Origin of the sequence: Psychrobacter fozii, from assembly GCF_003217155.1 — a bacterium.
Taxonomy (GTDB): Bacteria; Pseudomonadota; Gammaproteobacteria; order Pseudomonadales; family Moraxellaceae; genus Psychrobacter; species Psychrobacter fozii.
In genome coordinates this window covers 173,015-288,357 of the sequence record NZ_QJSU01000001.1, presented here as the reverse complement: position 1 = coordinate 288,357, position 115,343 = coordinate 173,015, and the positions used below count along the sequence as shown (strand labels likewise).

At 41.9% G+C, this 115,343-nt stretch carries 95 protein-coding genes and 3 tRNA genes (2 of these 98 running past the window's edge); 60 read left to right on the top strand and 38 right to left on the bottom strand.

Annotation, left to right across the window (positions count from 1 at the left end):
* Both rpoN and hpf read left to right on the top strand, forming a co-directional pair.
* Window positions 1–1,330, top strand: partial view of an RNA polymerase factor sigma-54 gene (rpoN, locus tag DFP82_RS01165; protein ID WP_110921893.1) — the 3' portion only. 335 nt of this gene lie to the left of the window's left edge; only the last 1,330 of its 1,665 coding nucleotides appear in the window; its start codon lies off the left edge, out of view; its stop codon occupies window positions 1,328–1,330.
* Window positions 1,331–1,700: 370 nt separating this feature from the next.
* Window positions 1,701–2,081 carry a ribosome hibernation-promoting factor, HPF/YfiA family gene (hpf, locus tag DFP82_RS01160; RefSeq protein ID WP_110921892.1) on the top strand — a complete coding sequence of 127 codons (381 nt, stop codon included), beginning with the start codon at window positions 1,701–1,703 and terminating at the stop codon, window positions 2,079–2,081.
* Between the two features lie 362 nt (window positions 2,082–2,443).
* Here the strand turns inward: hpf and thiS are convergent, their stop codons facing one another.
* The 4 genes from thiS to DFP82_RS01140 form a co-directional block, all read right to left on the bottom strand.
* A complete protein-coding gene (thiS, locus tag DFP82_RS01155) occupies window positions 2,444–2,644 on the bottom strand; it encodes a sulfur carrier protein ThiS (protein WP_110921891.1) in 201 nt (66 codons plus the stop codon).
* 93 nt (window positions 2,645–2,737) lie between these two features.
* Window positions 2,738–3,112, bottom strand: coding sequence for a DUF423 domain-containing protein (locus tag DFP82_RS01150; protein ID WP_110921890.1), 375 nt, complete (start codon window positions 3,110–3,112; stop codon window positions 2,738–2,740).
* 46 nt (window positions 3,113–3,158) lie between these two features.
* A complete protein-coding gene (gene rpoH / locus DFP82_RS01145) occupies window positions 3,159–4,022 on the bottom strand; it encodes an RNA polymerase sigma factor RpoH (protein WP_197099889.1) in 864 nt (287 codons plus the stop codon).
* Window positions 4,023–4,263: 241 nt separating this feature from the next.
* The gene (locus DFP82_RS01140) at window positions 4,264–4,722 is read right to left on the bottom strand and encodes a sulfurtransferase TusA family protein (RefSeq protein WP_110921888.1); all 459 of its coding nucleotides are present in this window, start codon (window positions 4,720–4,722) and stop codon (window positions 4,264–4,266) included.
* A gap of 383 nt (window positions 4,723–5,105) precedes the next feature.
* Between DFP82_RS01140 and DFP82_RS01135 the strand changes: the two genes are divergently transcribed.
* Window positions 5,106–6,779: a M48 family metallopeptidase gene (locus DFP82_RS01135; protein ID WP_110921887.1), complete on the top strand. Its 1,674-nt coding sequence runs from the start codon at window positions 5,106–5,108 to the stop codon at window positions 6,777–6,779.
* Window positions 6,780–6,829: 50 nt separating this feature from the next.
* Here the strand turns inward: DFP82_RS01135 and DFP82_RS01130 are convergent, their stop codons facing one another.
* Both DFP82_RS01130 and rpsU read right to left on the bottom strand, forming a co-directional pair.
* Window positions 6,830–7,279 carry a GatB/YqeY domain-containing protein gene (locus DFP82_RS01130; RefSeq protein ID WP_110921886.1) on the bottom strand — a complete coding sequence of 150 codons (450 nt, stop codon included), beginning with the start codon at window positions 7,277–7,279 and terminating at the stop codon, window positions 6,830–6,832.
* Between the two features lie 143 nt (window positions 7,280–7,422).
* Window positions 7,423–7,638, bottom strand: coding sequence for a 30S ribosomal protein S21 (gene rpsU, locus DFP82_RS01125; RefSeq protein ID WP_110921885.1), 216 nt, complete (start codon window positions 7,636–7,638; stop codon window positions 7,423–7,425).
* A gap of 409 nt (window positions 7,639–8,047) precedes the next feature.
* Between rpsU and DFP82_RS01120 the strand changes: the two genes are divergently transcribed.
* The 4 genes from DFP82_RS01120 to DFP82_RS01105 all read left to right on the top strand — a co-directional run bounded on the left by DFP82_RS01120 (window position 8,048) and on the right by DFP82_RS01105 (window position 10,793).
* Window positions 8,048–8,407 carry a hypothetical protein gene (locus tag DFP82_RS01120; protein ID WP_110921884.1) on the top strand — a complete coding sequence of 120 codons (360 nt, stop codon included), beginning with the start codon at window positions 8,048–8,050 and terminating at the stop codon, window positions 8,405–8,407.
* Window positions 8,408–8,593: 186 nt separating this feature from the next.
* Window positions 8,594–9,142, top strand: coding sequence for a c-type cytochrome (locus DFP82_RS01115; RefSeq protein WP_110921883.1), 549 nt, complete (start codon window positions 8,594–8,596; stop codon window positions 9,140–9,142).
* A gap of 139 nt (window positions 9,143–9,281) precedes the next feature.
* Complete coding sequence (gene tsaD / locus DFP82_RS01110) at window positions 9,282–10,340, top strand: tRNA (adenosine(37)-N6)-threonylcarbamoyltransferase complex transferase subunit TsaD (protein ID WP_110921882.1); 1,059 nt, start codon at window positions 9,282–9,284, stop codon at window positions 10,338–10,340.
* Between the two features lie 81 nt (window positions 10,341–10,421).
* Window positions 10,422–10,793 carry a CrcB family protein gene (locus tag DFP82_RS01105; protein WP_110921881.1) on the top strand — a complete coding sequence of 124 codons (372 nt, stop codon included), beginning with the start codon at window positions 10,422–10,424 and terminating at the stop codon, window positions 10,791–10,793.
* A gap of 204 nt (window positions 10,794–10,997) precedes the next feature.
* Here DFP82_RS01105 and DFP82_RS01100 read toward each other — a convergent pair whose 3' ends face one another.
* The 5 genes from DFP82_RS01100 to potA all read right to left on the bottom strand — a co-directional run bounded on the left by DFP82_RS01100 (window position 10,998) and on the right by potA (window position 16,104).
* Window positions 10,998–11,984 (bottom strand): RICIN domain-containing protein, encoded by a 987-nt coding sequence (locus DFP82_RS01100; RefSeq protein ID WP_110921880.1) that lies wholly within the window; start codon window positions 11,982–11,984, stop codon window positions 10,998–11,000.
* 172 nt (window positions 11,985–12,156) lie between these two features.
* Window positions 12,157–13,047 carry a LysR family transcriptional regulator gene (locus tag DFP82_RS01095; RefSeq protein ID WP_025651936.1) on the bottom strand — a complete coding sequence of 297 codons (891 nt, stop codon included), beginning with the start codon at window positions 13,045–13,047 and terminating at the stop codon, window positions 12,157–12,159.
* A gap of 137 nt (window positions 13,048–13,184) precedes the next feature.
* Complete coding sequence (gene potC, locus DFP82_RS01090; RefSeq protein WP_110921879.1) at window positions 13,185–13,973, bottom strand: spermidine/putrescine ABC transporter permease PotC; 789 nt, start codon at window positions 13,971–13,973, stop codon at window positions 13,185–13,187.
* Window positions 13,973–14,851 (bottom strand): spermidine/putrescine ABC transporter permease PotB, encoded by an 879-nt coding sequence (gene potB / locus DFP82_RS01085; protein ID WP_110921878.1) that lies wholly within the window; start codon window positions 14,849–14,851, stop codon window positions 13,973–13,975. Before potB ends, potC begins: the two co-directional genes overlap by 1 nt.
* The gene (gene potA / locus DFP82_RS01080) at window positions 14,851–16,104 is read right to left on the bottom strand and encodes a spermidine/putrescine ABC transporter ATP-binding protein PotA (RefSeq protein WP_110921877.1); all 1,254 of its coding nucleotides are present in this window, start codon (window positions 16,102–16,104) and stop codon (window positions 14,851–14,853) included. The genes potB and potA overlap by 1 nt, the downstream gene beginning before the upstream one ends.
* A 703-nt stretch (window positions 16,105–16,807) precedes the next feature.
* On the opposite strand from potA, the gene DFP82_RS01075 reads away from it, so the two are divergent.
* From DFP82_RS01075 to DFP82_RS01065, 3 genes are all read left to right on the top strand, one after another.
* Window positions 16,808–17,446: a carbonic anhydrase gene (locus DFP82_RS01075; RefSeq protein WP_110921876.1), complete on the top strand. Its 639-nt coding sequence runs from the start codon at window positions 16,808–16,810 to the stop codon at window positions 17,444–17,446.
* A gap of 153 nt (window positions 17,447–17,599) precedes the next feature.
* Window positions 17,600–18,181: a lactoylglutathione lyase gene (gloA, locus tag DFP82_RS01070; RefSeq protein ID WP_181416209.1), complete on the top strand. Its 582-nt coding sequence runs from the start codon at window positions 17,600–17,602 to the stop codon at window positions 18,179–18,181.
* 103 nt (window positions 18,182–18,284) lie between these two features.
* Window positions 18,285–19,244: a mechanosensitive ion channel family protein gene (locus tag DFP82_RS01065; RefSeq protein ID WP_110921875.1), complete on the top strand. Its 960-nt coding sequence runs from the start codon at window positions 18,285–18,287 to the stop codon at window positions 19,242–19,244.
* Window positions 19,245–19,525: 281 nt separating this feature from the next.
* Here DFP82_RS01065 and DFP82_RS01060 read toward each other — a convergent pair whose 3' ends face one another.
* The 3 genes from DFP82_RS01060 to ribA all read right to left on the bottom strand — a co-directional run bounded on the left by DFP82_RS01060 (window position 19,526) and on the right by ribA (window position 22,066).
* Entirely contained in the window at window positions 19,526–20,008 is a 483-nt protein-coding gene (locus DFP82_RS01060; protein WP_110921874.1) for a c-type cytochrome, read from the bottom strand.
* A gap of 413 nt (window positions 20,009–20,421) precedes the next feature.
* Window positions 20,422–21,414 carry an oxygen-dependent coproporphyrinogen oxidase gene (gene hemF, locus DFP82_RS01055; RefSeq protein WP_110921873.1) on the bottom strand — a complete coding sequence of 331 codons (993 nt, stop codon included), beginning with the start codon at window positions 21,412–21,414 and terminating at the stop codon, window positions 20,422–20,424.
* A 7-nt stretch (window positions 21,415–21,421) separates the two neighbouring features.
* Window positions 21,422–22,066, bottom strand: a complete 645-nt coding sequence (ribA, locus tag DFP82_RS01050) for a GTP cyclohydrolase II (protein WP_110921872.1) — start codon at window positions 22,064–22,066, stop codon at window positions 21,422–21,424.
* A gap of 519 nt (window positions 22,067–22,585) precedes the next feature.
* Between ribA and dxs the strand changes: the two genes are divergently transcribed.
* A complete protein-coding gene (gene dxs, locus DFP82_RS01045) occupies window positions 22,586–24,649 on the top strand; it encodes a 1-deoxy-D-xylulose-5-phosphate synthase (protein WP_110921871.1) in 2,064 nt (687 codons plus the stop codon).
* Between the two features lie 405 nt (window positions 24,650–25,054).
* Window positions 25,055–25,882: an inositol monophosphatase family protein gene (locus tag DFP82_RS01040; protein WP_110921870.1), complete on the top strand. Its 828-nt coding sequence runs from the start codon at window positions 25,055–25,057 to the stop codon at window positions 25,880–25,882.
* Between the two features lie 42 nt (window positions 25,883–25,924).
* Here DFP82_RS01040 and DFP82_RS01035 read toward each other — a convergent pair whose 3' ends face one another.
* From DFP82_RS01035 to DFP82_RS01025, 3 genes are all read right to left on the bottom strand, one after another.
* The gene (locus DFP82_RS01035; RefSeq protein ID WP_110921869.1) at window positions 25,925–27,352 is read right to left on the bottom strand and encodes a WS/DGAT/MGAT family O-acyltransferase; all 1,428 of its coding nucleotides are present in this window, start codon (window positions 27,350–27,352) and stop codon (window positions 25,925–25,927) included.
* Between the two features lie 268 nt (window positions 27,353–27,620).
* Window positions 27,621–28,448 carry a thiazole synthase gene (locus DFP82_RS01030; RefSeq protein ID WP_110921868.1) on the bottom strand — a complete coding sequence of 276 codons (828 nt, stop codon included), beginning with the start codon at window positions 28,446–28,448 and terminating at the stop codon, window positions 27,621–27,623.
* Window positions 28,449–29,069: 621 nt separating this feature from the next.
* A complete protein-coding gene (locus tag DFP82_RS01025; RefSeq protein WP_110921867.1) occupies window positions 29,070–29,792 on the bottom strand; it encodes a DUF4442 domain-containing protein in 723 nt (240 codons plus the stop codon).
* Between the two features lie 327 nt (window positions 29,793–30,119).
* On the opposite strand from DFP82_RS01025, the gene DFP82_RS01020 reads away from it, so the two are divergent.
* From DFP82_RS01020 to DFP82_RS00865, 32 genes are all read left to right on the top strand, one after another.
* Window positions 30,120–31,598 (top strand): McrB family protein, encoded by a 1,479-nt coding sequence (locus DFP82_RS01020; protein ID WP_245905578.1) that lies wholly within the window; start codon window positions 30,120–30,122, stop codon window positions 31,596–31,598.
* Window positions 31,599–31,613: 15 nt separating this feature from the next.
* The gene (locus DFP82_RS01015) at window positions 31,614–33,110 is read left to right on the top strand and encodes an McrC family protein (RefSeq protein ID WP_245905576.1); all 1,497 of its coding nucleotides are present in this window, start codon (window positions 31,614–31,616) and stop codon (window positions 33,108–33,110) included.
* 234 nt (window positions 33,111–33,344) lie between these two features.
* Window positions 33,345–33,421 (top strand) — tRNA-Pro (locus DFP82_RS01010).
* Between the two features lie 96 nt (window positions 33,422–33,517).
* A tRNA-Arg gene (locus DFP82_RS01005) sits at window positions 33,518–33,594 on the top strand.
* 39 nt (window positions 33,595–33,633) lie between these two features.
* Window positions 33,634–33,709 (top strand) — tRNA-His (locus DFP82_RS01000).
* 556 nt (window positions 33,710–34,265) lie between these two features.
* Window positions 34,266–35,201 (top strand): AraC family transcriptional regulator, encoded by a 936-nt coding sequence (locus tag DFP82_RS00995; protein WP_110921864.1) that lies wholly within the window; start codon window positions 34,266–34,268, stop codon window positions 35,199–35,201.
* 290 nt (window positions 35,202–35,491) lie between these two features.
* Entirely contained in the window at window positions 35,492–36,592 is a 1,101-nt protein-coding gene (locus tag DFP82_RS00990) for a hypothetical protein (protein WP_110921863.1), read from the top strand.
* Between the two features lie 617 nt (window positions 36,593–37,209).
* Entirely contained in the window at window positions 37,210–37,764 is a 555-nt protein-coding gene (locus tag DFP82_RS00985) for a protein-disulfide reductase DsbD N-terminal domain-containing protein (RefSeq protein ID WP_110921862.1), read from the top strand.
* Window positions 37,765–37,826: 62 nt separating this feature from the next.
* Window positions 37,827–39,974, top strand: a complete 2,148-nt coding sequence (gene dsbD / locus DFP82_RS00980; protein WP_110921861.1) for a protein-disulfide reductase DsbD — start codon at window positions 37,827–37,829, stop codon at window positions 39,972–39,974.
* Between the two features lie 391 nt (window positions 39,975–40,365).
* Window positions 40,366–41,838, top strand: a complete 1,473-nt coding sequence (locus DFP82_RS00975) for a phospholipase A (protein ID WP_110921860.1) — start codon at window positions 40,366–40,368, stop codon at window positions 41,836–41,838.
* A gap of 24 nt (window positions 41,839–41,862) precedes the next feature.
* Window positions 41,863–42,696 carry a ComF family protein gene (locus DFP82_RS00970; RefSeq protein ID WP_245905575.1) on the top strand — a complete coding sequence of 278 codons (834 nt, stop codon included), beginning with the start codon at window positions 41,863–41,865 and terminating at the stop codon, window positions 42,694–42,696.
* Between the two features lie 361 nt (window positions 42,697–43,057).
* Window positions 43,058–43,543: a pilus assembly FimT family protein gene (locus tag DFP82_RS00965; RefSeq protein WP_245905573.1), complete on the top strand. Its 486-nt coding sequence runs from the start codon at window positions 43,058–43,060 to the stop codon at window positions 43,541–43,543.
* Entirely contained in the window at window positions 43,540–44,190 is a 651-nt protein-coding gene (pilV, locus tag DFP82_RS00960) for a type IV pilus modification protein PilV (protein ID WP_110921858.1), read from the top strand. Before DFP82_RS00965 ends, pilV begins: the two co-directional genes overlap by 4 nt.
* A 44-nt stretch (window positions 44,191–44,234) precedes the next feature.
* A complete protein-coding gene (locus tag DFP82_RS00955) occupies window positions 44,235–45,131 on the top strand; it encodes a PilW family protein (protein ID WP_110922209.1) in 897 nt (298 codons plus the stop codon).
* A gap of 32 nt (window positions 45,132–45,163) precedes the next feature.
* A complete protein-coding gene (locus DFP82_RS00950; protein ID WP_110921857.1) occupies window positions 45,164–45,991 on the top strand; it encodes a pilus assembly protein PilX in 828 nt (275 codons plus the stop codon).
* A 97-nt stretch (window positions 45,992–46,088) separates the two neighbouring features.
* On the top strand, window positions 46,089–50,063 hold the full coding sequence (locus DFP82_RS00945) for a PilC/PilY family type IV pilus protein (protein WP_110921856.1): 3,975 nt from the start codon (window positions 46,089–46,091) through the stop codon (window positions 50,061–50,063).
* Between the two features lie 124 nt (window positions 50,064–50,187).
* Complete coding sequence (locus DFP82_RS00940) at window positions 50,188–50,775, top strand: type IV pilin protein (protein ID WP_281269529.1); 588 nt, start codon at window positions 50,188–50,190, stop codon at window positions 50,773–50,775.
* Entirely contained in the window at window positions 50,775–51,224 is a 450-nt protein-coding gene (locus tag DFP82_RS00935) for a type IV pilin protein (RefSeq protein WP_110921855.1), read from the top strand. Before DFP82_RS00940 ends, DFP82_RS00935 begins: the two co-directional genes overlap by 1 nt.
* Before the next feature lie 615 nt (window positions 51,225–51,839).
* Window positions 51,840–52,340 (top strand): pilin, encoded by a 501-nt coding sequence (locus DFP82_RS00930; RefSeq protein WP_110921854.1) that lies wholly within the window; start codon window positions 51,840–51,842, stop codon window positions 52,338–52,340.
* 128 nt (window positions 52,341–52,468) lie between these two features.
* Complete coding sequence (locus tag DFP82_RS00925) at window positions 52,469–53,662, top strand: serine hydrolase domain-containing protein (RefSeq protein ID WP_110921853.1); 1,194 nt, start codon at window positions 52,469–52,471, stop codon at window positions 53,660–53,662.
* 83 nt (window positions 53,663–53,745) lie between these two features.
* Window positions 53,746–55,068: an O-antigen ligase family protein gene (locus DFP82_RS00920; protein ID WP_110921852.1), complete on the top strand. Its 1,323-nt coding sequence runs from the start codon at window positions 53,746–53,748 to the stop codon at window positions 55,066–55,068.
* 137 nt (window positions 55,069–55,205) lie between these two features.
* On the top strand, window positions 55,206–55,691 hold the full coding sequence (locus DFP82_RS00915) for a pilin (protein WP_110921851.1): 486 nt from the start codon (window positions 55,206–55,208) through the stop codon (window positions 55,689–55,691).
* A gap of 39 nt (window positions 55,692–55,730) precedes the next feature.
* Entirely contained in the window at window positions 55,731–56,999 is a 1,269-nt protein-coding gene (locus tag DFP82_RS00910; RefSeq protein ID WP_110921850.1) for a sugar transferase, read from the top strand.
* A gap of 22 nt (window positions 57,000–57,021) precedes the next feature.
* Window positions 57,022–58,302: a CDP-glycerol glycerophosphotransferase family protein gene (locus tag DFP82_RS00905; protein ID WP_110921849.1), complete on the top strand. Its 1,281-nt coding sequence runs from the start codon at window positions 57,022–57,024 to the stop codon at window positions 58,300–58,302.
* Between the two features lie 125 nt (window positions 58,303–58,427).
* Complete coding sequence (locus DFP82_RS00900; RefSeq protein ID WP_110922207.1) at window positions 58,428–58,844, top strand: FAD synthase family protein; 417 nt, start codon at window positions 58,428–58,430, stop codon at window positions 58,842–58,844.
* 20 nt (window positions 58,845–58,864) lie between these two features.
* The gene (locus DFP82_RS00895; RefSeq protein WP_110921848.1) at window positions 58,865–60,313 is read left to right on the top strand and encodes a lipopolysaccharide biosynthesis protein; all 1,449 of its coding nucleotides are present in this window, start codon (window positions 58,865–58,867) and stop codon (window positions 60,311–60,313) included.
* Window positions 60,314–60,382: 69 nt separating this feature from the next.
* Complete coding sequence (locus tag DFP82_RS00890; protein ID WP_110921847.1) at window positions 60,383–61,216, top strand: glycosyltransferase family 25 protein; 834 nt, start codon at window positions 60,383–60,385, stop codon at window positions 61,214–61,216.
* 70 nt (window positions 61,217–61,286) lie between these two features.
* A complete protein-coding gene (locus tag DFP82_RS00885; RefSeq protein ID WP_110921846.1) occupies window positions 61,287–62,261 on the top strand; it encodes a glycosyltransferase family 2 protein in 975 nt (324 codons plus the stop codon).
* Window positions 62,262–62,309: 48 nt separating this feature from the next.
* On the top strand, window positions 62,310–62,711 hold the full coding sequence (gene tagD / locus DFP82_RS00880; protein WP_110921845.1) for a glycerol-3-phosphate cytidylyltransferase: 402 nt from the start codon (window positions 62,310–62,312) through the stop codon (window positions 62,709–62,711).
* Window positions 62,708–63,457, top strand: coding sequence for a LicD family protein (locus DFP82_RS00875; protein ID WP_110921844.1), 750 nt, complete (start codon window positions 62,708–62,710; stop codon window positions 63,455–63,457). The genes tagD and DFP82_RS00875 overlap by 4 nt, the downstream gene beginning before the upstream one ends.
* A gap of 27 nt (window positions 63,458–63,484) precedes the next feature.
* A complete protein-coding gene (gene glf, locus DFP82_RS00870; protein ID WP_181416208.1) occupies window positions 63,485–64,642 on the top strand; it encodes a UDP-galactopyranose mutase in 1,158 nt (385 codons plus the stop codon).
* A gap of 56 nt (window positions 64,643–64,698) precedes the next feature.
* Complete coding sequence (locus DFP82_RS00865; protein WP_110921843.1) at window positions 64,699–65,601, top strand: glycosyltransferase family 2 protein; 903 nt, start codon at window positions 64,699–64,701, stop codon at window positions 65,599–65,601.
* A 109-nt stretch (window positions 65,602–65,710) separates the two neighbouring features.
* On the opposite strand, the gene fdxA is transcribed toward DFP82_RS00865, so the two are convergent.
* Entirely contained in the window at window positions 65,711–66,034 is a 324-nt protein-coding gene (fdxA, locus tag DFP82_RS00860) for a ferredoxin FdxA (protein ID WP_110921842.1), read from the bottom strand.
* 92 nt (window positions 66,035–66,126) lie between these two features.
* The gene (mutS, locus tag DFP82_RS00855) at window positions 66,127–69,276 is read right to left on the bottom strand and encodes a DNA mismatch repair protein MutS (RefSeq protein WP_110921841.1); all 3,150 of its coding nucleotides are present in this window, start codon (window positions 69,274–69,276) and stop codon (window positions 66,127–66,129) included.
* Window positions 69,277–69,864: 588 nt separating this feature from the next.
* On the opposite strand from mutS, the gene secA reads away from it, so the two are divergent.
* A complete protein-coding gene (gene secA, locus DFP82_RS00850; RefSeq protein WP_110921840.1) occupies window positions 69,865–72,666 on the top strand; it encodes a preprotein translocase subunit SecA in 2,802 nt (933 codons plus the stop codon).
* Window positions 72,667–73,098: 432 nt separating this feature from the next.
* A complete protein-coding gene (locus DFP82_RS00845) occupies window positions 73,099–73,362 on the top strand; it encodes a hypothetical protein (RefSeq protein ID WP_110921839.1) in 264 nt (87 codons plus the stop codon).
* Window positions 73,363–73,575: 213 nt separating this feature from the next.
* On the opposite strand, the gene DFP82_RS00840 is transcribed toward DFP82_RS00845, so the two are convergent.
* From DFP82_RS00840 to DFP82_RS00820, 5 genes are all read right to left on the bottom strand, one after another.
* Window positions 73,576–74,166 (bottom strand): YsnF/AvaK domain-containing protein, encoded by a 591-nt coding sequence (locus DFP82_RS00840; RefSeq protein ID WP_110921838.1) that lies wholly within the window; start codon window positions 74,164–74,166, stop codon window positions 73,576–73,578.
* Window positions 74,167–74,403: 237 nt separating this feature from the next.
* On the bottom strand, window positions 74,404–75,252 hold the full coding sequence (locus DFP82_RS00835; RefSeq protein ID WP_110921837.1) for a DUF2382 domain-containing protein: 849 nt from the start codon (window positions 75,250–75,252) through the stop codon (window positions 74,404–74,406).
* A 422-nt stretch (window positions 75,253–75,674) separates the two neighbouring features.
* Window positions 75,675–76,856: a thiolase family protein gene (locus DFP82_RS00830; RefSeq protein ID WP_110921836.1), complete on the bottom strand. Its 1,182-nt coding sequence runs from the start codon at window positions 76,854–76,856 to the stop codon at window positions 75,675–75,677.
* Between the two features lie 107 nt (window positions 76,857–76,963).
* Entirely contained in the window at window positions 76,964–78,322 is a 1,359-nt protein-coding gene (locus DFP82_RS00825) for a homoserine dehydrogenase (protein ID WP_110921835.1), read from the bottom strand.
* Between the two features lie 362 nt (window positions 78,323–78,684).
* Window positions 78,685–79,539 carry a DsbC family protein gene (locus tag DFP82_RS00820; protein ID WP_110921834.1) on the bottom strand — a complete coding sequence of 285 codons (855 nt, stop codon included), beginning with the start codon at window positions 79,537–79,539 and terminating at the stop codon, window positions 78,685–78,687.
* Window positions 79,540–80,315: 776 nt separating this feature from the next.
* Here DFP82_RS00820 and DFP82_RS00815 point away from each other — a divergent pair.
* Entirely contained in the window at window positions 80,316–81,251 is a 936-nt protein-coding gene (locus DFP82_RS00815; protein WP_110921833.1) for a DUF808 domain-containing protein, read from the top strand.
* 84 nt (window positions 81,252–81,335) lie between these two features.
* On the opposite strand, the gene DFP82_RS00810 is transcribed toward DFP82_RS00815, so the two are convergent.
* Complete coding sequence (locus DFP82_RS00810; RefSeq protein ID WP_110921832.1) at window positions 81,336–85,586, bottom strand: Rne/Rng family ribonuclease; 4,251 nt, start codon at window positions 85,584–85,586, stop codon at window positions 81,336–81,338.
* Window positions 85,587–86,744: 1,158 nt separating this feature from the next.
* On the opposite strand from DFP82_RS00810, the gene DFP82_RS00805 reads away from it, so the two are divergent.
* Entirely contained in the window at window positions 86,745–87,755 is a 1,011-nt protein-coding gene (locus DFP82_RS00805) for an RluA family pseudouridine synthase (RefSeq protein WP_110921831.1), read from the top strand.
* A 127-nt stretch (window positions 87,756–87,882) separates the two neighbouring features.
* Window positions 87,883–88,596: an HAD-IA family hydrolase gene (locus DFP82_RS00800; RefSeq protein ID WP_110921830.1), complete on the top strand. Its 714-nt coding sequence runs from the start codon at window positions 87,883–87,885 to the stop codon at window positions 88,594–88,596.
* 118 nt (window positions 88,597–88,714) lie between these two features.
* Here DFP82_RS00800 and yihA read toward each other — a convergent pair whose 3' ends face one another.
* Window positions 88,715–89,500, bottom strand: a complete 786-nt coding sequence (gene yihA, locus DFP82_RS00795) for a ribosome biogenesis GTP-binding protein YihA/YsxC (RefSeq protein ID WP_110921829.1) — start codon at window positions 89,498–89,500, stop codon at window positions 88,715–88,717.
* Window positions 89,501–89,896: 396 nt separating this feature from the next.
* On the opposite strand from yihA, the gene DFP82_RS00790 reads away from it, so the two are divergent.
* The 4 genes from DFP82_RS00790 (at window position 89,897) to DFP82_RS00775 (ending at window position 93,066) form a co-directional block, all read left to right on the top strand.
* Window positions 89,897–90,232, top strand: a complete 336-nt coding sequence (locus DFP82_RS00790; RefSeq protein ID WP_110921828.1) for a c-type cytochrome — start codon at window positions 89,897–89,899, stop codon at window positions 90,230–90,232.
* Window positions 90,233–90,553: 321 nt separating this feature from the next.
* Entirely contained in the window at window positions 90,554–91,222 is a 669-nt protein-coding gene (locus DFP82_RS00785) for a c-type cytochrome (RefSeq protein ID WP_110921827.1), read from the top strand.
* Between the two features lie 330 nt (window positions 91,223–91,552).
* Complete coding sequence (locus DFP82_RS00780) at window positions 91,553–92,695, top strand: hypothetical protein (protein WP_110921826.1); 1,143 nt, start codon at window positions 91,553–91,555, stop codon at window positions 92,693–92,695.
* Window positions 92,683–93,066 (top strand): RnfH family protein, encoded by a 384-nt coding sequence (locus DFP82_RS00775; protein WP_245905571.1) that lies wholly within the window; start codon window positions 92,683–92,685, stop codon window positions 93,064–93,066. Before DFP82_RS00780 ends, DFP82_RS00775 begins: the two co-directional genes overlap by 13 nt.
* Before the next feature lie 11 nt (window positions 93,067–93,077).
* Here DFP82_RS00775 and DFP82_RS00770 read toward each other — a convergent pair whose 3' ends face one another.
* A complete protein-coding gene (locus tag DFP82_RS00770; RefSeq protein WP_110922204.1) occupies window positions 93,078–93,497 on the bottom strand; it encodes an outer membrane protein assembly factor BamE in 420 nt (139 codons plus the stop codon).
* 326 nt (window positions 93,498–93,823) lie between these two features.
* Here DFP82_RS00770 and fur point away from each other — a divergent pair, with 326 nt between their 5' ends.
* Window positions 93,824–94,258 carry a ferric iron uptake transcriptional regulator gene (fur, locus tag DFP82_RS00765; protein ID WP_110921825.1) on the top strand — a complete coding sequence of 145 codons (435 nt, stop codon included), beginning with the start codon at window positions 93,824–93,826 and terminating at the stop codon, window positions 94,256–94,258.
* Between the two features lie 167 nt (window positions 94,259–94,425).
* Here fur and DFP82_RS00760 read toward each other — a convergent pair whose 3' ends face one another.
* The gene (locus DFP82_RS00760) at window positions 94,426–95,547 is read right to left on the bottom strand and encodes a PilT/PilU family type 4a pilus ATPase (protein WP_110921824.1); all 1,122 of its coding nucleotides are present in this window, start codon (window positions 95,545–95,547) and stop codon (window positions 94,426–94,428) included.
* 87 nt (window positions 95,548–95,634) lie between these two features.
* On the bottom strand, window positions 95,635–96,690 hold the full coding sequence (locus tag DFP82_RS00755) for a type IV pilus twitching motility protein PilT (protein WP_110921823.1): 1,056 nt from the start codon (window positions 96,688–96,690) through the stop codon (window positions 95,635–95,637).
* Window positions 96,691–97,167: 477 nt separating this feature from the next.
* Between DFP82_RS00755 and DFP82_RS00750 the strand changes: the two genes are divergently transcribed.
* Complete coding sequence (locus tag DFP82_RS00750) at window positions 97,168–97,884, top strand: YggS family pyridoxal phosphate-dependent enzyme (RefSeq protein ID WP_110921822.1); 717 nt, start codon at window positions 97,168–97,170, stop codon at window positions 97,882–97,884.
* Between the two features lie 129 nt (window positions 97,885–98,013).
* Here the strand turns inward: DFP82_RS00750 and paeA are convergent, their stop codons facing one another.
* Together paeA and DFP82_RS00740 are read right to left on the bottom strand one after the other, a co-directional pair.
* Window positions 98,014–99,288: a polyamine export protein PaeA gene (gene paeA, locus DFP82_RS00745; protein WP_110921821.1), complete on the bottom strand. Its 1,275-nt coding sequence runs from the start codon at window positions 99,286–99,288 to the stop codon at window positions 98,014–98,016.
* A gap of 257 nt (window positions 99,289–99,545) precedes the next feature.
* Window positions 99,546–101,237, bottom strand: a complete 1,692-nt coding sequence (locus DFP82_RS00740; RefSeq protein ID WP_110921820.1) for an NAD+ synthase — start codon at window positions 101,235–101,237, stop codon at window positions 99,546–99,548.
* Between the two features lie 853 nt (window positions 101,238–102,090).
* Here DFP82_RS00740 and DFP82_RS00735 point away from each other — a divergent pair.
* From DFP82_RS00735 to epmA, 3 genes are read left to right on the top strand one after another with little or no spacing between them, the layout of a single operon-like run.
* Window positions 102,091–103,218: an AI-2E family transporter gene (locus DFP82_RS00735; RefSeq protein ID WP_110921819.1), complete on the top strand. Its 1,128-nt coding sequence runs from the start codon at window positions 102,091–102,093 to the stop codon at window positions 103,216–103,218.
* Window positions 103,219–103,272: 54 nt separating this feature from the next.
* Window positions 103,273–104,397, top strand: a complete 1,125-nt coding sequence (locus tag DFP82_RS00730; RefSeq protein WP_425450581.1) for a 4-phosphoerythronate dehydrogenase — start codon at window positions 103,273–103,275, stop codon at window positions 104,395–104,397.
* A 56-nt stretch (window positions 104,398–104,453) separates the two neighbouring features.
* The gene (gene epmA / locus DFP82_RS00725; RefSeq protein WP_110922202.1) at window positions 104,454–105,509 is read left to right on the top strand and encodes an EF-P lysine aminoacylase EpmA; all 1,056 of its coding nucleotides are present in this window, start codon (window positions 104,454–104,456) and stop codon (window positions 105,507–105,509) included.
* Window positions 105,510–105,618: 109 nt separating this feature from the next.
* Here epmA and DFP82_RS00720 read toward each other — a convergent pair whose 3' ends face one another.
* The 6 genes from DFP82_RS00720 to DFP82_RS00695 all read right to left on the bottom strand — a co-directional run bounded on the left by DFP82_RS00720 (window position 105,619) and on the right by DFP82_RS00695 (window position 110,905).
* Window positions 105,619–106,251: an NAD(P)H-binding protein gene (locus tag DFP82_RS00720; RefSeq protein WP_110921818.1), complete on the bottom strand. Its 633-nt coding sequence runs from the start codon at window positions 106,249–106,251 to the stop codon at window positions 105,619–105,621.
* A 216-nt stretch (window positions 106,252–106,467) separates the two neighbouring features.
* Window positions 106,468–106,917, bottom strand: coding sequence for a YaiI/YqxD family protein (locus DFP82_RS00715; protein ID WP_110921817.1), 450 nt, complete (start codon window positions 106,915–106,917; stop codon window positions 106,468–106,470).
* A complete protein-coding gene (locus tag DFP82_RS00710; protein WP_110921816.1) occupies window positions 106,917–108,269 on the bottom strand; it encodes a 5-(carboxyamino)imidazole ribonucleotide synthase in 1,353 nt (450 codons plus the stop codon). Before DFP82_RS00710 ends, DFP82_RS00715 begins: the two co-directional genes overlap by 1 nt.
* Before the next feature lie 198 nt (window positions 108,270–108,467).
* Entirely contained in the window at window positions 108,468–109,028 is a 561-nt protein-coding gene (purE, locus tag DFP82_RS00705) for a 5-(carboxyamino)imidazole ribonucleotide mutase (protein WP_110921815.1), read from the bottom strand.
* Between the two features lie 99 nt (window positions 109,029–109,127).
* Window positions 109,128–110,093, bottom strand: coding sequence for a metallophosphoesterase (locus tag DFP82_RS00700; protein WP_110921814.1), 966 nt, complete (start codon window positions 110,091–110,093; stop codon window positions 109,128–109,130).
* Between the two features lie 203 nt (window positions 110,094–110,296).
* On the bottom strand, window positions 110,297–110,905 hold the full coding sequence (locus DFP82_RS00695) for a rhomboid family intramembrane serine protease (protein WP_110921813.1): 609 nt from the start codon (window positions 110,903–110,905) through the stop codon (window positions 110,297–110,299).
* A 450-nt stretch (window positions 110,906–111,355) separates the two neighbouring features.
* On the opposite strand from DFP82_RS00695, the gene DFP82_RS00690 reads away from it, so the two are divergent.
* Together DFP82_RS00690 and DFP82_RS00685 are read left to right on the top strand one after the other, a co-directional pair.
* Window positions 111,356–112,951: a hypothetical protein gene (locus DFP82_RS00690; RefSeq protein WP_110921812.1), complete on the top strand. Its 1,596-nt coding sequence runs from the start codon at window positions 111,356–111,358 to the stop codon at window positions 112,949–112,951.
* A 366-nt stretch (window positions 112,952–113,317) separates the two neighbouring features.
* Window positions 113,318–114,889, top strand: coding sequence for an OmpA family protein (locus DFP82_RS00685; protein ID WP_110921811.1), 1,572 nt, complete (start codon window positions 113,318–113,320; stop codon window positions 114,887–114,889).
* Between the two features lie 104 nt (window positions 114,890–114,993).
* Here the strand turns inward: DFP82_RS00685 and nagZ are convergent, their stop codons facing one another.
* A protein-coding gene (nagZ, locus tag DFP82_RS00680; protein ID WP_110921810.1) for a beta-N-acetylhexosaminidase crosses the window boundary here: on the bottom strand, window positions 114,994–115,343 show its final stretch. It continues 736 nt past the right edge of the window; only the last 350 of its 1,086 coding nucleotides appear in the window; its start codon lies off the right edge, out of view — the gene reads right to left on this strand; the stop codon is at window positions 114,994–114,996.

Genomic DNA, 115,343 nt, shown 5'->3' with positions numbered 1-115,343 from the left:
GCAGCAAGCCAATATCGATGATGGTGCTATAGACAATCATACGATGGATAGTGACGATTATAGTAGTTTTGATAATAGTGCGGATAGCAGCAACTATGCATCTGCGGCTAGCAGTTCAGGAAGCAAAGGTGACGATGACTTTGATAGCTATCAAGGCGGCACCTCTGCCACTATCCAAGATCATGTACGCTGGCAGCTAAACTTTAAACATCTATCAGAAGCAGATATGTTGATTGCCACCTATCTGATGGACTCTATGGATGATATGGGTTTTGTTCGGCTTGATATTGATGAGTTGCTACAAAGCTTTGATACCATGGCGAGTTTCTATCAATGGGATGAGTCTGTCGAGCAAGATGAGGTAATGGCTGTCTTGCGTATTATTCAATCTTGCGATCCACTAGGTGTTGGGGCACGAAATCTCAGTGAATGCCTAGCGATTCAGCTGTCCAAACTTGATAGTAATACCGAGTCTCTAAAAGAAGCACAAGCGCTTCTATCTGCCAGCGAATACTTAGTCAGCAATAATATTAAAGCACTGACTGAGCAAACAGGGCTTGCAGCTGAGAAGATTACACCTGCGCTAAACCTATTGCGCAGCTTAAACCCTTCACCAGGCTTGTTATTCCATAGTAGTCAACCAGACTACGCACGGGAGCCAGACAGTTATGATATTCCTGATGTGCTGGTCACGCCTGTCCGTCGCCACAGTAGTAATACCACTGCAGGGACAGATGCGCAAGAGGATGGCTGGCAGGTACGGCTGAATCCTGACACGCTGCCGAAGCTACGAGTCAATCAAGAGTATGCCAACTTAGTTAAACGGGGTGATGATAGCCCTGACAATCAATATCTGCGTGAAAACCTTACGGATGCACGCTTGTTTATTCGTAGTATCGAAGAGCGCAATCAGAATCTACTAAAAGTTGCCACCAGTATCGTGCGTTATCAGCAAGAGTTCTTACAACATGGTGCGACTGCCATGCAACCACTTATCTTAAAGGTCATCGCAGAGGAAGTGGATTTGCATGAATCGACCGTTTCACGTCTGACCACCAGCAAAACCATTCTGACACCACAAGGACTGTTTTCGCTAAAGCATTTCTTTTCATCTCATGTTAGTAGTACAGATGGTGATGTCTCGTCAACCGCTATCAGTGCCATGATTAAGCAACTTATCGCCGATGAGAATCCGAAAAAGCCATTATCAGATAGTCGTATCAAAGACAGTTTGTTGGTTGAAGGCATTGATATTGCCAGAAGGACTGTAGCTAAATACCGCGAAGCAATGAATATTGGATCGTCTACCCAGCGCAAACAAAAATATTAAACGATGTAATTCAATAAGTTATAAGCACGCTTATATGTTGATCAATATATTTCAGACAGAATATAAAAAATAAAATTTTTTGATTATATAGAAACATGATAGAAACAACAGTTATTGTTACACTTAATTACAATTTAATGGCTTGCTACTATCCTAATTTCATGACAAATTAGAGTCATACCAACAACGAAATCTAAGTATCGATTTAGCATATTTACAAGCAATCAGGAGATGATGAAAGGATATATCGGCATTTTACTGGATGCACTGGCTATAAAAGATAGTAGAGCAATTGTTGGTAAAGCAGGGTGATAAAAGCAGGAATGCTACCTCATCTGTTGACTGTAAGTACAAACAAAAGGACAATAATATGAATGTTTCTATCAGTGGTCACCATATCAGCGTTACTGAAGCTATGGACAAGGCAGTTCGTGAAAAGCTTGAGAAAGTAGAGCGTCACTTTGATCAGATACAAAGTATTAAAGTGATATTATCGTTAGACAACAGCGGTGCTAGTGATGGCGGTAAAAAAAGCCATAAAGCTGAAGCGATTATGCGAGTCTCAGGTCAAGAAATGTTTGTTCAAGCGTGTGAAGATGATATGTATAAAGCCATCAACGAAATGGCAGACAAACTTGATAGACAAGTGCGTAAATACAAAACCCGTCAAGAGCGTAAAAAGACTCAGGGTGCTGGACGTGATGAACGTTACGAAGACTTTGCAGTCGATGATGTAGCACCAGCCGTTTAATTTGATGAGGTTTGGTAGATAAGTATTTGTAGATATGATAGTTAATGAGTAATGGCTGACCAAATAATAATAAATAGTATAGATAGCCAATAGTATAGATAGCCATATGATTTATATTTGATTCTATTGAACTGACATCAGAATACACAAAAAGGAAAAAGGCCTCAAACGTATCATACGTTGAGGCCTTTTCTAGTACTAGCATCAAGAAATAAGAGTATCAGTGAGTCTATTCATTAATCAAAACTATTGCTAACCTTTTTGAAAGTTTGGTTATAAGCCAAATGAAACCAGTATTCTATTCAACAAACTAAGCATATTACACTCAGTCTATTTAACCTACGATAAGTAAAGTGCAGTGACTAGCCGCCACCAACGGCTTGTACCACTTCGATGTTCATGCCCTCAACGATACGTAGCTGACTCAGCTCGCTCTTTGGAATAAGTTCACCCTCGACTTCTACGGCATAGCGACCTTGGCTAAGTCCAAGCTCATTGATGACCAGTTGTACCGTCTGATGAGTGGTCTGTAGATGTTTGCCATTGACACTGATGTTGCTCATAATTGCGCTCCTTAATAATTTAGATTTCCTTGTACTCAAAAATATTAATGCTTGAGTAGATGACATACTCTAGATTGGTTGACTGCGCTTTGATTAGCTGATCGAGTCTTTTGATTTAAATGTCGATACTGCCAGCCATAGCCAACCTGCAATCATGAAGATACCACCGATGGGTGTAATCGCTCCAAACCAAAGTGGTGCGCCAAGTGTCATCGAATACAGACTACCGGCAAATATTATAATGCCAATCTGTAAAAGCCAAGCGGTCGTTTGAGTGATATATCTGAGGCGTATCAATAGTCCTACTAGCAGTAAGCCGAGCGCATGTACTAGCAAGTACAGTGTTGCCGTATGCCACCATTCGAGTTGCTGAGGACTGGCTATATTTTTCAAGCCATGCGCACCGAATGCGCCTAGCGCAACGGCGATAGCCATATTAATCGCCGCAATACCTACCCAATTTAACATGGCACACTCGTATTATTTAAAAGCGGTCGCTACTATAAAATAACGGCTATTGAATATCATCTGGCAAAATCACACTATCGATAGTCATTGCATCACGGATTTTGTCCATGGCATTCTTTTCGATCTGGCGTACACGTTCTGCCGAGATAGAGTAGACGGCTGCTAACTCATGCAAGGTTGATTTTTGCTCAGAGAGCCAGCGTTGCTCAACGATATCACGTGAGCGATCATCTAGTGTGCCCATTGCTGCTATTAATGCTGAAGAATTGTTTTCTTCCCAGTCAGCTTCTTCTAACTGTTCAGCAGGATCAATACCATCTTCTAAGAACAATTGCGGTGCATAGCGCCCATCATCATCATCGCTCGATTGCGCTTCAAACGAGGCATCATAGGACGTAAGCCGTGACTCCATCTCTAACACTTGCTTGCGCGTGACATTCAAGTCATTTGCAATCGCATCTGCTTCTTCTAGTGTCAGCTGATTGTTTGTCTTTTTGAGACTACGTAAATTAAAGAATAGTTTGCGGTGTGCTTTGGTGGTTGCTACCTTCACGATACGCCAGTTGCGAATGACAAACTCGTGAATCTCCGCTTTAATCCAATGTACTGCAAAGGATACTAAGCGCACGCCTTTATTGGGATCGAAGCGTTTCACTGCTTTCATTAGTCCCAAATTACCTTCTTGAATCAAATCGGCTTGTGGCAGACCGTAGCCTGAGTAACTGCGGGCAATGTGAATCACAAAACGCAGATGCGACATCACGAGTAGACGTGCTGCCTCAACATCGCCTTCATCATAATAGCGATGCGCCAGCTCTTGCTCTTGTACTGGCGTCAAGATTGGAATTTGATGGACGGTATTGATATACGCACCCAGATTGACCCCAGGCGCTGATAGATGCGTTGGCATTGCTGGTACCAAATCACGAGTACTGGTATCACCTAGTGCATCCGCATCATAAGGTGGTCGCTGTGCCGCAGCTTTTAATGCTGCATCACGTGCTTCGTTTTTTACAGGTGCTGCATCGTCTTTTTTACTCGTTTTTGCAGCATCATTAGAAGTGTTAGCCATATTCTTGACCTTGATTAAATAGTGACGCAAATAGTAAGATAAAAATATTTATAGTTGTAATTGTAAATGATAGCGACGCTTAGTTGCTATCATTTTTGGTAATGATGAAGTGATATATTGTATCGAAACGCTGTGATGGTGTGCTATCAGTTGCCTGTTGACTGGTAACGCTATTGATGGTCAGTAGCAGTCGATTGGTCGTGTCTGTTTGCTTACTTTGTCGACAGAAAGCAGCGATATCTGCTTGTGAATTGGCATCAGTGGCGACCACATACAACGACTCATCAGCTGCGACATCGCGTAATGCCACTTTGGTTTTCAAAAGCGGCATTGGACAAGCAAGCCCACGTCCGTCGACGAAACGTATAATACTGATAGGGGATTGCTTTGCAGCTACTTCGTTATTTGAATCAATATCGTTCACCGACAGTAATGCCAGTAGGTTATTAATATTTTGTTGCTCAGTACCAGAAAATTTTTCTGATAAGTTTATGAAGTCAGGTGCATGGGTGATGGTGGACTGGCTATCAACAGACATAAAACAACCCTTATAAATACCAATACTTTGGTTTGTACTACTAATTGTCAATAGATCGCTTTCAAGCATCGTTAATTTTAAGAATTTTTATTGAATATTTTTTGCTTAATAGCGACGTAAACCTATTGTTGTAACTACCATTATAGCAAATAGCTAGGGTGCAATTGAGTTGAATATAATCAACTCAACATTCGGTTCATTAGAATTACACAGTCATGTTGCGCGATAGTGACACTCCGCTTAGTTATTGGTAGTCGAACCTATACTAGAATTGACCTTATATGCACAAGCTCGTATAGTCGAGAGGATGTTGTCATTACTCACCTGCATAGGATAAGCATTTGTATCACTCCAATAGACAGTCGATTCTCGATAGCGTAGCCATGAATCACTCAAATAAATATGTGGTCGCCACACCTTCGTTTGGACGGGTGTCGCTGTTGTGCGAGCGAAAAAATAGCGCTCTGTCTATAGCGGTATCGAGCATGTTTATATTAGGGGTTTCAACAGCATTATTGATGGCCACAACGGTTGCCAATAGCAGTGAATGGGAGAGTAATGATGGCATCAGCCAAACGTCACAATACAATTATAACTCATGGCAATCCACGGACTCCGAAGATTTAGACTTGCCTAACTTGAGAGGTCAGGGCTTGAGCTTCGCTGAGCAGTATCAAAATAAGCTACTAGGCGAATGGTCACTACGAAATATCAATGGTGGCGTTAAGATGGAGCATGATCCTTGGATTCAAGAAACGCTTAAAGACATGACGTGGCGTTTGAATGCTCAAGCACGGCAGCAAGCGTTAATGGGCTTGGTGATTATTGATAATCCGAGTATCAATGCTTTTGCAGCACCAGGTGGTGTCATCGGTCTAAATACAGGCACTATATTGGCTGCCAGTAGTATGGACGAGCTTGCTAGTGTGGTAGCGCATGAAGTGGCACACATTAGCCAGCATCATTATGAAAGTGGTGTGGATGATCGAAAAAAAGCATTGCTCATGCAAGTAGGTGGCATGCTAGCAGCAATTGCTGCATCAGCAATCGATGGTGATGCAGCGACAGCCGTTTTGATGGGTAGTCAGACCGCTACGATGAACAGTAGCATGGCATTTAGCCGCAGTAATGAGCGAGAGGCTGATCGGATAGGGATGCAAATCATGACCCAAGCGGGTTATGACCCAAGAGCCATGCCGCGGTTTTTTGCCACCATGAATCAACGAAGTCAGCTCAATAAAGTTGAAAATCAGTTTTTGCCAAGTTTTATTATGTCCCATCCACTGAGTAATGAGCGTTTGAGTGATTCACAAAGTCGCGCGCAGAGTTATCCTCCATTATCATTAAACCAGCAGCAACGACATCAAGCATTGTTTGATTTGCTCTATTGGCGTGTGCAGATTACTGGTAAGCATGCTTCTGAGACCGTATTGACGACTGCTGCGAAGAATAGTGTCGGTGCCAAATTGGCTTTGATGTACTGGTACAGTGAACAGCAGCGCTTTACAGATGCCAATAAATTACTGGCTGAGATTGACGTATTATCAGCGACACAGCGTCAAACACTAGAGCCTTTATTGTCAATTACCCACAGCTATATGCTAACGGAACAAGGTAAGTGGTCAGAAGCTGCACAAATTTTAGAAAGCCAGCAGCGACTTTATCCTGAGCGTCGCGACTTACGACTCTACTTAGCGGAAGCACTTACCAATAGTAACCAGCCGACACAAGCACAAGCATTGCTCAAACCACTAACCGAGCAACAGCCAAGTGATCGTTATGCTTGGCAAAGTCTACAACTGGCCAATGAAAAGTTGGCCAAAACCACGACTTCACCACAGCTGGCCAATATTGCCACTATCAATGCATTGCGTTACCGCAGCCAAGATCAGTTATGGAGCAATCGCTACGAAAGTGCACTCATATCGCTGACACAAGCCAAGCAACTGACGGAACAATTGCAGAATACACCGCAAGCCAATAGTGCTCGGCCGCTTTTAGCCAATATTAATGCAGAACTCAAAGCAGTAAAAACCGCCAAAGACTTTAAGCCTTAGGCGGTTGTTTTTACAGACAGAGAGACAGACCTACCAATCAATAGTAAGTGCTAGCCTTGTAGGGCGTCTTTTACCATCTTAGAGATGAGGGCTGGATCTGCACGGCCTGCCGTTTTGTTCTTTAGTACACCCATCACGCTACCCATATCACGCATAGACGTTGCACCTTGCTCAGCGATTTCAGCATTGACTAAAGCAGCAACTTCTTCATCGTTCATTTGTTTGGGCATAAACCCATTGATGATATCAATCTCAAACTGCTCTTTGGTTGCTAAGTCATCACGGTTGTTTTCTGTAAAGATAGTGAGTGACTCTTGACGCTGTTTCAATTGCTTTTGTAATACCTCTAATACTTGTGCGTCATCTAGCTCTATCCGGCGGTCAATCTCAATCTGCTTGATGACTGCTTGTACGTTACGCAATACTTTAACGCGCTCAAGTTCACGAGCTTTCATAGATACTTTGATGCTGTCTAATAAAGTCCGTTTAAGTTGACTCATTGTTATTATCCTTATTCGTTAAGAGTTATTTATTCAGATTTTGAGCAATAGTAATAAAAATTGTAGCATAAAAAACGCCACTGATATCAATGGATAACAGTGGCGTTAATGTAGCACTTGTACTTAACTAATCGTATTATGGATTAGTACATACGAGTGGTACGAATAGTTTCGCGTTGTAACTTCTTTTTATAACGCTTTACGGCAGCAGCTTTCTTACGCTTGCGTACTTGCGTTGGTTTTTCATAAAACTCACGCTTACGTACGTCTGACAATACACCAGCTTTTTCACATGAACGTTTGAAACGACGGATAGCGATATCTACTGGTTCGTTTTCTTTAACCTTAACTGCAGGCATGAAGACTCCTCGATTAGGATGAGATATAAAGGCATTAGTTTGGCTGTGTATTAGTATTTAGTCGTAATATCTCAAGATTACAGACATCAGCTCAAACTAGGATAATCTTGTACATGAGCACAAGGGCAGGTATTTTAATAAAAAATAGCAAGTAAGTCAATGAATTTGTTATATTAATCCATATTTATCATTAAGTTGCACAGTTTTCTGTAGATATAGAGTTGGTTTATTAGACAGCATTAATGGTTTTAGTCAAATAAGAGTGACTATATAAGTGTGCTAGAGAGCATCATTATAAATAAAAAACCCTACTGTCTATAACGGTTTAGGTGGAGTTTATGCTATGATAATTCCCATATTATAGTAAGCCTATGAACCGTTTTGTGTGTATTTTATTAAGGATGTTTGAATGAAAAAGACAGTATTAAATACAGCGTTAAGCAGCGCATTTATCGTCGCTTTTAGTTTTGGTGTTAGTGCTTGTGGCGGCGAAGAGCATGAAGAAGTAATGGCAGTAGATCGCGTTGATGAAGCGGCTGCACTTGCTATTGAAAATGCACCGGAAGCTGAAGACATGAAGTTTCCAGAGACAGCAGCGATGCCTGCGGCTGATGCAGCTGCCACGGAAGCTGATGGTACGGCCACTGCTGAAGAAGGAACGGATGCTACTGCTATGGTAGAAACAGCGACTACAGCAGAAGCAGATAGCGCCGATGCTGACGCAGCTGCTACTGACAGTGCCGAACCTGAAGCTGCTGCCGCTGAATAAGCATGGATTTAATGGTCATTTGGGCTGCCAATATAGCCATTCCACTATAAAAGTATTACTGCGTTAACCTCGCTTGAAGTATTTAATATACATCTACACTCGGTTGCCTTGTAATACTTTTAAATTGAATCGACTAGTGGTAAATAAGCTTTATCAGCAGCCACCATATAGTATAGAGGTGTGATCATGATGAATAAACGACAGCGTATAAGCAAGCTTACGGTCTCTGTTATGGGTATTAGCGCATTATTAGCACTGAGTGCTTGTGGTGGTGAGGATACAAGTATTGAAAAAGCATCTACTGCCAATAAACCTGTTGATACTACTGTAGCGGTCGCTGACACACCAGTTGCTGAATCTGAAGTGTCTGAGTCTGAAGTGACTGAGTCTGAAATTGCTACGCCTAAACCAGAGGTTGAATTAGAACCTGTTGAGGCGCCTGTTACTACGGAAGAGTCAGTAGCAGAAGTTGCTGCTGAGCCTGAAGTATTGGCCGCGGATGCAGGCGCTAAACTATATGAATCAAACTGTCAGGTTTGTCATGCTGCAGGTTTGCTCGATGCACCAAAATATGGTGATAAAGCCGTATGGGCAGCGCGCCTTACTAAAGGTAAAGATACGCTACATATGCACTCTGCGAAAGGCTTTAATAAAATGCCAGCGCAAGTCACTGATAAAGTAAGTGAAGCTCAGGTTTATGCGGCTGTAGATTACATGATTGCAGCGGTTAGCTGATATTGGCCATTGAAATTTGCTAAACTGACCGTCATTGTGACTGACAATGGCGGTTTTTTTGTGCATATTTTTTCGCACATAAGCTAAGGCGAAAACGCTGCAAAAGATGACACGCAGACAAAAGTATAAAGGCAAACATATGAAAGTGTTGGGTTTAGAGACCTCTTGTGATGAGACTGGTTTAGCGATTTTTGATAGTGAGCAGATTTCGAGCGACAATCAAGGTTTGGTTGGTCAAGTGCTGTATTCACAAATAGAGCTGCATGCTCTCTACGGTGGTGTGGTGCCTGAGCTCGCTAGTCGCGATCATATTCGAAAGCTCGTGCCTTTGCTCAATGAGTTGTTAGATCAGTGTGATATGAAAAAAAGCGAGATTGATGCGATTGCCTATACCAAAGGGCCAGGACTGATTGGTGCATTGATGACGGGTGCGTTATTTGGGCGCAGTTTGGCTTATGGTTTGGATATACCTGCGATTGGCATCCACCATATGGAAGGCCATTTGTTGGCACCGCTGATGGGTGCAAATCCTCCCGCATTTCCTTTTGTGTCATTGCTCGTCTCTGGTGGACATACTTTGCTTATTGCTGCCCGTGGGGTTGGGCAATATGAGATATTGGGTGAGTCGATAGACGATGCGGCGGGTGAGTGCTTTGATAAAGCGGCTAAGATGCTAGGCTTGCCATATCCTGGTGGTCCTAATATCGCCAAACTGGCTGAGACAGGCAATCAAAACGCGTATAGCTTGCCAAGACCGATGCTACATCGTGGTTTGGACTTCTCTTTTAGCGGTATGAAAACAGCCGTGCACAACCTTATCAAGGATACCCCACACTCAGGGGGTTCAGGAAATAGTGCCGAGAGTAATCCACAAGTACGCGCTGATATTGCAGCTAGCTTTCAACATGCAGTGGTCGATACACTGGTAAGAAAATGCGTCAAAGCACTTAAGCAAGTAGATATGAGCCGCTTAGTCATTGCTGGCGGCGTCAGTGCCAATACTCATCTACGTGAAACGTTAGAAGCTGAGCTGGCCAAAATAAATGCAACGGTGCACTATGCCCCGCCTGCATTATGTACCGATAATGGGGCAATGATTGCTTATGCCGGTTACGAGCGCTTGCAAGCAGGACAGTCAGATGATTTGGCCGTTAGCTGTGTGCCACGTTGGCCGATGACCGAATTGCCTCCGGTATAAAGGTGCTATTGATTGGGGCTTATGCCCATGTTTGTGCCCATGTTCATGCTCATGAAATCTATCTGAAGTAAGGATACCGCTATGCAGTGGATTGCGATTGGTCTAGGCGCCGCATTTGGAGCGTGTTTGCGAGGGTGGCTGGCGCGCTTTAATCCATTGCACCATTGGATACCGCTTGGTACATTGGGCGCGAATGTCTTGGGTGGACTATTAATAGGGCTAGCTTTAGTATGGTTCGGAAGGATGGGTACTGGCTTATCTGACAACGTGAGACTATTCGTCATCACTGGATTTTTAGGCGGATTGACGACCTTTAGTACCTTTAGCGCGGAAGTGTTTACTTTTATCAGTGAAGGCAGGTTATTGACAGGTCTTGCGTTAATAGGTTTGCACGTTGGATTGACATTATTAGCAACTGCGTTGGGATTTTATTTCTTTAAGTTGGTTTTGTAGGAAATATCATCTGACTTTTGATTCAATCTGAGGTGCTGCGGGCTGCGTGTAGCACTGAGAAGAGTTAAACAATGGGGATGTCTTTAATTAGAGTTTTTATGAAAATGTATAAAAGTAAAAGCTGAGTTAGAAACCCAGCCTTGTATTATAAAAATGCCAAAAAATATAATGTAGAACATGATAACTATAAGTTAAATTTACGCTTTAATAAGGTTCTAGAACAAAGTTCATAGATGGATCATTCCAACATCCCCAAGCGTGAACTGGTTGACCATTTTGACTAAGCCCATATAAGCACTTATTTTTGCCTTCAGCTTTTAGTCTGACAATATTACCTGTCACTGGCTCTAATATAAATGTATTTGCATATTGACAGTCAACTAGAGATGCCCGTGCTCCATTTGTATTACTATTCACTGTTAAACAGTCTTTAGATTCTTGATGTTGAAGTTTCTTTTTTCCAGTCGTTGGATTGACTTGAATTTTAAACGCCATACCTGGGTTCTGGTAACATGACCAAGTATAGGCATTATTATTGGTTGTGCCTGGTGTTTGATAACCATATATACACTTATTTGTCGTAACTTGTTTTAGTCTAAAAGTTCCGCTTGTATCAGGAGCAGGGTTTGGAGAAGAATAGCAAGGAAGTGTTTTTTGATTTACCCTATACCATTTGGTGCTGTTTTTTCGTTTAACCCTGATTTCATACTCGGTGCTACAAGCAACTGGTTGAATGCCATAGTTGTTAATAGAACCTGTGTTATTACCAGAATTAGAACAGACTTCATTATCTCCTTTTGTCCATGAACCAGACGAGCTAGCCCTATAATCTATTTTGTAGGTTTTGCCACTTTTACAGTTAAATTCAATAAATATTTCAGGCTGATTGTAGTAATCGTTGTGTGTTGATGATTTTAAGTTCCAAACATTAGGATTTTTAGATTTCAAATCACCCATATTGAGGCTTTCAGATTTTGATTCCTCAATGTTTGGGCTTTCATATTTCAAGTTTTCAACACTGAGGTTATCAGGCTTTATCTTATCGAGATTGAGGTTTTCAGATTTTGAGTTTTTAATATTAAGGTCACTAGATTTAAGCTCATTAATATTGAGGTTTTTAAATTTTAAGTTATCAGATGCATTAGCACATCCAGCTATTATCGAAAGTAGAATAACAATAGTTTTACTCATGGAAACTTCCTTATATATTGTTACTGACAATATAAAAATTCGTTACCTAACTATCATTAGCACTTAGAGCATGCATAGTCAATTTTTTTCAAAAGAATATGGCCTCTTAATAGGCAGGATTACTGCTTCCTATAGCAGCAGTTCAAACTTTGAGGGAGGTTAGCACAACAGTTTATAATGGTTTAACGATCCCTTCTAGTAAGTTCGCAAACCCTTGCATATACGCTGTGTCTTGGCTAGAGGTACGCGTCGCTGCATACAGCTGACAATGCACACCTGCACCCAACTTCCGCGAGACGACCCAGCCTTTTTTCTCATATTCCGCCACGACCCAATCAGGTAATGCAGCTACTCCGCGTTCACTAGCGACCAGCTGAATGAGCATCGCTGTCAGCTCTGTAGTACGCACATTCTCAAAGCTCACCTGTGCAGGTGTCATAAAGTTGGCGATAATATCGAGACGCTTGGCCTCTACTGGATAAGCAATCAAGGTTTCTTCAGTCAAATCACTGGGTTCAATAAATTCTTGCGCTGCCAAATCATGCGTGGGCGATAGTACCAAGCGACTCTCGTACTCAAACAGCGGCTGATAACTGATACCGTCTATCGGTAAATCACTGGTGGTAATCAATAAATCAATATCACCTTCCATGAGTAGATGATGCGGCTCAGGCTCAAACCCTGTGGCAAAATCTAGCTCGACATCTGACCACTCACGGCGATAATGATTGAGTATCGGCATCAGCCAATCAAAGCAACTATGACACTCGGATGCTAGGCGTAATCTGCCTGCTTGACCATGTGCTAGGCGCTTAAGGTTGGATTTAGTACGGGTGACTTGCGGCATTATACTATCTGCCAACGCCAGTACGGTCTTACCAGCAGGGGTAAAGGTAAGCGGGCGCGTACGACGATTGACCAAGCTGATATCGTAGTAATTCTCTAGCTCTTTCAACTGATGTGAGACCGCAGAAGCCGTAACATGCAGCTCATCGGCAGCAGCAGCGAGTGAACCATGCGCCCGTAGCGCGGTTAGGGTGTTGAGGTGACGGAGCTCTAGCATAAGGTAACCTAACCGCGAAGGTGAGAAAAATTCATTATAATAGATATAGCGCTGACTTTCATTCAAAGCTTGCTATTAATAAGCAGTGTCAATAATAAGCAGTGCCAAACTAGCGATACCAGATTGGCAACAGCAAACTAGCGCCGGCGTAGTAGCAGCTGCGAGATGATAACCAATATTAAAGAAGCAGCCAGTAGCAATGTACCGATAGCGTTGACTTCTGGTTTAAGTCCTACCCGTACCATCGAATAAATCCGTAACGGTAAAATCTCATAGCTTGGACCAGTGACAAAGGTTGAAACCACCACATCATCCAATGACAACGTAAAGGCGAGCAACCAACCAGCCATTACCGCTGGTAAAATTACGGGAATGAGTACTGTACGTACCATCGTGGACTCATTGGCACCCAAGTCGCGTGCCGCTTCCATCAATCGCTCATCTAAACTGCTTAATCGTGCAAAGACAGTGATGACCACAAACGGTAGACAGAAGGTAATGTGTGCTAATAACAGCGAGACAAATCCTAATTGCAGACCAATTAATAAAAATAGCGCCAATAATGAGATGGCCAATACAATTTCAGGCGACATCATCAGCACGAACAGAAGCCCGTTTAGCAAGCCTTTACCACGGAAATTATAACGGTGTAGTGCTAAAGCGGTGAGCGTACCTATCAATGTCGAGACGGTCGCGGCGACCAACCCTAATACGATAGAATGCCAAAACGCATCTAGCATGGCTTGGTTATTAAATAGCGATTCATACCACTTTAGGCTGAAGCCGCCCCAGTTGTAGCCAATTTTCGATTTGTTAAAGGACATCACCACCAAAACAAGGATAGGCAAATACAACAGGGCATAAATGAGGCTTAGATAGCCTTTGGCGGCGATACTGCCAATCTTCAAAGTACGCGAATGAGACATTAGGCCACCTCACTGAAATCAGTCTTGCCAATGCGGCGACTACTGGCGCGATAGGCCAGTAACAGCACAGCCATAGCAAGGGTCAATAATACGCTGGCTGCAGCACCAAATGGCCAATCGCGCGCATCCAAAAACTGGTTTTTGATGATATTTCCGACCAATAGGTTGCGTGAACCACCTAAGATGTCGGCGACATAGAACATTCCCATTGCTGGCAGCAAGACTAAGAGCACTCCTGAAATGATGCCAGGCGTCGTCAATGGTAGTACGATATGCCAAAAAGTCTGTGTCTTGGATGCACCCAAATCTTGTGATGCCAGTAGCATGTCCTGACGCAAGTCAGTAAACACGGCATATAATGGCAACACCATAAATGGAAATAGTAAATACGTCAGACCAGCTATCACTGCACCTTGCGTATATAAGATATCGATAGGGGTATCGATAACACCTATCGCAAGCAGTGATTTATTAATCAAACCATTATTCGCAAACAGCAACTTGAGTGCATAAGTACGCACCAGAGAGTTGGTCCAAAACGGTAGTATTAATAGCATCATCAACAGTGGTTGCCAACGGGGTTTTGCTCTAGATATAAGCCATGCAAAAGGGTAGCCAAGTAATAAACAGATGATGGTCGTAATGCCTGCCATCCATAACGAATGGATAAATACGCCGAAATAGAGCGGATCAATCATGCGTGCATAGCTGTCGATGCTGACAGGTAAGCTGATAAAAGCACTGCTATCACGGGTCAAAAAGCTGACCGCGATGACCAAGATATTTGGTAATAGCGCGAATATCAGTAACCAACCCCAAATGAGCCATAGCGTTGCGGTGCGAAAAGGACTTTTGCTGCCTAAGCTGTGACCTGCCATTAGCTGGCATCCTTTTGTACGGTTGTATGGTCTCCACCTTTATTTGGCTCAGTAGAGTCTTCTGGCAATACCCATTCCCAGCCATCGACCCATGAGACTTTGACAGCTTCATTTAGTTTATAATCAAAGCTTGGGTCATCTTCGTCAAAGAATTCAGAGGCTTTAATAATATGGCCGTTTGCTAGCTCAATGATTGAGTCGAGCGTGCTGCCTTTGTAGTTACTTTCAATCACTCGGCCAAACAGTCCAACATGCTCATCATCTTGTGGATCATAAACTCTTAAGTCTTCTGGGCGCAGGAGTAAGTTTACGATGTCGCCTACTTGTACGTCATTGGCAAAATTAGGCCGACGTAAATTACGCAAGCTGGTTGGACCATCTTGAGCTTGTGCCTCGCAAACTTCTACTTCGATACGTCCGTTGGTGACTTTACCATCACGATCTGGCTGATCGGGGTAGACACCTTTTACTTCTGCTTTAAATAGATTGGTCTCACCGATGAACTTGGCTGTGAACAAGTTGGCAGGCGTTTCATAAATCTCGATAGGCGTGCCGATTTGCTGAAAGGTGCCGTCTTTCATCACTGCGATACGATCTGACATCGATAGCGCTTCTTCTTGATCATGGGTGACAAATACAAAAGTGATACCCAGCTCACGTTGTAGACGCTTGAGCTCAGACTGCATCTGCAAACGCAGTTTGTGATCGAGCGCGGATAGTGGCTCATCGAGTAACAGCAGTTTAGGACGATTTATCACGGCACGCGCAATAGCTACACGCTGCTGTTGACCACCCGATAAATCTTGCGGTTTACGATTGGCTAGATGTTCTAACTGCACCATCGCGAGCATCTCGCGTACACGTGTCTTAATCTCATCTTTCGGTATTTTTTTGAGCTTAAGACCGTAAGCTACGTTTTGGGCGACGGTCATATGAGGAAACAATGCATACTGCTGAAACACTGTATTGACCGGACGCTTATCCGCAGGTAACCCTGCCATCTGTACGCCATCTAAATGAATAGCACCAGCATTTGGCTGCTCAAAGCCTGCAATCAAGCGTAGCAAGGTTGTCTTACCGCAGCCTGAAGGGCCAAGCAGTGTCAAAAACTCACCATGTTGAATGTCGAGGTTGATGTCTTTTAATACTTCAGTTTGATCGTAGGTTTTTTTTAGACCAGTCAGTTGCAGCAGCACCTTATCATCATTAGGTGATGTAGAGGTTTTGTGCGTATTGGGCAGCGGGATGGTCATAATATTTTTCCTAAGCATCTAACATCGCAGTATGGCCATTCATTTAGGATACTGTGGTCAAAGTCATTTGGTGTGGGTGTAAGCTATGGGGATAGACTTAGTCTGGTTGCCACGTATTATAACAAACCCTTGATATAAATTAGTGCAAGTTAATCATAAGTTACGTGAGAGACAATACTTGAGAGACAAAGGTATAGTCAATCCACTATGAAAGAGTGACAGCGTTAATCTCGCTTAAAGTATTACATATACATCTGCACTCGGTTGCCCTGACTCTCTTTCAGATTGAATCAACTATAGGATAGGAAGGAGTTTTTATTATGAGCTTTTCAGTTCTAGTTTTTGGCAAACCTATTTAGGACATTTGGCAAGGGGGTTCATTTCTATGATTTGGGGCAGCTAGCAATAATTACGTCATATAGCGACATTAATACAAAGTTTTTTATCATTTTTTAAGCGGTATTCCTATACAATTACTCTGTGGTAGACCAATAGCTTTGGCCTGTCAGTACCTAATAGTGACTAGTCAGTTATTTAGTCGATTTATGTTTGAATACAACCAGTTGAATATAGCCAGTTAAATATGACTTGGATACTAGAGAGGTGAGCAAAATTACTACAGATAGTAGACTGAGTGAGCTTAATTCTAGATCCAATTTAAACAGCTTATAACTCTAATATTATTGATGATAAAGGATATCTTATGCCGAACAATACGCGCCCAAAAACAGGTCAAGAAGCCCTTGAGCTTTTGAAAGAAGGAAATGCACGCTACGTTGATAGCTTGAGCAATACTGATCCGATGATGCAAAGGCGTCCGGAGTTGGTCAAAGACCAAGATCCTTTGGCTATTATTTTGGGTTGCTCGGACGCACGTGTACCAGTTGAGATTGTATTTGATCAAGGCTTGGGTGATTTGTTCGTGATTCGAGTCGCTGGAAACGTGGTCGCACCATCACAGATTGGCTCGATTGAATTTGCGGCCGAAAAATTCGGTACCAAGTTGGTTGTCGTACTTGGACATTCACATTGCGGTGCGGTTACGGCCTGCGTAGAAACCCTCATTAACCCTGAAACAAACTACTCGCCCAATTTGCAGTCCATCGTAGATCGCATCCGTCCAAGTGTTTATAACCTGCATGAATTGGCGACTGCCAATGGTCAAGACGTCGATGCCGACGAGCTAGTTGATCGCTCAATCCGTGCTAACGTACGTATGTCGGTTAGCCAACTTAAGCATGGCTCGCGTGCACTAGAAGACTTGACCAATAGCGGTCAGTTGCTAGTCGTTGGTGCAGAGTATGATTTAGAGACAGGCAAAGTACGGTTCTTAGACAGCTAATAAACCGTCTAAATCGGCCACATCAAATAAGCACTATTACAAAATCCTCTCAATCCTTTCGTGATTTTTTATTATGATAAGAGAGTCAAGCGCGTAAAAAGCCTTTACGCGCTTGTTTTTTTAACTCTATATTTTGTCAATATTAGGATAATTATGTCTATATCAAATAATGGCTCAGCCACCGATAATAATAACGAATCACTTATAGCTCAGCCGACTAGCAGCGTAAATACCGCTGGTGTTCAGCCTATTTCAGGTCAGACGACTGGCTATACGTTTAACCATACGATGCTACGGGTAAAAGATCCTGCCAAGTCATTAGCGTTCTATACGGGCGTCCTTGGAATGACGTTGCTGGCGGTAAAAAAATTCCCTGATATGGGTTTCGATTTATATTTTTTAGCCAAGCTAACGGAGAGTGAGCGAGACAACCTGCCTGCTGGTGATGACTTAGAAATCTTTGCATTTCGTCAGCGCGGTATCTTAGAGTTGACTCATAACTACGGTACCGAAACCAAAGCTGATTTTAGCTATCATGATGGTAACCAAGATCCACAGGGTTTTGGTCATATTTGCTTTAGCGTGCCAAGTCTGGATGAAGCGGTGGCTTGGTTTGATAAAAATAACGTTGAATTCAAGAAGCGTCCAGAAGATGGCAGCATGAAAAATATCGCCTTTATCAAAGACGTCGATGGCTACTGGATTGAGATTGTACAAGCTGACTTGATGGGCTAAGTTTTAAGCGTTTGAAAGCTTTGAATATTTGATGAGTATTCGTTGCTAATATTTATCAATAAACAGAATAATCAATATGACCAACCAAAGGAGTGACACCTAGATGCCAACCTCTGAGGCAGAAACGATAGCAGGTACAGAGCCAACAACAGCTGCACTAACGTATCAAAGTATTATTGATTCTGCGAATGGCATATTTATTGGTTTTGTCGAGCGTATTCCGTATTTTGTTGCTTCGATTATCGTTGTCTTAATCTTTTGGTTTTTGTCGATACTCTTCAAAAAAATCGTCTATAAAATATTAGGCAGTCGCAGACGGCATCAGAATTTGGTCAAAGTATTTCAGCGAGTAGGTGGTGCTTTAATTATCTTCGTAGGCTTTATGATAGCCATGGTGATAGCTGTGCCGGAATTCACCCCTGCCAAGCTAATCGGTGCACTCGGTATCGGTTCTGTCGCTATTGGTTTTGCGTTCAAAGATATTTTTCAAAATTTGCTGTCTGGTATTTTACTACTCATATCAGAGCCGTTTCGCATCGGTGATCAGATTGTCTCAGGAGAGTATGAAGGGACAGTTGAGGATATTAAAATTCGTGCAACCACTATCAAAACTTATGATGGTCGGCAAGTCGTTATTCCAAACTCTGACTTATATACCTCAGCGCTGACAGTCAATACTGCCTATAAGCAGCGCCGGTTACAACTGGCAGTGGGTATTGGTTATGAAGATGATATCGAAGCGGCAAAAGCTGAGATTTTAAAAGCGCTAGATAGGGCAGATAGCGTGTCAAAGAAAGCTGAGCCGAGCGTGATTGCGACAGGTTTTGGAGATTCAACGATAGATTTGATGGTACGTTGGTTTATTGAAGATGGCACGCAAGCCAATAAAGTTACCTCGATTCACCAAGTATTTGTAGAGATTAAACTCGCGCTAGATGCAGCAGGCGTAAATATTCCATTCCCGATTAGGACGATAGACTTGAGTGACGCATCAGTGATGACGATTGTCGATAAGCTTAATGAGCAAAAAAACATCAATGTGGAAAAGACAGTGGCAGAGTAATCAAGCTATCATTAATATTCATAGACGCTAGGGCGTGTCTTCAATTCACTCGATAGTTATCTAAATGGGTTAAAAATGGCTAAATCTTGCCAAACGGCGTCAAATAGCTGATTAATATCTCGATATTATCTGCGCTATTTTCCTTGTTTGACTGCGATTTATCTCATTTCTATCACTATTTTTAAAATGAGGACACGCCCTAGTTCCCATAATAAAAAACCGCCATATCAAATGATGTGGCGGTTTTTTTATGCTGATCTACTGGCTATCAGTATAAAGATTTATTCATCTTTTGCTCTAAAGTCTGTATGGCATGACTTACAGCTCGCACCAACTTGACTGAATGCAGGCTTGATATCATCCATGCTAGTGGCTGTTTGAGCGGCAGCACTTAGTTCAGCAGTAACTTTTTGGAAGTTATCAGCTTCTGCACGGAAACCATCAGCATTAGACCAAACGGCTTCAGTCGCATTACCCATGTCTTCTTGGTTTTCGAAATGGCTCCACGGCATACTAGAATCTTCTGCTAAGAATGCCGCTTGCTCTTTGACGACGTCCGCATCAAAGGTATCTGGTGCTTTGGCCATATCACCCATGACGCCCATTGCATCACCCCAGTTTTTCATGCTGTCTTGACGGGCTTGTATATCAGGGCTAGAGTCAGACTCGGTTGCCGTACTACAGGCTGTTAGACCTAAAGCGGCTGCCATTAAGGTGATACCGAAGATAGATTTCAATGATTTGTTAGAATGAACCTGTGCCATATAGATTACTCCTTTAAATTTGGCTAATAGTATGCGTATTTGCAGACGGTGGCTTTGATACTGTGGTCAAAATCAACTCATAATTACCTGAAAGTATGTCCGCTTATCAGTGATTTTTTAGAAATTTAATCTGTATTGTAACCATTATTTGCGTAGCTATGGTTAAAATAGTTGTTATATCATCGTAATATTCAAAGTAATGATGATTATCTAAACCATATCATTGAGTTGACTGATACGTATTTTATCGTGGGCTTAATCGATCATATTAAGCTCAAATAAATGACAGTCTATATCTCTGTGAAGGTGATAAGCCCCATATGATAAAGGTCAGCTATAGCAGCTGACCTGTATTTGAATCTACTAGACAATAATCTAGTAGACATTGCTCATCTTTATTATATTCACATAAGCTATAGAGTCAACCACTCACGCGGCTTTAGATAAACGTCAGTCAACTCAAACTCGGGTGAGCCTTTAGTAGGCTCGAAGCGGTAGTGCCAACTCGCCAGTGGCGGCATACTTACTAAGATAGACTCAATACGACCATTGCTCTGTAGTCCAAATAGCGTGCCGCGATCGTAGACTAAGTTGTATTCAACGTAGCGGCCACGACGATACAGCTGAAATTCACGCTGCTGTTCAGTATAAGGCGTGTCTTTACGCTGCTCAAAGATAGGTGTAATACCGTCAAGATAGCCGTTACCCACTGCTTTCATAAAGTTAAAGCAGGTCTCAAAGTCCCAACCACGACTCTCAGTATTGACATCATCATAGAATAAGCCGCCGATACCGCGCTGCTCGTTGCGATGACGTAGGTGGAAGTACTCATCACACCATTGCTTAAAGTCAGGATAGACGCTGTCACCAAACGGTGCGCACAGATCGTGGCAGACTTGATGCCAGTGGACGCAGTCAGCAAGTACTGGGTAAAACGGTGTCAAATCAAACCCACCCCCAAACCACCAAATCGGCGCTTCGCCCTCAGCTTCAGCAACGAACAAACGAACATTGGCATGGCTAGTAGGGACGTTAGGGTTTTTGGGATGCACAACCAGTGACACGCCCATGGCTTGAGCTTTGCGGCCAGCGATATCGGGATGGCGCGCCGTAGCTGAAGCTGGCAGGTTGTGTACATGAATATGGCTAAACATCACGCCTGCTTTTTCAATCACGTCGCCATCTGCTAGTACGCACGAGCGACCACCGCCACCTTCAGGTCGTTCCCAGTCATCAGGGACGAAGGTTGCATTGCCACCACCATCACGCTCTTGCGCTTCTAATGCTTGGCAGATACGCGCCTGCAAACCGACTAAAAACTCACGCACTCGTGTGATGTCATTATTGGTCGGTGTTACCACTGATTCTGATGGTTCTGATTTATTATCTATATTTGGAATACTCATAAAATATCTATTTATTCAGGTGTATTGCAGTGTTGAAATCTTTATCCAATAAATGTCCCATACGGTCACGCTTGGTCGCGAGGTATTCAGCATTCATATCATTGACCCCTACCAATAATGGCACGCGTTCCACGACATTGATGCCATGCTCAGTGAGATAAGCAATTTTGTTAGGGTTATTAGTAATGAGTCTAACCGCATCAACACCGATATGAGCGAGCATCGGCCCACACATGTCATAAATACGCGCATCTGCAGGCAAGCCCAACATCAGATTGGCATCTAACGTATCATGACCTTGATCTTGAAGGGCGTAAGCACGAATCTTATTGGTGAGCCCAATGCCGCGACCTTCTTGGCGCAGGTACAAAATAGCACCACAGCCAGCCTCTTGTATGGCTTGCATCGCCGAATTAAGCTGCGGACCACAGTCGCACTTCAATGAGCTAAAAGCATCGCCAGTTAGGCACTCAGAATGAATACGAATCAAGGGAGCCGGTCGCTCTGATGGCGTCGCTGTATCTGGGTCGACCACAGGCAGCCCGACGGTCAGCATCACATGCTCTTGACCGTCTTCGTTTTCAAAGATATGAATATCAAACTCGCCATAACGAGTCGGTAGTTTGGCACTAGTAATAAATTGATATGACATTAATGTCCTGCATAAGCCGGTAGTTGTGGCAGTAAGGTCTGTATTAGCAGTAATAACGCAGCGATGTCATCCTAGCTGTATTAGGATAGTTAGGATGATAGCAGTATAATCTGTTCGTAACACATGCGTGCTGATTGTCTTTATTATAAAAACACACAAAGTTCACAGACGATGCACGATGATTAAAGCGACCATTAAAAAAAAATGCTATTATGCCATACTATTTTGACGGATACAGTGACAAGTCTTTACCCTTACATTACTATGTCGTCACGAACATTCGATATTGATGCAAAATAATAAGGCATAATATCAACCCCTAGTATGGAAGCGCTGTCTATTATGACGGCGTGTTTGTTGTTAGGCGCCGCGTAGGTATAGATACGTAGGCATTGCATGAATAATTATATGGTCAGTTACATCAATAATGATGTAGATATTATTGACGTCGCTTAGCTATAGTTATCTTTATACTCTAAAGCACGTCTTGTCAGCAGATTGGTAGGTATCGTACGGTTTATGCAGCAGTCACCTCATTCCCCACAGTCTCAGTCCGTATCTGCGTCAGCCATTGAATCCGCTGCCCAGCTGTCAAATTTGCAGCAGACTTACGCTGTCATTCCGCGTGTGCGTCCAAATACGCCACTACTTGATAGTATCGATGCGCCGTCTGATCTAAAAACGTTTACAACCACTCAGCTTATTACCTTGGCAGATGAATTGCGACTGTTTCTGTTGTATTCAGCCGGTCAGAGTGGTGGGCATTTTGGTGCCAATTTGGGCGTGGTTGAATTGACCATTGCGCTACATTATTTGTTAGATACGCCGCAAGATCAGATTGTTTGGGACGTAGGTCATCAAGCCTATGCTCATAAAGTATTGACTGGTCGCCGCGAGCAGTTAGGTAGTATTAGATCGAAAGATGGATTGACGGCTTTTCCTGAGCGTGCCGAGTCTGTGTACGATACCTTTGGCGTTGGTCATTCATCGACTTCAATCTCAGCGGGTCTAGGCATGAGCTTAGCGCTGCGCTATCAAGGCTGTGCACAAACAGTGGCTTGTATCATCGGCGATGGTGCGATGACAGGTGGCATGGCATTTGAGGCCATGAATGATGCAGTACAGCAAGACGCTGATTTGCTAGTCATCTTAAATGACAATGATATGTCGATATCTTGTTCTATCGGTGGGTTTTCGCGGCATTTAGCCACGCTATGGGAATCAGGATATCAGGTTGATATCTCTGAGACAGGTGAGCCTGTTCTCTGTCATCGTCCTGATATGCAAGGATTTGATCGCCGTAAGCGCCACAAAGAGATGCGCGATGTCCCGCAATTAGAAGATAACTTATTTAAAGCGATTGGTTTTACCTATTTTGGTCCATTTGATGGTCACAATATCCCTGAGCTGTTGCGTGTATTGTCACTTGCCAAGCGAGTATCAGGTCCAGTATTGGTTCATATTTATACCACTAAGGGTAAAGGCTTTGCGCCAGCTGAACTAGATCCAGTCGGTTATCATGCGATTAGCAAACTGCCTGTCGAAGATGATGAAACAAAGCCCAAAGTAGCAGATACTTCAGTAGCAAAGGCTCCAAAAAATAAGCCAGCGTTAAAATACTCGCAAGTGTTCGGCCAGTTTTTGTGTGATAAAGCTGCTGAAGATGACAAACTGCTTGCCATTACACCTGCTATGGAAGAAGGCTCTGGAATGATCGACTTTGCTCGTCATTTTCCAGCACGTTTTTTCGATGTGGCGATTGCGGAACAGCATGCAGTCACGCTAGCAGCTGGCATGGCAACTCAAGGTGTCAAACCGATTGTCGCAATTTATTCAACGTTCTTGCAGCGTGGCTATGATCAGTTGATTCATGACGTTGCGTTACAGAATTTAGACGTAACGTTTGCTATTGACCGAGCTGGTCTAGTCGGTGAAGATGGCGCAACCCATGCTGGCGTATTTGATTTTGCATTTTTACGTTGCGTCCCTAACATGGTGATTGCAGCGCCAAAAGATGAAAACGAATGTTACCATTTGCTCAATACTTGTTATGACTACGAAGGATGCACGGCGGTACGATATCCACGTGGTGTGGGTACGGGCGCCGTTATCGAACAGCCAGCACAGATTTATAAAATCGGCGAAGCTGTGGTAGAGTCAGTATTAGGCTCTAATGACGCACCGAAAAAGCTCGCATTATTGGTATTTGGTACGATGATGACCACGGCTCAGCACGCAGCAGAAGCTATCGTCAATGGTGATACAGAATCAGAGTATCAAGTGCATGTGGTAAATATGCGCTGGGTAAAACCTTTAGACACTAACCTATTAGAAGCGCTATTGGCAAAAGGCATTACTCATATTGCGACCCTAGAAGAGCACGTAATTACTGGCGGCGCGGGTAGTGCGGTCAATGAGTATTTGCTCAATGAGTCAGCTGCTTTTAAGCGTACTCGTCCAGTCATTTATAATATGGGTATTCCTGATCGCTTCATTGCGCACGGTTCCCAAGCTCAGCAACTGGCTGATTGCGGTTTGAGTGTCGACGGTGTGAGTAAGCAGCTTAGACAGTTATTGTCATAAGCTATGTTGCTATAAGTCGTGTTGTTATAAATCGTATTGCTATAAGACATATTGTCATAAATAGTATGGTCGAAATTGATTTAAAGTTAACGATATTAGTTTGAACAGATAAAAGCTCGATAGATAGAGCTAACGCCTGCTTAGCCGTAGGTGCTGACTTTTTTACAACTTGCGCAGTTTGTGATGACCACCAAAATATGGGTTGGTTTGGCGAACGTAATGGTTTTTTCGTTTTTATCGAACAATTTTAGTATAATGCGGTTGTCGTTTATAAGTTTTCATCTATAAAAGACACGTTTTTTAAATCGCATAGATGTGGTGTGATGCGGCTAGTCTAATCGGCATGTTGTGGGCACAAAGTTAGTCTTATTTTTTATATTCATTCATCAAGCAAATAGGTTATTTATGGAACCCATGGTCGTCATCGCAGCGCGTACTGCTGAAAAAGTTGGTAAAGAGATTTTATATGCGCATCAAAACCGCCACAAAATCGAATTGGACATCGAGTCGAAAGGACTTGATGGATTGGTCACACGTATTGATCGTTTCAGTGAAGAGCTGACGATTGAGACGCTAAAAGCCAGCTATCCGAATCATTCGTTTTTGGGTGAAGAGTTTGGTATGCAAGAAGGTCGCGGCGAAGACGCTGACTGGTGCTGGATTATCGATCCGCTAGATGGCACCAAAAACTTCGTTCATGGTGTGCCGCAGTTCTGTGTTTCTATTGCTGTACAGCATAAAGGCGTGACTCAACATGGCGTGGTCTATGATCCAGTCCGTGACGAGATGTTCTCTGCTAGCCGCGGTAAAGGCGCGCGCTTGAACAATCGCCGTATGCAAGTGAGCGAACGAAAAACGCTTGATGGTGGTCTATTTACTACGGGTCATCCGCTTGAGCGTAAGCGCAATGGTGAAGTGATTTCTTATGCGAAAGAGCATTTTGAAAGCTTACAGAAAGTCTCTGAAGCGGGTGGTCAAATTCGTCGTTTAGGGTCTGCAGCATTGGATTTGTGCTATGTAGCTGCTGGTCGTTTCGATGGTTATTTCGAGATGTCTATCAAGCCGTGGGATATCGCTGCTGGTGAGCTTATCGTCACTGAGGCACGTGGTGTGGTTGTCGATCATACAGGCGCGCACAACTCTATGACTTCAGGTTCTATTTTTGCTTGTAACATCAAGCTGTTAAAGCCATTGATGCAAGTAGTCGTTCCTAGTTGGGGCGAGGCTGTATAAGTAGCAATATTTAAAAGTATTGATAATAAAAAGCTGGTTCCGTTAAGGAGCCAGCTTTTTTGTTGCTTTATCACTTTCACTGCCAACGGTTATACCCTGAAACTCAAGCGTTTTACTGGTCGTTTCTAGCAGCGTCAATTCTTCTTCTATCAGCGCGAGCATGTCTTGTACGTGAGGCAAAGCCTTACTGCAAGCTGCAATACCGAACTCAATCTTATCCAAATAACTGGCTAACGTAATATTCATCGCTTGTCCGTTGAATACGATAGAAGCCGGATATAGAGATTGCAAGCGTGCACCATTCCAATATAGAGGTTTCTCAGAACCAGGTACGTGGGAGATAATGAGGTTAAAGGCCTGTTTTTTCGGGAATAGCCCGGTTGCTAGATTGATACCTTCCCAAGCATAGGCGATAACGCTGTAGTTGATAACTTGCGCTTGGTTCATACGGCGGAAGCGGCGCTTACCACTGTTCATACTACGATGGATGAGCTGTATCCGACGTAATGGATCATCCAAATGTGTGCCTAGGTTGGCCAATACAAATGACAGCTGATTACCCGATACGCTATTATCTGTACGCAGTGACATCGGTACAAAGGCAATTAATGGCTTACTAGGCAGCGCATCCATCGATATTAAATAGCGACGGATGGCACCAGCGCAAACTGCCAGTACCACATCATTTCTACTAATTTTTAGTCTATCGGCAATATCATTAAAGCGCTGAATATCATAAGACTGCGCTGCAATACGCCGCGATGCAGAGATACGCTTGTTCAAAATACTCATGGGCGCATCAAAAGTGCCGACATAGCCATCATCTCCAGAATTTTTGAGATTGTCTAGCAATTCTGTAAACACAGGCTTGATGGTAGATATCTGCTCTTTAATGATGCGTCTGATAGATCTTTTCGAAGGAAGTATGGCGTTGACGTGGTTGCGATGACGTGCCATTAAAGACCAGATTGGCAGGGTTACTGGTTCAGTGGGTGACTGCGATAAAGATTTTTGAACGAGGCGCATGGCAGCAATGCCATCTACCAAAGAATGATGAATTTTGAAATACAAAGCAAAACGTTCAGGATCGCCTTCGTTTTCTGGCTGAATGCCTTCAATCACGTGACATTCCCACAAAGGCATCGCGCGATCTAAGAGACGTCCATGCTCTCTTGAGACATACATGAGCAATTCGCGTACCCGTGCAGGTTTTGGTAGAGCGACATGGTGAAGGTGATGTTCGACATCAAAGTTTTTGTCTTTTTGCCAAAACGCCATATGCTCCAATACTTGATTAAAAGGAAAGCTTGGCGGTACATCGGAGTCTTGCATTTGCTTGACCAACTGATAGACAAAGTCGCTGTCAGCCGTATCTGGTACTTCAAATAAAAATAAACCACCCACATGCATAGGTTGTTTACGCGACTCAAGAAGCAAAAATAATTGGTCGACTGCTGTGAGAAGTCGCATAATAAATCCTTTTATGACGATGTGGTTAATTCAATTTAAAAGTGGGACAAAGCGATTAAGCATAAGTGTATATATAATACTTTGAGCAAGGTATTCAATGAAACAGTGATTAGGTTATGTCGAACATCTACCACTAGTCGCTGCCGTAGTAGGATGTTCAACAAGTCCTAATTTTTGACTAAAGATAAACGTCTAATATAATAAGCCTGACGTCGTTTTTTCTTATTGTTTTATCACTGACTTTTATAATGGTGCATTGTCAGATACTTTACTGAAAAAAGTATCCAGTCTGTGGCGAGCTAGCAGTCGCCATTTTGCGTACCGGCATGCGCCCTGCTAAGAATGCTTCGCGACCAGCCCACATTGCATGCTTCATGGCATGTGCCATCATAACTGGGTTCTGGGCGTTGGCAATGGCAGAGTTCATCAGTACACCATCACAGCCGAGCTCCATCGCAAGTGCCGCATCAGAGGCAGTGCCGACGCCTGCATCTACCAATACGGGTACTTTAGCGTTTTCAATAATCAAGCTAAGCGTATGACGATTGAGCAGACCAAGACCTGAACCAATCAAGCTACCTAGCGGCATAATAGCGACACAGCCCATGCTTTCTAATTCTTGTGCGACGATAGGATCATCTGACGTATAAACCATCACCTCAAAGCCATCATCGATCAATACTTTGGCGGCTTTTAACGTTTCCATTACGTTTGGATAAAGCGTTTTTTCATCGCCCAATACTTCAAGCTTAACCAAGTTATGTCCACCCAATAGCTCACGAGCCAGCTTGCAAGTACGAACAGCAGTCTCGGCATCGAAACAACCTGCAGTGTTGGGCAATATGGTGTACTTATCAGGTGAGATTACATCCAGCAAGTTCGGCTCATTACTGTTCTGACCGATATTGACTCGGCGAATAGCAACCGTGACAATCTCTGCTTCTGAAGCCGCAATAGCAGCACCAGTTTCGGTCATGTCTTTATACTTACCAGTGCCAACCAACAATCGTGAAGAGAATGTACGACTGCCTACAGTAAACGTATCTTGTGAAAGTGGTATAGGGCTGGTAGTAGAAATAGCGGCTTGTTGTGACATAAGGATAATCCTAATAGCGGGCGAACAAAGGTGACAAACGAAGAGTTGGTTCAATAATAAAAGTTATTCATCGTAGGCAGTAGTCTATGGCAGGCGACAGCTTCTCATCATGATGGTAAAGACCAGATAGGGAGCATCCAAAATCGGATCCTTGCTACTCACGAAAAACAAAATGTTATTATAACAAACTCATGCGCGCTTACAGACAATCTTTACCCAGTTTAACGATTTAAGCAACCCGCCTCTTTTATCATCAACTTTATCGAGGCATACAACAATGTATGCAGAGGTATCTATAGTAGTGGTATCTATAGTAGTGATACATATAGCAATGGTACTTATGAGTCATACGTTGCAACGGGCTATGTGCCGTAATAAGGTCAGATAAGAGGTAGAGGGATGTACAAGTCAGAAGGTCGCAGTGATAGGTACTGATGGGCCACAGAGTTTTCTAGCAGAGGATAAGACGTTAGAGGCGGATAAGACGTTAGATATCTAAACAGAGAGTATTGTTACTGGTTATATACGTGCTAATCTCAATTAACTATTAAAACGATGCGCTATATAGATATAAAAAGTGTACAGCGCATCATATTTAATTGAGTCGGAATGAACTATTGGCTATTTAGCGGCTTCATCATTTACCTCTGGTTGACTGCTTTGCTCAGTATCTGCCGGAGACTCTGTAGCAACTGCTGCAGCTTTTTCATTCGCTTTTCCTTGACGACGCGCTTCTAGCTCAGATTTGGGTATCCAAGCCCATGTCATCTCAACGACGATTGGATCGCGATCGCTGTCAGACTCACGGTCATGAATCACGCAAGGTATAACCATTTCACCTTTTGGCGTGTTTAAGATATCTAAGCGCTGCTCATCAGATAAACTTGCCACCGCTGCAATTTGACCCTTTTTAATAGGGCGGTAAAAGTTAACCGAATAAGACTTAATTAATAGCACGCGGTCAGAGGGTAGGTTTAAACCCAAGATAAACCCTGTGGCCGTTTCAGCCAATAAGGTAATGGCCACTGCATGGATGGAACCAATGTGATTCTGTACAGCCTTGGTGTTATTTAAACTGACAACCACTTGATTGGGATTGACAGTTTCATAATAGACGCCTGTCGTGCCGACATATGGCACGACCTTGCCAAAGGCTTTGGACAAGATGCTCGATCGTGCACCGGCAGGCAAGTATTTAGTCACTGATAACAGTTTGGTGAATTGGTTGCTGATGGGCTTGAGTGTGCTGGTTGGCTTGTCGACTGGCAATCTTGTGTTGTCAGATATTTTAGCTGGCAATTTATTGGTCAGCTTGGTGGGGAGTTTTTTTAATAAACCTGACATACAAAATTCCTTAACTTAGATGCGTTGAATGAGATTTTGAGTATTAGCGTGTATCATCATAGCGGAAAAATACGGAGTATTATGCAAGCCGCTATACTCACTATGTTACATTAACTACTGCTGTCCGACTATTATTAGAATGAACTGATGCGCTTATAAAACAACACTCATATAGTGATGTCTTGGACACTAGAAATAGTTTAGCTCGTAGCTATATTGTTCACAATAATGCCGTTAGATGCCATGTGGAGCGTCACGCTATAATGACACCGTTTTAGCATACTTTATTTATTTTTCTCATGTACCTCTTATCTGCTGGATGACGCTATGCCCGACACATCAACTCATAAGCCGACCAATATTATTTATACAGGTGTGGCTGGTACGGGTAAGACTTATCGATTGCTACAAATTGCTAAGCAATATACCGACTACTTACCTAGAGCCAATCCTAAGGACTTGTTAGTACAGCTGTTGCAAGCGCTCAGCTGGCGAGATGTTGTCTGTCTAGTATTTTTAGATTTGCAATCCAAAAATCAAGACTTGGTCAAGGTGCCTGAAATTGTCAATCATGAGTTTTTTGTTGCAAAGGCATCGCAGAATGAGCGAGAGAAACACTTAAGTAATACGGCTTGGTCTGTGCTGCAAATGCATACTCCTACTAGCTCAGACACCGTAAGTTATAAAAATCGTGCTGGCCAAGCTTACTTTGATAAAGACAATAGTGGCGCATGGTATTTATTACCAGAGAGTAGGGAGTTGTTAACGGGTTTGTCGCAGCAACTAGAAGAGTTTCAGCAGGCAAAGCGAGACAATGACACTAGCCAAAACCAAGCTTTCAGTCAGCAGCGTTTTAGTATGGTGAGCTTCCATCAGGCTTATGGTTATGAAGAGCTCGTCGAAGGCATTCGTCCTGTGATGGTGGCTTCTGGTCAGTCAAACAATGCTAATAACAGTCTGTCTCAAATGAGTTATGCGATTCAAGATGGGGCATTTTTAAAATTATGTCAGCGCGCGGCAAACAATCCCAAACAGCGCTATGCCATGCTGATTGATGAAATCAACCGCGCTAACGTGTCACGCGTATTTGGCGAACTACTCAGTCTGATCGAACCCGATAAACGTACGGGTATGGCAAATGCCATGACAGTGAATCTGGCTTATTCTGGACGTACCTTTAGTGTTCCTGACAATATCGATATTTATGCGACTATGAACACCCAAGATCACTCTTTAGCACCGCTAGACATGGCACTACGCCGACGTTTTCGGTTTATTGACTGTCCACCACAGCCGGAACTACTACCAATTATCAGTTTTAGTAAAGGCTCAGAAACGCATAGTACAGCAGAAAATGATGAAGCCTATACCATAGACTTGGCCAGACTATTAATAGGTTTAAATCAGCGCATTATTCAGACGTTGGGGGTGGATGCGCAATTGGGTCATGCATTCTTATTTTCAGTAACGACTCTTGAACAGCTACAAGACGTATTAATCGAACAAATTATTCCGCAATTGGCGCAAGCGACTGGCGGACAAATTACTATGCTGCAGTATATTTTTAAAGATGAGCAGCAGCCAATGAGTGCCCAGTTTATTCAAGATGGCCAAGCACTGATGACAAACGAGTCAAATGCTCAGGTCGCCAATCAGAATAATCTAGCTGCACAAAATCAGATGTTTTCAGGGCATCACTTATTTCTCGATCAGTCAGTCAATACAGGTAGCTATAGAATCAATAGCGACCTTATTGCCAAGATAGGTGAGTTTATAAAACCTGCTGTCTACCAGCGTTTATATTAATTGGGTTATTGGAAATTGATAAATAGCGATGGGAATAATCAGGTCCTCACAAGCAATAGTATCGATCGTAGTGGTATGGGCGCGCCTGATACGAACGTTATCACTGTATTTGAGCATCAACGCCTAACAGCTGATAATTTCTTACAGATAGCTGATTTTCATTGGCTAATGGCACAAGAATTCTCTGTGTTCAGCATCAAACGTCAGCAAGGGCAGTGGCAGCTGAAAGTTGGACACTATATCGGTATCATTCTCCTGCCTAGTGGTATGGTACTAGAGATATTGCCAAAGCTTAATCAATCTATTCAAGACAGCAATCTCGCACAAACCCGTCAATGGGTGCAAGGCATGATGTCTGATTTGATTGGTAATAGCGATCGAACCCACAATAAACTGCCTCATACAAAAAATTTAGGCCAGATCAGTACTCAGCTTACGTCATTACCGATAGCCGCATTGCCTTTATCAGATTGGCTGGTCACACAGTTTTTGCAGCGATTGGCACAGCATCAACCGACCAAGCATTATCAATCGCAAACCCACAACCAAGCATCGCTACAAGGTCGACTACTCATCAAAGAGCAGCTGCGCCATAACAGCATGCAGCCGCATAAGTTTGTCTGTGAGAGCAGTGTGCTGAGCCAAGACATGCAGGGTAATCGACTGATTAAGAGTGCTTTGATGTTATTAAGCCCACTATTAAGCCAATCAACGGCACCTAAATCTTTGCAAGCGTGGCAACCAATACCTGTGCTCAGTCAACATGAGATGCAACAGCTCGACTCGATATATCATCAGGCAAAGCAACAGCTAGCAGTGCTGCCACTTCACGTGCAAAAATTACAGACGATGCAACAGTTGGTGGACTTGGCTTATTGGTTATTGCAACAGTCAAATACCGAAACGGGTCACATGATTGATCCCAATAAAGCATCCAAACATAAACAAGCATCACCACGATTGTGCCTATTGATTGACATGAATCAAGCCTTTGAGCAATGGGTCAGTCAGCGTATTGCCGCGATGTTTAATCAAATAAGTCCGAACTATAGACCGTTATATCAAGCACAAAGTGTCTGGCTAAGTGATACAGAAGGGCAGGCCTGCTTATCTATACGACCTGATTTACTCATATATAAGACAGCGATAGATGCGGATACCCATACCCACCAAGGTCAGGATAATACAGCAGCAGCTTCTCACATTAGCGCGTCAGGTAGCTATAGTCATGTCATCGATATTAAATGGAAGTATTTATTTCATGCAGCGAGCATTAGTGCCAGTGACGCCTATCAATTGACTAGCTATGCGCAGGCTTACCAAGCAGATCAGGTCTGGTTGGTCTATCCTGTACAAGGTAATGAAAGACAACCGATAGCACTTAGTCAACGGTCTCTGAATGGTCAAGATATTGATAATAATATGAATTCTGCTCAATTATGGCTCATACCATTTAATGTCTTTACTGGAACGATAAACGAGCGCTTGTGTTCGGCCTTGAATCGAGTATAATGGCGCTATCGATGGTTAGCGCCGTCGTAGGAAAGACTTTTTGTTTAAGCTGTTTTGATGAAAAGTAGGTGTTTTTGAAATAATTTAGAAATTTTTTAAATTAATCAAAAATAAGTGTTGACACTACCACCGTTTCCGCTTAATATGTGCACCTCGATAGCGAGGAACATTAACGAGTTAGCAGTATTTCTGATAACAAGTTAAGCAACAAACTATCGTAATAATAGAAATTTTCGGAGTGTGGCGCAGTTTGGTAGCGCATCTGGTTTGGGACCAGAGGGTCGTAGGTTCGAATCCTATCACTCCGACCATCTATTTTTAAGAGCCTTACAGGCTTTTTTTTATGTATAATGGTTTAGTTTCTGGTATATTTAGAACTGGCTTTAATGTATAAAAGTCCTCTAAGAGCGCCTGTAGCTCAGCTGGATAGAGCATCTCCCTTCTAAGGAGGTGGCCGCAGGTTCGAATCCTGCCAGGCGCACCATTTAGCCTGCAAATTTTGTCTTATCAGGCAATAGTTATGGCGGTTGTAGCTCAGTTGGTAGAGCCCCGGGTTGTGATCTCGGTTGTCGTGGGTTCGAGTCCCATCAGTCGCCCCAATTTTTTCTGCATTACCTTTCTTTAGTATCTCTAGCTTCACCTCATTAAAACCCCTTTATAAATAATCATACTCTGCCATTTTTGGCGATTTTTTGCGTCTATACGATTTGTTTTGATGACAAGTCTTCTGTATAAGCGACCTGTCACTGTGCCTTCTTCATTATTCCTTAATGGCTATTATATGAGCCAATAAAGATAAGCTTTTAAGTTGTGCATCATGATAATGTTTTAAAGACGGTTGGTATAGATGATTGATTCAATAGAACATCAGCTATAGTGCATGCTCTATAAATTGGATACGGTATCAGGTTCGCTTAGTCTACTACTTGTAGTACTTTCATTTGCCTTCTTTGTATCCAAATTATACTGAACCGACTATATCAAATCAAAATAGTGCTGCCGTATATAGATTTTGCTTGCTTATAGTATGGTTAAATCTATATTAGTCTAGAACACTACGTACATATCGTATATCAAGCGACACTACTACCGTGGCGATTCATAATTATTTGGCTATAGGCTGCGACTGATCTTATATTATCGAAGGGGCAACTGATGGATGCGTTGAGTGTACTGCTACAAAATGTGCATTTGTTCGAAACCAAATATTATCGCCTGAATGGTACTGGCAACTGGTCTTATTCCATCACTCGGCAAGATACAATTTTGTTTTACTTGGTTATGTCTGGTAGTTTTTGCATTGATGTCGGTAATGGTCTGCGGCAGGCACATGCTGGTGATATGATTATGATTCCTAATGCGCATAGGCATGTCAGCTACGCGTTGAACCATCATGGCGATGCTGCAGAATCGTTGGATGATTTACTACCTAATTGTAAAAGTAATACGCTTGAAATCAATGGTAACGGTGATCCCAATTCATCTTTGATATTGATTGAGTGCAAATACGATAAAGAAATGATCCGTCCCTTATTATCTGTACTGCCTCCCATTTTGCCTGAAATAAATGATGCCTCTGATGGTAGGTTCGAAGTCATCGATGTCGAGATTAAGCTCTTAACACTAGAAGCTGAACGTGAACGCATGGGCAAGACTGCGGTCATCAATCATTGGGCAAGTATTATGATGATTGAGTGCTTACGTGTGTATATCGAAAGCCTGCCTGAGGCCACAGAAAATTGGCTCAAAGCGATGAAAGATCCATTTCTGACCAAAGCATTGGCCGCGATGCATGAAGACCCAAGCCAAAGTTGGACGATTCATAATCTCGCCGAGGTAGCGGGTATGTCACGCTCAAGCTTTGCACAACGTTTTAAAGATACAGTTGGGATGCCGCCGTTGACCTATCTGATCGATTATCGCCTGCGCTTGGCGGCACGCTATTTGCGCTTACAGCAAAACAGCATCAGCCGTATCAGTTCGCTGGTTGGCTATGCGTCAGACTCGACCTTTAGCCAGGCATTCAAGCGCGTTTATGGGGTGTCCCCTAAAGTGTATCGTCAGCAATATCAAAAAAGAATAATGGCTTAGCTTGCGGTCATTGCACTTATTTACATTGAAAGCGTTAAGGGCACCACTGAGCCTTTAGCGCTTTTTTTTATTTTTAACCATGGTGAATGAGATGTCGATAGAGACTTTTTATCTGACTGCTACGCCTGGTATTTTGATGATGTATGGCTGACAATGTGCTCGTGTTAAGGTACTATGGAATAATGAGTTGTCTAGGCGTGCGTGCTTATTTTTAGAATAATATATTGCACTGTATGGTAGAAATACCATCTAGTCTAGATGATGTTTATTTTTGCTGCTGATGGTATGTTATGACTGAACCGACCGCAAAGCCAAGCGCACAAGCCGATAGCCAAAAAGGCTCTGCTGCGTCTGCCAAAAAACAAAGCAATATAAGTACAAGTAACGCTACGGACAAGGTTGAGGATAATCCATGTCTTGTAGAAAGTACGGAACAAGACAATATAGCCGAGCCACTTGATAAGGCAACATTGCTAGCGCTGTTTACGTTACCAAATTCAGAAGAAATGGTGGCTGAAGGTGTAGAGATTGAAGTAACGTCTAAAATTTCATCTACTGGGCTTTCTCATAGTCATTCGACCACGCAAAAACCTGCTGATAACCAGAATAATATTGCTGAACAGCGAGTGGCGCTTTATCAGGCTCAGCACGAGCGTACTCGGCTGCTATATATGGCTTCTGCCAGTACACGTCCCACTTATCTGGTACAAACGCTTAAATTACAGTTTGCAGAGCATCAGCAGTATCTACTCGCTCAACAGCTCGATAAGCGCGGTTTGATGGATACGGATGGGCTAGAGCGCCTTTGGCAGCAGTTACATGTGGTTGACGACATCATCGCCGATATTATCCGTCACATGCCAGCCCAACAGCCAGCAGGATGGCAGTTGACTACCCAAGATGGTCGCAACCCGTTGTGTTTTGCAACTGTGGGTAAGCTAAAATATGGTAAACCTATTCGTGATCAAGGCAGTCTCAATAGCTATGTGCTTGGCCACTTTGGTGTGAGTAGCTTTACCTATGACCGCGGCTATTATATTGGGCATGTCGTTGGTTACTTATTTAGCTGTTATTTCTGTGCTCATTTGTCTATCAGCTACGGTGTTACGGCCCTTAGTCAGCCGGTCGTTGCAGATTATGACTATGCCAGTCTCGAGACCCCGCATATGGTCAGGCTACTGCAAGGGTTAGATGGCTATTGTAAAAAACGTATCTATCAACTGGCGGTTATCTGTGCGCGATTGAGTGTGTTTGCCAGTGATAAGCGCATCGAAAGAATGCTGATTGCAGAAGTAAATGATTTCGACAAAAAACTGCAACAGCAGCATTTAGATGTTTTGCTATTGCAAGGCTTGATGCCAGATAGTGGCGACTCTACGCCACTTCTTTAAATTTTTAATTCTCTCAAATGGATTGTTAGATATTATTATTGAGTATGGCTGTATTTGTATTGCTCTTTAGCGCTCTATTTTTCCTAATATCGCCAAAGATTCGAACGGTTGGAGCGAGCGTTATCACTGATTACTTGACTTATTCCTTCCATTATCGAATGTCCAATATAGCTACTTTCTAAACCTTACCTTAGCTTTCTTAATATTTGCTTACTGTTGTATATTATTGACTGAGTCACATTTTTACTATGGTAAAACCAGTCATCAAGCTATAGTGAGCCTTATTTGAGAAGTCAGTATTATCCAGAAGCGATTCTTATAAAAATTAGCCATTATGCTATTCATTATTATTAAGAGTATCAGTACAGAGGTCTACTAAAATAACCGTGTATAGGTGGGATGCTTGACTATTTAAATGAGTCATCGCTCAAAATCAATCAATAAGGCAATTATTGGTTGATGTTTTTTATCAAGAGATAAAATAAAAGCCGTTATATAGAGTCTTTACGTTATAAAACTTTGTATGAGATAGTCATTTTTAGATAATTTGGATACAAGAAAGCCAGTTTAGGTTTTCCCCACCAGTCCTTAAAAGTAGCAATTAAAGGTAGTTATTCATGTCAATCCAAACGTCAACATCAGCCGCAATAGAAAAGCGTGCGGCTAACAAATATTACGTGCTTGCATTTACTGTGATGAGTGCTTCGTTAATGGCTGGATTGTCAATGACATCCATGAGTGCGCAGGCAGCTGGTTTGGGTGAGCTGTTCAGTAACAGTAATACCAAATCAAAGTTTTTGCCTGTTGATGAAGCCTTTCAAGTGGTGAGTAGTACTAAGGCGACATCTAAAGGCACGCGCTTATCGATTAATTTTGATATCACACCAGGTCATTATGTCTATAAGAATAAACTAACCTTAAATTTTCCTAAAGGTGTGAGCGCTACACCGTTTACTTTTAGTCAATCCCCTGTCTCAATTGATGATCCGACCTTTGGTAAGGTGCCTGTATTTACGCAAAGAAATATGGTGGCCACTACGATGCTGACCACGAAGAATGGTAAAGGTGCTAAGAATGTGCCAGTTGTGATTGGCTGGCAAGGCTGTGCCACTGCAGGTTTGTGCTATCCACCAGAAAAGGTAAAAACAACGGTCGATATTGCTGTTAGATAGCTAATAAGTCGCTCTATATCTTGGTCATAAATAGAATATTGGTAATAAATAGGTAGCCATTCATGTCGATTAAGGCAAAAGAAAAACCCTCATCGCTAACGCTAAGCCGTCCTGCTAAAGAGTCTTATCTACTGGCATTTGCGATAAGCAGTAGCTCGTTATTTGCAGGATTGTTACCTACTGGCCTAGTAGCCACTGGACTAACAGCGACGTCTATGGCCACGCAAGCGGCCGGATTGGGTGACTTGTTTGGCAATAGTAAGAGTGACGCAAAGCAAAAATTCCTACCAGTCGATCAAGCATTTCAGGTCATTACTGACACTAGTGCTACAGGTAGTGGTACACGCTTAGCCATTAATTTTGATATCACGCCTGAGCATTATGTTTATAAAGATAAAATCAAGCTAACGCTGCCTGATGGGGTGACAGCAGCACCGTTCACCTTTAGTCAGAAGCCCGTGCTGATTGATGATCCTACCTTTGGAAAAGTACCTGTATTTGATCAGATCAATATGGTCGCAACCACGACTCTGACGAATAAGAGTGGAAAAAGTGTAGACAATGCCGCGGTTGTGATTGGATGGCAAGGTTGTGCCAAAGCGGGACTATGCTATCCACCTGAAAAAATCAATACGACTATCAATATCGCTGCTACAACGCAGCAGTCTGTAGAAAACAGCACCAATACTTCTGATGCTGACGTAGCAGCTAACGCTAGTCTAGCAGCTGGTTCACAGGTGCCTGAAAATGATATTGATACAGACAATGCTGAAGCAGGGCAAGCACAGGCAGATGATGAGGTTATTGATTATGCTTTACTAGATGAAGGCTCGCTAGATGGTGAGCTGACAGCGACTAATACGATTTCCGGAGCAGATGGAGAGACCACGGCTAACGCTGCGCAAAGTGATACGGTAGCGGCTACCAATAGTGTCGTCGATAGCGATCCTTTTGGCTTAGGAACGCATCCTGGCTTGGCACTGATTTTACTGTTTTTAGCAGGTCTTGGTTTGGCTTTGACACCATGTGTATTACCCATGCTGCCTATCGTCGCCAATATTGTTGCTCGTGAAGAGAACCCAACGGTTAAACGTGGCGTTATCTTAACCACCAGTTATGCCATCGGTGTAGCGACCGCGTATGGTATTTTGGGCGCTATCATTGCGGTGTTCGGTGAGTCATTGGGTATTATTGGTTGGCTACAAAATCCCATTATTTTAATCAGTTTTGCGATTGTCTTCGTTCTACTGGCACTCTATATGCTAGGGGTGTTTAGTATCCGATTGCCACGAGCCATCAGTAGCAAAATGCAAGGGTTGAGCCAAGCAGGTGATAGTAAGCTTGGTAGTACAGGTGGTAGTTTGGTCGCTGGTTTCTTGTCCGCCTTAGTGGTATCGCCCTGTGTTTCTGCACCGTTATTTGGTGCGCTGCTTGCGGTGTCTACCATTGGTAGTCCGCTGCTCGGTTTCGCTGCTTTATTTATGCTTGGGTTTGGTTTGTCTGCTCCGCTTATTTTAATCGGTGCAACCCAAGGTAAAATCATGCCAAAAGCTGGCGAGTGGATGAATTGGGTCAAGCAAGGTTTTGCCTTACTACTCTTTGCCGTGGCATTATTATTAATCGAACGAGTCTTTATATCGCCAGTAATGCTGATAGTGTGGGCATTATGGTTCATGGTAGTAGCAACATGGGCGTGGAGCTGGTTGGGTAAAGGTCGCATGCTTACGCAGGCATTCGGTTTGCTTGCAGGTATTTGGGCAGCTTGTTTGATGGTAGGTGCAGCGTTAGGTAATGATGATAGCCTGCATCCGCTTGCCTCATTGAGTACAGCACCGATGATACAGTCAACGACGAGTCAGCCAGCTGCTAATAGTGCAACAGATCAGACGGTCACTACATTGGCTGAGTTAGATGTCATTATCGCTGCCAATCCAAAAATTATTGTAGATGTCACTGCTGAGTGGTGCATAGAATGCCGCATTATGGACAAGAACTTGTTCCATAATCGTCCCGTACAGATGCAAGACTGGCAATTGGTCAAACTTGATATCACTGAGACTACGGCTGACTCTAAAGCTATCTTGGCACGCTATAAGTTATTTGGCCCACCTGCTTTACTGTATTATCAGGATGGTCAACTGGTCAATCAACAAGTGGGTGAAATTGGTCGTTCAGAATTTGAGCAGACATTGACGATGCTTAATAACTGATCATTAATAGTTCATGCTTAATGACTCATACTTAACAATATGAGTAAGTCTTTTGCTGAGGCTTAATAATCCGAAAGAGCCAATATACTACGATGATAGTATATTGGCTTTTTTAATGTGCTTAAGAGTTGTCTATCATAATGAGACTAAGCACTTGGTTTAACATCTTTTATTCATATCTACATTTGTATTATGAGGCGATAACGCTAGTATAATATCCATATTTTCATTACAATAAAGCAACAATGCTAAAGACGCATTTCCAATGACAGTTTTGGACTTTTATATCTGAATATCATTGGTCTTGTTCTATTTTAGCGATGACGCTAATGGTCATATTCATTACTTCATATACTTGCTGGCGATGATGCCAGTGAGACAAAGGATACTTATGTTTCCCCATATCACTGCACAGCGCCCATCTATGACTCTTACCAAAGCGAGAAAAAATATCTTACTTCAAACAGAGAAACATCATCTGAACATTGCTATCGGAATAGCGTTAACTTGCTTTACAGTGCAAGTGCATGCTGCCGACAATACGCAAACTTATAATGAGTTGCCAATACCAGAGACAGCATTTGAATATGAAGATTCTGAAATACCACAAGGTATGAATGAGCAGTCAACAAAATCAGATACGGCTGAACAAAATCGCAAGGTAGTGAGCAAAGAGTTTATTGCTGAGCAAGCTAAGCTATTTTTTGATTGTACCCAAGTACATACCAGTGCGGCACGTTTGGCCTGTTTTGATAAGGTTGCTGAGCAAGGTAAGACACCGAGCTACACCACGACCAAACAGCCTGTAGATTTGGCAAAAACCTTTCAAAGTACAATTTCAGGCAATCCACAAGTAGTATTTGCTGAGGCTGAAACGGCTATGAGTGGTACGACGGTTGAAGATGCAGATACTATTTTAGTGAGCAATCAACGACTCGCAAAAAGCAACTTGGAGAAAAACGACAGTGTAGAAACGGAAGATGACACTAATACGGAGGCACAGATTTTATCAAATATAGGTGTCACTCAGACTGATATCGAAAAATATACACCACTGAGTTTATCTTATGATTTGGATAAAAACAGTGAGCGCGGGACTTGGACCGTAAGACCGTATCGACCAACTTACCTATTACCACTATTCTATACTTTTGATCCTAACTTAAACCCAAGCACACCAACGCGGGAAACAGAGTCCTTCACTTCTAATGATGTCAGGGAGTCTGAGTTAAAATTCCAGATTTCTTTGAAATCTAAAGTTGCAGAAGATTTATTCGATAGTAATGCTGACTTGTGGTTTGGTTATACACAAGAGTCGCATTGGCAGGTCTATAACGAAGATAACTCACGTCCATTCCGTGCGACTGATTATCAGCCCGAAATATTCCTGACCCAACCTGTCGCCGCCAACCTGCCTTTTGGCGGGCGTCTGCGTATGTTGGGTGCTGGTGCCATTCACCATTCTAATGGACAAGACGATCCTTTATCGCGTTCATGGAACCGTGCTTATCTGATGGCAGGTGCAGAGTGGGGCAAGCTATCGATCGTACCGCGCTTGTGGGCTCGAGTAAATAACGAGAGTAGTAGTACAGATGATAACCCAGATATTGAAGACTATATGGGCTATGGCGATATCAAGTTCTTATATGATTTGCCTGATCAACAAAGCTTGAGCGGAACCCTTCGCTATAATCCAGGCACCAATAAAGGCGCGGCGCAACTAGATTATATTTATCCATTGTCAGAAAACATCAATGGTTATGTGCAGCTTTTCCAAGGTTATGGTGAGTCTATCATCGACTACAATCATGAAAACACCTCTATCGGTTTCGGTATTGTGCTGAATGATTGGCGCGGTTTTTAATAGCTTGTCTACTTACAGTAATTTATGCGGCGATTAGCACCGTACCAAACTGGATTATGGCTGGCAGAGTATCTAGATATACGCTGCCAGTTATGCCGTGTTTATCGTAGCTCACCACAGTCTCAGCTATTACAAAGCCAATCAACGCTACATAGTAATGATGCTCTAAATACCAATACAGTATTTAGAGCATCAAATGATAAATCCCCCTCTGCCAAGTTGATCCAACAGACTTATCACCTCTTAAATAGAGGGCTACTGTGTGCTCACTGTCATCATAGTATAGCGTGGTTACCCAAGCCTTTCGAAGTTGATATTTCTGCTGGTACTTCATTGTCTATTCAGGCTGCCACCTATTATGACTATCCGATTCGTCAAGCCGTTAGAGCCTTTAAACATCACGAAGATATAACCAAACTGCCAATACTGCTGCATGCCATACGTCAGTTACCACGAGCGCGTGGTTGTCATCATGATAATAGCGTGATTGTTGCAATGCCAACGACCAATCAACGACTGGTAAAACGTGGATTCGATCCAGTGAGTATCTTATCGGCACAACTGTCCAAGCATTGGCGGATACCATTGTGGCACGGTGTGATGAGAGTTGATGATACGATCAGTCAGCAAGGACTAACGCGTGCTGAGCGCTTAAGTAATTTAGACAATGCCTTTGTATTGATAGAAAATCCACCCGTCAAACGCTTATTACTATTCGACGATGTTGCGACCACAGGCGCCAGCTTACAGGCATTAGGACGTGTACTGTCTGTACCAAAAGCAACCACGTTAGATAACCAAAGTCATAGCAACTACCTGCTGTCTGGCTATGCTTTAGCACATGGAAGTCAGCCTTAATAGCAGTTTTCATCCACTCAAAATATACTAATATGTTGCTAATTTGTTACCTTGGCGCTATATTGTGAAAACTGTATATATTAATTTGTTTGCTATCAACGAAACATTTCTCTCACCGCTGAATTGAATAATACGACAAAAATGACAAGTTCTAGATAGCTTGTGCTATTGACGCATCCGCTATTACTTCGTTATTAGATAGCAACTAAAAATTATGGAATAAAAATTGCAGGTTTTATGTTCTATAGTCATAAAAAGTTTAGCGAAAACACTATAAAAATATGAGTCTATGATTAATGCTTTCAGCTGAGTTTAGCATCGCTATCAGACAGACAATGGCCGTTATAAATAGGGATTTGATGTGAACGCATCTACAAATAGTCTACCAATCAGTTTACGAATGAGCAGCTCCGGATTTACTCTAATTGAGCTGATGGTAACCATTGCTGTGCTTGCCATTATTGTTAGTATCGCGGCGCCTAATATAAGTAATCAGTTGGCTAATCAAAGAGCTAAGTCGACTACGGCGACGCTACTCAATGCTTTGAAAGAAGCAAAAGTTGAAAGCGTGATTCGTCGCCAAGACATAACATTTTCTTATAATAACAATGGCGCTAATGCGGGAACAATTGTTATTGAAAGCGACAGTGAAACGATCGCTACTTATCAATATGATGCTAATAGCACCATCAAATCTACTGCTAGCCAGATTGAATTTAAGTCAAGCAAGACAGCGGATGCGATGGTTTATACTATTTGTGATAGCAATGATTATGCATCACCCAGACAGGTGATCATTACTGCGGTTGCCAATATTAGCAGTCAGCTAGGAGGCTCTTGTCCATGAAATTCTTAAGTTATCAGCGTGGTGTGGGTCTAGTCGAGGTCTTAGTTGCCGTTTTATTATTATCTATTGCGGTGCTGGGTTTCAGTGCGTTACAAATGCGCGCAATTACGGCCACAGATGAGAGTTTGGTTCGGACCAAGTCCTTAACAGTCGTTCGTAACTTGGCTGAAGTCATGCGTGCTTATCCTGAGGCTTACGTAACAGGAGGCGCGACTTCTTTTAACGATGCCGCTCCTACAGACTCTGGTGCAGTGCCAACCGTTCAGGCTATCGTCGGTAGTTCGGCAACTGAGACAGTCACCGTTGGTGGTGACGTGATTAGTATTCTAGCTAGCGGTAATAACTGCCTATCGACAGAAATGGTAACAACAGGTGGAAACAATGCACCAAAACAGCCTTGTAGTATTAATCAGCTGGCTGCTAGGGACGCGTTGATGATCAAAAAAATGGCAGCAGATGAGGATATAGATATTGCTGTCACTATGTGTCCTGGCACTACGGCTCAGGCAATCCAGCAGCAAATGTGTGTAATTACTGCGTGGAATGACACTAAAGCGTTACTAGATGACGGTGATACCAAAGCATGCGCAGACAGTAATGGGATTTATAAAACTGGTAGCCAATGCTTGATATCGGAGGCTTACTAATGAGCTGTAATTATAATGATATTCATAATAAAAACGAGCTGAAGATGAGCATGTTTAGTAGATCGCAGGGCTTTACGCTTATTGAACTGATGATATCTTTGGTATTAGGCCTGCTTATATCGGCTGCAGTGATGCAAGTCTATCTAATCAACACACGCACTCTGACAGTACAGCAAAGCGCTTCCGAAGTGCAAGATAGTGCTATATTTGCTTTACAAGGTATTGAGGATCATGTCCGTATCGCCAACTTAGGTAATCCTATTATTGAAATTACGGATGAGACAAATCATGGTGGTATTGTACTAACGACGACAAATTTAGGTACGAGTAATACTACAAATAGTGTGAATTTTACGAATAGCACTGGCTCGGCAGGTTGGGTTGGTTTGTCAAATATGGACGGTGTGGCCAGTGACCAGTTGACTATTCAATATAAAAACATTACTGAAAGCTCTCTGTTTGACTGCGAAGGGACAGAGGTGGTATCTGGTACGGATGACTGGGTCGTTGAACGCTATTTTATCCGTGCAGACTCAGCGGCGAATGATTTGGCACTGGCTTGTGATGCCGGACGGGTGACGGATGCTGGTGTGGTTGTAGTTGGAGAAAGTTTCGATGGCAATGGCACCATCATCACACCAGGTGTTGATCAGTTCCAAGTGCTATTAGGTGCGCAAACGGATATAGACAACTTAACGTATCTACCAGCCAATATATATACTCAGTTGACTGATAAGCCCTCAATTACAACTGTGAAGCTTGGGGTCGTTATTCGTAGTAGTACACCATTGATCAACACAGAAGACAAAACTACTTTTACGGTATTAGGTACAGAGCAAAATTTAACAGCTGATGCGACGCGTGACACATTCTATCGCCGCAGCTATGAATCAACTATCTTGTTACGTAACGCGCGCGTTATATCAGTGACCGGTCTTTAATATAACAGCGTGTCACCATGAGAAGAGGCAATATGTCAAATATTAAGCAGTATCAATATCCGAAAGTATCTCCATCCTCACAACACGGCGCTGTGCTCATCGTGGTATTGCTGTTTTTAGTTTTGATTATATTGGCAGGTGTTATTGCAGTTAAGCAAAGCACGACTGACTTACGGCTCGCAACCAGTGATCAGATTAATACCTTACTGTTACAGTCAGCGGATAATGCAAACCAAAATATCGAGCAAAGTATCAATGGTAGTAGTGATGAAGAAATATATGGCGATATGTTATCGATAACAGGGCCTTTTGGATACTTTATTCTAAATCCCGATAGCTCTGACGATGAGTACGTTTTTTGTTTTCGACCGCGAGACCGATTTTTTGATATCAATCGAACGTCGATCCTATCATCAGGTGGCAGTGTATTGGGCAGTAATAATGGATACTGCGATCCTACTGAGCCAGAAGATTATGTAAGTAGTCGCAATGCCAGTATGACTCAAGTTAATATATCGTTAACGCCTGCTAGCGCGGATGCTGAAGTTTTCAAGGGCTATACTACCGGACAGGATAGTAGCTCAGTGTCTAGCCAAGCGTATACTTTTGATATCAATAATACTGCCGTATTGCCAGCTTATGCAGATACCGGAATAGGAAGCAAAAACTGCTTTGAACAAACCAGTCGGTTAGATACAGTCACAGACAGTGAGGATAGCATTGGTGGTTGTATGACAGCTGCAGGTGTTCCTAGTGCTGTTATTTATGAACAAGCCAATGTAGAAAACCAGTCACAGCGTACCAAGTGTGTCGAATTTGGAACAGGTGGTGGTTTGCTTTGTACGTTACCATCGAGCTAAAAGTTTGGATATTTCGTCTAAGCTTGCAACATTAGATAGCGTCACTGCTATAACAGTATGGTTAGCGCATCGCCCCAATTATCATAAGGAATAAATCATGACACACCTGAATAGTAAGACATCTAATCGACAGCCATGGCGTGTTAAGGCATTAGCTATTGCGGTATTGCTAGGGTTTAGCGGTACCGTGGCACAAGCAGATACCATTAGTAGGAAACCCGTCGGGGATTTAGAGATATATAAAGCGGCCACACCAGGTACCGCGACTATTTTTATGATGTTGGATACCTCGGGTAGTATGAGCTACATCACTTCTGACTATGGATCTTGTGACACTAGCTACGAATCTCAACCTTCAGAAAGAATTCGCGCAGTTGTCTACAATCGTTTGGTTGATACCTCGGCTGCCGACGGCTTGTTAAGAGATGAAAATGGTAATACGATTAAGGATCTCACAGATAGTTATGATGAAATTACCTTTACTCCTGTGGGTTGTGTAATTGATGGAACGATGCGATTTGATAGACTCACCCGTCTAAAAATAGCTCTCATCGAACTACTGGCTGATGAGGTCTACGATGCAAATGGCGCCTTAAAAGATACTGGTTCCGTATCAGATGATTATGAAATAGGTTTAGGTAACTATAGTTATCAAGGAGATGGTAAGTCTGGCGTGGTGTTAGTTCCTACTAGAGCTCTAACAGCAGCGCAGCGTATGGATCTTATTGAAAAGACAGAAGATTTACAACCGACAGGTGGTACTCCAACTGCCCATGCATTAGCAGAGGCTGGTGCCTATATGATGGGGACGACTACGTTGTCAGATGTCAAAGTGTTGGCCGAACGAGAAATCAGGAGTAATAGAAATGAGTGGCGCAGGTGCAATACGAATGGCAATTCAAACACCCTAACATTTGACCCAGAGCTTAATATATATGTCTATGATTGTAATAGTTGGGGTAATTGGTCAACTAGCTCAGGTAGTACTACATCAGGGATCCTATCAGGTTACAACGCAGCTTCGAATATAGATCACGCTGATAATGGCCGTACTTACTTTGCAGGTGATAACTCAGACAGTGGTTTCATTGACTCAGTAGCATCTTCTAAAGATGTATACAACAATAAATATCTTTCCCCACTAAACCCTAATGAGTGTAGTGGCAATGGTATCTATCTATTGACCGACGGCGAACCTAATAATAGTAGTAACACTAGAGCTAAAACAGTAATGAATACTTCATTATTAGGTTCTTCATCGTCACTATCTGTGACTAGTTGCTCCGCTTTAACTGGTGGCAGTAGCAGTGGTGCTTGGGGTTGTATGGCAGAGTATGCAGCTTCTTTGCGCAATACTGCCAATAATCCGCTCAACTTAGAAATCAAGACTGCTACAGTCGGTTTTGGTACTGCTTTTGCTGGACTCACCGGTAAGCGTACCATCACAGTTAAAGGTAACTCAAAAGAAGTGACGGATTGTGATAGTGGTAGTGCAAACAATGACACTCGTAATTTGTGTAAACTCGGTGAGAAAAAAGATGATGATGAAACTAAAACCTTTGGTAACGGTGGTTTTTATTATACAGAAGAGTCTGCAGATATTGCCGCGAGTATTGTTGATTTTGCAGCGGACCTTGTAAATACAATCAATACTGCTCCATCTGGTACGATTACGATTCCTAATGACCCGTATCGCACCGCAAACCAATTGCCATTTGCTTATTTGCCGATGCTAGACCCTGATATTGCATCAGGAGCAAGTATTTGGCGTGGTAACCTTAAAAAGTATAATTTAGATCAGGGCACGCTATTTGGTAATAGTGATAGGCCACTATACAAAGATGTCGCAGGTGAGCTTGATGAGGATACTCAAGATGTGTGGCAAACATCTAACTTTAGAGTAAATGGTAGTAATGCGAATAACGATATTACAGCTGGTGGTGTCTATGCACAACTACAAGCGCCAAATGCAGGGTTAGGTAGTGTACGTACACTGTATGTTGAGGATGACACCTCTACGACTGACACGACGCCAGTATTACGTAGGCTGAGTGTCAATGGAAGTGGTAGACCGCAAGGATTTGATCAACTAAAAGACACGACCACTTATAGCCAACTTAACAAGCGTCGCCTGTTAGCCTTCTTAGGCTTTAATAACGTGCTGACCAATGATGGACAGCCGACCGACACGACGGATGTTGAAAGTTTAATACTTTCTATACCGACCACAGAGACCAAAGTGTTAGGCGGTGTCGTTCATTCAAAGCCTACAGCAATATCATACGGTGCGACTTTGGATACCAATGGCCGTATTATTGATCCGCGTGATGACTATGCATTATTCGGGTCTATGGATGGTGCCTTACACTTAGTCGATGCCGATAATGGTGAAGAAGCAGTCGCTATCATCCCTAAATATATGATGGAAGTACAGCCGAAAGCCTTAGTCGATGGTTCTACGATAGATAAGATAGGTCAGCCATACTTTGGTGTTGATGCACCATGGTTAGTGACCACAGATTACACTTATGATTTAGATATTACGAACCCTAGAGTCACTGTTGACACTTCAGCAGGTAAAGGCATGTTCGCTTATGGTGGTCTGCGTATGGGAGGAGAAGCCTTCTATGGTATGGATATTACGGATGTGTCTGCGCCTGAAATTTTATTTACGATTACTGCAGATGGCAGGAATGATCTTAATAGTACAAAGAGAAGATTCACTCGTTTAGGTCAGATTTGGAGTAAACCAACTGAAGCCAAAATTCGATGGAGACAAAACCAAGACCCAATCGACGTTCTGGTTTTTGGTGGTGGCTATGATATGAATTATGAAGAGGACACTTATGTTCCAACGTCGTCAGCACCTGCTAAAGGTAATGCTATTTATATGATTAATGCCGAAACTGGTAGATTATTGTGGTCGACTACTAATGAAAATGGTGTCGGTAGAAATACTAAAACAGATGATATGATTCATAGTATTACTGGTGAAATTACAGTATTGGATCGAGATAATGATGGACTGATGGATCATCTCTATGCTGCAGACTTAGGTGGACAAGTATTCCGCGCAGACTTTGAAAATGCGCGCCCTGCTGCCAATGGCTTTACTCAAGTAAATAACTTTTCTAATAAAGGAGTGACGCGAATACTTGATGTGGCTCCTAGCAGTAATGCAAACAAAAAGTATGCATATCGCTTTTATGAGCGTCCAGTTGTGAGTTTTTATCGTAATGAAGGTATCGTTGGAGAGAATATTACTAACAACGGTCAACTATTTGCATTGGTCAATGTTATCTCAGGTAACCGTAGTGCGCCTTTATCTACCCTGCGTAATGATAATGATTTTGCCAACCGCGTTTATGGCATTATCGATACGGATATTACAAATACCGATGTACTAAGTGATGGCTTTTCGCCGACGGTTGAAGACATTACTGAAAGTGATTTGACCGCATTGGCGACTGCTCTTGGTACTGCGCCTACGACAGCGGTAAAAACGACTGCTAAAGCAAATATGATTAGAGGTACTAGCCAAGGTTGGTATTATCCATTGACCCGATTCGATGGCTATAATAATGTCAGATATAATAAAGGTGTAGGTGATAGTGCTGTTATCAATAACTTGTTATATACCACAGTGTATAATCCTGATAAGCAATATAATACTTCAGTGGCTAGCTGTGCTGCACAGATAACAGGTGGTTCAGAGCGTCAGCTTTATTGCTTACCTTATGGTATTTGTATGGACGATACCTCTATATCTGGTACAGGCGGTTATATTCCTGCTGGTCAAGGTATTCAAGAGTTAACGCTTGGCGCTTATAACGATGCCAATACAGATGTCAAGGTGCTCATCGGAACGACCACACTGACTGAGCGTATAGATGCAGCCAATCGTGAGAACTATGGTAACGATGGCAGTAAGGATACTAGTAATATCAAGGACTTATATCCAGGTGAAACTGTCCGTCCCACGGTCACAGGTGGTGATGGTAGTGCTGCTGAATTCTTATTCAATGAGCGTTATACTTTGCAACCACAAACATGGTACAAGCGAACGCAGTAAATAGTCTAAAAAATACAGGCAGTGAAGGTTGATTCTGGCTACTATTCACTGCCGACACCATAATTGTTGGCAAACGATAGTAATGAGTGGTGACTCTAATGGTATTCATAATAGGGCGCGGTATATGACCAAGTCGTATCACAATAAGACAGCAAGTATGACAGCGCATAGCGGCGCACATGGTTTTACACTCATAGAACTGATGGTTGTCGTGGTGATTATCAGTATCCTTGCGGCTATAGCGATACCTAGCTATCGGCAATATGCCGTGAGAAATGCAGAGCGTGAGGCACAGGCAAAAATGCTACAGTTACAAGTAGAGCTTGAGCGTTGGCGCTCTAGGGCATTGAGCTATCAGGGCTTTCAGCCAAAGGTCATCAATGGCTCAACGAATGCCGTTTCCTATAGCTATGATGAAACGGACAACACCACCATCTATGTGCCAGATGGCAGTGATTCTACTAATTACCGCTATCTAATAACACTCGCAGATGGTAATAACACGGCCAGCTCTCTAGTCCCTGCTGCTAGTGCTAATGTCGACAGCAGTACTGGGCGTACATGGAAAATGTTGGCGCTACCAAACCCTGCAGGTATTACAGCTAATGCTAATGAGATTATGATTACCAGTGTTGGCTTACGTTGCCAGAGCAAAAATAATAGTATCGTCATCGCAGACAGTGGTTGCGGGACAGGAGAGGAGGAGTGGTAATGTCAGTCATGTTAGGTCGACAGATAGCTCCATCTACATCGCAGCAGGGCATTACGTTAATTGAAGTGATGATCGTCGTCGCCATCATCGGGGTGTTAGCTTCTATTGCTTATCCTGGTTATCAGAGCTATATCACAAAATCCAAGCGTACTGATATGATGAGTGAGATGCAAAATATCGCTAATCAGATCCAGAGTAACAAATTGGCACAAGGCACTTATAGCAATGATTTAGTGACGGGACTGGGTGGCAATTACCCTTTACAAGGCACTGCTCTTTATCAAGTAACTTTCACCCCCGATCCGCTTACTTCTAATTGGAGTATCATTGCTACACCAGAAGGACAGATGGCTACTGATGGTACACTCAGTTTGGACTTTCAAGGTACTAAATGTCGAGGCAGTGGGGTAGATAAAAAATGTGGTACAGGCAATGATTGGAATGAATAAGTAAATTGATAGCTTGTATGTTTTTATCTGATATAGATTAAATATGTTCAAAACATGGTAAAAAGCCACTCTAGATATATCTTCTATCTAGAGTGGCTTTTTTATTAGATTATGTATGAGAAGAAACTTCTTATCTGACAAAAAATGTCATGCTACTTTACCTTATACATCTAAATAACAATTAAACTGACAATTTTCAGCAATTTAACTGTAACAATAGAAAGTAGACAAAAATTGTCATTAGGCAGTATAGGTAAATATAGTCAATGTATGAGTGATTTCTCTTATCCTTGTAGACAGAATAAATACTAACCAAAGCCCTTTATTATCATTGATTAATATACTATCAACCAAGCCTTTATGAGATATGGGTAAGCGATATCTACATAGATAAGCGCCAGTAGAACAAACATAGTAGATATGACTAATGAGGTTTATTCAATAAAAATTCAGCATCAACTAAAAAGTTGGCATGTTACCTGCAGCATTAATAATAAGACAGTTAGACGAGTGAATCACTCAAACTAACAAACCATTATTTATAATAGATGGCAGATGATGATACTGGATAATGTATCGATTAATTTGTTATCACCTTACTCTAAAGGACATACTATGAACGCTAATATCCAAAAAGGTTTTACCTTAATCGAATTAATGATCGTTGTTGCGATCATCGGTATCCTAGCTGCAATTGCTATCCCTCAGTACCAGACTTATATCGCTAAGTCACAAGTATCACGTGTAGTGGGCGAGACTGGTAACTTGAAAACTGCAGTAGAAGACTGCATGAACTCAGGTCGTACTGATGCGATTGTAAACACTGGTTCTGGTGCTGCTGGTTCTGAATCTACTACTTGTTCACTAGGTGCAACGGCTTCTAATATTCAAGCGGGTGTAGACAACTCAGCTGACGGTGGTGGTACAAATGGTTTACCACTAGTAACTATCGACGGCGCAACTAATGAAGCTAGCATTGTCGGTACATTTGGACAAAATGCTGCCAGTACGCTTACAGATGATACAGTCACTTGGGCTCGTAGTGATGAAGGTTCGTGGACTTGTAACTTTAATGGCGATGCAAAATATGCAGCATCTGGTTGCCCAGCCTCTTAATCGCTAAGATAATTTTAGTTAAGGTACGCTGATTAATAAAAAGCCAAACGTGATGTTTGGCTTTTTTGTGTAATAGTGAATCATATTAAATTAATCCTATGTCCCTATGGTTATAAAGAATATATGCTATGTTTAAACAATTAAGTAAGCGTGATGTATTGGTCTTCATGGTATTGGTACTGGTCACGGGTATTGTGGGCTACTATTATGCCAACAACCAAGCCCGTAACCTATTATGGCAACATACTTACCCTGTGCGTGCTGAGCTGTCCGCCCGCCATATAAGCTGTAGCGAGGATAGTCCCACGTGGCTTGCTGATATGCTGCGGCATCAGACCAAAAAAAATAACGCCCCTGCCAACCAAATCGCCTATATCGAGCCAAGTGGTACGCTGCACCATTGTGAAAACGGCTATATCGGAAAGTATCCTCTATTATCAGACAGCGTGACCGAGCAGACGCGTTTTCGCTATGCCAGCGTCACCAAGCTGTGGACGGCAGATGAGATTCTACAGCTGGTTAAAGATGACAAACTATCACTAGATACGCCATTAGCCGATATTATCAGTGAGATTGATACACCGATAGATAGTCGTATTAATAACATCACCATCCGTCAGTTATTAACGCATCGTGCAGGATTTGATCGTTATAGCGTGTTTGGTCAAGATATGTTTAATATTGGAAAAGACATTTGCCCCAATCATATTACTGGTTTGAATGACATTACTTTGGGCTTTGAGCCTGACAGCAAAACCAGCTATTCTAATTTGGGTTATTGTTTATTGGGTGAAGTTATCAGCCGCCTAAATAATCGACCTTATACTGACATTATTGCCCAGCAGTATGGTTTTGCTGATAGCACCTTGCAGTTTATCTCTAATAAACCCATGGTGGATGAGGTGAGCTATAATTATGTCGAGTCAGGACTGACCGGTCTCTCAGATATTTATAGCGCTTTTGACTATGAGGGATTGGCATCTGCCGCAGGGTTGTCGGGCAATGCGATAGATCTGGCACAGCAAGTACATCGCATGGCAGCCAAACCTACACCCAATATATTGTCGATAGACTCTAAATCAGCTTGTGATATTGCTCAGATAGCAGAGTGTTACGGTTATGCAATGGTAAACTATCAACCACAGCCTGACTTGCCCATGGTGCATTATCGCGATGGTAATTTATTTGGCTTATCGTCATTGGTCGCGATAGATGAGCAAGGCGGCGTGGTGGCATTACTGAGTAATGGCACAGCGGATAATGTTAAGGAGGATAGCAACAAGGTGAAGATAATGATTTATGAGCATCTGACAAAAAGATAATAAATACTATCGTCATCTATCAGCGCAATAAAAAACGTATCACACCATAGTGTTATCTCACTGATATATTTTAAGGCTCTTTTATGAGAACTGATGTAGCCACCCAACAATGGAAAAACTCTAGTGTGTATGCGCTATTAAAAAGTAAAGCGCTATTGATAGCGCTTTACTTTTTAATATTTATATTTGGTATTGCTTATGGTAGCGGTTATAAGTTTTATAATGGTTATCGGATTTTGCAAGTTGCCCTATTATTCACGCTTGGGTTTTGGGCGCTGTATCAACGGCAATTTATAGTGAGCAAAGTAGAGTTGCTGTTTTTTGCCTTTATTGCACTAGGTAGCTTGTTTTGGGACAATGCTCTGTTTATTGTTACTGACTTATTGTTAGCGTACTTGCTGTATAAAGGTTTTCAAGCCTTAATCTATAATGCATTGATAACCAAAGCTGTGGTGCTAGGCAGTTTCGTGTTGTTTCTGATGTTGCCCGTCGGGTTATTTGATTATATTAATAGTGGTTTATATCGATCTGATTGGTATCCATTAGCATGGAATATCCGTATTTATAACAGTTATTTGTTTATTTTATCCATCTTTGCCACATGGTTTTATATTAGCACTGTAAAATATAGAAATATTTATTTAGTGTTTTTATTTTTAGCATTGCTGGCAATACTGTTAGATGCAGGACGTTCGGCTGCATTGGCTTATACGGTATTTATGGTGATGGTGGGCATTTGTAATCGGCAAGTGTGGCGGCCGCTACTGGTAGTGTATGCGTTAGCATTTTGTACGTATGTGGGCATGTCTTACACTGCCAGTTTGAGTGTGGATAGTGCATCGTCAGCGCTACAGATAGCCCGCACTACCACAAGCTTACGCTATGACTTATGGCTGCATGCGCTTGAGTGCTGGTTACAGAGTCCGCTTGTGGGCTGCGGGTTTTATCAATTGGACAATTATGAGCAGTTTGCCGCCCATCCGCATAATTTGGTGTTACAGGTTTTGTCTGAAACTGGCTTAATTGGCTTCGGGTTTTTGGCATTTATCTTATTTTCTATCCTAAAGCATATCAACTGGCGTGCTCAAAATAGCTATTTTGTGTTAGCGGCATTGGTTGCTATTGGTGTCGATAGCTCATTATCAGGGGTGCATATTTATCCCATCACCCAGATCGCTTTACTTTGGTTGTTTGTGTTTTTACTCAAAAATCCAGAATTTGCGCATGCGGCACATTTTAACCTACCTCAACACAATACCTCTGCTTCAAACAGATACTTATCCACTGCTGTTATGTTGGTTCTGGCGGTGATGTTCTGTTATTTAGTCATCAATACCAGTATCTTTTTAGAAGATATGCCATCTACACCGCCACGGTTTTGGGGTTATGGTTATCACTTATTGTGATACAACCATAAAATAATACCCATGATGTTTTATTTGTTAGGCTGTTTGAATGACTAAAGCAAATTTTGAGCCATTATAAATATCATGGCATAGATAGTGCTTAAATAAGAGTATTACTTTTTAGAGCATCATAATCTATGACTACCTGTCGTCTCCAGTCTGGTTTTACGCTTATTGAATTGATGATTGTTGTTGCCATCATTGGCATTTTAGCTACCATAGCAATCCCTCAATATCAAATATACATTGCTAAAACACAAGCAACTAGAGTTATTAATGAGTTGGGTCAGCTACGCATGACAGTAGAAGAGTGCTTGCAGACAGGTAAGACTGTGATAGGGTTAGGAACTGATGACTGTGATCCTCGCTCCACAGCATCTAATCTGATAGTGGGTGGCTCGCAAGTAGGTGTTGTTTTACCTAATAATACTGGTGTCGCTCAAATAAGCAATCCATTGATATTAGCGACGAGTATTACTGCTACGATATCGACTCAGGTGAATGCTAGCTTAACAGGTGAGACAGTTGTATGGCAACGTGATGATGCAGGTTCATGGAGTTGTAGCAGTAGTATTAAATCTATCTATTTACCCAGTTCTTGTATCCATAATGCTAGTTTGTAGCTGGTAGTTATAAATGTAATAGAGGCATAAATAGACGATATGCAGCAGCATCCGTGGGAATACTTAAGTATACGAATCCTAATAGGTTGGTTATTTGTCTGTTTGTTACCAGCAGTGATACTGTTTTGGGAATATATCCTCACAGATAATATATTACTGACTCAGATCAATAGTATCATCGCAAGTAGTGTCGCACTGATATTAAGCTTAATAGGTTTGGATCGCCTCACTCAGTTTCCGGGGCAGAAATCCATGATCACCGTACTGCCGACATTACTAGCGAGTGGGCTAATCGTGGGTTTAGTACTACTTGTCTTTCGCGTACCATACTCTGTTTATTATTTATCTCTAAGTGCGGTAATAGGATTAACTTTCTGTTTTTTGTCACAAGTTTTTTTGCGTTCAGTGACACAAGTGACTATAGGTTATGTACCTATTGGTCGCTATCAGACTTTACTCAGTATAAAAGACGTACGTTGGGTCAAGCTAACTAAGTGCTTTCAACCAGATAGCCATAAGCGTCTGCCATTCCATGCAGTCGTGGCTGATTTTGCAGATGAATGCTTGTCTGGAGAGTGGGAACAACTATTGGCCGAAACTGCTTTGCAAGGTACACCTGTTTATAATATTTTGCAGGTCTCTGAGTCATTAACTGGTCGTTTGCCTATCAAGCATTTATATGAGAATAATCTAGGATCACTTCTCCCATCACAGAGCTATTTACTGATAAAACGTATGGTAGATACAGTGGTTATCATGATGAGCATGCCTATAGTAATGCCTATCGCATTACTCGTCGTATTAACAATAAAATGGGAAGGCCGTCATAGTAATAGTGCGGTATTATTCAAGCAGCGCCGTATAGGGCAAGGTGGTAAACTGTTCACTATGTATAAGTTTCGAAGCATGATACCTAGTGCTGAGGACAAAGGTGCGCAAATGGCAATTGATGCTGATATGCGAGTGACAAAGTTTGGTGGCTTTATTAGAAAGACCCGCTTAGATGAGCTACCACAATTTATCAATGTATTAAAAGGTGATATGAGTTTAATCGGCCCTAGGCCTGAGCAGTTAGATTTCGTCGAGCAGTTTAATGATACCATTCCCTTCTATCGTTATCGTCATATTGTTAAGCCAGGAATTTCAGGATGGGCACAAGTTATGCATGGTTATGCTAGTAACGAAGACGAAACTAAGGTGAAGCTTGAACATGACTTTTTTTATATCAAAAACTTTTCATTGACGCTGGACTTATTGATTGTAATTAAGACGATACAGACGATGATGACGGGGTTTGGGGCGAGGTAAAATAGTATGAAGGGTTTATGTAATGCTGCAAACAATTAAAAAAAATCTGCCAAAGCCAGTAAAAAATCTGTTAATTAGCATTAAGCAGAAAACATATTATCAGAGGCAGAAAAAAATCCTTTTCAAGCGTATGCAATTAAAGCATGCTGCTCTGTTACAGAAAATTAAAGATAAAGATAAAATCAGGGTTGTATTTCTTGCTATACACAAAAGTATGTGGAAGGTAGATCCAGTATTTCAAAAAATGCTGATAGATCCATTATTTGAGCCTGAGATATTAGTTTGTCCTTATACAGATTATGGTGATGAAAGAATGTTGAAAGATATGAAACAAACTTATCACTACTTTGTAGAAAAAGGCTATCCAGTTAGAAAATCACTAAAACAAGATGGTTCATGGATAAAACTAGATGAGATAAAGCCTGATATCGTATTTTTTACTAATCCGCATGATTTGACACATACAGAATATTATGAAAATGCGTATCTGAATTACTTGAGTTGTTATGTGCCTTATTCACAGGGAGTATCTAAATATGATAATTATAATGCCCAGTATAATCAGAGATTCCATAACGCAATGTGGAGGATTTTTTTGCCACATGATGAGAGCCTAGAAATTTTTATAAGAAAATCTGCAAGTAAAGGTAAAAACGGCTTAGTTACGGGTTATCCCTCATGTGAAGAGTTCTTTAACTTAAAAAAAGAATCACCTTGGAAGTATAATGATAAATTGAAAGTTATATGGGCGCCACATCATACAATTAATGATCCATGGCTCCCTTATGCTAATTTTTTGGGTTTGGCTGATAACTTTAAAGAGCTTTCAAAAAAGTATTCTAGAGATATAAGCTTTTCATTTAAACCACACCCGATTTTAAAGTCGAAGCTGTATCAACACCCACAATGGGGTAAAGAAAAAACAGATACTTATTATGAGTTTTGGAATAATAGCTCTAATACTCAGCTTGATGAAGGAGAGTATATAGAACTTTTTAAACACTCAGATGCAATGATACATGATTCTGGATCATTTTTAGCTGAATATCATTGTGTAAAAAAACCAGTGTTTTATATATGTACTGACGAAATTAAGGTATATCTTAATCCTTTTGGAATTAAGGCTATGAATAGCACATATCAAGGTGAATCTATAGATGATATTGAATTTTTTATAAATGAACTAATAAACAAAAATGTTAAACCAAATAATTCATTCTTTGATCAAGAGATAAAAAGATACTTTTCTGGTGCTAAACCATCATCTAAAATAATAGATAATATTCGTGAGTTAGTTTTATAGATTGTAATATTATTGATTGTATATAGGCTATAAAATAAATGACGAACTGTATAAATCAAAGCTGTACTTTACAAATACAATTTAATTATTTGACAGTGTTTGATATTTTTTTTGAGAGAATTAAAATGATAATTGGATATACAACAGGTGTTTTTGACTTATTTCATATTGGTCATGTAAATATTCTGCGTAATGCAAAATCTATGTGTGATCGTTTAATTGTAGGTGTTACAGTCGATGAACTAACATTATATAAAAATAAACAGTCTGTAGTGTCATTTGAAGAACGTATTGAAGTTGTTCGCGCGTGCAGATATGTTGATTTAGCTGTTCCTCAAGAAGACATGAATAAGCTCGAGGCTTTAAATAGATATAAATTTAATATTATTTTTGTTGGAGATGACTGGTATAAAACAGAAAAATGGATAGATTTTGAGACTGAGTTTCAAGCTAAAAATGTTAGAGTTATTTATTTTCCATATACGAAATCAACATCATCAACCTTAATAAACGAAACATTAAAAAAGTTACGTGATTCTTAATAACTTATAAAGTACTTATTATGAGTTTAAGATCTCAAGCTATTCGTGGATTTACTTGGAGTTTATTTAGCAAGCTAACCAACCAGCTTGGATATATAGGTGTCACGATATTCATAGCTCGACTAATCGGGCCTCAAAGCTTTGGCTTGATTGGCATGCTAACTATATTTATGCTATTAGTAGAAAGTACTTTCAACAATGGCTTTTCCCAAGCGCTAATTCAGCGTAGCCATCAGCTTACAGAACAAGACGCTTCAACAATTTTTTATGTCAATTTGGGTTGGGGTATTGCAATGTATTCATTGCTTTATTTTACCGCCCCATTTATAGCTGAGTTTTATAACCAGCCAGTACTCATTGATATATCACGAGTATTATTTATTATAATTTTGATAAATGCTTTAACAGTCGTTGCACGTGCAAAGCTCACCATTAATATAGACTTTAAAAGCCAAGCCATAGCCAGTACCGTTGCAACTGTGTTTAGCTCCATTATCGGGATTTATTTGGCACTAAATGACTATGACTACTGGGCGCTAGTTTGGCTTTTAATCATCAAAGCTATCATTAACTCTATAGGAATATGGTTTTTTTGTCGCTGGTTGCCCAAGCTTATATTCAGTATGGAATCGTTTAAGTTGCTGTTTAAGTTTGGTTCAAACTTAATGATAGCAGGCTTAGTCGCTACTTTTGTTAACAATTTATATGTGGCTCTGGTTGGACGCTATTTTAATGCCATGCAAGTTGGCTACTTTACGCAAGCTCAAAATTTGAGTAATAACTTATCCCAATTTATCAGCTCAACCTTGCAGGGTGTGACCTATCCCATCATGACCTCAGTAAAAGATGATAATGAGCGTTTAGTAAATATATATACTCAGCTCATATCGGTGACTATGCTAGTGTCTTTACCTATGTTTATTGGTTTTGCCGCAGTTTCTGAAGAGTTTGTCAGAATAGCTTTAGGGGATGAATGGTTGCCAGTCGTACCTGTACTGGTAGCTTTGTGCTTTGCGCGTACCATAACACCTATAAGTTCAATTAACTTAAATATTCTAAATGCCGTGGGGCGTTCAGATTTATTTTTAAAAGTAGATCTATCTAAGCTTCCTATGAGTTTAGGGGCTTTATTTATAGCCATACCCTATGGTATTGAGGGTTTAGCTTGGGCTATGGTTGGCACCTCATTTATTGCGTTTTTTATGAACGCATACTTTCCAGGTAAGCTGTTTAATTTTGGTGGAATAGCACAATTAAAGGTGGCTTATAAATATATTATTGCTGCTGCTATTATGTATGCGACTGTCAGTCAGGTATCGATTAGTGATAGTTTATGGTTAACGCTGGTCACAAAAATTCTTTTTGGTGCTGTTGTTTATGTGACTTTATTGCTTATCATGCGAGATACCTTTTTATTAAAAAATGTTAGGTTTATAGTAAATAAAATAAGTGATAAGTCATTTAGATAATATATAAGGATTAAGCGTTTAAGATATCAGTCATTATGCTGTTGAGATATATTTGTAAGGAGTAGTGAAATGAGCAGTAAAAAATATCAAGATAGTGAAGCACATGAAAATATAGATCGTAGTTTGCAAGAAATTCCTACTTTTATCATCAATCTTCCACAGTCTACTGACAGAAAAGTATTTATGAAGGATCAGTGTGAAAGTATAGGCATCTCCCCTATATTTATTGAAGCCGTCAATGGTAAAAATCTTTCAGAAGTTGAAATTAGTCAGTTCTGTAATCAAGCTGTAGCAAAAAAACGACTCGGTAGAGATTTGCTATTAGGTGAGATTGGCTGTGCCCTTAGCCATAAAAAAATCTATCAAAAAATAGTTGATGAACATATAGCTTATGCAATCATTTTTGAAGATGATGCCACTCTTGAAAAAAACTTTTCTATTGTGGTAAAAAGTATAATGGCAGCGCCACTTTCGTGGGAGCTTGTACTTTTAGGGCATTATAAAGATAACTTAAAGGGATTAAAGTCGCCTATTAGTTTATGGCATAAGCAACGTATTAGTTCTAAATTTCTTTTAGGGCGTTTGGTTGATTTTGGTTTTGGTGCTCATGGATATATGATAACTCTTAAAGGCGCAAAAAAATTATTAATAGAGCTAGGTGAGATCTATAGACCACTTGATCACTACACTCCTGATAGTAATATTTTAAATATCTATGCGCTTTCTCCTACAGTAGTCAGTGCACAAAATAGTTTTGAGACACTTATTGATGATGAAAAGGTTCGACAAAAAAATAATGATAGGTTGACAGTTATCTTATTGAAAAAAATAGGTGTTATTAGTACTGCTATCAGTATTAAAAGCTTTCTTAAAAAATTAAAGCCTATTAAAAAATATAAGTAATCACTAATTAGGGCTCATTTCAATATAAAAAATATCAGTGAGTTGAATATCTCATAAGGGCTTAACAGTGATGGCTTATAAAGTTTCTATAATAGTGCCAATATACAAGGCAGAAGAGTATATTAACCAATGTGCTATTTCGTTATTTGAGCAAGACTTTGCCAGTATAGAATATATTTTCATTGATGACTGCTCACCAGACAACAGTATACAACAGTTAGAAGACGTTATAGAGACTTGCCCCAATAGAAAGAAAAACACCAAGATAATCCGTAACGCTTCTAACTTAGGATCAGGCGCTACTCGTGGCGTAGGGATGAAATACGCGACAGGCGAGTATGTTATCCAGATTGATGCGGATGATTGGATTGAGCCTAATATGATTCGCTTATTGCATCAAAAAGCCAAATCTGAAAAGGCAGATATCGTATGTTGTGATTATTATTCGGAGTCAATGAGTAAGAGTAAAGTTATATCTTTTCTTATACCATCAGATAAGTATAAAGCAGTGAATACGTTTGCTATTATGCCTACCTATATGAATTATTTTTGGAACAAATTAGTAAGGCGAGAACTATATTTAAAGAATGATATTAACTTCCCTAGTGATATTTCGTTATGTGATGATTTGTATGTCACTTTTAAACTGATTTATTTGGCCAATAAAGTAGTACAAGTCAATCAGCCTCTTTATCATTATAATCAGCTCAATACACATTCTATTACGAGCAATCATACGCTTAAATCTTTTGAGGATAAATTAGTCGTAAATAATGAGATTATATTGTTTTTACAGCAGCAAGGCGCAGATAAAGAATACCAAAATCTTATTCACTTTTATAAAATATACTCAAAGCTATTGCTGATTTTGAACAAACACATGCGTGACGATACATTATGGCGTGACACCTACCCTGAATCTAATGCTTATATTTGGAAACTACCTTTGCGGTTTGATTATAAAGTGCTGTCTTGGCTTTGTAGCCATAATCAATTTAGAGTGGCTTATTTATTACAAGATTTAAAAGCTAACTTTAAAAGATAGATTTAACTTATTTAACACTCAATTTTTAATTAATAGTTAGGGACTTCAATGAAACGAGTCATTACTTATGGTACTTTTGACTTACTGCATTATGGTCATATTAGCCTGTTAAGTAGAGCAAAGTCACTTGGTGATTACTTAATAGTAGCTCTATCTACAGATGAATTTAATTTAAATAATAAAAATAAAAGCTGCTATTTTGATTATGATAAGCGCAAGCAATTGGTAGAAGCAATCAGGTTTGTAGATTTGGTTATTCCAGAAACATGCTGGGAGCAAAAAAATACTGATATACAGCGCTATGATATAGATACTTTTGTGATGGGTGATGACTGGCAAGGGAAGTTTGACTGGTTAGGTGCTGAGGGCTGTGAGGTGGTTTATTTGGCTCGTACCCCTGAGGTAAGCTCGAGCCAAATTAAAAAAGATTTAAATAGCCAACAGTTATGAATAACATTCGTTCATTGCAATTAAAAACCGTTGAGATGATGAGAGAGGTTGACGCGCTTTTTAGGGCAAATAATATCCATTACACTCTACTCGGCGGCAGTGTGCTAGGTGCCATTCGTCATACAGGGTTCATACCGTGGGACGATGACATGGATATTGGTATTCTACGTCAAGACTATCATACGGCTGAAAGATTGCTTGCTACGCTTAAAAGTTATACTTATGAGTATGCAGAAAAACACATCATTCCTGACGCCCCTGTCGGTCATCTGCGCTTTTCAAAAGATTTATCTAACCTAGCTTCTTCTGCTACTATTGATGTATTTGCTCTAGACTATGTTCCAGTGAAGCAGTCGCAACGAAAGCGTTTTCGTCTTATCGCTAATATTTATCATGCGTGTATTTTGCGTCGTGCACCAGAGAATAGAGGAGCATTAAGCCGCTCAGTATTAAAGTTACTATTCGCCTGTTTTCCTCATACATTTTTAGACTATTTGCAAACACTGTCAAAGCAAAAACTACTCAACTCCAGTTTAAAAAAACAAGGTCATATCGGTAATGTCTTTGGTGCTTGGGGCGAAAAAGAGTATTTTTATCAAGATATTTATATGGATTTAATATTTGTAGCCTTTGAAGGTTTGGAGCTCCCTATTCCGCGACGTTACGATAATTACTTATCACAGCTTTATGGTGATTATAGGCAGCTACCACCTATAGAGCAAAGAGTGCCAAAGCATATCAAATAAAAACAAAATAATCGGTTTAGGTAGTGTATGACACCAATAAACAAAATTCTTATCGTAGGCGCAGGCTTTTCAGGTGCCGTCATCGCGCGTGAGCTTGCTGATGCAGGTTATGCTGTTACCGTCATCGATAGTCGTGATCATGTAGCAGGTAATTGTCATACTTATCGAGATGATAAAACTGACATCATGGTGCATAAGTATGGACCACATATATTTCATACTGATAATGAGAGGGTTTGGCAATATATAACCCGATTTGGAGAGATGATGCCCTATATAAACAGGGTAAAAGCTGTTTCAGGCGGGCAAGTCTATTCTCTACCTATTAATTTGCACACCATCAATCAGTTTTTTGGCAAAACTTTTACCCCTAGCGCAGCCCAGTCTTTTATAGAAGAGCAGGCGGATACCAGTATAGATCAGCCGAAAACCTTTGAAGAGCAGGCGTTACGATTTGTGGGCAAAGACTTATACCAAGCTTTTTTTAAGGATTACACTATTAAGCAGTGGGGTACAGAGCCAAGTAATTTACCCGCTAGTATTCTGAAAAGGTTACCTGTACGCTTTAGCTATGATGATAATTATTTCAACCATAAATACCAAGGTATGCCAAAATTTGGCTACTCGCAAATCATAGTAAATATACTCGAACATCCAATTATCACTTTGCATTTAAATAGCTCGTTTATAAAAAGCATGCAAACTGATTATGATCATGTCATTTGGTCAGGGCCATTAGATGCTTATTTTGATCATAGTTTGGGTAGGCTAGGTTATCGTACTTTAGATTTTAAGCCCTTTTATGGTACGGGTGATATGCAAGGCAATGCTGTTATTAATTATTGTGATAACAGTGAGGCATTTACCCGTGTCACCGAGCATAAGCATTTTTCTCCTTGGGAGAGCCACAAGAAAAGTATTTGCTACACTGAATATAGCCGTAACTGTAATGCTGAAGATATTCCTTATTATCCCATTCGTTTGGTTGATGATAAGGCATTGCTAGAGCGTTATGTTGATTTAGCACATAAGAGTAATGGTGTAACTTTTGTTGGACGACTAGGCACTTATCGTTACTTAGATATGGATGTGACGATCAAAGAAGCTTTAGAAACGGCAGATGCTTTAGCTGAAGCCTTTGTGTCACAGCAGATACCAAAGGTATTTTACCAATACGTAATATAGTCCAGTTTTTTAGACAATTTTGTCATAAGTTCGATATAGCTTTATGGTGGGCTAAAATGGCTACAACAGATAATAAAAATCTAGCAATAGTCGTTGTGACCTATAATCGTTTGCAGTTATTAGAGCAATGCTTGCAAAAGCTAGAAAAACAGACATACCCGATTGATAACTTGATTGTCGTCAATAATGCTTCGACAGATGGAATAACAGCAGGTTTTTTAGATAGCTATACAGGAAGTTTACCGCTTACAGTCATTCATAATAAGGTAAATACTGGGGGAGCAGGTGGGTTTTATACGGGTATAAAACAGGCTCACCAGTTAGGTTATGAGTGGATATTTATCATGGATGATGATGTGTTTGCTGATTCTCGCTGTGTGGAGCAGCTGATGGCAGTGGCTCATCCTTGTATGATTGCAGTACGAGATTATAAAGATGGGCAGTTGGTCGAAAGAGCAGCCATAGAGTACAACCTATCTAACCCTTTTTATTTAAATCCTAAAAGACAGGCAGTATGTGATAAGTATAAAAATAGAAGTAATATGCCAGCGACTATAGAGGTGGAAAACGTGGCCTTTGAGGGCTTTATGATTAAAAGTGAGGTCATTGATATCATAGGATATCCTGAAGCCAAGTATTTTATATTTTATGATGATGTGGATTATGCGCTACGAGCGAGAAAAGCAGGCTTCTCTATTAAAGCGGTTAGAGATGCCAAGCTAATTAGGCAACTTCCTTTTGATCAGCAGGGTGCCATAAATTCGTGGAAAGCATTCTATATGTTTCGCAATCTTTTTTATATTCACTTCAAGTTTGGTAAAAATATTTTTGTTAGAAACAAACCTTATTTATTAGCGATAGGCTCGATGATGGTCTATGGTATCAGGCTAAGAAGCTGGAAGGTCGTAAAAGAAATTATGAGAGCTCTAAAGTGTGCTGCCCATCTTACTGAAAAATAGGTATTAGCAAGTTTGTCAGTTTCTATATGAAAAACCACCTAATAGCGTATCACCATTAGGTGGTTTTTTGTGTCTCAAGATATGACTTGGAGCTGTTTTAAAGAATCAACTACTTCTCTAAATACTGAATCTTACCTTCCACACCATCCCACTTTGCTGCTTCTGGCAGCTGATCTTTCATCTCAGTGATATTAGGCCACTTTTGCGCCAACTCTTCGTTAAGCTGGGTGAACATCTCTTGGCTTTTTGGGACTTCATCTTCTGAAAAAATGGCATTGGCAGGACATTCAGGCTCGCATAGCGCGCAGTCGATGCACTCATCAGGGTCGATGACGAGGAAGTTTGGACCTTCATAAAAGCAGTCCACAGGACAGACTTCTACACAGTCGGTGTATTTGCAAAGGATGCAGTTATCTGTAACGACAAAGGTCATAGTAATGTCTACCTGTTATTGGCTTAGGGCTAAATAGAATAGATTAAAATAAAGCGTATTTTAACGTCTTTATGACTAATTGACAATTCCCTTTAATGACTAATGATTTTCTTTAGATGATAAAGTAAATCATGAGCTTGCTTGGGTGTCAGGCTATCAGGATCAATGGCGTGCAGTTCATCTTGCAAGCTAAACAACTGATTTTGTTGGGGAATAACTTCCATGCTTTTAGTTTGTATGTCTACCTTGTTGACTTCAGCGCTGTCAATACTATTGTAATGCTGTTCACGTTTATCCTTTACTGACTTAGCTAAGTCATTTTTATCATCAATAGGTTGTTCGTTTTCCGCTTTTAGATTATCTAACGTTACATTATCTACCTGTAAGTTATCTAATAAGTAGCGTTTGGCGTCATTGAGCACTTGAGTGGGGATACCAGCCATCTTTGCTACATGTAGCCCGAAGCTAGAGCTTGCTGCACCGTCGCGGATTTGATGCAGTAGTAGCAACTGACCATCGATCTCACTAGCAGCGACGTGGACGTTACGAATGCTAGCGTGATGAGTTTCGCCATTCTTTACTAAGTCTTCGGCTAATTGCGTTAGCTCAAAGTAATGAGTGGCAAATAAGGTCAGGCAGCCAATTTCTACCAATCGATTGACACAGGCGTGGGCAATGGCGAGCCCATCTGTGGTGGCAGTACCGCGTCCGACTTCGTCCATCAGTACCAATGACTTATCCGTCGCCTGATTGAGAATATTAGCGGTTTCAATCATCTCCACCATAAAGGTCGACTTACCGCCTGCCAAATCATCAGCCGAGCCAATACGGGTAAAAATACGATCGATATCACCGATATGAGCACTCGCTGCTGGGACGAAGCTGCCGCAATGAGCGAGTAACACAATCAGCGCAGTTTGGCGCATATAAGTCGATTTGCCACCCATATTAGGGCCAGTAATCATTAGTAGTCGCTCAGGGTTTTCATTGCTGCCTACTGTTTGACCAAGAATACAATCATTGGCAACGAACTGGGTAGGGTGTTTCGCCTTACTTTGAGTAACGCTATTTGTTGTCTGTAAGGCTGCTTCAACGACGACATGGCGGCCTTGTTTAATATTGAGGCTAGTTTGATTGCGAGTATTTATATGGTGTTCTGAATCGTTACTCATCACTGGACGCTGCCAGTTATAATTCAAAGCGAGCTGTGCCCAATTACTCAGCACATCTATCTGTGCGATGGCGGCGCTAAGCTGTTGCAGTTCGGCTAAATGACTGCTCAAGACGGTTAATAGCTCTTGATACAACTGTTTTTCCCGAGTTAATGCCAATGTTTGCGCGCTCAGATATTCTGTCTCGACCTCTTTTAGCTCATCCGTGATAAAACGCTCGCTACTTTTGAGTGTTTGCCGACGGATAAAGTGCGCTGGTGCATTTTTCGCCTGCATTTTGGGCAACTCGAAATAAAAGCCGCTGACTTTATTAAAGCCAACTTTTAGACTGGGTAGTTGACTGTCTTGACGTGCGCGCTCGACCATTTCATCCAAAGTTACTTGGATGTTGTCATGTAAATGAGTCAGGCGATCAAACTCTTCATCATAGCCAGCAGCAAGCATGCCACCATCCCGAATATGGGCAGGTGGCTCTATGACAATGGCTCGCTCTATCAGCTCGGCCACAGATTGTATGGCAGGTAACTGGGCTGGCAATTGCTGCATAAGCATAGGTAATAGACCAGCATTCTCATGGCTAATGCCTGATTCATTGAGTAAGGTTGTCAGTTGATTGCTACTTGCGATACCTTCGGCAAGTTTACGCAAGTCGCGGGGCTTAGCGCTCATCAGACCGATGCGACTACTGATTCGCTCAACATCACCGATGGCATGTAGCGTCTCGCGTATGCTCGTGACCAGTGTATTCTCTGTTTCGTTATTTGCTAATGCTTGCTCAGAGCTGTCTGGCGAGTTTTCTGTATTTAAGAGACTGGTTATTGCATCCAAGCGTAAGTTGATACGTGTATGTTGACGGAGTGGGCGCTTCATTTGTTGTACTAGCAACCGTCTACCCATTGGAGTCTGGCAATGATTTAATACGGATATCAACGAAGTTCCATTACTACTCACAGGGGTGAATAGCTCAAGATTCTGTTGGCTATTGGCATCGATAATCAGATAGTCGTCGCTATATTCGACGATTAGCTGATTGACTTGCGGTACGTGGCGTTGCTGCGTTTGCCGTGCATAGTGAATAAGTGCTGCACAGCTAGATTGGCTAAGTGGTGCATTGCTAATACCCAATCCATCGAGACGTTGAACCTCAAATTGCTGACATAGGGTCGAGCTGGCATGCTCAGGATGAAAGTCATTGGCAGCGACTTCTATAATAGGGCAGTCAAGATTTTGACGTAACCACAGTATCCACGCTGCATCAGTATCGCCAACACTATCGCTGAGTGCTTCACTAATGATGCATTCACTGGGCGCAAAGCGTGCGAGTACCGTCAGCATTTGAGTTTGCAAACCTTCAATATCGTCGTTATCTGCGATTAGCGTTTGTGTGGTCAATGTCCCAGCAGCCAAATCCATCTGGCTAATAGCTGCTTGTAGAGGCTGTTTGCTATTTGCCTTAGGGATGGCAATATCAATGGCGACGACTGTAGGCGTATGATTTGGCGCAATTAATGCATCATCAGTAATGGTTCCTGCTGTCAGAGTTTTGACCACTTCGCGGCGCATGATACCAGCACCAGATTTACTTTTATCTTTCTTCTGCTTATCGCCCATCGCAGGGGTATTATTGCTAACATTGCTAGTGGTTGATTCGTCAATTTGTTCACAGACGACAACTGTCTGCCCAGCAGCGATTAATCGTGCCATATAGCTATCGGCAGCATGGAACGGGACACCTGCCATGGCAATTGTGTTGCCCGCTTTATCCGTACCACGGCGAGTGAGCGTGATGTCCAATATGTGTGCTGCGCGCTTGGCATCGTCGAAGAACAGCTCATAAAAATCACCCATCCGGTATAGCAGCAGCGCTTGTGGATAGTTGGCTTTCATGGTTAGATATTGCACCATCATCGGCGTATGATCGGCTAAATGATAAACGCTATCGCCTATCATTAAATGGTCAGCAGATAATGGCTCAGAGCTGTGTTGAGCGCTAACTCTTTTTGACGCGGCATCTATTGATGGGTTAGGTTTTGAGGTATTAGAGTTTTGAGCGGATGGTTTAACGGTCATGCAGAGTCTCTTATAGTTTTAAATACAAATGGTGCTTAAACATTAAATGAATTTTTATTGATGATTTTCAGTAAATGGGCATTGGATAAGCAGGGTTAAATATTAAATCTAGGTATTGAATCAAAGAATAAATGAAAAAAGTATTAGATGAAGAGTTCTTATAATTTTGGTTGAATCGTACTAAAAACCTTTGTTTACGATGGGTCATAACGGGTGAATTACACCCTATTAAATTTAACAGATTTGAATGTGTAACCATCATTTTAACACGTCCTACTGAGCTTTTATGTTGGCAAATATCTACTCGTTGCCCTTGTATCCATCAGCACCATAACCATATATAATGGCGTCACACTTAATTGGGCAATACTTCATTAGGCGATACTTCATTGAGTGGTATAGTCAGAGAACTACTAAATAGCTATGGCATTACCCTCCTTAGATGTACGACTTGTACTATCTGCAGTCGGCTGCCTTGTAGCTGTTTTAGACTACTTTGACTATAGTTAGCCGGATAATGACAAAGCAGCGAGCTAAGCGTTGGCTAATGCGCACTAATTATCGAATATTTCCATAGGTCAAAAAATTATGTTATCAAAGATTATAGGCAGTGTCGTTGGCACTAAAAACGAGCGTGAATTAAAACGCATGCGTAAAGTGGTCAGCAAAATCAACGCACGAGAGGCCGAAATACAAGCCCTGTCTGATGAGCAATTACAGCAAAAAACCGCAGAGTTTAAAGCACGTCATCAAAATGGTGAGAGCTTAGATGCATTATTGCCAGAAGCTTTTGCCGTCTGCCGCGAAGCATCACTACGTGTCAATGGTATGCGCCACTATGATGTGCAGCTGATCGGTGGTATCACCTTGCACGAAGGCAAAATCGCTGAGATGAAGACCGGTGAAGGTAAAACCTTGATGGGTACCTTGGCTATGTACCTAAATGCGATCAGTGGTAAAGGCGTACATCTGGTCACGGTCAATGATTACTTGGCTGCGCGTGATGCTGAATTAAACCGTCCGTTGTTCGGATTTTTGGGTATGACGGTTGGCGTTATTTATTCGCAGCAGCCGCCACAAGAAAAAATCGCCGCTTACCAAGCTGATATTACTTATGGTACCAATAACGAATACGGTTTTGATTACCTACGCGATAACATGGTATTTAAGTTAGAAGAGAAAAAACAGCGCGCGCTAAACTTCTGTATTATTGATGAAATTGATTCTATCTTAATTGATGAAGCACGTACGCCGTTGATTATTTCAGGCCAAGCCGAAGATTCATCACGTATGTATGCGCTAATTAATACGATTATTCCGGTACTTATTCGTTCAAAAGATGAAGAAGCCAATAAGAATAACGAAGAAGAAGATTTCTGGATTGATGAAAAGAACCGTCAGATTGAGATTAGCGAAAAAGGCTATGAAAAAATCGAGCGCTTCTTAATAGAAGTCGGTGAGCTTGGTGAAAATGAAAGCTTGTATAGCCCAAGTCGTTTGCCACTATTGGCTCACGTACAAGCAGCTATTCGTGCCCATCATGTGTTTGTCAAAAATGTTCATTACATCGTTGATGAAGGCGAAGTGGTCATCGTTGATGAAAATACTGGTCGTACGATGCCTGGTCGTCGCTGGTCAGAAGGTCTGCATCAAGCAGTAGAAGCCAAAGAAAATGCTGAAATTCAAGCAGAAAACCAAACGCTTGCGACCACTACATTCCAGAACTATTTCCGTCTGTATGAAAAGCTATCAGGCATGACTGGTACGGCTGATACCGAAGCGGCAGAATTTAAGTCTACGTATGATTTAGATGTCATCGTCATTCCAACGCATGAGCCGATTGCTCGTATTGATATGGATGATCAGATTTTCTTAACCAAGTTAGGGAAATACAAAGGCATCATCCGCGAAATCAAAGAGATTCAAGCCAAAGGCGCGCCAGTATTGGTTGGTACGGCGACGATTGAAGCCAGTGAAGAATTGTCTTATTTATTGGATCAAGAAAACGTCAAGCATAACGTCTTGAATGCCAAGCAGCATGAGCGTGAAGCTGAGATTATCGCACAGGCAGGTAGCCCAAAATCTGTCACCATCGCGACCAACATGGCAGGCCGTGGTACCGATATTATCCTTGGTGGTAACTGGCAGTCATTTATTGAAGATATTGATTCTGTCAGTCCTGAAGAAATGCAGCGCCTAAAAGCCCAGTGGCAAGTTAAGCATGACCAAGTGGTAGCAGCGGGTGGTTTGCATATCATTGGTTCTGAACGTCATGAATCACGCCGTATTGATAATCAGCTACGTGGCCGTGCTGGTCGTCAAGGCGATCCTGGTATGTCGCGCTTCTTCTTGTCATTAGAAGATGATCTCATGCGTATCTTCGCAGGCGATCGCGTGGTCAATATGATGCGTGCGATGGGTCTCAAAGAAGACGAAGCCATCGAACATAAAATGGTATCCAAATCAATTGAGAACGCGCAGGGTAAAGTAGAAAGCCGCGATTTTGATGCCCGTAAAAACTTGCTGAAATATGATGATGTTGCCAATGAGCAGCGTAAAGTTATCTATGGTCAGCGTGATGATTTATTGGCAGAGATGGATTTGCTCGATGCTCTTGAAGTGATGCATCGTGAAGTCTACAACGCAATGATAAACCAGTTTATTCCACCGGGATCTATCGATGACCAATGGAATGTCGACGGTCTTGAAGATGAGCTAGAAGACGAATTCAAAATCTCAATGCCGATTAATGATTGGCTTGATGAAGATCGCCGCTTAGATGAAGAAGGCCTGCGTGAAAAAATCGTCCAAACAGCGTTAGAGCGTTATCATGGTCGTCGCGATCAGATGGGTGAACAAGACGCTGCTCAGCTTGAGCGCCACTTTATGCTACAGAGTTTAGATAAACACTGGAAAGAGCATTTGACACAGATGGATCAGCTCCGTAAAGGTATTCATCTACGTGGCTATGCACAGAAAAACCCTGAGCAAGAATATAAGCGTGAATCGTTTGAGTTATTCCAAATGATGCTTGGTGCTATTAAGTCTGAGACCGTACAAGATTTATCACGTGTACATATTCCAACCAAAGAAGAGTTAGAAGCGTTAGAGATTCAGCAACGTGAAAATGCCGCCCATATGCAAATGCAGTTCGAGCATGATGGTGTTGATAACCTAGATAGCAACGGAGACAGTAACGAAAATAGAGTTGCTGGTCAGGCGCAAGCCCAAAGTAGTACTATAGGTGGCGGTGTTGCAGCAGCTGGTGTGAGCGGTGCTATAGCAGGTGATAGTGAACCAAATCCATATGCTGGCTCGAATATCAGTCGTAATGCACTTTGTCCTTGTGGTTCAGGCCTCAAGTACAAACAATGTCATGGGAAAATATAGTTTCGATTATCCATAAATACATATCAAACATGGGTATTTGAGCATTAGTAGTGATGTATTAGTCGCGTATTATGAAAGGCCCTTATCTGAAGCGGATAGGGGCTTTTTCGTAGTCGCTAGGGTGTGTCCTCATTTCAGAAATGGAGATAAAAATGTGATAAATCGCCGTTAAACGAGAAAAATAGTGTAGATAATATCGAGATATTGACCAACTATTTGACGCTGTTTGGCAAGATTTAGCCATTTTTAGCCCAGTTAGATGACTATCGTTTGAATTGAGGATATGCCCTAGTATCATTCTATAATTTTTCGATAGTAAAGCTGACTCTGTTAAAATTCTCAGTTATGCTGTATTGATTGCTTACAAATTCGGCATAGGCGTAAATTTATCGAAAGGCTATAGTGTTTAACATGTTTATTTGGGAGTGTGTTATGAGTGTGGAGTTATTAAAACGGTTACGTGGGTCAGTCGTGTTAACCGCACTGCTTGCAGGTGTTCTATCTATCAGTGCCTGTCAGCAACAGTCAGAGACAGATGTCGACATGGCGCATGGTGCTGATACTGAAGAAACAATACCGATGTCTGCCGAACCTGCTGAACCTAATAATATAATCATCGATACATCAGATACGTCTGTAGATAAAGTCGAAGAGGGTACCGTTATTTCGGTAGATGAAGATAGCGACGTTAACTAGACATAGTAGTGCAAAATAAGACAATCATGACTGTCACGGTGTACTGTTGGTATAATTTTTTCTCAATTGCTGCACATAAAGCTCGCTAAAGGTTTTAATAAATGTATCCCAGAAATACATCATCTTGTATAAAGTGAATCAATGATAGCCGTCAAAAAAAGCAACGTTATCGTTGCTTTTTTTATCTCTAATTTTTGGGAAGTTGGTCAGACATTACTTGTTTGTAGTACCAGATTCAGACTCATGTTCTAAAAACCCTTCTTCCGTCACATCTAACTCTTCATGCTTCAGCTCTACTTGGATGGTATCGGTATGCTTATGCGTAGTTTTGTTGATATCGACTTCTTGGATAACATGAGTATCTTTGGTAATAGTGGCTACTTGGCGAGATAAGACTATTTCGATAGGTTCATCACCAATTTCAATTTGCTTACCGTTGACGGTAACGACGGCTTTACTATCAAGTGATGGCTCAACATGACGCAGTATGTCCTGCTTATCGTAATCACCAGATAACAGATCCTGACTAGCCGCGTTATGGTATTCAGTGCGAATGGTAATATACTCTTCTACGAGCTCAATAGGTACGTCAATGGTTTTGGTACGTGCATGCTTGGTGACGATTACTTTACCTACATCTAGACGTTCTTTGTTGATGACAGGACGTTCTTCTAACAGCTCTAAGTAGCCAGATTTCTCTCCATTGCTGAGTTTTTTTATATCACGTTCCTCATTAGATAGCGGTGCTTGCACTTCATGAGTACTGTCTTTGTGAAATCTATTATTATTATCAATCGTCATCATAATTTCCTTATAATTGGGCAGTATTTATAGTTATACAGCTAATGGAGCGTTAATATTAAGAAGTTTGGTTGATTTAACGTTATCATTAATTTTGTCAAACTCATTAGCAAAAAAAGACCAGAGACATGCTCTGATCTTAATTCATTAAGTAAATATCTTTAGTTGCTTATTACTAACGTATTTTGCTTTAGAGACACTTTTGGCAAGAGCCTAGCAAAGATACGATGGCTTGGCATACTACATACCACGAGCACGGCGTACATCTTCGGCAGTGATGCCATCACGGTCTATAATGTTACCTTCACGGTCGACTACGTTACCGTCGCGGTCAACATCCAACTCTTCGCGCTGAATGGTCTCAACGATAGTTTCGGTATGGCGTTCAGTTGTTTTGCCAACATTTACTTCTTCAGTGACATAAGTTTCTTTACCGACACGAGCACGTTCAGCCTGTAGCTCAACTTCTACGGTCTCATTGCCATTCACTTCACCGATACGGCGGTCTGTTGGACGATCCACATTGGTACGTTGAATATTGGCATGTTCTTCTTCTAGCTCTACGTCTACGTTACGTTCTTCAGTCACGATATGCTTACCAACTTTCACTAAGCCTGCAACGATACGGTCTTTATTGACGGTTAAACGTTCTTCTAGTAGCTCTAGCGTATTTGGTGCGTCATAGGCATGGTCTTCAATTTCCATACGCTCTGCAACAGGGACGGTATCAGCGACAAATGCCTGACGATCTTTTTGATACTGGTCTTTATAGCTATATTGATAGTCGTGATCATATACTTCCATCGCTTCAACTTGTGCTTGCGTTAAGCTGTCGAAGAACACGTCATCTCCAATGATACGAGCCAAACCTGCTGGTACTAGCACTTCTTTTGAGCTGAACCAACCGCCTGCATCGACGATTAAATAACGGATGCGGCCTGTCGTGTCTTCTACTAGTGCGCCTTCGATTTTACCGATTTTTTCTTCATTGACACCGTAAGCAGTTTTACCTGTTGGGTCATAATAGTCGTCACCGATAAGGTCTTGGTGAGTTGCTTGAATATCTTTTAAACGAATTAGTTGGCTCATTGTTGTCTTCCTTTTTTATGAGTTAATTATTAATAGTTATTGTAGAAATATCTTGTTTTCGAAAAGCTTTTTTTATAATAAAACGTGTACCAAGTCATTATGAGATGCTTCTACGTTGACTTGAAACAATCCTAACATCATGATTTTTGATGAGATATATGAGCAAGGTAGCAAAGTGTGCACTTGAAGTAATTGCGTGTAATAGGCTGTAAGTGGCATAACATAGCTAGGGGTATAAGTTAACGCGACTTTACAGAGAGCAATGTTCTATGCGTGTTGAGAATTGATAGACACAAAAAAACCGCAGAGCGATGAGCGCTGCGGTTTTTGAATACTAATGAAATTAATAAAATTCGAAGCTATCAATCCAGTTTGAACATGCTAAGTCATTAACGTGCTCAAATTTTAAGTAGTTTTAAATACTAGGCAAGTTCTATTGCAACAGCAACGGCTTCACCGCCACCGATACATAGAGTGGCAACGCCTTTTTTGCCGCCTGTACGCTTTAGAGAGTTAATAAGCGTGACTAAGATACGAGCGCCAGAACAGCCTACTGGATGACCGAGTGCACAAGCGCCACCTTCGACATTGACCTTAGCGTGTTCAATTTTTAGCTCGTCCATAGTAGCCATCGTTACCATGGCAAACGCTTCGTTGATTTCCCATAGATCGACATCCGCGACTGACCAACCAGCACTGGCCAATACTTTTTCAATCGCACCGATTGGTGCAATGGTGAATTCGCTTGGATGGCGAGAGTTAGAAGCGGTCGCGATGATACGCGCTTGGTAATCTAAGCCTTCAGCTTTCGCTTGAGACTCTTTCATGACGACAACGGCAGCAGCACCATCAGATATTGAGCTGGCGTTTGCGGCAGTAATAGTACCGTCTTTTGCAAAGGCAGGACGTAAAGTCGGGATACGATCAGCATTGGCAAGTGCTGGTTGCTCATCAGTATCAACGGTTTGCTCGCCTTTACGGGTTTTAAAGGTAACGGCTTCGATCTCGTCTACGAAGTGACCATCTTTGATAGCGGTTAGCGCACGATTCAGCGATTCAATAGCAAACGCATCCATTTGCTCGCGTGTATAGCCTTTTTCATTTGCCATTTCTTGAGCAAAGTTGCCCATGAGCTTACCAGTCTCAGCATCTTCTAGACCATCTAAGAACATATGATCTTTGACTTCTTTGTGTCCCATACGATAGCCGCCACGTGATCCTGGCATAAGGTAAGGGGCATTGGTCATAGACTCCATGCCACCAGCAACGGCAACATTGAAGCTGCCTGCTTTTATACCGTCATGTGCTTGCATCACTGCTTTTAGACCTGAGCCGCATAGCTTGTTGATAGTGACAGCACCAGTAGCATCAGACAGACCAGCTTTACGCATGGCTTGACGTGCAGGACCTTGTCCCAAACCTGCTGTTAAGATACAGCCCATGATAACTTCATCAATACTATCAACACTCACACCTGAGCGCTCAACCGCAGCTTTGATAGCGGCAGCGCCAAGATCAGTTGCGCTCATGTCTTGCAACGCGCCTTGGAAGCCGCCCATTGGTGTACGTGCGCCGTTTAAAATTACAATTGCATCATTTGACATTTTTATTATTCCTTTTTGCGTATTTTAAATGAGAGTATCTTACATTGAGTAAAATCAAACATTTACTAATGATCAAACGCTGATAATCTAGCAGGTTTTGGACTTGCTTACGCTAGCTCATCTAAGCGAATGCGTACTACTTTATCAGTAATAGTCTCTAGCTTTTCAATTTTTTCAATGGCTAGATTCATCTGGCTCTCGACCACAGGTAGCGTCAAGATAATCACGGGTACTTGACCCACTTTATGCGCAGGCTTTTGCAAAATCGCATCAATATTGATACCAGCATCGCTTAGGATACGGGTAATATCCGCGAGTACACCTGGATTGTCATTAGCATGCACACGCAAATAATAACCAGTGATCATCTGCTCGGCACGTAATATCGGTGTATCTGATAGTTGCTCAGGGATAAAGGCCAAATGTGGTACATGATGGCCATGGTTGTTTTGATTATTGCTACCTTGGTCGTCATTGTCTGTACTACCCAATACGCGAACCAAATCCATGACATCGGCCATGACAGCAGAAGCCGTCGCGCCAGCACCAGCACCATCACCACAATAGAGCGTCTGCCCAAGTGGGTGAGAGTTGACCAATACGGCATTTTTTACGCCATTAACATTGGCGAGTAACGCATCTTGCGGGATAAGCGTTGGATGTACACGTAGCTCAATACCAGCGGCATTATTGTCGCCTTGACCATCACGGCGTACGGCAAATCCTAAATGCTTGATACGGTAGCCAAGCTCTTCCGCATAGTTCACATCTTGTAAAGTAATGCCAGTGATACCCTCACAGTAGACTTTATCAAACTGTAATGGAATACCAAAAGCGATAGAGGCGAGTAGGGCCAATTTGTGCGCCGCATCAATCCCTTCAACATCAAAAGTTGGATCTGCTTCAGCATAACCCAGCTCTTGCGCTTCGTTCAGTACGTCTGCAAACGGGCGACCTTTGTCACGCATTTCAGTCATGATAAAGTTGCCAGTACCGTTGATGATACCTGCAAGCCAATCGATTTTATTGGCAGCGAGTGCTTCACGCATCACTTTGATGATTGGAATACCGCCTGCCACGGCTGCTTCATAAGCAACGTGGACGTTATTGGCTTCAGCAAAAGCAAAAATCTCATTGCCATGCTCAGCCAACAGCGCTTTATTAGCAGTGACCACATGCTTGCCATTTTTAATAGCGTGCATGATGACGTCTTTAGCTAAGGTCGTACCACCGATCACTTCGATCACGATATCGACATTTTCGCTCGCAGCAATTGCCATCAAGTCACTGTTTTGAATAATATCGGGATCAATATCATCACGCTGACGGCGCGTACCGACTTCGGTAATAATAATATTGCGTCCGCTACGGCGTTTTAGCTCATCTAAGTTATCATTAATTAGATTGATCACGCCCGTTCCGACGGTGCCCAGACCAAGTATCGCTAGTTTGATGGAATTGCTCACAGTATCCTCAAGAGGTTAAATATAATGAACCAAGTATAAAGCCATTACGAGTCAAATTTGCGAATAGTATTCAGCGTATTTTGACAGTAGTCGTATTATCGCGGCGCCATTATAGTTGAATAAAAAATGCTCAAATAAAAGTATGCTGCAGATTTTTCATAGCGCTTTATCGTATCATACCGACAAGCAGTTGTGACGTCTATACAATGTCGCAATCGTTATACCGTCTATTCTAGATAAGTCAGACATGTGGTTAGGTTTGTTCCGTCTACTATGTGCAGTACTTTCACTCGCCTTGCCTATATCTGAATTATCTCGAACCAACGATAAGTGTCACAAATAATTAAATCATCTGATAAATTTTAGTTAGCGCCAGCAGCTTCTGCCAATTGTGCTGCAGGTAAATAGCCGCCAATTTGTTGTCCTGCTTCAGTAAAGATAGCTGGAGTACCACGCACGCCAAGTTTGGTACCAAGCGCCATATGCTCTTGCACAGGATTGACACAGCTAGGCGCTTGAATATTGGCACCTACTTTTGCTTGATTCATTGCGGCGTGACGATCTTCACTACACCAAATCGCTTCCATCTTTGGCACCGACTCTTGGCTGCGTGGCCATGCTAAATAACGCACTTCGACACCGCGCGCATTGATATCATCTATTTCTGAATGCAGTTTACGGCAATAACCACAGTCTGCATCGGTAAAGGCATAAATGATAGCCTTCGTTGCGCCTTTTGCTGGATAGATAACCATGTCTTTTTTATCGACTGCTTTTAATGCGTCTTGCGCTGTAGTAGCAACCAAGGCAGCACTAATATCGACAGGAGCACCTTGACCTACCGCGATGATTTGCCCTTGAATAATGTGCTTACCAGCCTTGTCAGCAAAGAAAGGAGGTAATCCTTCTGCTGTTACCCAATAAATTCCGTCCATATCAGTTGGTACTGCTGAAATAACTTTCTCTTCAATACCAGACGCTTTTAAGTTTGCTTGCAACGCATCTACCACGGTAGCATCGTTATCCGTTGACGTTTTAGTGGTGCTGACGTTGGTCTTTGTATTGTTGACAACACTGGTATTGCTGGTTGCATCCGCTGCATTATTTGAGCAGCCTGCCGCCACAACAACAAGCAAGGCACTCATCATAAAACGAGATAAGTTACTTTGAGGAAAGCGCTTACGAGCCAAGGTGTTTTTTACAAAGGGAAGTGGCATATGGGTGTCCTGTCGGCATCGAGCCTAGTCATAAATTTTTTTTGAGAAGGAAGGTGATGAAATTACATATATGATAGTGCATGAAAAACCCCTTAAGATTTTGAATATTAAGGAGATTTAGGAAAGTATCGGTCATGTAAGGTAAGTGGTAATGTCGTCTATATTAACATATTTATGGTAAATAACAGCCACAGGCTATTGGTCTATAGTCGGTTCAATATAATTTCGATACAAGGAAACCGAGTGCAAGTTATACATTAGTATGCTTAGCGAGGATGACGATGTAGCGGATTTATATGGACTTGACTATATATAGACTATGATTATAGTGCTACTGATAAAGGTAGACTCAAAAACTAAGATACATTTGTACTATTTAATATCTATGCTTGTATCGCTAGGCTATTAATATAGGTGGTTTAAGTTAGGGCGTGTCATCAATTAGCACATAAATATATTTAGTGGCCTTAAAATGGCTAAATCTTGCTAAACATCGTCAGTAATTTTGCCAATATGTTCATATTAACGGCAATTTCTTCCTTGTTTATCTATAATTTTTCTCATTTTAAGCCTCACAATCTAATTGATGACACGCCCTAGTTCAGATACAAGGAAGGTGAGCAAAAGCATCATAAATAGTAGGTTGAGCGACCCTGATACCGTATCTGGCTTATATAAGATTAACCGTAGCAGTATTTAACATTGTTTTTATCAGACTCTATATAATAATATGCTTATAGTTGTTTACTTCAGAAAATTCATAATAAGGAACACACATGGCAGGCGCCAGTTTATTACTCTTACTTGATGACATGAGCCTATTGATGGATGACGTAGCTGTCATGACCAAGGTAGCTGCTAAAAAAACAGCCGGTTTGGTTGGGGATGATTTAGCACTCAACGCTGAGCAAGTAACTGGCGTTAGACCAAGTCGTGAATTGCCTGTCATCTGGGCAGTGGCCAAAGGCTCGTTCGTCAATAAGCTTATCTTAGTACCAGCTGCACTACTCATCAGCTACTTCATTCCTTGGTTAATCACCCCTTTGCTTATGGTGGGTGGTCTATACTTGAGTTATGAAGGGGCTGAAAAGGTCATTCATAAATTTTGGCCAAAGCTATTACCGCATGATGAAGTTCATGAAGCACGACGTGCGGCAAATGCGGATGATAATGTCGATATGGTCGCGTTTGAAAAAGAGAAAATCAAAGGGGCTATTCGTACTGACTTTATTTTGTCAGCCGAAATCTTAGTTATCTCTTTAGGTGCAATAACTGCAGCAGGAGCAGGTATCTTAGAGAAAGGGATTGTGCTTTCTATCGTTGCTATTGTTGTGACCATTGGTATTTATGGTCTGGTTGCTGGTATTGTAAAAATTGATGATGCGGGGCTACATCTAATTGAGAAGCCAGATGCTAGCGATGGTACTCGCAAGCTTGGTCAGTTTATGTTGTCTGCTGCACCAAAGCTGATGAAGTTTCTATCGATTGCCGGCACGATAGCTATGTTCTTAGTGGGTGGTGGTATTATCGCCCATGGTATTGCACCTTTAGAGCACTTTTTAGAAGGTATTGTGCATCAGATAGGGGTACTAGAAGGTTTGGTCACTATGTTGTTGCATGGCATTCTTGGATTCGTGGTTGGTGCCATTGTTTTGTTTATCATCACTGCCATCAATAATGTCCGCGGTGGTAAAGAGTCTACTGCCCATTAAAGTTTATAGATTCTAACTAACAGGTAATAAAAAGCCCCGCATATTATATGCGGGGCTTTTTACGTCTAGAGTAACTAATGACTATTAACTGTCTGAGTTATCACTATCCAGCTGTTCTGCTTGCGTTGGCTTCTTATGATCCGTCTTAGGCTTACGAGTGCGAGCCTTTGGGACTTTAGGTGTGGTTAAGTTGAACATACCTGTCTGAGGTAATAGTTGCTCAGCCACATTTTCGATCATGTTTTTATAACTGGCTATCGTGGTTTTTGACTTTGCCGCCTGAATTTCTTCTTTGGTAGGCTCTTCTACTTTAGCTTCAGGTGCTGGTTCGATAACAGTGTCAGCCGTTGCTTCATCACTTGTGACACTAGTCTCTTCAGAATCTACATTTTCAGCAGCCGTGTTTTCTTCAGCTGGCTGGCTGGTAGATTCTGATAAGGCTTGATCTGCCTCTAGCAGCTGTTCGCTATCAGCACTGACGTCGTCCGTTTGAGCCTGACTGGCTAGCGCATTGGCCTCTACATTATGAGCATCTACTTCGTTCTCTGCTTTTTCAGAGACTGTTTGCTCGGTATGAGTATCAGCCGCTTGTTCCGTCGGTAAACTTAACACTGCTGGCTCCTGATAGTCAGGGTGCTGACCACGTGGATCATTGCTAGCACGTTTGCCGATAGCACGAGGTTCAACGTCGGTTTTACCTTGCGTGGCTGCAAACTGACTGACCGCTTGGGTCATCGTTTCGAAGCGTGCTAGATAGTCCGCTGCTAATGGCTGATAGCCGTAGTTGCTAAAATTAAAGCTCTGAGTTGCAATCTCGTTACTATCGATAGCACTTACAGTTGTACTGTTATCAGAGCTCGGTACTTGCGCCATATGCAAAGCAACTGTCTCGATAAAGCAGTTGATCACGCCATCTGTAGTTAAGCGAGTCTGTGCTTCTGGCAAAGTTGCACGAATAAACTCACCAACTGTACCGCGAATAGCTGGCACGCTTACGACTGCTTGCTCGTTGACTTGAGGCTCTGGCGTCACCGGTGATTGTGCCTGTTGACTAAGCACAACACGTGGATCGTTACTGGCCTGACCAAACTTTTCAGCAGTCACGTAGCGTGTCGCAAACAATGCTTCATGTGTCAGCTCAAGTGCGGAGTTATTCTTGGCGCTGTCACTATCATTGCTACCACGATTACTAGCCTCTACGCTAGGGCTAGTAGTCTGAGCGCTCGCAGCTTTCTCAGCATTGTCACCCTCATTACTGCTCTTAGTAGTTTCATCAATAGCAACTTCATCAGGCGTATTCGCTTCCTGAGGTTTCTCTGCTACTGGCGTGCTATCTGCTTCAGCAACTACTGGCTTCACAGTGTCAGATGCGCTGTCTTTATCACTTTTGGATACTGACTGCTCATCTACGACAGGGTTTTTGATATCAGTGTTAGCATCAGCTTTCACGACGTTGTTTTGGCCATTATGACTATCGTCTTTAGCAGTGCTATCAACCTTAGCTTCGCTAACTTCTACAGCATTATTGTCCGTCGTTTTTTCAGCCGTGACCTTAACATCAGCCTCTTTTTTATCAGCGCTTCTGCTGTTAGTCTGCGGTTGAGCATTAGGCGCTTTGGCTACTTCATCTTTCGCAACGTCATTTGTTGAACTTTGCTTTTCAGTAGGTTGAGGTTTTGCCTGTGTTGACTTACTGTCATCTAACGACAGATGCACAACTTCTGATGGCTTAAGTGCAGCAGGTGCTTCGTTGACTTGTAGCACGACTTCGTTAGGGTTCTGATTGCGGCGCGTATTGGCTTGGTTTCTACCGCCGTTATTGCTTGCCGTCGCTTGCTGATTGTGTTGTTTAACATTTTCAGCTGTTAGCGTTTCACCGCGCTCTAGCTTGCCACGTGAGCCGCGCTGGGTGTGCGATTTACGTTTAGTGCGAACTTGCTCCTCTGATGCTTCGCTTTCTTTGTCATCAGCAGTGTTACGCGCGTTTGCGTTGCGGTTACTATTTTGGTTATTACTGTCTTGACGATTGTTGCGATTACGATCATTCGTACGTCTATTGTCATGCTGACGTTTGTCCTGATTGCTTGACTGTTTGTCATCAGCATTATTTGCGACATTATTTGCAGCATTCTCTGACGTGTTGCTATCAGCATCGCTACTTACATTATTGCTAGTCTCATCTGTTTGATCTTTTCTTTGACGCGGCTTAGAAGATCTAGATTTACGCGGTTTACGTCTTCTTCTGTCTTCATTATTACTATCATCAGTGTCGCTGTCAGAGGCACGACGATCTTGCTGACGATTGGTGTCGTTATTTGACTGCTGAGCCTCATTCTTCTGATTACTGTGCTGCTGAGTTGCTTGCGCAGGGTTAGCTGCAGTAGTCAACGCACTGTTATCAGTTTGTCCAAATGAGCCTAAGCTTTGTGCGCCAGTGTTTACGAGTGCTTCAATAGCTTCTGCTGCATCACGGCTGCTCACGCTAGGGGTTGTCGATGCTTGTGGTGCTTGAGCAAATAGATTTGACAACCATGCTACGGCTTGTGGCTGTGCAGCCGTCTCAACATGTGCAGGAGCTGGTGCTTGAGCCGCTACTGGAGCGACAGGTGCTGCAACACTTTGGCTTTTACTGGCTTGCGGTGCACGCGCAGATGAAACGTTAGCAGCACTTTTATTGTTGCGATGATCGTTGCTATGCTCAACGGTATTGCTTGGCTTATTATTAGCAGCCTTATTATCTACTGCTTGACGTGGCTGACGAGTAGGCTGTTGTTCTGGACGTTCTTTTTCAGCCGTTTGCCAGTCAACTTCATAGCCCAAATCGCTATGTTCTTGGGCGGTATCCGTAATACGCTCATAGCTTGATGGAGCAAAACCATCACGATTGAAGTGCAGCTTAAAGTTTGGTGATTCCAAATGTGCGTGCGGTAATATCGTGATACGAGTGCCGCTGTCTTGCTCAAGATATACCAAGCTGTCGCGTTTTTCATTTAACAAGAATGCTGCGATATCAGTTGGTACTTCTGCTTGTACTTCACCTTGACGTTCTTTTAGAGCGATTTGCTCAATCTGACGCATGATAGATAGTGACAATGAGCGCAAGTCACGAATCATGCCGTTACCGTGGCAACGTGGGCAGATATAGCCAGTTGATTCTTCTAGTGAAGGACGTAGACGCTGACGGCTCATTTCCATGAGACCAAATTTAGAAATATCACCGAATTGAACGCGTGCACGGTCATATTTAGTGGCATCAATCAGACGTTTTTCCACTTCTTTTTGATGCTTATTGTCATTCATATCGATGAAATCAATGACAATCAAACCACCCATATCACGCAAACGTAGCTGACGAGCAATCTCATCAGCGGCTTCTAAGTTAGTATGGTAGGCAGTTTCAGCGACATCTGAACCTTTGGTCGATTTGGCTGAGTTGATATCGATAGAGACCAGTGCTTCCGTTTGGTCAATAACGATTGAGCCACCTGAAGGCAAACGAACTTCACGCTGATAGGCTGTTTCGATTTGTTTTTCGATATTAAAGCGCGAAAACATCGGCTCATAATCAGTATATTTACGCAATTTTTCAGCTTGTTTTGGCATCACTGCATCGATAAAGCCTGCCGCTTCAATATAAGCGTTTTCATTATCGATCCAAATTTCAGCGATGTCATCACGTAGATAATCACGAACGGCACGTGTGACAACGCCCGCTTCTTGGTGAACCAAGCGCGGCGAAGGATATTTTTGGTTTTGTTCTTGGATGGCCTGCCAGATATTGAGAAGGTGGTTCAAATCGTGTTGCAAGTCTTCTTGAGTTTTACCAATACCAGCAGTACGAATGATGACACTCATACCTTTTGGCAAATCAAGATTGCTCAGCATGCGCTTCATGTCTTCACGAAGTTTGCCTGAGATTTGACGTGAGATACCACCGCCGCGAGGGTTGTTTGGCATCAATACCAGATAGCGACCTGCTAATGATACATAGGTCGATAGGGCAGCGCCTTTATTGCCACGCTCTTCTTTTTCAACTTGGACGATTAATTCATCGCCTTCTTTGATCAATTTTTTGATATTTTCGTCACGTGGGTTACCGCTTAGATATTCAGCAGAGATTTCACGAATCGGTAAAAAACCTTGACGCTGTGAGCCATATTCGACAAACACCGCTTCTAGCGACGGCTCGACACGGGTCACATGACCTTTATAGATGTTAGATTTTTTTTGTTCACGGGTACGGTTTTCTAAGTCGAAATCGTACAGATGATTGCCTTTACATAAGGCGACACGAATTTCTTCGTTTTGAGTAGCGTTGATCAAAATGCGTTTCATATTTGTATCCTATGAGTACGCATAACAACGACGAGACGGGCTTTAGGGCGTGATGGCAAGTATGGCTAATGTGTTATTAGCATTGGTAGATGTTAGTCAACGGTAGAACGTAAATGATGTATTTAATAAAGCGCTTGGGCTTTTTTAATGGCTTATTTTTACCTAAAGCAGGTTAGCAGTGCTAACGTAAATATAAATCGTATAGGGTGTAAGGCTATCTATTCATATCTTATTATTGATAGGCTTGGTTTAAATGTTCATGCATCAGCATACTATTAAATTTTCATTATCAGTAAGTTCTGTTGGTAGCGATGTCAGCACGCTTTGTAAGAGCAGTCGACGGTCAGTTACTGGCTTAAAAATATTGAAAAGATATATTGCTGTTGCAGTCAATCCATCAAAGTCTAGCAATAATATCGCTGTTATGAGTACTATTATATAAAATAGTTATTCAGCAATTATCTCTCTAGGTAAAGCAATTGGTCATTTTTTATTTATCGTTCTTTCTAGTATAACGTCAATAATATCTTGGGTGCTTTAAGGTTAGGCATCGCGGCTTTGGTTATTAGCGGGGCGTACTTGGCAAACAGAATAAATGACCAGGCTATCGGCGTGGTGCTGTATTTACATTGTTATCGTCATCTGTTTGACCACCAATACTTAGGCAGCTATCGATATACTTTTCGATCCTAATGCTAAATCACCCATACTTGCTCAGCTACGCTCGCATAAAGGACTATCAAAAAATGTCATTGTTATGCAGGTTGTGAGTCAATGTAGTGTTATTAGCGATTGATAAATAGGCATTTTGCCAAATTTATTAATGCTGAGTTTATTAACACAAAGGTATTTAGTGTCACTATTTAATGTTATGGCACTGCATAAAAGTCAGTGCGGTTCTTTCAATTTATGGGCTAATATCTATAAATATCGGTAATGGATATTTTTAAACAGATAGTACACCCTAAAATTAGATGAAACGTACAATCTTGACAGCGTATACAGCTTACACCTTGTTGCTAGCAAGTAGCAAAAATGGTGGCCAGCTATCTGAAACAACAATGATTATTGCCGCAGCCTCTGCTTAATTGTCGCTCAACATGCTAAACTATAGCAAATCTTTGTGTAAATACCTAACTAAAAATGACGAACTCAAAAATGACTGAAGACGCACCTACCCCCGAAGCTCCTGCTATCTTTAATAGCAAAACACGCCCGCAAAGCGCTGACGATGAAATCAGCAACTTTGGTAAGGTTAATTATCTTGAAGTAACACGCCATCAGCATGACCAACGCTTGGATAACTTTTTGTTGAACCGTTTAAAAGGTTTGCCAAAACCGCATATCTATAAAATGATTCGCTCTGATGAAATACGTGTCAATAACAAACGCTGCAAAGCGCACGATAGAGTACAGCGTGAAGACGTGGTGCGTATCGCGCCAGTGGTACTCGCTACCCGTGAAAAACCAATCATTAGCACTGAGTTTGCTAAGAGTTTATTAGCACGCGTGGTTTATGAAGATGAAGGGATGCTGGTGCTGAATAAGCCTTCTGGCATCGCCGTTCATGGCGGTAGTGGTTTGGATTTTGGCGTTATCGAAGCCATGCGTGAAGTGACGGGTAAAAAATACCTCGAGCTGATACATCGTATTGATAAAGATACGTCAGGTCTGTTGATGATTTCTAAAAAACGCTCAGCACTAAAAGTGTTACAACAGCATCTAGTAGACAAAACCATCCAAAAGCATTACTTGTGTATCGCAAAAGGCCAACCAGCGCTAAACGAGCAACGTATCGATGCGTCATTACTACGCTATACAGTCGCTAGTGGTGAACGCCGCGTCAAAGTAGATAAGCAAGACCCACAATCTAAAGAAAGCCAGACAGATATTGTCGTTCATGGTCGTTTTATGATTGCTGATCAGCCAGTGAGCTTGATCGAAGCCAAACCATTGACTGGGCGCACGCATCAAATTCGTGTGCATTTGGCTCATATTGGTCATGCTATCTTGGGTGATGATAAATATAACGTACATGACAAGTCAGGTGTTCATCGCCTGTGCTTACATGCATGGCGCTTAGATATTCCAGGTTATGAAACCATTACCGCACCGCTACCAGATGACATGGCAGATTGGCTACCAGAGCAAATTACATTGCCTGAATAAGTAGCATAGTCAACGCTTTACCTATTAAGTATCCATCCTAAACGTCACGAACTCTTATTTCTCTTAATAAGTCGCCGTGACGTTTTCGTATCTACACTTTATTATCGCTATTCGCTAAGGCCTATTCATGAGTGAACAAACTGTAGCCAGTACTACAACTTCTACCGAAAGCGCTTCGTTACTAGTCAATCATCAGTTAGCAGATAAGACGCTGATTATTTTTGATTGGGATGGTACATTGATGGACTCAATTGGTTTAATCGTTGAGTCGATGCATGTGGCAGGACAGGCACATGGGTTTCAGACGACTGATAAAGCCGTGCAGGACATCATTGGCCTTAGCTTGATGAATGGCATTGAGATTTTGTATCCGCAAGCAGATGAGTCGCAGAAGCTGGCTATTCAACAAAGCTATGCAGAGTACTATATTGCCAACAGCCACAGTACGCCGCTTTTTGCTCCTATAGAAGATATGCTACAGACTTTGCAGCAGCAAGGTAAAAAGCTAGCGGTCGCAACTGGTAAAAAGCGAAAGGGTTTAGATCGCGTGCTAGATGCTTCAGAGAGTCATCATTACTTTGTGATGACGCGCTGTGCCGATGAAGCAGGCTCAAAACCTGATCCACAGATGCTGACTGATATTCTGAATTATACGCAGCAGCAAGTTTCTGATGCTGTATTTATCGGTGATAGTATCTACGATATTCAAATGGCGACTCAGCTAGGTATGACCAGTATAGCGGTGGATTATGGTACGGCATCTAGTGCTGAGCTCGCCGCGCAACAGCCTACTTATCAGGTCGATACACCGGAAGCACTGGCTAAACTCTTATTTGGATAATGTCAGTTTCAGTGGTTTAGTTATTTGATAACGTAGAGATAATATGATTATCTGTGATAATAAAAAAGGGTTTATCGATAATAACGATAAACCCTTTTTTTATGGAAAACTATAATAGCTATTTGCTCTCGTTTTGAGCGCCTTCTTTTTGAGCACTGTCTTTTTCAGCGCTATCTTTTTCAATAGCATCTTCTAGCTCTTCGCCTTCTAATAATGCAAAAGAGGACTCAATAATTTTGTCTGCATCAAGCTGGTACTCATACCAGTTGCCCATTATGCCAGCCAACTCATCAAGGCCTTCTTTTCTCAAAGCTGAAAATAGCTGAATGGTACAATTCAGCCCCAGCTCCTTTAGTCTTTTACGAGTATTAAGTAGAGCATTCTTGGACGCGCCATATTTCAGTTTATCTGCTTTGGTTAGCAAGATATGTACTGGCAGTTCGCCATCATTTGCCCAACGTAGCATTTGCTCGTCAAAGAATTTTAATGGATGACGAATGTCAGTCATCAGTACCAAACCGGCAAGGCTTGAGCGTGATACCAAGTACTCTTCTAGCTCAACCTGCCACTCTTTTTTCATCTCAAGCGGCACTGCTGCATAGCCATAACCAGGTAAATCAACTAGGCGCCTATCAGCATCACCGATACTAAAAAAGTTAATCATCTGCGTACGCCCAGGTGTCTTAGACGAACGTGCCAATTGGCGCTGATTGGTCAAGGCATTGATAGCCGATGATTTGCCAGCGTTTGAACGTCCGGCAAAAGCAACTTCTAACCCCATGTCAGGTGGGCAAAGACGAAAAGTAGGTGCTGACATCATAAATTCAGTTTGCTGAATCTTCTGACGGGATTTGGTGTTGAACACCGCATGTTCGGCGGCGACATCTGTAAACGGGGTATTCATAAATGGCTCATTAATCTTAAAAAATTGGATACGGTTATAAAATTTGATTTAGCTGGTTGAGAAAGCGGTGCATTCGACAAAAGACTGAGCAACGTTGTGCGTTGCAATTTCCAGTGTTCATGGGTCGTAAAAGCAGTCGTTTCAAATTACTGACCATTCTATACTATTAGTGGTCTTACTTATTGAAATAACTGCGATTAGCATTATATAAATAGCAACATAACATTAAAGTCATGGGTACTGGTTATCGCTATACCAAATGCATTACCAAAGTGAAACTCGATTTATCTATATTTAGATGACATATATTGTTACAATATTCAATAAGATACAATAAATGGAAGACGTTTAATAGGAAGAGTGATTAAACGAATAAGACAGCAAAAGGGGTGTTATATGATTTCAATCACCACGCTTTTTAGCCAAGCTCGCCGTGTTTTAATAGCTAGTGTTTCGACATTAGTACTAAGCACCGTCGTTATGACCAACGCAAACTCTGCTGATACCGCCACGACCTATAATAACTCATGTGCAGCCTGTCACGATAGTGGGGCGCTAAATGCGATTAAAAAAGGTGATAGTGCGAAATGGCAGCAACTTATAAAGCAAAAAAGTATGCCAACGCTGATCAATTCAGTCAAAAGCGGTATGATTCAAATGCCTGCTGGTGGTCTTTGTGATGCCTGTAGCGATGATGACTATCGTAAGCTTATTGAGTATATGAGCAAGTAATAGATGCGGGAATAAGACAAAGTCATACCAAACAAAGCGCTGGGTTTTACGACCCTTATGCGCTTTTTATTTTTCGTGAGTATCCTAGCGTACTTTGTTAGAAAAACTGACGGATGTGACGATTAAGTAGGCAAATGCTACAAAGTCTTGCTATAATAATCGAAAATAAACCCTGATGTTAGTAAGTACTTTCAGATTGTTTGTGGCCAAGACCTTAAATCATATACTTGCCTCGCTAATTATAAGGCAGTTTGTATCAGGTGTCTTATTAGTACACTCATTCTCAATAATACTTACACCGAGTTAGTAGGATTTGTATCAATGAAAAAGTTAATCGCTGCTGCCAGCTTATGCGTTGCAAGTTTCAGCGTACAAGCTGCTATTATTGTTCCTGAACACGACGTCAATGCTGGTAAGCAAATCGCAGAAACCGTATGTGCTGCCTGTCATGGTGCTACTGGTGTTAGTGTTGTCCCTGCGCAGCCTAACTTAGGTGGCCAAAACGTCAAATATCTTTATAAACAGCTGGTCAATTTTAAAGCGGGTTACCGTAAGAATGGCATCATGCAATCGCAAGTTGCGAACTTATCGCAGCAAGACTTGGCCAACGTGGCTGGTTACTATGCTAGTCAAGCGCCTTGGGGTGTTGGCTTTGGTAACCCTGCGACCAATCAAGCAGCCTCTAAGTTATTCTTAGGTGGTGACAAATCACGCGGCGTTATCGGCTGTGCGGGTTGTCATGGGCCAGATGCTGCTGGTAACACTTGGGCGGCATTTCCAAAGCTAGGCGGTCAGCACGCAGAATACATATCTACTCAGCTAAAACTCTTCCGTGCCGCTGGCCGTGTCGATGATATCGACAGTGATGACCAAAAGCGAGTCAACGATGCAGCGAAAGAAGGCGATATGGGTATGATGCAGACAGTTGCGTCGAAACTGTCAGATCATGATATTCGTATCTTGTCAGACTACGTCAGTGCTGTTCACTAATTTATTAATACTGTTTACGAGTACGTAGTAGATGCTTCGTAAGTGCCGCTACTGATCTCTAGACCGTATAGCCGTCATTGTTTTATTATTAAACCCCGATTTCGGGGTTTTTTTATAACTATTCATCCCTTATATTATAGGGGCAGTATATATACAGGTGCTCTTCCTTGTACCGTATAATTATAAATTATCGTTATTCACTTTACATCAAACTCAAAAAGTATGATTAGCCGTGTCAAAGTCATTTAGCCTACATTGTATAGCGCTTGCACTCATTTTTCTTGCTACTCTAATTTTTGTGAATGATATTAGCTCGTTTGGATTTAGATTATGATGATCCGTTATGCCTCTTACTTTATCGCAGCCCTGCTACCGTTACTCTTGTTTCGTTGGTTTGCACCTGCATCTATTGGCGAGATTGATTTCTGGCTACTTTGGTTACTAGCAATGGTACTGGTATCATTGCCGGTCATTTATGCTGAAATAGCGTTGGCCTATCGTAGTGTTGAGGCACCATTAGCAGGGATGCAAAAGCTGACTCGTGAAGCAGATGCCAGTCCAATCTGGCGTAGTTTTGGTTGGTTGGCAGCATTGGTGTCTATCATCATCGCAGCATTGGTTGTATCTGGTGCAAGCTCTGGCATATTAGGTGCATTGACTGAACTGAATAGCGCACCTGATGTGCCAAGCTTTGCAGTCGCTGCGGGCTTGATGGTCATCGCTCTATTATTGAGTTTGGTGGGCGTTGCTCCTTTAGCGATTGGACTCGGGTTGATGGTTGTCGGTTTGGTACTAGGTGTGGCGAATGGTCTACCTAGTATCGACTTTGCGATGACTGACATTAGCTTAAATGAATGGGCACGTGCAGTAGCGTTAGCGCTAGTGAGTGTTGGTGCAGGAACAGGCTTGTACTGGTTCGGTCAAAATTTAATAACCAAACAGACGGCAACAGCAGTAGACACAGACAATTATAACGCGCAAACACCTGCTCGCAGTCGAGTGACAGCTGAGTATCGTGCAACCAAATTGGTACTACCGATTTGGATATTGCAGTTAATCGTTGGTGTGGTTGCACTATTAATTAGCGGCGTGTCATTACCACCAATTGGACAGCTGCTATATTGGGTAGGGGTGCTGTTCGTCGCGAGCTATCTGCTACATTATAGTACGCAACAGTTGGCACATAAGTTCGGGCTGTTGGTCAGTTTGGGATTGACGTTGGTACTAGCACTGGTGTTAGTCATTTCCATTCCAACCACATGGTTGGTCGGTATTTTGGTCATTATTAGTAGCGTGGCAGTGTTGCTGTTATCGATCTTTGCAGGGTGGCAGATGAAAATCAGTCATTTGCGTAAGTCGTTGAACTTTGGCAACGAGGCGCTGTATAACTTATGGCGGATAGCGATACGTTTGGTCGTACCAGTCGCATTGTTATTGGCCTTGATAGGTTGGGTGATGCAGTGGATAAGCTAACAGCTGATCAAAATAGCGGTGTTGATAATAGTGATGTGTTGCCGTCAGAGCAGACCACATTAATGACCGTATATTTGGCATATGCCGAAGATGAAAAGCGTCAGCATTATTTAGCGTTACAAGTTAGCCGTGATACCAGTCTGTATGATGTACTAAAGCAAGCAGGCTGGTTGGTAGAGTTTCCGGATTTAGCAAAATGGTGTGATGAGGTTGCTGATATTGCTACTCCGACTGCTAAGCGTTGGCATGTAGGAATTTATGCACAGAAGCAACCGCTTAGCTATCGCTTACAGCCTTTTGACCGTATTGAGGTATATCGCAGCTTAAGCGCTGATCCTATGTCTCAGCGCAAAAGTAAATCTCGCAGTTAAGCCTGTCACTATTACGAAGCTGGAAGACTTTCTATACCTTCGATACGACTGACCAAACCGTTATCATCAAAATAGATAACTAAGTGTTGGCTAGCATTTTTGACATCAGCAATACCTTTACGGCCGCCTTCTGTCCCTGCTTTATAGTCATAAATATAATCCCAACGCTTAGGTTCTAGAGTGTCTCTAATAGCTGGGCTACCAAGGATATAAAGTACTTGGTTTTGATTCATGCCTACTTGTAGATTTTGCGCTTGTGCCTGAGTAATAGCAGTGCCTTGTGGCAAGTCAATCTTATAAACACTCAATAATGAGCAGCCAGACATAGCGACAGTAGCGCTAAGCATACTGGTGATGACAATCTTGCGTAATGTGCTTGTACGGCTCAACGGACGAAAAGTTAATGTCTTTATCATGGTAAGATGACTCACAAGAAATGAATTAGGCGCGGCCAAAGCTGGTTGGTGCTAGTCTGACCGACAATCTTGGACAAATGATACGTCATTTACTTGCAATTTCCTACCACTTACGACATTATTTACCAAACACTACCTGAGTGGTGTTATCATTTATATTTTAAATTCATATACTTGCATAAATATTTATTGAAAAATTATAGACTAATAATTCACTCAGAATAAGTAAGTTTACTGTTCTTAAAATGCTTCATATATTATAAAAAATAATCGCTAATGATTATTTATCTCATATTTTTGGTTCTTTATTTGCTAAGACTGTCACAGTCAGAAGGGATATTATGGCTTCTTTTACCAATCAAGATTTACGTAAAGCCGGATTAAAGGTGACGTTACCTCGTATCAAAATTTTAGAGCTGCTGGAAAGTGCAGCGCTGCATCATATGAGTGCAGAAGAGGTTTATAAAGCGTTGATTGAACAAGGCGAAGATGTTGGCCTAGCGACTGTTTATCGAGTGCTTACGCAATTCGAGCAAGCAGGCATCGTTGAACGTCACAACTTTGAAAACAATTTGTCAGTGTTCGAAATTACCCAAGAAGGTCATCACGATCATTTGGTTTGTGATGTTTGTGGAAAGATTGTAGAGTTCCACAATGAGGTAATCGAAGAAGAGCAGCTAAAGGTTGCAGAAAAACATGGTTTCAAGCTGTCAGGTCATTCATTGGTGCTATATGGTATCTGCGACGAACAAGAATGTCAGGATAGTATCAAATAACCATCTTTGGCTTTTCACCACTCTCAAAAACAAATTGTTTCTCAGAGCTTATAAAGATCTTTGAAATAGCAAAAAGCCCTCATTATTAGTAATGAGGGCTTTTTTGTGGTAAAGAGCAAATATTTTCTAGCAAAAACTCTATGGCCGCTTCAAACAGATAGCCGTATTTAAGTGATGTTTAAAGATAAACTGTCAGCACCTTCATCTAGATTACCTGTACCATTTTTGCTATTCAGCTTAATTTGAAGGCGTAAATCGTTAGGAGAGTCAGCATGGAGAATGGCCTCTTTATACGTAATCTCTCCTTGCTCATATAAGTCAAAAAGTGCCTGATCAAAAGTCTGCATACCGCTATCGCGTGAGCGTTTCATGACATCTTTAATCTCATGAACTTCACCTTTACGGATATAGTCACTAATGAGCTGTGAGTTCAATAGAATCTCAATAGCAGCGCGGCGTCCTTTACCATCAGGTGTTGGAATGAGCTGCTGCGCGATGATGGCTTGCAAGTTAAGTGATAAATCCATGAATAGCTGATTGTGGCGATTTGCCTCAAAGAAGTGAATAATACGGTCAATTGCTTGGTTGGCGTTGTTAGCGTGCAAGGTTGCAAAAACCAAATGCCCAGTTTCTGCATATTGAATGGCATAGCTCATGACTTCAAGGTTACGAATCTCACCAATCAAGATAACATCTGGTGCTTGGCGCAAGGTGTTTTTTAGGCCTGCTTCAAATGAGTGAGTATCGATACCAACTTCGCGCTGGGTGATGATACATCCACGATGTTGATGGACAAACTCAATAGGGTCTTCGATAGTGATGATATGACCATGAGAGTTTTGGTTACGGTGTCCTATCATGGAGGCAAGGGTGGTAGATTTACCAGTACCCGTTGCACCCACAAGTAGAATGATACCGCGTTTTTTCATGGCTAACTCTTTTAGCGCGGGTGGTAAACGTAGCTCTTCAACCGTTGGAATTTTATTTTCGATTTTTCGTAAAACCATCCCTGCCATATCACGCTGTATAAAAGCACTGACACGAAAACGGGCTTGTTGTGCTTCATCTGCAATAGCAAACTGACACTCGTTGGTTTCATCAAATTCTTTTATCTGGCCTGGTGTCATGACACCTTTGACCAATCGCATGGTTTGTTCTGAACTTAAGGGCGTTTTACCAACAGGTAGAATCTTCCCGTTTACTTTCATGGAAGGTGCTACATCAGCGGTAATAAAAAGGTCAGAGCCATTTTTATTGATCATTAACTGTAATAGTTTATCAATATCCATATCGTACCTGCATTCGATGTAACTCGATTAAGAAAATGTCTGAAATCATGATTGAAAGATCGCTAATGGTGAATAATAAAAATAATGCTACAAAAATGCATCAGGCTGTTTAGCATAAGGACGGGCAACGTCTTTACTGATTGTACCTTTTGACACTAGATTTTTAAGTGTCTGATCGAGTGTGATCATTCCATCACCTGCACCTGTTTGGATAGCAGAATACATCTGAGCGATTTTATTTTCACGTATTAAGTTACGAATAGCAGGAGTACCTAGCATAATCTCGTGTGCTGCAACACGTCCACCTGCCTGACGGCGTAGCAGCGTTTGCGATATCACGGCTTGGAGTGATTCTGATAACATGGCACGAATCATGTCTTTTTCTGCTGCGGGAAATACATCGATAACACGGTCAATCGTTTTTGCCGCTGAGCTGGTGTGCAGAGTACCAAACACTAAGTGACCGGTTTCTGCCGCAGTCAAGGCCAAACGAATGGTCTCAAGGTCACGTAGCTCACCAACCAAAATAATGTCAGGATCTTCACGTAATGCAGAGCGTAGAGCAGGCTCGAAGCCTAAAGTATCACGGTGAACTTCACGTTGGTTAATCAGACTTTTTTTAGATTCGTGGACAAATTCGATAGGGTCTTCGATGGTTAAGATATGCTCTTTACGGCTTTCATTGATATAATCAATCATGGCCGCTAGTGTTGTTGATTTACCAGAACCTGTTGGACCCGTGACCAGTACCACACCACGCTTTAAGTCTGATATGCGCTTGAATACTTCGCCCATACCTAGATCTTCCATGGTCAAAACCTTGGAAGGAATGGTACGAAAGACAGCGCCAGCACCGCGATTTTGATTAAAAGCATTTACCCGAAAGCGTGCTAGATTAGGAATTTCAAAAGAGAAATCCGTCTCAAAGAACTCCTCAAAGTCTGCACGTTGCTTATCATTCATAATGTCATAGATGAGCTGATGTACGACTTGGTGAGTCATGTCTGGCATATTAATACGGGTCATTTCACCATCGACACGAATCATGGCAGGCATGCCGGCTGAAATATGTAAATCTGATGCTTTATGCTTAACGGTAAAGCGCAGCAAATCTTCGATGCTTAAGTTGTTTTTTTCAGCCATAATCAGGTATTCCTATCAATCAATAAGGGTAGAACAAACGAGCATAAAAGTGCGTGGTTGATAATCAACAAAAGACCTATCTTAGGTTCACTATACGAATAAAACATAATTTAGTGCTTTTACCATTACTATTATATTCAGTAGCATATGTTAAACCATGTAACAATATAATAACAAGACTGATGACATTTAACCATCTACTACGCTAAGAAACTGTAAATTATCCATTTACCCCCGTAATTTATAGATTTGAATTCATTTATAGTTGAATTCAAATAATTTCGATACAAGGAAACCGAGTGTAAGTTATACATTAGTATGGTTAGCGAGGATAAAAATATAGCGGGTTTATATGGATTTGGGCTAGATATGGAATTATGGCTATAAAAAATGCGACCATGACCAATAATAGATATCGGTACAGTAATTAAAAATTACGGATTTAAAAACGGATAAAATTACCTTTGCGAGTGATACATGAATAAAACTGAGAATAATATGGATAATTCAAGCCTTATTGATAACTGGCAGCAAGTCAGTAAACAAATACATCAGACAAGTGATCTTGCTGGAAGGCAAGTTGATAGTGTTGTTTTATTAGCTGTCTCCAAAACCAAGCCAGCTGATATGATTTCTGCTTTGGCTCAGAAGGGGCAGCGTCATTTTGGTGAAAATTATCTACAAGAAGCTCTCGAAAAAATTAATACTTTAAAGTCGCAACCCGAAGGTGAGGGAATTGTTTGGCACTATATTGGTAGTATTCAGCGTAACAAGACCCGCGATATTGCTGAGAGTTTTGATTGGGTGCAAACGGTTGAGCGTGACATTATTGCCAAACGTTTAAATGATCAACGTCCAACTGAATTGCCACCATTGAACGTACTAATTCAATTAAATATCGATAATGAACAAAGTAAATCAGGTTGCTTGCCAGAGCAGCTGCTTGAGTTGGTAACCACTATCAAAGCATATGAGCGACTACAGTTACGTGGTCTGATGATTATTCCTGCCAAGTCAGATACTGGTGCATTTGCTCGTACTAAGCAACTATTTGAAGAGGTTAAAGAAAAGCATCCAGAGCTGAATGGTTGGGATACATTAAGTATGGGTATGAGTGGCGACATGACGGAAGCCATAGCCAATGGCTCGACGATGGTGCGTGTCGGCACTGGCATATTTGGTGCACGAGCTTAATCTTAATTTACTAACGCTAGGTAGTCGGTAAGGTATGTCATCAATGAGATCATCAGGACGAAAATAAGAATGTTTTGACTGATGGCATTATCCTAGATTCATTAGGTGCTATTTATCAGGTGCTATTTGTTAAACAATCTCATCGATTTTGGTCACTAGCATTTGAGTTATTTTGAGATTGTCGGTCGCGATGATTTCAAATCGATAATTGGCATACTCGACCGTGTCGGTTTTCTTTGGAATTTTGCGTAACATATACATCATAAAACCACTGAGTGTCTCATAGTTTTGACTGCGGGGCAGATTAACAATATCTAAAGCACGAACCACGTCCTCAATAGGCGTCATTCCATCGATTAACCACGAGTTATCTGTCCGTTGCACAATGGGCTGCTCCTCTAGCGTCACAAGCTCACCCATGACGATACTCATCACATCTTTGAGCGTGATAACACCCACGACTAGTCCATACTCATTGACGATAACGGCAAAGTCAGCGCCAGTAGATTTGAACATCTCCAACACTTCAAATAAAGACAAAGTATCGGGCACAAAGAGGGCAGGCATTAATAGCTCTTTGCTCGTTAAGCTGACTTCTTGTCGGTTAAGCACTAACGCGAGAAAGCTGCGTGATTCTACATAGCCCACAATGTGTTCTAAATCATCGTCATGACAAACCAAGAATTTGTTGTGCGGTTGATCGATCATCACTTCGACCACTTTTTCAGTACTTGTCTTGGTATCAAAATAAACGATGTTTTCGCGCGGGTTCATCACTGAAGTTACCGTGCGTTCTTGCATATCAAAGATGTTTTCTATCAGATGGTGTTCCTGCTTTTTGAGTACCCCAGCTTCAGCACCAGCATCCATCACGGCATAAATATCTTCTGGCGTCATATCGTCTTGGCGTGTGGTGGAGATACCTAGTACTTCAAAGAGCACATTGGCTGCACCATCAAATATCCAAATCACTGGTTTCAAAACAAAAATCAAAAGCATCATTGGTCGTACGAGTCGCACGGCTATATTCTCTGTGTTTGACATTGCCAATCGTCTGGGCATTAAGTCGGCGAGCAGAGAAAACAAGCTAGTAATCAGTACAAAGGATATAACGGATGACACTGCTTCATTGTTCACCAAAACCCGCAAGTAAGGACTGATGGCTGACTCACCTACTGCACCAGCTGAAATCGCGACAGCGTTCAAAACGACTTGTACAACAGTGATGAAGCTGCCGGGATTCTCTTGCATTTTAAGGACGTCAAATGCGCGAACATCCCCTTCTTTTGCCATGATTTGTAGCTTAATTTTGCGACCAGCTGCGATAGCAATCTCAGCAGCAGAGACAAAGGCACTGAGAGCCAGTAGTAAAATAAGAAAGACACTAGCAGTTAGCAAACTCATGAGATACTCGGTAAAAAGGATAAGGATTAACAAGAAAGGTAATTGGTTGAATGTAAAAAATAAGCGGTTAGGATTAAAAGGTAGGTGTTATGGATAGAAACTCGGTTTATAGAACCTAAAAAAGCTGGGCAAGCACCCAGCTAGTCATAAAGTAAATTAGTTTTTGGCAAAACATGGGGCTGTCAGCGCCGCCTAAACCTCTAGGTAATAGAAGTCAGGTAAATAGAGACGCTGAATGTTGATTAACCTTATGTTATTTAACCTTTGATTGACCATTTATTTACTAGAGGATAACGGCGTTCGCGTCCAAAAGCTTTGTGGCTAATTTTAGTGCCAATCGGTGATTGCAGACGCTTGTACTCGCTATTGTCTACCATTTGAATGACTTTTGCGACCATCTCAGCATCAAAACCTTTATCGATAATATCTTGATAGCCCATGTCTTCATCGATATATGACATAAGAATGCCATCTAAAATATCGTAGTCAGGCAAGCTATCTTGATCTTTTTGATCTGGACGCAACTCGGCAGATGGTGGACGAGTAATAACACGCTCAGGAATGACTGGGGTATCTTCTAAACGATTGCGATAACTGGCCAGTTTATAAACCTGTGACTTGTAAACATCTTTTAGTACATCGAAGCCGCCTGCCATATCACCGTATAACGTCGAGTAGCCAACTGCCAACTCAGACTTGTTACCAGTGGTGATGACTAAGTGACCAAATTTATTAGACAATGCCATCAGAACCACACCACGCGCACGTGCTTGGATGTTTTCTTCAGTCGTATCTGCCGGTGACTTGTTAAATAGAGGCGCTAGGGTATGACGGATACCTTCGACAGCATCAAAGATAGGACAAACGGTATAAGACACATTTAAACGACGTGCCTGTGCTTGTGCATCTTCTAAGCTGATTTGCGATGTATACTCGTAAGGCATCATTACTGCATATACCTTGTCAGCGCCCAAAGCGTCAACGGCGATACATAGCGTCAATGCCGAATCAATACCACCTGATAGACCAACGATAATGCCAGAAAATCCTGAGTGGTTCACATAGTCACGTAAGCCGACGACCAATGCTTGGTACATTTCAGACTCACGGCTCAAGGTCAAAGGTGCTTTGACTTGGCTATCAAACTTAGCAGTCTTGACGTCTAAAGTAGCTAGCAGTAACTGATTCATAAAGCGCGGTGCTTCGTGTGCAACACTACCATCAGCTTGTACGGCCATAGAACCACCGTCAAATACTAAATCGTCTTGACCACCAACGGCATTGACATAAACGATAGGTAAGTTGTTTTCACGGCTGCGTTTGGCAAGCATGGTTTTACGGTTTTCTTGTTTTTCGATTTCGAAAGGTGAAGCATTTAAGCTAACAACCAGATCGGCTCCTTGTTTTTTAAGCTCAGCAATCGGGCCTTTTTCCCATAAGTCTTCACAAATGAGTAGGCCAATGGTGATGCCTTTATAATCAAACAAGACTTGATTGCGACCTTTATCAAAGTAACGACGCTCATCAAAAACGCCATAATTTGGCAAGATTTGCTTATGATAAAAGCCTTTTTGATGGCCATTATGTAGGATAGCAGCAGAGTTAAACGTGCCATGATGATCGACATGTGGATAGCCGACAATCATCACGATATCGTTGATATCACTTAAGCTAGATAAGGCGCTTTTGACACGGCCCGATAAGCTTGGGCGTAGTAATAAATCTTGTGGAGGATAGCCAAGTAGTGCTAGCTCTGGGAAGATAATGACATCCGCACCTTGCTCGCGTGCTTCTAATGCTAATGTACGCATTTTTTCGGCATTGGCAGTGATATCACCAACCAAAAAATGTGATTGGGCCAAAGCAAAAGTAACGGTATCTTGTGTTTTCTTAGTCTTGTTGGCCTCGGTTGAGGGGGTTATATTGGGATTATCAGTGTCTTTTGACATTTTTATTGTTCCTATCGATATATTATTTAAAATTTGATGGGTCAGTATTGATTTAAAATAAAATCAAAGTAAGTCCGAAATTAACTAAAAATAGCACTTTTTCATATCGAGTTCTAATATTGAACCTATATGATGAGCTTAAATTACGTGTAGGCTTTTATATGACGTTGGCAAAATACAGTGCTGACGAACGCTTACGCATAATATCCAAAATTATGACGCCGCTCTAAAGGTTAGATCTTATGATAGTCTATAGAAAGGCGATAAAAGAGGGTTGTGGCATATAGTTTGAAAAATACTGTGTCTGTATAATGGTCAAAATAAATAAGGCCAAACAAACTTAACTATATTGAAAAGCTTAAAATAATGACTTTAGTATAACATCAATTGTCGCGACAAATAGAACGCGCCAGTGAATTACCTTTCAAGGTATTGCTTTAAAGTGTGAATGTAGAATCAGTTATTAATGTATTGTTTTTACATACTAAACCCATGTATTGGCTTCTATCTATTCGTGTCATCATCTAGTAAGCTTACGCATAGAAAGTTGTAAGTAAAGATTACAACATAGCGTTATAATAGTCATCGTATTTTGTTGCATAATAAGCGGTGATAATCGCTTTGTTTTTATCTCACTTTAGTCAAAATTATAGCCAATATCTATGTTACGGTATCCTATGATCTAACGCTCTCAAATTAGATTTTTACCCATATGTTTATGTTGGTGATTGACAACCCTCGCTAATGGATGCAATTTATGGACACGGTCTGTAAACTGCGGTTCATCTCACATTTATAAACTCGTCAGCAGAATCATAATAGGTCTTTGCTGTGTGTACTTGGTTTATACGCTATGATTGAAAATTGGACAAAAGAGTTTATTATTCAGCGTTTACTGGCCATTACCTTATTGGTCGTGCTGTTTGTACTGTGTTTTCAGGTGATACAGTTTTTTATCGTGCCAGCACTGTGGGCAGCGATTTTAGCGTATGTGACTTTTCCTGTTTATAACTTTTTTTATGAAAAAGTAAAGCTGAGCCCTAATGTCAGCGCTGCCATCATGACGATGAGCATCTCGTTAATGATAGGTGTACCACTTGTCATTGGGGTGTTTATCCTACAGCAAGAGGCGCTCAGTTTAATCAGTAATTTGATCTATCGTATAAAAGTCGGCTATTTAGATGTGCCAGACTCTGTTAAAGATTTACCTATCGTCGGTCAGCAAGTCAAAGATGTACTGTGGAGAATCAATAAAAACCCTGAAGGGACGTTAGAGACGTTTCGCCTTTGGGTACAGTCACATTTATATTATGGCAAAGTCGCCTTTGATGTGGTGTTTAGTGGTCTTGCCAAGTTGGGTATGGCACTGATGACGTTGTTTTTCTTTTATCGTGATGGTACCAGCTTGGTTCGCCAGATCCGTCAAGCACTGCGTAATATCATTGGCAATCGTATTGATGGTTATATTGACTCTGTGGGCACGACCACGCGTGCAGTGGTTTATGGTATTGGTTTGACGGCATTGGCACAGGCACTGCTTGCAGGTGTCGGTTATTACTTCGCCAGTGCGCCAAGTCCGATTTTATTGACTATTATAACCTTTATTATCGCATTGATTCCGTTTGGCACACCATTCGCTTGGGGCGCTGTCTCTATTTGGTTAATGAGTCAAGGTCATACGACAGAAGGTATTGGCTTGGCACTATGGGGTGTATTGGTTATCAGCTGGGTTGATAACTTAATCCGTCCTATTGTGATTAGTGGTGCGACCAAAATTCCTTTTATTATTATTTTCATTGGTGTGCTAGGTGGTTTGACGGCTTTCGGTTTTGTTGGTCTGTTTATTGGGCCTGTGGTATTAGCCATAGGACTTGCCGTTTGGCGTGAATGGATATCGCAGCATAAAAATGAGATATTTTCGCCACAAGAGATAGAACTGTCTGATGACGACGCATTGCCACCAGTGAATGAGTCGCAATAAATAACAGCGATTCTACTACTAGAACCACTATTATTTGACTATGTTATAAAAACGATGAAGGGTAGGGTGAATACTATTAATCATATTACTATTTTAGCTGATAGCAATATCGCCAGTTTGGACAAGTTTTTTAACGCCTCTACACTTGGTCAGGCATCGGAGCAGGCTGTAGATATCATCACCGTTGCTGGACGAGATATCAACGCGTCATTACTTGCAGAACTGCAACCTGATATCCTGTTGATACGTTCTGTGACGCAAGTGAATGAGGCATTGTTGGCGAATAACGACAGTGTTCAGTTTGTGGGTTCTGCAACCATCGGTACGGATCATGTCGATCAAGATTATTTAATGCAGCGCCATATCACTTTTGCCAATGCCGCTGGCTGTAGCAAGCATTCGGTCGCGCAGTATGTACTGACAGCCGCATTGACGTTGCGTCCGCAGTATTGGCAGCAATCCATCACTCTCGGTATAATTGGTCTGGGTAATATTGGTAGTACGCTTGTGCAGTATGCCAATGATTTGGGCTGGCAAGTATTAGGCTATGATCCATTATTACCAAAATCGAAGCTCAATAACGCCAGTTTAGAGCAGGTACTTAGCCAAAGCGATGTGGTCAGTCTGCATGTACCTTTGACCGATAAGAAGAGTGAGGCGAATCCTAGAGGCAGTAATTATCCAACGCGTCATCTCATTGATGCAGAGGCGTTGGCCATGATGCCTGCGGATACGATGCTGATTAATAGCGCGCGTGGGCCTGTGATTGAGGCAGATGCGCTGGTAGCAGATATTGAGCGTACTGGGCGACAAGTGGTGCTTGATGTGTTTGAGCACGAGCCTCAGATTGCTGAGCGATTATTATCCAAGCTTGCCTTCGCCACTCCGCATATCGCTGGCTACACGGTAGAAGGTAAGCTGCGTGGCACACAAATCATTTATGATGCGCTATGTGAGAAACTGGCCGTTCTACCTACCCAAACGATGCACGCGCTATTACCGCTTAATTTATTTCTATGGTCTGAATTAAAAGCACATCCAGACAGACTGATAAAGTTTTATGATATTCAGCAAGATGATGCCTCATTGAGAAGTAAAGAAATTGATGGGCAGATAGATGGTGCTGACTTTGATGGTTTGAGACGCGATTATCATTTACGTCGTGAATGGCAGTTTTAAAAAATCTAAACACCCAATTACCAAACCGATTATTTATCAATCGCAGTAGATCACAAATGACTCAAGCAAATAACATTTCTTCGCAGCCTATTACTTCTAAATCTATTAGCTCTACGCCTAGCTATGCACCGACCATGACATTGGCGATGGCGCAGCAGCGTGCGCAGTTTCTGAGTAATATCCGTCAGTTTTTTGCCAAGCGACAAGTATTAGAGGTGCAGACACCGCTACTGTCGCAAGCGGGTAATACCGATACTTTTTTGCAGTCAGTCGCTGCGCAGGTCACTTATAAAGACAAACCCCAAACCTATTATTTGCATACGTCACCTGAATTCGCGATGAAGCGTTTATTGGCCAGTTGGCAAGTACCTATTTATCAGATTTGTCCTGTTTTTCGAGACAATGAAATAGGGGTACGGCACAATATCGAATTTACGATGCTCGAATGGTATCAGCCAGATTATAGCTTGGATGATATGGCGACTGAACTGGGTGAGCTATTAGAAGCGCTTTATGGCAATGCAGTCGTAATGAGCCATTACCGTTATGTTGATGCCTTTATGGATTTTGTTGGTATTCATCCGTTAACTGCTAGCCTCGCCACACTACAGGCAGTAGCAGAAGATAAAGGCTTAACAGGTTTTGACTTTAATAGTGAGTTGAGCAGTGAAGTAAATACGGAAGAAGACCGTCGCCAGAGCTGGTTAGATTTGTTATTTAGTCATGCGGTTGAGCCAAATTTAGGCCATGATCTACCAACATTAATTATAGACTATCCGCCAGCGACCGCCGCATTGGCCAAAACAGCTTTGGACAAAGACGGTAATAAAATTGCCAAACGTTTTGAGCTATATATTAATGGTATCGAGATTGCCAATGCTTATGATGAGTTGGCAGATGGGCAAGCGTTAAAAGAGCGTTTTGAGCAAGACAACCAATTGCGTCAGCGTCATAACCTGCCACAAATGCCAATCGATGAGCATTTACTAGCGGCGTCTGATGATTTGGTACCCAGTAGCGGTATCGCCGTTGGTATAGACAGACTGTTAATGGTCATTACAGGAGCTAGTAGCCTAGAGGAAGTGATTCCGTTTCCAAGCGGTTTGGCATAGTTTTTCTACAGAAAGTAACTATTATTGCTCACCTAATAATCTACTCTCAAATGACAGCCATAAAAAAGCGAGTAAACCTTTCGGTTTACTCGCTTTTCTGCTTCAATGATTATAACTTTGCGATAGCTTCATCAATGGCAGTCTCACCATTTTGCATGCTAAAGACGGTCTTGATAGTATTGTCTGCCTTTAATACAGCGGCCAAAGTAGTGGCGACATCTTCAATCGAATTTTCGCCTGAGCTGTCATTATTGACAGTAATTTTGCCCGTGGCTTCACGCTCTTTTAGTGCGCCTGCCTGTACGATAGTATAATCCAAAGTGCTGTTGTTGATTAACCATTGGTCAGCATAATGTTTACAGATATAGTATTCTTTTAAGTCGGCAATTTTATCCCATTTACTGGTGTCTAACGAGAATACCGTGCTGAGCATGATATAGCGTTTGATGCCTTTGTCTTGCGTCGCTTGGATGGTCTTAACTGCACCATGTAAGTCTACTTCTAAGACATCTTTGCCACCTGAGCCTGCAACAAAATAAACGGCATCAATATCTTGATCGATTTGCTTTTGAATCGCGTCTTTTTCAGCCGTAATATCTAAGTCCAACTGGCTATAATTGTCATCCTTAAATAGCTTTTCTTCCTGACGGGTAGTACCAATCACTTGATGGTCGTCAGCCAATAACTGCTTAACCAAATCAGTACCTACTCGACCACTTGCGCCAATTACTAAAATTTTCATCGTCATTCCTATTTTTATTTGCGTTATCTTTATTTAAAAACTGAACATAGCGTAACAAGAATAGGCGGCACGCTTCGTTATGAAGCGTGCCGTTTGCATAGAGTTTGGTTATATAGTGTATAGGGTTTGCAAGGAGAGAGACAAAATAAGTATCGCTAGTAACGGACGTTAGCATGGTAAAAGACCAGATGAAGAATGTCTGGCGAATGTTAGAAATTAACGCACCAATTTATTTAATCCATCGGCAAACGCTTTTTTATCGCGGTCACCGTAAGGCTTCTGTCCGCTCATCTCTTGTAGCTCCAAGATGCCAGTGCCACGCATGGTATCCATAAAATCACGCATATTGAGCTTTTGCTTAATATTATTTTTATCATAGATCACACCGCGAGTGGTCAAAACCATGCCACCTTTGTCCAAAATATCATTGGCTAACGGTATGTCGCTAGTAATGGCCAGATCGCCTGGCTGTATTTGCTCAACGATATAATCATCGGCCTTATCAAACCCTGACGGCACCACTGTCATAGTGAGCAGTGGTGACTTGCGCAGTTTAATCGACTGATTGGCGACGAATATCGCCATGGTTTGTGTGCGTTCAGCCGTTTTGATAATCAAGTCTTTGGCTATCAATGGTACTGAATCCGCATCCACCCAAATCTGCATTATTTCTTAGCCTTTTCTGTTTTCGACTTAGCGTTGATAGCTTTATCTGACGGGCCGTCTTCAATAGCCAATACTTTACTTTCTACAGTATTGTTAGAGTCAGTCTTGGTTAGACTATCTTCCACTTTTGGCTGGCTATCAATTGGAGAAGGTTTTTTCTCAAGTCCCATTTTATTGGGTAGAGTCGCGACGAGCTTGGCTAAAGCGGGCTCTAAATCGGCCACATCGTTCGGCATCAGAGTAATATGCGCAATCTTACGATCGTCACGTTCTTCTTTGTGGTAGCTATGATAGTGCGCACCATCGATATTTAGCACGGCGCTGATATCAGGATATTGTCCCAAGATATTGAGCATAATCGCTGGGTGTACATTATCCGTATCACCTAGTGGTAGATTGACGACTGCGCGAATATGGTTTTCAAACTGACTGGTAATAGCACCTTCAATACTCCAGTGCCCAGAGTTGTGTACGCGTGGCGCAATTTCGTTAGCAAGCAATGCGTCATTACCGCGTTCGTCTTTGGTCACAAATAACTCAAGCGCCATGACACCAACATAGTCTAAATGGTTCATGACGGTGGTAATAGCATCGGTTGCTTGCTTGAGCAAATGGCTAGTTCCAACGGCAGGGGCTTGGGTTTTGGCTAAAATACCATGGTGATGATGGTTTTCGACCAAGTCATAGCAACGAACCTGACCGTTTTGTGTACGTGCCGCAATCATAGACACTTCACGGCTAAAGTTAATAAAGCCTTCGGCAATTAATGGTGCTGGCGTCGGCGTAAGTGAGCCTTTTCCAGTGACTGCGTCTTTGAGTTCTTGCCAAGCGGCTTTAATATAGCTGTCTTGTTTGATGACGAATTGACCTTTACCATCATAACCGCCGCGGCTGGTTTTTAGGACGATAGGCAATCCTAACTCATCACAAGCTTGCTTCAACTCAGCTTCAGAATTGACAGCCATAAAGGGTACGGTGGCAATATCAAGCGAGTTAAACATCTGCTTTTCTTTTAAGCGATCTTGAGCGATATCTAGCGCAATTAATGGTGGAAACATGCCTTGCTTGCTGCCAGACTTCGATAATGCAGTAAGTTGTTCGACAGTCGCCGTCGGCGTGTTTTCAAACTCAAGAGTAAAAACATCAGCGGCTTCGATAAATGCTTCTAATTGTTCGCTATGAAAGACGCGACCATAGAGGCTAGCAGGGCAGTCGGCACTGTCTTCTAAAAACACACATTGGTAGCCTAGTGGCATGGCTGCTTCGGCAAGCATCATACCAAGCTGACCACCGCCTAAAATACCGATGGTACGAATGGTTTGGGTAACAGGATAAGCGTTTGCTGTAGTCATGGCAGGCTCTTTGAGTAAAAGTGAATAAGGTTTTTTGTATATTAAAATCTAAAAAATCAATGGGTGAAAATAGGAAAAGGTGCACTGTATGCACCTTATATCTAATTGGACTTGCTTAAAAATACAGTGTGATAGCTTTTATTTTTGGGCTACCAATCTTAAAGACTCTGCTATAAAAGCCGGCCAGTCTATGTGTACCTAGGCGTTGATAATACCTGGCGTTGGGCTGGCAAGAATAGTCTCAGTCTGAGACTGTCGCATCTGATCTAGCTTAGTAGCAATCGTGTCATCATGCAAGGCCAAGACTTGAATCGCAAGCAGAGCAGCATTGTAAGCACCTGCTGAGCCAATCGCCAATGTGCCAACGGCGACACCTTTAGGCATTTGTACGATAGACAGTAGGCTATCCCAACCGCTAAGCATAGATGATTTTACAGGAACACCAAAGACAGGGAGTGGTGTTTGGCTAGCACACATACCAGGCAGATGCGCCGCCCCGCCTGCACCTGCGATGATAACTTGTAGGCCGTTACCTTTCGCATTTTTGGCATAATCAAATAATCTATCAGGCGTACGATGTGCTGAGACCACTTCGCATTCAAAAGCGATATCGAAATCTGCTAGTAATTGTGCAGCGGCGCTCATGGTTGCCCAATCAGACTGTGAGCCCATGATGATGCCAACTTTAGGTTGACCAGCAGGAGAGGTGATAGGTCCGTTTTGCTCAACAGTAGTAACAGTGGCCGATGTGGTGCTCATGCGTTGATATCCTCAAAAAGACCATCATACAAAAATTTAGCCGCCTTCGTAAAGCCAAGTTTACGGTTTAATACGATAGATGCATAAATATCGCTAATATTACAGGTTTATATGGATATTTTCATCATGGCGATATTGTATGAAGTTGCTGGATCGTAATGGTAACGGCTGCTCGGTATCGAGCTGATAGCAGGTAAGGTAACCACTGTCTACTGCCGCTGAATAGTCGGTACAAGCGACCTGATTGCTCAGTGGCTCGGGCATGCCAGTGAGCCAATAATGACCAACAAATACAGGTTTGTGCGTCTTTAATGCAAAATCGATGTTTTCGGCCATTGCATCTTTCGGTATCTGAGCCATTGCTGATGAAGGCGCACGTGAAATCTCATGCAGTGTGCGCGACTCTAATTCATCAAGCCACCAACGTACCCGTACGCGTGAGCGTTCAGTACCTTCTTTATCGACCATGACCAGACCGTCAGGCAGTGGTGTTTCTACACCTTTTAATACCCGTTCTAAGGCGTCGAACTGTGTGGTATCTTCTTTGGCAGTGGTTATTAAGCCGTATGGCGTTAAACAGTTAGTATCTGTTAATAAAGGTTTTAGCACTGCCATGCTATCGACATCCCAGCAGGCATGCACAAAACAAGCGTAGTCCGTTTCAATCCATAATGGAATTTCATATAACCGCTGTAGCCAATATTGATGGCTCTGTGAGCTAAATGGTAGTTCGGCTAAAAATGCTTCATGTTGGCGTGTATGCACCTCATTGTGCGAACGCAGATATTGGGTAGGACTATCAGGATTAGGTGTGGCGAAAGCCAGCGCGTTGTATTCATGATTGCCCATCACTGCGTCAGCCACATCAGCATCTAGCATCGCAAAGACAATTTCTAATGTCGCCACCTGCTGTGAGCCACGGTCTATTAAATCACCGATAAATAACGCTCGATGGCCTGCTGGCGGTATAAAGCACTCACCATTGTGAACATACCCTAACTGTAGCAGTAGGCCAACCAATTTGTCTGCATAGCCGTGAATATCACCGATAACATCTATAATCATAATTAACTATCAAATCTTAATATAAAAAAGTCGAAGAATACGAAACTGACAAGGCTAGGATAACGACTCTCTGTAATGATTTCAGAAAGCTACTATCGTTAAGAGCTATTATTGTTAGAAGCTACTATCGTTAAAAGTTATGGTCGTTAAGAGCAGCCCTGTACCACTGCTATTTTATTATCTCTAATCCAAAAGCTGTATATCTAGAAGCTGGGAGATAATAACGCATTGATAAAGTGTGATAACACCCGTGGCTCTAGCACAATCGTCGCTATGACCCCGAAGGCGCCACCCCACATGTGTGCCATGTGATTGATATTGGAGCCACCACGTTTGTCCGCATATATACTATAAGCGACATAAGCGACTGCAAATAAGATTGCAGGGATAGGAATGACCGCAAATAGATAGATTTTTTCCCACGGTGCTAGCAAAATAAAGGCGAACAATACCGCTGATACACCACCCGAAGCACCAAGGCTTAAGTAGCTGGCATTTTTTTTATTCTTAAGGTAGCTTGGAATCATCGCAATGATAATGGCCAGTACGTAGAACACCACAAAACCATAACCGAATAAAAATGACTGATATAATCCTTCAATCGCGCGACCAAAAAAGTACAAGGTAAACATGTTGAAGAGCAGGTGCATACTATCGGCATGAATAAAACCATGCGTCACAAAACGATCCCATTGACCATTATTTACCGCTGGTGGATAAAAAATAAGTCGATTGAATAACGCTTTATTTTGCCACGCTAATAAGCTAATAATAACGGTGATTATAATGATAAGGGTCGTATGATTGAACAAAGGAAAATCCTTAGGCCGCGCCTGATGTATGACAATGTTATAAATGGCAGTATTATAAATGCTGGCAGTGTTCAAAGCCTAAGTGTTACGGCTGAGTAAAAACCTACATATGACCAATAATTAATGATTAAATGTCGAATATTAATAATGAAGTCATACTAACAGTAGTTATGATGATACGAAAACTTATTGTGTGACAAAACAATGCATTTTCAGGCTGTTATAGTGAATAATATAACAATGTATCAGGCAGAATAAGTAATGCTTCGTATAATGACAGTAACTAGTGCTAATAGTAATGATGATTGATAGTAAGTAGAGCTGATGGCAGCAGTCTCATCAATGATAGAAATATGCTAAGAATACGTCATTAGTAGACAAAATTAAAATTAAAACCAACACTCAATTCTTTTACACGTATAAAGCGAAGGCCGAAAGAGGCAATAATCTATGAGTATTATCGACCAGTTAGAAAAAACCGTTACCCCAGCTGTATTAGGTCAGAGTGATAGCAAAGATAGCGTGGCGCATGTCAGTCTACTTGAGCAGTTTTATGCCATTTTAGCCGCACGCCTAGCATTGCCTCAGGTTTACTCGCAACTACTTCGCACCGATCAATTGCTGGCGACCAACAATGGCACAGAAACGACATTGTTTAAGCAGCTATGGCAAGATAATGAAATGCAGCAGACTATCATCCAAGAGCTTGCCGCTACCCATCATATTGATGAATCAATGACAGCAGAGTTACTTATCAATTCATCACCACTCGCTTATCGTGAGCTAAAAATATTGGCCAATGGACAGTTTTTGCCAGCATTTTTGCAGGGTGAGCAGGCGGCGCTACGTCAGTACTTACCGATATGGTCAGCACCTATTATTGCCGCCAATTCAAGTCTGAACAATGAGTCAGGTTCAAAAACCATAGCGGAAATAAGTCCTGTATTAGAGACTGATAACGTTTTAGGTAAACTTGATAAGCCCAATGTAGAGACAAGCGCAATCAGTGCAATGACAGCAGCTGATATAGATAGCGCTGAGACAGAAAAAGAAAGCGATGACCTGAGTCCCAACTTGGATACCATTCATGTCAACCCATCAGCACATCATCTGGCAGAAAACAGTAGCATCAAGCGAGCAAAAGTACGCACCCGTAATCAACGTAATGATTTATTGGTAAAGGTGTTTTTATTAGTCCTCGCGATTGCTGCTATGGCACTGGCCGCTTGGGCGCTACTAATCAAGCCAAACAACGTACCACCTGTGGAGCCAATTGCGACAGTACCTGCTGTCGTTGCGCCTACGCCACCTGTAGAGGTATTGACGCCAGTCGAGCTCATCGTGGGAATGGATAACAGCGGAGGACTCACTAGCTGTAGCGCCGTCGTGGGTGATGAAGCGCTACAGAGTGCGTTGCAACAAGCGTTCAATACCAGTTTTGGTCAGCAATCAAGCACTTGTGAGTTGACAGTGCGGGCAGGCGTCGCCAATAGTATGGCGAATCTACCGACAGAGGTGCTGCCTAATATTTTAAACATGCTTAGAGCGGTGCCATTTGCACGTCTGGAATTGCAGAATGATCGCCTCATGTTAGCAGCGCCAGATAGTACTTTATTACAACGGCTGGTCACGGACATCCGTATGTTGGCGCCAGCGATGATAGTAGATAGCAAAGAGCCACTGCCATTACCTGATAATGGCAATAATGGCAACAATGATAATGTGAACGGTATGTCAGGAATGAATGAGATGGGCGGTCAGTTTGCAAACGATGAGGCTGCTTTAAATAACCAGTATGGTAACGGTGATAGCAACGGCGGGTCTGGAGAGTTCCAAGCAGCAGATGACAACACTGGCGATCGTATGGTGCCAGCCCCTAATAATGGCATGAACAATAATGCTATGAACGAGCCTGTTAATAATACTCGCAATATTCCCAACAATGCACCGACGAATAACCGCCCATCAGGCCCTATTTCAGAATCAGAATTAGATGATTTGGCGGGTACCTCTTTTATAGCTGAGCCTGCCCAAGTCAGAAATTAGTAAGTTTGATAACAAGAGATGTTTGATTGTTTTTACTTTAGGATTAACAATTCAGATAGATAAGCAGTATGGGGTGGTGGTATGAGTTTCTCGTACCACCATTTTTTTATCTAAGGTGCTGTGTGATATAGGATATTGTGTGTGATAGGTTTATATGTGACAGTGGCGACATTACCTAACGTATCATTCGCACAACAACGTGTTGATTGTTAAAGCTGATTTAATGCTTTTATAATAATAAAAAACTGAATACAGCAATAATGACACCGACCGTTATAGCTTTTATCTATCATCAAAATCTTATCTAACAATATTTTTAAGTATTTTAAGCCTATAATCAGGTATTAATAAATAGGGAGTTATATTATGGATATTACCAGTCATTTGACCCGAACAGTAAGTCCAGCAGTATTGGATGATGATCGTAGCCCAGCTAAAAAAAATCTACTTGAGCAGTTCTACGCTATTTTTGCTGCCCGCCTAGCGGATAATGCTACCTATGACCGTTTTGCCAATGAGAGTATTACTCGTGATGATCAAGAGTTCTATGATCGTGTATGGACAGACAGCTCGCAACGTGATCAAATCGCTCGTGAGCTGGCAGGCAAACACAATGTCGATGCGACAGCCTCTCGCGGACTCATTGCTATGGCCGCGCCACTTGCTTTTCATGAAATAAAAAGCTTGGCAGGTACCACGCCTGTACCACAATTTTTACATGATAATCTAGACAGCTATCAGCACCACATTCCTACATGGGCAAGCGCTGTCTTACCAGTCAGTACCTTGGCCGCTGAGCCTGCGGTTGAAGTGCCTGTTTCTCAGACAGCGACTACAGAACCATTGCCACGTGAAGACGAGCCAAAAGACAGCTTTTTGAAAGCGCTACTACCAATTATTGGCTTGATTATTTTGGGTGCATTGGCTTGGGCATTATTACGTGGTTGCCAAGAAAATCCTGAGCCTGTCGCTACACCAGCGATGGCGCAGCAAGTCGCGGGTGTCAGCAATGTAGAGCTTGCCTCATTACGTATTGCCACTGATGAAAACAGCGAACTGTACGCTTGCCGTATGCGTGTGGGTGATGAAACGTTGCAGACCAACATGATGAATGCACTCACGGCTGCATTTGGCGATGAAGCCAATAAATGCCGTGCTGATGTCGATGATAAATTTGCGATAGATATGCCAGCCACAGCTCAGCTGACGACCATTTTGCCTATTCTCAAAAATGTTCCAAATGCGAGCATGCTGATCGAAGGCGATACTATCACCGTTAATACGTCTGATGTACTAGCACTGGACCAGCTAATCGCTGACTTAAAAGCCGCTGCTCCAGCCATGAAGGTACAAGCAGAAAGACCGTTAGACTTAAAAAATGAGATAGAGAGTAGTCTATTCGCTGCAAACAATGCTATGAAAAATCTTGGTGACAATCCCGATCCAAGTGATGTGGCTCGTGCCCTAAGTATTCAGGTCATTAATTTTACTGTAGATGACGCGACACTTCCTGAAGTTAATAAAGAGTTGCTTGACCGTGCTGCGAAAATTATTAGCGAAGCACCGGATATAAAACTGATGATTGTCGGTCATACAGATGGTCAAGCATCGGACGAATATAATAACAAGTTGTCTCTTGAGCGTGCTGAATCTGTCAAACAGTACTTAGTTTCTAAAGGTGTTGATGCCAATAAATTGACGGTGAAAGGCATGGGCGAATCAGAGCCTATCGCTGATAACTCAACTGAACAGGGTCGTTTTCACAACCGCCGTATTGAGTTTGTCGTTGACGATCAGCCCACTGGTGCAAACGATGGAATGGTTATTGGTAATGATGCGCTTGACCCAGACTTGAACCCACTGGACAGTGATAACGATGATGTATTACCTGATGGTGATGATGCAACTCAGGGTACGGTAGTAGATCCAGCCAATTAATCGATGTCATTTTGATTGAAGTACTAATAATAATAAAAAACCGCACCTTGATTAAGATGCGGTTTTTTACTTTATTAAATTTGTTATTTATAAATGATACAAGGCTATTTATAGTCAGTAGGGTCTTTTGACTCATTGGTACTATTAGGTGTTTGCCCATCAGCTTGAGGACTAAAAAAGGCCTGAGTCACATTTTGCTTGGCCTGTTGCCAATATGCAAACTGCTGGCAAGTAGATTCAAGGTCCCCTTGCCATACTGGTATCTCGCCACACATGGTTTTGATGCGATTTTGGTTGGGATAAGGGAGGTCTTGCGCTGCTTGAGCTGCTTCATGTGCAGCGACTCGATCATTACAAACCAGTGCAATGTCACACCCTGCCTCAATCGCCGCTTTTACACGTGCGCTGACATCGCCCGCTGCTTTGGCACCTGCCATGCATAGGTCGTCAGAGA

Coding starts and splice junctions, on each gene's coding strand:
- hpf (WP_110921892.1), top strand. CDS start 1,701: ATGAATGTTTCTATCAGTGGTCACCATATCAGCGTTACTGAAGCTATG.
- thiS (WP_110921891.1), bottom strand. CDS start 2,644: ATGAGCAACATCAGTGTCAATGGCAAACATCTACAGACCACTCATCAG.
- DFP82_RS01150 (WP_110921890.1), bottom strand. CDS start 3,112: ATGTTAAATTGGGTAGGTATTGCGGCGATTAATATGGCTATCGCCGTT.
- rpoH (WP_197099889.1), bottom strand. CDS start 4,022: ATGCCAACGCATCTATCAGCGCCTGGGGTCAATCTGGGTGCGTATATC.
- DFP82_RS01140 (WP_110921888.1), bottom strand. CDS start 4,722: ATGTCTGTTGATAGCCAGTCCACCATCACCCATGCACCTGACTTCATA.
- DFP82_RS01135 (WP_110921887.1), top strand. CDS start 5,106: ATGAATCACTCAAATAAATATGTGGTCGCCACACCTTCGTTTGGACGG.
- DFP82_RS01130 (WP_110921886.1), bottom strand. CDS start 7,279: ATGAGTCAACTTAAACGGACTTTATTAGACAGCATCAAAGTATCTATG.
- rpsU (WP_110921885.1), bottom strand. CDS start 7,638: ATGCCTGCAGTTAAGGTTAAAGAAAACGAACCAGTAGATATCGCTATC.
- DFP82_RS01120 (WP_110921884.1), top strand. CDS start 8,048: ATGAAAAAGACAGTATTAAATACAGCGTTAAGCAGCGCATTTATCGTC.
- DFP82_RS01115 (WP_110921883.1), top strand. CDS start 8,594: ATGATGAATAAACGACAGCGTATAAGCAAGCTTACGGTCTCTGTTATG.
- tsaD (WP_110921882.1), top strand. CDS start 9,282: ATGAAAGTGTTGGGTTTAGAGACCTCTTGTGATGAGACTGGTTTAGCG.
- DFP82_RS01105 (WP_110921881.1), top strand. CDS start 10,422: ATGCAGTGGATTGCGATTGGTCTAGGCGCCGCATTTGGAGCGTGTTTG.
- DFP82_RS01100 (WP_110921880.1), bottom strand. CDS start 11,984: ATGAGTAAAACTATTGTTATTCTACTTTCGATAATAGCTGGATGTGCT.
- DFP82_RS01095 (WP_025651936.1), bottom strand. CDS start 13,047: ATGCTAGAGCTCCGTCACCTCAACACCCTAACCGCGCTACGGGCGCAT.
- potC (WP_110921879.1), bottom strand. CDS start 13,973: ATGTCTCATTCGCGTACTTTGAAGATTGGCAGTATCGCCGCCAAAGGC.
- potB (WP_110921878.1), bottom strand. CDS start 14,851: ATGGCAGGTCACAGCTTAGGCAGCAAAAGTCCTTTTCGCACCGCAACG.
- potA (WP_110921877.1), bottom strand. CDS start 16,104: ATGACCATCCCGCTGCCCAATACGCACAAAACCTCTACATCACCTAAT.
- DFP82_RS01075 (WP_110921876.1), top strand. CDS start 16,808: ATGCCGAACAATACGCGCCCAAAAACAGGTCAAGAAGCCCTTGAGCTT.
- gloA (WP_181416209.1), top strand. CDS start 17,600: ATGTCTATATCAAATAATGGCTCAGCCACCGATAATAATAACGAATCA.
- DFP82_RS01065 (WP_110921875.1), top strand. CDS start 18,285: ATGCCAACCTCTGAGGCAGAAACGATAGCAGGTACAGAGCCAACAACA.
- DFP82_RS01060 (WP_110921874.1), bottom strand. CDS start 20,008: ATGGCACAGGTTCATTCTAACAAATCATTGAAATCTATCTTCGGTATC.
- hemF (WP_110921873.1), bottom strand. CDS start 21,414: ATGAGTATTCCAAATATAGATAATAAATCAGAACCATCAGAATCAGTG.
- ribA (WP_110921872.1), bottom strand. CDS start 22,066: ATGTCATATCAATTTATTACTAGTGCCAAACTACCGACTCGTTATGGC.
- dxs (WP_110921871.1), top strand. CDS start 22,586: ATGCAGCAGTCACCTCATTCCCCACAGTCTCAGTCCGTATCTGCGTCA.
- DFP82_RS01040 (WP_110921870.1), top strand. CDS start 25,055: ATGGAACCCATGGTCGTCATCGCAGCGCGTACTGCTGAAAAAGTTGGT.
- DFP82_RS01035 (WP_110921869.1), bottom strand. CDS start 27,352: ATGCGACTTCTCACAGCAGTCGACCAATTATTTTTGCTTCTTGAGTCG.
- DFP82_RS01030 (WP_110921868.1), bottom strand. CDS start 28,448: ATGTCACAACAAGCCGCTATTTCTACTACCAGCCCTATACCACTTTCA.
- DFP82_RS01025 (WP_110921867.1), bottom strand. CDS start 29,792: ATGTCAGGTTTATTAAAAAAACTCCCCACCAAGCTGACCAATAAATTG.
- DFP82_RS01020 (WP_245905578.1), top strand. CDS start 30,120: ATGCCCGACACATCAACTCATAAGCCGACCAATATTATTTATACAGGT.
- DFP82_RS00995 (WP_110921864.1), top strand. CDS start 34,266: ATGGATGCGTTGAGTGTACTGCTACAAAATGTGCATTTGTTCGAAACC.
- DFP82_RS00990 (WP_110921863.1), top strand. CDS start 35,492: ATGACTGAACCGACCGCAAAGCCAAGCGCACAAGCCGATAGCCAAAAA.
- DFP82_RS00985 (WP_110921862.1), top strand. CDS start 37,210: ATGTCAATCCAAACGTCAACATCAGCCGCAATAGAAAAGCGTGCGGCT.
- dsbD (WP_110921861.1), top strand. CDS start 37,827: ATGTCGATTAAGGCAAAAGAAAAACCCTCATCGCTAACGCTAAGCCGT.
- DFP82_RS00975 (WP_110921860.1), top strand. CDS start 40,366: ATGTTTCCCCATATCACTGCACAGCGCCCATCTATGACTCTTACCAAA.
- DFP82_RS00970 (WP_245905575.1), top strand. CDS start 41,863: ATGCGGCGATTAGCACCGTACCAAACTGGATTATGGCTGGCAGAGTAT.
- pilV (WP_110921858.1), top strand. CDS start 43,540: ATGAAATTCTTAAGTTATCAGCGTGGTGTGGGTCTAGTCGAGGTCTTA.
- DFP82_RS00955 (WP_110922209.1), top strand. CDS start 44,235: ATGAGCATGTTTAGTAGATCGCAGGGCTTTACGCTTATTGAACTGATG.
- DFP82_RS00950 (WP_110921857.1), top strand. CDS start 45,164: ATGTCAAATATTAAGCAGTATCAATATCCGAAAGTATCTCCATCCTCA.
- DFP82_RS00945 (WP_110921856.1), top strand. CDS start 46,089: ATGACACACCTGAATAGTAAGACATCTAATCGACAGCCATGGCGTGTT.
- DFP82_RS00940 (WP_281269529.1), top strand. CDS start 50,188: ATGACCAAGTCGTATCACAATAAGACAGCAAGTATGACAGCGCATAGC.
- DFP82_RS00935 (WP_110921855.1), top strand. CDS start 50,775: ATGTCAGTCATGTTAGGTCGACAGATAGCTCCATCTACATCGCAGCAG.
- DFP82_RS00930 (WP_110921854.1), top strand. CDS start 51,840: ATGAACGCTAATATCCAAAAAGGTTTTACCTTAATCGAATTAATGATC.
- DFP82_RS00925 (WP_110921853.1), top strand. CDS start 52,469: ATGTTTAAACAATTAAGTAAGCGTGATGTATTGGTCTTCATGGTATTG.
- DFP82_RS00920 (WP_110921852.1), top strand. CDS start 53,746: ATGAGAACTGATGTAGCCACCCAACAATGGAAAAACTCTAGTGTGTAT.
- DFP82_RS00915 (WP_110921851.1), top strand. CDS start 55,206: ATGACTACCTGTCGTCTCCAGTCTGGTTTTACGCTTATTGAATTGATG.
- DFP82_RS00910 (WP_110921850.1), top strand. CDS start 55,731: ATGCAGCAGCATCCGTGGGAATACTTAAGTATACGAATCCTAATAGGT.
- DFP82_RS00905 (WP_110921849.1), top strand. CDS start 57,022: ATGCTGCAAACAATTAAAAAAAATCTGCCAAAGCCAGTAAAAAATCTG.
- DFP82_RS00900 (WP_110922207.1), top strand. CDS start 58,428: ATGATAATTGGATATACAACAGGTGTTTTTGACTTATTTCATATTGGT.
- DFP82_RS00895 (WP_110921848.1), top strand. CDS start 58,865: ATGAGTTTAAGATCTCAAGCTATTCGTGGATTTACTTGGAGTTTATTT.
- DFP82_RS00890 (WP_110921847.1), top strand. CDS start 60,383: ATGAGCAGTAAAAAATATCAAGATAGTGAAGCACATGAAAATATAGAT.
- DFP82_RS00885 (WP_110921846.1), top strand. CDS start 61,287: ATGGCTTATAAAGTTTCTATAATAGTGCCAATATACAAGGCAGAAGAG.
- tagD (WP_110921845.1), top strand. CDS start 62,310: ATGAAACGAGTCATTACTTATGGTACTTTTGACTTACTGCATTATGGT.
- DFP82_RS00875 (WP_110921844.1), top strand. CDS start 62,708: ATGAATAACATTCGTTCATTGCAATTAAAAACCGTTGAGATGATGAGA.
- glf (WP_181416208.1), top strand. CDS start 63,485: ATGACACCAATAAACAAAATTCTTATCGTAGGCGCAGGCTTTTCAGGT.
- DFP82_RS00865 (WP_110921843.1), top strand. CDS start 64,699: ATGGCTACAACAGATAATAAAAATCTAGCAATAGTCGTTGTGACCTAT.
- fdxA (WP_110921842.1), bottom strand. CDS start 66,034: ATGACCTTTGTCGTTACAGATAACTGCATCCTTTGCAAATACACCGAC.
- mutS (WP_110921841.1), bottom strand. CDS start 69,276: ATGACCGTTAAACCATCCGCTCAAAACTCTAATACCTCAAAACCTAAC.
- secA (WP_110921840.1), top strand. CDS start 69,865: ATGTTATCAAAGATTATAGGCAGTGTCGTTGGCACTAAAAACGAGCGT.
- DFP82_RS00845 (WP_110921839.1), top strand. CDS start 73,099: ATGAGTGTGGAGTTATTAAAACGGTTACGTGGGTCAGTCGTGTTAACC.
- DFP82_RS00840 (WP_110921838.1), bottom strand. CDS start 74,166: ATGATGACGATTGATAATAATAATAGATTTCACAAAGACAGTACTCAT.
- DFP82_RS00835 (WP_110921837.1), bottom strand. CDS start 75,252: ATGAGCCAACTAATTCGTTTAAAAGATATTCAAGCAACTCACCAAGAC.
- DFP82_RS00830 (WP_110921836.1), bottom strand. CDS start 76,856: ATGTCAAATGATGCAATTGTAATTTTAAACGGCGCACGTACACCAATG.
- DFP82_RS00820 (WP_110921834.1), bottom strand. CDS start 79,539: ATGCCACTTCCCTTTGTAAAAAACACCTTGGCTCGTAAGCGCTTTCCT.
- DFP82_RS00815 (WP_110921833.1), top strand. CDS start 80,316: ATGGCAGGCGCCAGTTTATTACTCTTACTTGATGACATGAGCCTATTG.
- DFP82_RS00810 (WP_110921832.1), bottom strand. CDS start 85,586: ATGAAACGCATTTTGATCAACGCTACTCAAAACGAAGAAATTCGTGTC.
- DFP82_RS00805 (WP_110921831.1), top strand. CDS start 86,745: ATGACTGAAGACGCACCTACCCCCGAAGCTCCTGCTATCTTTAATAGC.
- DFP82_RS00800 (WP_110921830.1), top strand. CDS start 87,883: ATGAGTGAACAAACTGTAGCCAGTACTACAACTTCTACCGAAAGCGCT.
- yihA (WP_110921829.1), bottom strand. CDS start 89,500: ATGAATACCCCGTTTACAGATGTCGCCGCCGAACATGCGGTGTTCAAC.
- DFP82_RS00790 (WP_110921828.1), top strand. CDS start 89,897: ATGATTTCAATCACCACGCTTTTTAGCCAAGCTCGCCGTGTTTTAATA.
- DFP82_RS00785 (WP_110921827.1), top strand. CDS start 90,554: ATGAAAAAGTTAATCGCTGCTGCCAGCTTATGCGTTGCAAGTTTCAGC.
- DFP82_RS00780 (WP_110921826.1), top strand. CDS start 91,553: ATGATGATCCGTTATGCCTCTTACTTTATCGCAGCCCTGCTACCGTTA.
- fur (WP_110921825.1), top strand. CDS start 93,824: ATGGCTTCTTTTACCAATCAAGATTTACGTAAAGCCGGATTAAAGGTG.
- DFP82_RS00760 (WP_110921824.1), bottom strand. CDS start 95,547: ATGGATATTGATAAACTATTACAGTTAATGATCAATAAAAATGGCTCT.
- DFP82_RS00755 (WP_110921823.1), bottom strand. CDS start 96,690: ATGGCTGAAAAAAACAACTTAAGCATCGAAGATTTGCTGCGCTTTACC.
- DFP82_RS00750 (WP_110921822.1), top strand. CDS start 97,168: ATGAATAAAACTGAGAATAATATGGATAATTCAAGCCTTATTGATAAC.
- paeA (WP_110921821.1), bottom strand. CDS start 99,288: ATGAGTTTGCTAACTGCTAGTGTCTTTCTTATTTTACTACTGGCTCTC.
- DFP82_RS00740 (WP_110921820.1), bottom strand. CDS start 101,237: ATGTCAAAAGACACTGATAATCCCAATATAACCCCCTCAACCGAGGCC.
- DFP82_RS00735 (WP_110921819.1), top strand. CDS start 102,091: ATGATTGAAAATTGGACAAAAGAGTTTATTATTCAGCGTTTACTGGCC.
- DFP82_RS00730 (WP_425450581.1), top strand. CDS start 103,273: ATGAAGGGTAGGGTGAATACTATTAATCATATTACTATTTTAGCTGAT.
- epmA (WP_110922202.1), top strand. CDS start 104,454: ATGACTCAAGCAAATAACATTTCTTCGCAGCCTATTACTTCTAAATCT.
- DFP82_RS00720 (WP_110921818.1), bottom strand. CDS start 106,251: ATGAAAATTTTAGTAATTGGCGCAAGTGGTCGAGTAGGTACTGATTTG.
- DFP82_RS00715 (WP_110921817.1), bottom strand. CDS start 106,917: ATGCAGATTTGGGTGGATGCGGATTCAGTACCATTGATAGCCAAAGAC.
- DFP82_RS00710 (WP_110921816.1), bottom strand. CDS start 108,269: ATGACTACAGCAAACGCTTATCCTGTTACCCAAACCATTCGTACCATC.
- purE (WP_110921815.1), bottom strand. CDS start 109,028: ATGAGCACCACATCGGCCACTGTTACTACTGTTGAGCAAAACGGACCT.
- DFP82_RS00700 (WP_110921814.1), bottom strand. CDS start 110,093: ATGATTATAGATGTTATCGGTGATATTCACGGCTATGCAGACAAATTG.
- DFP82_RS00690 (WP_110921812.1), top strand. CDS start 111,356: ATGAGTATTATCGACCAGTTAGAAAAAACCGTTACCCCAGCTGTATTA.
- DFP82_RS00685 (WP_110921811.1), top strand. CDS start 113,318: ATGGATATTACCAGTCATTTGACCCGAACAGTAAGTCCAGCAGTATTG.